Origin of the sequence: Pseudoalteromonas phenolica, from assembly GCF_044788725.1 — a bacterium.
Classification (GTDB): domain Bacteria; phylum Pseudomonadota; class Gammaproteobacteria; order Enterobacterales; family Alteromonadaceae; genus Pseudoalteromonas; species Pseudoalteromonas phenolica_C.
The window spans coordinates 2,709,842-2,825,184 of sequence record NZ_CP173161.1 but is presented as its reverse complement, the minus strand read 5'-3'; the positions used below and the strand labels follow the sequence as shown (position 1 = coordinate 2,825,184).

Sequence of the window (115,343 nt, the reverse complement as noted above, 5' to 3'; positions counted from 1 at the left end):
GATCTCAAAGAAGCGGTGGCAGAAGGTAAGTTCCGAGAAGATTTATATTACCGTTTAAATGTGTTTCCGTTAATGTGGCTACCACTGAATGAGCGTCCGGGCGATATTGTAGTGTTAGCTGAGCATTTGTTAGCAAGACATACCTGCAAAGCAGGCAAGCCAGCAGTACAATTAAGTGATAGCGCAAAGCAAAAGTTATTATCACATTCTTGGCCTGGTAATGTTCGCGAGCTTGATAATGTTGTGCAGCGTGCTTTGATCTTGCAGCAGGGCGATATTGTATATGGTGAAGATATCTTTATTGAAAACTATCAGCCGAGTTTAGTATCTACAAGAGCAACGAATACGGAAGTGTCGCCACAGATCAATGTGGAGCAACAGGCGCGACATGTTGAGCCTGAAATCAGCGACACAGAAAGTTATGATGCTGCAAATTATAAAGCGACATTGCAAGATAAAGAGCATCAAATTATTTTAGATACGCTCAATAAGTGTAATGGTAAGCGTAAAGATGTTGCTGAGGTACTGGGTATGAGCCCAAGAACTTTACGTTATAAACTCGCTAAAATGCGTGATATGGGGATCCCATTACCTGCATAATTTTTCTACTCTATTAAGAGGCCAAAATCTTGGCCTCTTTTTTAATACTAATCCTTAAAATAACTCACTTAATTAAGAGTATTGGTATTATTGTCAAAAAGTCGACTCACATTAAAATGGTTTAACACACTGAAAATAAAGAGTTAATTTGTGGCACGCTTTGTGCTTTTACAGGTTATATGTTTTTATTGGAGTGGGTGTTATGAAAATCCAACCAAACTCTCTTTATCAAGAAATGCAGTCTCTGGCATTAGAGGCAACAAGAAATACCATTAAAACCAATGAAGTTGCAGTACAAAAAACCGCGGCAACTTCTTCAGCGCAATTTGGTGATTTGCTGTCAGACGCAATCAATACAGTAAATGGTTTACAAAAAGATGCTAAATCAAAAGTGACTGCGTTAGAGATGGGTGATAGAAGTGTTTCACTTGCCGAAGTCATGATAGCATCACAAAAATCATCAGTGGCTTTCGAAGCAACGGTACAAGTTAGAAATAAACTTGTAGAATCTTATAAAGAAATCATGAATATGCCAGTTTAATCTGGGTAGTGGAGTAGCACCGTGGCAACGAATCAATCAACCGATCTGACCTTAACCGATGGCACTGCTGGTTCTGATGAGCAGCAAGAGCAGAAGTCGGGCTATTTAAGCGCATTAAATGGCGTTGATATGCTTCGCCAGGTGACTATTATCATTGCTTTAGCCATTTGTTTGGCAATCGCAATCGCCATTATTATTTGGGCTCGCCAACCAGATATGCGCCCTTTAGGACAATATCCAACGGAAGAGCTTGTGCAGACTCTCGATTTTCTAGATGCGCAGAAAATTGAGTATGAGCTTGAAGGCAACACCATTATGGTAGCCGAAACGGATTACCAAACCATAAAACTGCAAATGGCCCGTGATGGTTTTACTCAAGCTCCGAGCTCTGGCACAGATATATTAATGCAAGACATGGGTTTTGGTGTGAGTCAACGCTTAGAGCGTGAGCGACTTAAGCATAGCCGCGAACAGCAACTAGCGCGTACTATTGAAGAACTTCAAGATATCAGTCGTGCAAAAGTATTATTAGCAATTCCTAAAGAGAATGTATTTGCACGCCGCGAGAAAAAGCCATCTGCTACCGTGGTTATTACTTTAAAGCGTGGTAGAACACTCGGTGGTGAAGAAGTTGACTCAATTGTTGATATTGTGGCTTCAGCGGTTCAAGGTTTAGAGCCTGCTCGCGTAACTGTCACAGATCAAAACGGCCGTCTATTAAATTCTGGTTCACAAGACTCACTGGCTGCACGCTCACGTAAAGAATATGAAATTGAGCGCAAACGTGAACAAGAATATTTAGAAAAGATTGATAGCATTCTTATTCCTGTTGTGGGCTTAGGTAAATATACTGCTCAAGTAGACTTAACCATGGACTTTAGCGCAGTTGAAGAAACACAGAAACGTTACAATCCAGATTTACCAGCAGTACGAAGCGAAACGACCTTTGAAGAGAGTAACATTGGCGGTATTACAGCGGGTATTCCTGGAGCACTTTCGAACCAACCTCCAGTGAATTCAAATATTCCTGAAATTGCAAATGGCGGTAATGGTCAAGGTTCATCACCTTCTCGTTCACAAAAAGAAGCTACTCGTAACTATGAACTAGATACGACTATCAGTCACAAGCGTCAGCAAACAGGTGTTATACGTCGTATCAGTGTATCTGTTGCGGTTGACTACCTGCCAAAACCTGACGCTGAGGGCAATATGACGATGGCACCGCGAAGCCAAGAAGAGTTGATGAATATTCGTCGCTTACTTCAAGGTGGTGTGGGCTTTGATATGCAACGCGGTGATGCGTTAGAAGTTGTGACTGTACCATTTGTTCGTGAAGACATTATAGAGCAAGCTGACTTGCCAATCTGGGAACAAGATTGGTTCATGAAGTCGGTACGTTTAGCCTTGGGCGCGTTGGTTATCATTGTGCTTATTCTAGCGGTGGTTCGCCCTATGCTGAAACGCCTAATCGACCCAGATGATACTCTGGAAGACTTTGATGAAGATGCGCTAACGACCGGTGTTGACCTTGGTGATAGCACATTAGATATGCTGAACAATGAATTTGATTCATCAGCAGTTGGCTTCTCATCAGATGGTACTTTACAATTACCAGACTTACACGGCGACGAAGACTTACTGAAAGCAGTAAGAGCGCTTGTAGCCAATGAACCAGAATTATCATCACAAGTTGTGAAAGCGTGGTTAACGGAAGATGAGTAACGAAGAAGAACAAAAACAGCTCCCAGCAGCTTTTGATGTTGAGAAGCTGGATGGGGTTGATAAAGCGGCCATCTTATTACTGAGTTTAACAGAGGAAGATGCCGCACAAATTTTAAAGCATCTTGAGCCAAAACAAGTGCAGAAAGTTGGTATGGCAATGGCAGCTTTAGATGACCTTTCTCAAGCTAAGATCAGTGCGGTTCATAACCTGTTTATTGAGCAGATCCAAAGCTTTAGTACCATAGGTTTCCAATCTGAAGACTTTATCAAAAAAGCACTTACGGCTGCACTTGGTGAAGATAAGGCTGCAAGCTTAATCGATCAAATCGTCATGGGCTCCGGAGCGAAAGGTCTAGATTCATTGAAGTGGATGGACTCAAAACAGGTTGCCAATATTATTCGTAACGAGCACCCGCAGATCCAAACTATTGTTTTAAGTTATTTAGAGCCAGAGCAATCCGCCGAAATCTTGTCGCAGTTCCCTGAAAAAGTGCGCCTAGATTTAACTATGCGTATTGCGAACTTAGAAGAAGTTCAACCAGCCGCACTTCAAGAACTAAACGAGATCATGGAGAAACAGTTTGCAGGTCAAGCTGGTGCGCAGGCCGCGAAAATGGGCGGCTTAAAAGCGGCAGCAGACATTATGAACTACCTAGACACCAATGTTGAAGGTCAGTTAATGGACTCAATCCGTGAGCATGACGAAGAGATGTCGCAACAAATTCAAGATCTGATGTTCGTGTTTGAAAACTTAATGGACGTCGAAGATCGTGGTATTCAAGCTATTCTTCGTGAAGTACAACAAGATGTATTGATGAAAGCAATCAAAGGCACGGATGACGCACTTAAAGAAAAAATCATGTCGAATATGTCTAAGCGTGCAGCTGAGATGATGGCTGATGATCTTGAGGCAATGCCACCAGTACGTATCAGTGAAGTAGAAGCTGCGCAGAAAGAAATTTTATCTACTGCTCGTCGATTAGCAGATTCAGGTGAAATTATGCTAGGTGGTGGCGGCGGTGAAGAGTTCTTATAACCTATGAGCGATAAAAAATTTTATAAAGGCAGGCCAGTTGAGGGTGAAGCGCTTGATGAATTATTAAAAAGCTGGCCAATTCCTGATGTAAGCGAAGATCCAAGAAAGCTTTCAGGACGCTCAACGGCATTTGGTCAGCCTTTAGAGCAGGTGTATAAGAAGCAAAATCATGTGCCTCAAGCTGAGCCTGAAACACAAGAGCCTGAAGATTTTCCAACATTGACATTGGAAGAGCTTGAGCAAATTCGCCAAGATGCCTATGAAGAAGGTATTAAACAAGGGCATGAGCAAGGCTATATTGAAGGCTTTGATAAAGGCGTCACAGATGGCAAAGAAGCGGGCTATAAAGAAGGCATCGAAATAGGGAAAGAGCAAGGGCTGAACGATGCAAAACCCTTAATTGAAGATAAGTTGCAAACTTTAAACGAACTTATTAATGGTATAGCTGAACCACTGGCCAAAGTAGACGAATTAGTCGAGAAACAACTTGTTCATCTCGCCAAATTATTGGCGGAGCAAGTCGTTTTTAAAGAGTTACAAACACATCCTGATCTTATTTTAGTTGCACTCAAAAAAGCCATTGACGCGTTACCCTTGCAAGAGCAAGCAGTCAAAATTCATTTGAACCCAGAAGATTTAAGCCTGGTAGAAGAAGCATATGGTGCTGAACACCTGCAGCAACAACACTGGCAGTTAGTGGCTGAACCAACATTAGACAAAGGTGGCTGTGAAGTAAAAACAGCTCAGTCTTCGATAGATATGACACTCAAAACTCGATTAACTGAAATTATGGAGAAGTTTTTGCATGATAGTGGTATCTAATACCAGTAATTATCATGCATGAGTGTTGAAAGTCCTTTAGCAGAGCGCTTAACGCGCTACCAAAAACACATTAAGCCCTTTGCTACGCCTGTAGCCGGCAGCTTGACTCGCGTAGTGGGTTTAACCCTAGAAGCGCGAGGTTTGAGTGCACCTGTTGGCAGTCAATGTAAAATCGAAACTATCCGAGGTTTTGTCGATGCCGAAGTCATAGGCTTTAACGGCGATACACTCTATCTTATGCCAAACGATCATATTTCAGGCGTACTTCCCGGAGCGCGTGTGATCCCGCAATTGAACGAAACAGGCTTACCAGTCGGCATGTGTTTATTAGGGCGAGTGGTAGATGGTCTGGGTAGACCTCTTGATGGGCTCGGTGCCATAGAAGCTGAGCATTATCTCAAATTTGCACAAGATCCAATCAACCCGCTGGCGAGGCGTCCGATCAGCCAACCTATGGATGTGGGCGTGCGTGCAATTAATTCTATCATTACCGTTGGGCAAGGTCAGCGTATGGGCTTGTTTGCAGGTAGTGGTGTTGGTAAGTCGGTGCTACTGGGGATGATGACTCGAGGTAGTGAAGCAGATGTTATTGTTGTCGGTCTTGTTGGTGAGCGTGGCCGAGAAGTGAAAGAATTTATTGATGAAATTTTGGGTGCCGAAGGACGTCGTCGCTCTGTTGTGGTTGCAGCTCCAGCAGATGCGTCTCCACTAATGCGCTTAAAAGGCTGTGAGAGTGCGGTCACAATTGCAGAGTACTTTCGCGATCAAGGTCTAAACGTGCTTTTGCTCTTAGACTCGGTTACTCGTTATGCTATGGCTCAACGTGAAATAGCCTTGGCCGTTGGCGAGCCGCCAGCTACAAAAGGTTATCCGCCCTCAGTATTTGCAAAACTCCCTGCGCTGGTGGAGAGAGCGGGTAACGGAGGTGAAGGGCAAGGATCAATCACTGCTTTCTTCACTGTTTTAAGTGAAGGTGATGATATGCAGGATCCAATAGCAGATTCAGCGAGGGCAATCTTAGATGGGCATATAGTTTTATCTCGAGAGCTTGCTGATAGTGGCCATTACCCGGCGATAGATATCGAAAAGTCCATTAGTCGTGTTATGCCACAAGTTGTTTCTGAACCTCATATGCAACAAGCTCGAGTGTTAAAGCAAGTGTATTCAATGTATCAACAAAACAAAGATATGATCACCCTAGGTGCTTATCAAAAAGGCAGTGATCCTATGCTCGATCAGGCAATCTTGATGATGCCCCAAGTCAATGGTTTCTTGCAGCAAGGCATGAAAGATGTGTTGCCATATGATGAATGCTTGCAAGGTTTAGCGCAGTTATTAGGACAAGGTTAATGGCGAATAATAAATTAGATTTACTGCTCAAACTGGAAACGGATAAAGAAGAAAATCTGCGCATTAATTATGTGCAAGCACAGCAAAACTTTATTAGTAATCAGCAAAAGCTTCAGGGCTTGAATGACTTTCGCCTGGAGTATAGCCAACAACTTCATAACAAGGCCAAGCAAGGCATGAGTTGTGAAAGTATCAAACAGTACAATTCATTTATTAATAAAATTGAAGAAGCGATAAATCAGCAAGCGACTACGGTTAGAACGGCGAAGCAAGTTGAAGAGCAGCGCCGTAAATTGTGGTTAGCTCAGCAAGCAAAAACCAAAGCGATAGCTAAGTTAATTGAAAAGAAAGCCATTGAAAAGCAGATAAAAGAAAATAAAGCTGAGCAAAAAATATTAGACGAGTTTGCAACAAACATATTTATGCGTCGTGTCGCAAGCTAATTTGGCTTAAATATTGCTTTGTTTTTATAGGTTTTTAAATTTAATACAAATGCGGCTTCCTGTTGCCGCTCTAAAAAGGTGTAGATATGCTTAATTTAAAATTAGAAGTGGATCTAAAATTGAGCCAAGCTGAAAAAGCGCGTTTTGCCAGCGAAAAAGAACAAGCTGATAAAAGTGCCTTTTATTCAGAATTAGAGCGCGCAGAAAAAGCTTCTAGTGCCTTTGAAAAGAAAACCTTAGATGTTTCAAACAAGAAAGAGCCTGAACAAAGCATTGGTGGGAACTTACACAAGCCTCAGCAAACAAGTGAAAAGAGTGCTGATTTAAAGACAGAGAAAAATGAAAAAGTTGCTGTCTCTAAAGGCAAAGCTGAACAGGAAATTGGTGGGAACCTAAGTAAACCAATTAATGAAAGTGACGAAACAGAACGTAAACACAGAGCTGAGTATATTCTTGCGAATCGATTAGGTGTAGAGCATAACGCCGAGCAAAACACTGCTAAAGATAATTCTGAACAACTTGTTGTGAAAGATAATCCTGAGCAACAAATTGGTGGTAATTTACACCCTAAAAACACAATCGAAAATGATTTAACAGACGACGTTGACACTTCTGAAACCGTTGAGCCTGGCAGTGATGTTGTGGAGCAAAGCATTGGAGGTAATCTAAGCAAAGATAAAGATTATTTTGCCAGTGATGTAAAACAGCCCCATCAAGCCGCCGCAGTCGTGAATTATAGTGCTCAAAGCACTGTTCCTGATGAGAAGGCAGTTGTTTCTTCGTCCGATAATTTACTGGCGCAAATTCAGGCGTCAAACTCTCAAACTACTGATGTTAAACAGCACTTAGCACCAGTTCCTAAAGCATTAAAAGATGTTTTATCGCTATATCAAGGTAAAGACGAAGTTGTAGAAAATAAGGGCGATAAGAAAATAGACAATATCGCACCTCCAGCACTCAACCCACTGAAAATGGATGAGCAAATTTCGGTTTCAACAAATTCGGAGTCGGTGAGTGAAAAGGTTGGTAAAAAGTCTTTAGATCAAATTTTACCAATAAAAGGTAACCCTCAGTCAGCGTCAAATATGTCATCAGGAAAAGCTGAGGCTGTGAGTTCGGCAGAGCTTGGAGAAACTGAAACTGTTATCACTCAAGGTACGGTTAAAATAAATAATGCGTCAGAAAAGCCAAAGTCGGCTGAAGCCTTGTTAACTACACTAACGGCTCAAGTCGGTAAAAATGAGAAAGTTGAGATAAAAAATAAAGTTCAACAGAGTGGGCCTGTAATTGACGAAAAAGCTGGTAAAGAAACTCTAAATTTTCAGCTAAGTGCTAAAAGTGAAACGAGTAAGCTTAGCTCAGCTCAAATAGAAAATGCTCAGAAAATTGCAAGTCAAGGGTCTCCAAGTGCTAAACAAGTAGATGAAGAGTCAAAAGACAATAAGGTTTCTATTTCAGCTGAAGCAAAAGTAGTGACGCATTTAGACAAAGTGAACCATAGTGAAGAAAAAGTAACTTTACCTGTAGAAAAAGCAGTTAATTTGATGAATAAGTCCGAAGTGTCTAATGACAAATTAGCACAGCAAATTAAGGCGCTTCCGACCCAAGAGAAAGAGGTTCTTCAACAGTCACTTCAGCACGCGGTGGATAGTGGAAAATTAAATGATGTACAACTTAAACGTGCTGAAGATGCATTGGCTTTATTGGCAGCAAATAGCGAATTGCCGAATAGTGATGCGAAAAAAACAGTCAAATTAATGGCTAACTTGCCAAGTCAGAGTCAAAATCAAAGCAAAAGTGCTAATGATTTAACGAGCTATAACAGCACAAAAGTCACAGCGCAGAGTTTGTCTGAAACAGCTCAATCTACGGTTGAACAGGTCAAGCAAGAGAGTAAGTCTGTCTTTGAAGGAGCTGAGTTTTTGCAGACCAATCATGAGCAAAATGAAAAGCCTGTTCGTAAGTCATCGATGGGGTCACAAGCTGAGAATATATTTAAATCAATCATGGCTCAGCCTCAACAAGCTGCTGTTCAATCGATACATGAGTTAGATATTTCCCAAACAGTTCAGCAATTTGATACTGCTTTACAAAATGCACAAACACAGCAAAACACTTCAATGGGTCAAAAAATAAGTCAAGATCCAAACCAAGGGCAAGTGTTTAATTTACAAAAAAGTGAAGCAGTAAAAGCGTTACATGACAAAGTGAATTCGATGCTGATGATTAATAATAAAGAAGCTGAAATTAGGTTAGACCCACCTGAGCTTGGCAGTATGCAGATCCGCATTCGTAGCGAAGCTGAGCAGGCGCAAGTTAACTTTGTAGTGCAAAACCAGCAAGCTAAAGAGGCTTTAGAAGAGTCGATGCCTAAATTGAAAGAAATGTTGGCGGAGCAAGGTATTCAGCTAGGAGAGAGTAATATTCAGCAAGATTCTGGCTCAAGTTCTGAGCAAGGTACTGATGAAGCTCAAGAACTTGGGCATTCAAAGCTTGCCAATCAAGAGTCACAAGCGCAAAATAGCCAACATTCAAACACAAATTCAAGTAGTAGTGAGTCTGGCATAGATTACTATGCTTAACACCTGCTATATTGTGAATTAAATAGATAATAATTTTAAAGGCTAGGCTAGGCATGGCAGAAGAAACTGATTTAGAAATCGAAGAGTCGGGTGGGGGCAAGAAAAAGCTCATCATCATTATTGCTGCGGCGGTTATTTTAATTGCTGGTGGTGTTGGGGCTTTCCTTTTCTTATCAGGTGATGAAGAACAGCCTGAAACACTCGCTGAAGAAACTGTAGCAAGCGAAACAGTATCAGAATCATCCGGTGCAGAAATCGGAAGTGCCTTATATGTAGCAATGCCTCGCCCTTTTGTTTTCAATGTACCTGGCGCTAGTCGAGATCGAATCGTACAGATAAAAGTGCAGCTACTTGTGCGTGGTGATGTGAACGAAGAGGTTGCGAAAAAACATATTCCTTTGATCGAAAGTACTTTGTTAGGCGTTTTGTCAACGACTACCGCAGATGAATTGAGTACATCTGCAGGCAAAGAAACAATTCGTCTTACCGCGTTAGATAAAGTTCAAGCTGCGATGGAAGCTGTTGAAGGCAGTAAAGTCATTGAGCGAGTTTTATTCACCGGCTTTGTTATGCAGTAGCGAGGGCTAAGTGAGCGATTTATTATCTCAAGACGAAATTGATGCGCTCTTACATGGCGTCGATGAAGTTGAAGAAGACGACATAGTTGAAGGGGAAGGTGAGTCCTCGGCAGGTGCCCTGCAGTATGACTTCTCCTCTCAAGATCGTATTGTTCGTGGTCGAATGCCGACCTTGGAAATTGTTAATGAACGATTTGCAAGACATATGCGGATAAGCCTATTCAATATGATGCGTCGTACCGCTGAAGTTTCTATAAACGGTGTACAGATGCTCAAGTTTGGTGAGTACATACATACCTTGTTTGTTCCTACCAGCTTGAATATGGTGCGATTCAGGCCCTTAAAAGGGACTGGCTTGATCACCATGGAAGCACGTTTAGTTTTCATCCTAGTAGATAACTTTTTTGGTGGCGATGGTCGCTATCATGCCAAAATTGAAGGCCGAGAATTCACACCTACTGAACGACGTATTGTTCAGATGTTATTAAAAATCATCTTTGAAGATTATAAAGAAGCCTGGGCACCCGTTATGGATGTTTCTTTTGAGTATTTAGATTCAGAAGTAAACCCGGCGATGGCTAACATTGTCAGTCCAACAGAAGTTGTGGTTATTAGTTCATTTCACATTGAACTTGATGGCGGCGGCGGTGATTTTCATATTTCTTTACCGTATTCGATGCTCGAGCCAATCAGGGAGTTGTTAGATGCGGGTGTGCAATCTGATACGGAAGACACTGACCTTCGTTGGAGTAAGGCACTAAGAGATGAAATCATGGATGTTGAAGTTGAGCTATCAACTCAATTGCTAGAAATAGATTTGTCATTAGAGCAAGTGATGAGTTTAAAGGCTGGGGATGTTATACCTGTTGAGATGCCTGAACACATTACAGTATTTGTAGAGGATTTACCGACATTTAGAGCTAAAATGGGTCGCTCTAGAGACAATGTTGCACTACAAATTAGTGAGAAGATTAAACGTCCTGAGTCTGTTAAGTCTGAACTGCATGTATTCACTAAAGGTGGTAAGAAGCTCGATTCTGATGCAGAGCTGGCAGAGTTAGAGGAAGATTTACACTTATCTGAAGGTGTAGATTTAGATTGGTAAGGTTAACTATTAGGTTTTAAGTTATGAGCGATGATCAAGATACTATGGATGAATGGGCTGCGGCCTTGGCTGAAGCAGAAGGAGCCGAAGAAGGTGGTGATGTTGAGGTAGCTGAGCTTGATGAACTACAAGACTCTTCTCAAAACCTTTCTGCTGAAGAAAAACGTAAACTTGATACGATTTTAGATATTCCGGTCACCATTTCTATGGAGGTGGGCCGTTCTAAAATTAATATTCGTAATCTTTTGCAACTAAACCAAGGTTCTGTTGTTGAGTTAGACAGAGTTGCAGGGGAACCGTTAGATGTATTAGTTAACGGTACGCTTATTGCGCATGGTGAAGTTGTGGTTGTAAACGATAAGTTTGGTATTCGACTCACTGACGTAATTAGCCAAGTAGAACGAATTAAGAAACTGCGATGAACAAAAAGCTATTAGGCTTGGCTGGGATTTCAACCCCGGTATTTGCTGATTCGGCTAACATGGGTCTGAGTAGCGATTTAGTATCAATGAGCCTATCACTTTTTTTAGTGCTAGGCTTAATTGTTGGTATGGCCATATTATTGAAAAGGCTAAACCCCAGTATAGGTAACAGTCCTGATTTTAAGGTAGTAAGAAGTTTTCCGTTGGGAAACAGAGAGCGCCTGATGGTCATAGAGTTAGATGGTAAACATCACTTGCTAGGTGTGACCTCTCATACAATCAACTATCTGTATCAACTTGAATCACCATTGAGTGAGCAAAACACCCCTGCTTTTGCCAAAGAGCTCAGCCGCTTTATGATGCCTGCGAATAAGAAGAATAAAACCGATGATTAAGTACATTTTCATTACAGCATTATTTTTAATGGCACCTTTCGCTGGTGCTGAAGGCATTGAAGCGTTGAGTGTCACGACTAACCCTGATGGTACGCAAGAATATTCTGTGACTTTACAGGTGCTTGCCTTGATGACGGCGCTGAGCTTTATTCCTGCTGCTGTTATTATGATGACTTCATTTACGCGTATTATTGTTGTATTGGCCATCTTAAGACAGGCAATAGGTTTACAGCAAACACCTTCTAATCAAATTTTGCTTGGTATGTCTCTGTTTTTAACATTTTTCATTATGGCACCCATTTTTTCGCAAATTAATGACAGAGCAGTGCAGCCTTACCTCAATGAAGAGTTAACATCTATTCAAGCTTTAGAGCAGGCGAAAGAGCCGATAAAAGCATTTATGTTGTCGCAGACACGCATTAAGGATTTGGAGACTTTTGCGAAAATAGCAGGCTATGACAAGCTGGATAGCCCCGAAGATACGCCCTTTATAGTTATAATTCCTGCCTTCGTTACCAGCGAATTACAAACCGCTTTCATTATTGGTTTTATGTTTTTTATTCCATTTTTGATTGTAGATTTAGTTGTTGCCAGTGTCTTGATGGCCATGGGTATGATGATGCTTTCACCTATGATTGTTTCTTTACCATTTAAAATAATGCTGTTCGTCTTAGTAGATGGCTGGGGGCTTGTAATGGGGACTTTGGCTCGAAGCTTTGGTCTAGGAGTTTGATATGGAACCAGAAGTTTTTGTCGACATTCTCAGTGATGCTTTATTTATTGTTATAAAGCTGGTATCCGCTATTGTTGTCCCAGGCCTGTTAGTTGGCCTAGTTGTAGCTGTTTTCCAAGCCGCGACTTCTATTAACGAGCAAACATTAAGTTTTCTACCTCGACTTATCATTACTATCATAGCTTTGATAATTGGAGGTCATTGGATCACGCAAGTTTTAATGGATTATTTTCAGGGGTTAATAATGCAAATCCCTGAAATAGCAGGATAAAAAATGGAGTTCCCCTTTGCTGTTGTCATTCAATGGCTAAGTGACTTTATTCTACCGCTAGTTAGAGTCACCAGTATGATGATGATTATGGCTGGCCTCGGTGCTAAAAGTGTCCCTTCACGTATTAAATTAGCTCTGTCTATCGTTATTACTTTTGCTGCAATGCCGATGTTGCCAAAGTCCCAGTTTACTGACCTATTTTCTTTCGCCATGGTACTTGTTGTTATTGAAGAGATGATAATTGGTTTCGCAATAGGCTTTGCATCAATGTTGCTACTAAATACGTTTATTGTTGCTGGTCAAATATTGGCAATGCAAACTGGTTTGGGTTTTGCCTCAGTAGTCGACCCGGCTAACGGCTTAAGCGTACCTGCTGTTGGTCAATTTTACCTGATCCTATCTACCCTTTTATTTTTTGTTTTTAACGGTCACCTGATGATGATTCAGATGGTCATCTACAGCTTTGAAACAATCCCAATAGGCCAGTTTACTTGGGCAGTCGATAATTATTGGCAAATCATTAATTGGGGGGGCTGGATGTTTTCTACTGCTCTAGCTTTATCGCTCGCTCCTTTAACTGCTATGTTAGTTATAAACTTGTCATTTGGTATCATGACTCGAGCTGCTCCCCAGATGAACATTTTTTCTGTAGGTTTTGCGTTTACTTTAGTGGCAGGTTTAATGATTATTTGGGCGACGCTAGGTAACTTCATTGTGCAATATGAATATCAGTGGCTTAAAATGACAGAATTACTGTGTAATTTAATAGGGTGTACGGTTTAAATTATGGCTGAAGATTCAGGTCAAGAAAGGACCGAAGAGCCCACAGATAAAAAGGTTCGAGAGTCCAGAAGAAAAGGCCAAGTGGCGCGTTCAAAAGAGTTAGGCACTACCTTTGTTCTGATTTTCTCAGCTATTGCACTTTTATTGTATGGACCAGCAATCGCGAAAGGCTTGTATAACATTATGGGCCGCGGACTGACTTTAAATCGCAACGAAACTTATGACACCACTAAAATGTTTGCTGTTTGGGGAGAAATGTTCTCCGAATTATTGTTTCCGATGGCGATGTTTGTTTTTATCATTTCGATAGCTGGCATAGTCGGAAATACTTTGCTTGGAGGGTTTAATTTTAGCTGGGAAGCTATGATGCCTAAAGCGAGTAAAATGTCTCCAATGAAAGGGGTTAAGCGTATGCTTGGCCCTCAGGCTGCCATTGAATTACTTAAATCAATATTAAAATTTATATTAGTAGCTGGATTCGCCATATTACTGATACAAACTTTTTTTTATGAAATCTTACATTTAAGTATCGAGCAAATACCCAACTCTATTATTCATGCGTTAGAAATTTTGGCTTGGATGTTTTTAGCGCTAAGTTGCACCATGATTGTTATCTCAGCGATAGATGCGCCATATCAAAGCTATAACCATCACAAGCAACTCAAAATGACCTTGCAAGAAGTTAAAGATGAACATAAAAACTCTGAAGGTGATCCGCAAATAAAAGCTAGAATTCGCCGTACACAGCGTGAAATGTCGCAAAGGCGCATGATGCAAGATGTTCCTGATGCTGATGTGGTTGTTACTAACCCGACTCACTACTCGGTCGCCTTAAAGTATGATACTGAGAGGGCTGGGGCGCCAATTGTACTAGCCAAAGGCGTTGATGAGTTAGCGATGCAAATCAGAAAAATAGCCAAAGGTAACGAAGTCCCCATTGTTGAATCGCCTATTTTAACCCGTTCACTTTATCATACCACTGAAGTGGGTCATCAAATTCCTGATCAACTCTTCACTGCTGTTGCTCAAGTTCTTGCCTATGTCTTTCAGCTAAAGCGTTATCAAAAAGGTCGCGGTCGAAAGCCGACAAAGCTTAGTAATAACTTACCGATCCCAAATGAAGTAAAACATTAATTTTAACAACGTTTTTGGCTCATTAATTGCTTTAATAGAGCAGTGTCAATATTTTGTAGTTGTTAAGTTATGGATTTTAAAGCAGTTTTACAGAGTCTTAATGAAAATAAAAAAGACTATGCAAAGGGGGTAGGAACACCGTTACTCGTTCTTGCTGCTTTAGGCATGGTAATTTTACCCTTGCCTCCATTCTTATTAGATATTCTTTTCTCTTTCAACATCGCTCTGGCATTGGTGGTGTTACTTGTTACCGTCTATACCATGAAGCCTTTGGAATTTGGTATGTTTCCTGCGGTTCTACTAATTGCAACGATCATGCGATTGGCGCTAAATGTAGCCAGTACACGAGTAGTTTTGCTTGAGGGTCACAATGGCGGGGATGCTGCGGGTAAGGTAATTGAAGCTTTTGGTTCTGTTGTAATCGGTGGTAACTATGCGGTTGGTCTAGTTGTGTTCCTGATCTTAATCATCATCAACTTTGTAGTAATTACCAAAGGTGCAGGCCGTATCTCAGAAGTGTCTGCGCGTTTCACATTAGACGCGATGCCGGGCAAGCAAATGGCAATTGACGCAGACTTAAATGCTGGCTTTATTAGTGCAGATGAGGCCAGAAATCGCCGTGAGGAAGTGACTCGTGAAGCTGACTTTTATGGTTCTATGGATGGTGCCAGTAAGTTCGTAAAAGGTGATGCGATAGCGGGCATTGTTATCTTAGCGATAAATATAATCGGTGGTTTATTTGTTGGCATGATCCAACACGATCTTTCATTTTCGAGAGCAATGGAAGTTTACACATTGCTTACTATAGGTGATGGTCTGGTTGCGCAATTACCTTCTTTGTTACTTTCTATTGGCACAGCAATTGTTGTAACTCGCCAAAACGAATCACACAACATGGGTGATCAGTTTAAGAGTCAATTGGGTAATGAAAAATCACTTTTCATTGCTGCTGGTATCTTGATCACTATGGGCTTAGTACCTGGTATGCCGCATTTTGCATTTTTAAGCCTAGGTGCTTTGCTTGGCTATCTGGCGTATTACACTCAGCAACAAAAAGCGAAAGCAGAAGAAACCTCCTCTTCGCAACTGTCAAAAACAGGTGATGCAGCGAGTAAACCACAAGACCAAAAAGAACTTGGCTGGGATGATGTACAGCCTGTAGATGTGATTGGTTTAGAAGTGGGCTACCGCTTAATTCCGTTAGTTGACCAAGCGCAAGGTGGTGAGCTGCTTAGCAGAATTAAAGGTGTTCGTAAGAAACTTTCACAAGAGCTTGGCTTTTTGGTACCACCTGTACACATTAGAGACAACTTAGAATTAGACCCCAATGAATATCGTATTACTTTAATGGGGGTTGGCTCTGGCAATGGAGAGCTTAAACATGGTGATGAGCTTGCTATTAATCCAGGGCAAGTATTTGGTCCTATTAATGGTGTTGCAACCACAGATCCTGCATTTGGCTTAGAGGCGGTTTGGATCAAACCTGAGCAAAAAGATGAAGCGCATTCATTAGGCTATACAGTGGTTGATGCTGCGACAGTAGTAGCAACACATATCAGTCAATTACTGACGAACAATGCATCATTACTGCTTGGGCATGAAGAAGTACAAAACTTACTAGATATGCTCGCTAAGTCACATCCTCGTTTAGTCGAAGGATTAGTGCCAGATATTCTACCTCTAACAACGGTAGTTAAAGTACTACAAAATTTACTTAATGAAGGGGTCGCTATTCGTGACATGCGTTCAATTGTTCAAACACTTGTTGAGTATGGCCCTCGTAGCCAAGATCCAGATGTATTAACGTCTGCAGTGCGAATTTCACTACGTCGTTTAATTGTTCAAGATGCGGTTGGTAACGCTGATGAAATCCCTGTCATAACATTGGCGCCTGAGTTGGAACAGATGTTGCATCAGTCACTTCAGAACGCAGGTGATGAAGGGGCTGGAATTGAACCGGGCCTTGCGGAGCGACTTCAAGCATCATTAAGAGAAGCGCACCAAACGCAAGAAATGCTAGGTGACCCATCCATCCTTCTAACCTCAGGTATGTTAAGAAGTGTGCTTTCAAGATTTGTTAAACATACGATCCCAGGTCTTCGCGTGATGTCATATCAAGAAGTACCAGATGAAAGACAAATCAAAATTGTAAGCTCAGTTGGACAATAGATAGGAATTAAGGGGTTGTAACATGAAGATTAAACGTTTTTTTGCCAAAGATATGCGCACAGCACTAAAAGAAGTGAAAGAAGAACTTGGTGCTGAAGCAGTAATTATGTCGAATAAAAAACTGGCAGATGGTGTAGAAATTGTTGCAGCTGTAGATAATGATCGAGCTCCAGAAAAACCAGAGCAACCAGCACAGTCGGCAGTTACAAAACCACAACCTCGTGTTCAACAACCTAACTTTGTTCGTCCTGAGCCACAGCGAGCTAGACCAGAAGCACAGGCCCAAGTCGCGGATAGCTTGCAGGCACTTTTAGAAAGACAAGCGCCAAAACCTCGCTCACCTGAATTGGCATCTATGTTTTCTCAATCAGGTATCAATACCGAAGAAGTATTCAAATCGCAGCAAGTTGAAGAAGAGCGCTATGAACGCCCAGCTCCAACTCGTAATTATCGCACAGAGCCTAAATCTCAACCTCAGCAAGCTCAAGCGTGGAATTTTGATGATGATTTAGATACAGGTTTTGGTGATGATTTTGAGACTACACCTAAAAAAGTAGATGAAATGGCAACGATGCGTGAAGAAATGAACGCTATTCGTCAATTACTTGAACATCAAGTGTCAGGCTTGATGAAGCAAGAAATGGAAAGAAGAGACCCTACAAGAGCTTGTTTGGTTGACCGTTTACAAGGCATGGGTGTTGATAAAGAAGTCGCAGAACAGATGGCTTGCTTTATTCCTGATGATGTTTCACGTAAAGAAGCATGGAACTCTTTACTAGAGATGGTTGCAAACCAGATGCATACCACTAATAACGACATTCTACGTCAGGGTGGTGTTTATGCTCTAGTGGGTCCTACAGGGGTTGGTAAAACGACAACGGTTGCTAAATTAGCTGCATTAGGCGCTCAGAAATATGGCGCTGATAAAGTCGCACTTATTACTACTGATACTTACCGAATTGGCGCTTATGAGCAGCTTGCAACATATGGCAGAATTATTGGCTGTCCTGTTAAGCAAGTAAAAGATGCGAATGAATTAGCAGAAGTTTTATATCATTTACGTAATAAGCGACTAGTATTAATAGATACAGCGGGAATGAGCCAAAGAGATATTCGTTTAACTGAGCAGTTAAACACTCTGATGAGAAGTTCTCGAGTCGATATTCGTAGCTATTTGGTTTTAAGTGCAACATCACAAATGCATGTATTGCAAGAAGCGGTGCGTCACTTCCAAAAAGTGAATTTAAGTGGTTGTATTTTTACAAAACTTGATGAATGTCTAAGTTTAGGCGAGATTATTAGTATTGCGATTCAAAATCGCTTACCAATAGGGTATCTTACTAACGGTCAGCGAGTGCCAGAAGACATTCGCGTAGCAAATGCTCATAAAATGGTCAAAAAGGCTGAGCAATTGTATTTAAAGAGAATAAAAGCACAACATTCGCGACGTGTACCTGTAGCGTCTCAGACAGTAGGAATGTATGATTAACACAGTATTAGATCAAGCAAGTGGCCTGCGTAGAATGAATCAAAATAGCAACCATGGCGTAAAAGTAATTGCAGTAACGGGTGGTAAAGGTGGCGTTGGCAAAACCAATGTATCACTAAATACAGCCATTGCACTTGGTCAGCAAGGAAATAGAGTACTCGTCTTAGATGCCGATTTAGGTTTGGCAAATTGTGACGTGATGCTTGGTTTAAGAGTAGAAAAGAATTTATCTCACGTATTATCAGGTGAGTGTGAATTAGATGAAATCCTGGTTGAAGGTCCTGCTGGTATTAAAATTGTACCTGCTACTTCTGGTTCACAAAATATGGTTGAACTAACTCCTGCTGAGCACGCGGGATTAATTCGAGCATTCAGCGAACTCAATACTGAATTCGATATATTAATTGTAGATACGGCTGCAGGCATTTCAGATATGGTGCTTAGCTTTTCTCGCGCTGCACAAGACGTTATGGTTGTTGTGTGCGATGAGCCGACGTCAATAACTGATGCTTATGCACTGATAAAAGTGCTGAGCCGTGAGCATGGCGTATATCGATTTAAAATCGTCGCTAACATGGTGAGAAGTTTGCGAGAGGGCCAAGAGTTATTCGCAAAACTTTCAAAGGTTACTGATAGATTTTTAGATGTTGCGCTAGAATTAGTTGCAACCATTCCGTTTGATGAAAATATGCGTAAGTCGTCTCGCCGTCAAAAAACCATTGTAGAATTATTTCCTAATTCCCCTGCAGCGGTTGCATTTCGAGGGCTTGCCAGTAAAGCTGTAAAATGGCCAATTCCACACCAACCTTCTGGTCATTTAGAGTTTTTTATTGAACAACTAGTCAACGGGTAATTATGTCGTCATCGATGGGTAAAGCGATGGGCTATCAAACTACAGACAACCTCAATAGCGTGATAGAGCGTCATACCGGTCTTGTCAAAAAAGTGGCGTGCCATCTACTCGCACGTCTACCTGCAAATATTCAGTTAGATGATCTTGTTCAATCAGGCATGATTGGCTTAATCGAAGCTAGCAAAAATTTTGACGCTAGCAAAGGCGCTAGCTTTGAAACATTTGCTGGTATTCGGATCCGTGGAGCGATGCTTGATGAAATTCGTAGAGGCGATTGGGCGCCGAGAAGTGTCCACAAAAATAGTAGAATGGTCGCTGAGGCAGTTGCTAACTTAGAAAGTGAATTGGGTCGAGAACCAAAAGACACTGAAATCGCTGAAAAACTTGATATTACGCTAGATGAGTACCATCATATTCTACATGATGTAAATGCAAGTAAGATCATTGGTATTGAGGATTTAGGTGTTGACGAGGATGTTATCACACCGGTTAACAATGATTTAGCGCTAGACAAACCGTTCAATAACGTTAAAAATGAACGCTTTAACGAATCGCTAGTGACTGCGATACAGTCGTTGCCAGAAAGAGATGCGCTTGTTTTATCTCTTTATTACAACGATGAAATGAATTTAAAAGAAATTGGGCAAATACTTGATGTTAGTGAATCTCGAGTAAGCCAAATTCATGGGCAGGCAATGATCAGGCTAAGAGCTAAAATCAATGACTGGGTCAATTAGAGTAATAATAATAGGTTCAAACCTCACTGGAGGATGTTTTGGATAAAAACATGAAAATTCTTGTGGTTGATGATTTTTCTACAATGAGGAGAATAATCAAAAACCTGCTTAGAGACTTAGGTTTTACTAACGTGCAAGAAGCTGACGATGGTAGCACTGCTTTGCCGATGCTTCAAAATCAAGAGTTTGATTTTGTAGTAACAGATTGGAATATGCCTGGTATGCAAGGTATCGATCTACTTAGGGCTATCCGTGCGGATGACAGCCTAAAGCATATCCCAGTTTTGATGGTTACTGCTGAAGCGAAAAAAGAACAAATCGTTGCTGCTGCACAAGCTGGTGTAAATGGTTACATTGTGAAACCGTTTACTGCTGGAACACTTAAAACAAAACTAGAAAAAGTGTTCGAACGTTTAGGCTAATATTAAAGAAGGAGAGGCGGATGTCAGCACCTTCTGTGCCTCAAATAACACTTGAGCAAGCTAAGCAATTAGTTACATTTCTTGAGCAAGGCGAGCAAGAAAAAGCAGATAAATTAATCATGGAAGCAGCAAGCAAAGAGCAATCTGAGTTGTTTGCTGAGGTTGGTAAGTTAACTCGCCAATTACATGAGTCATTGAAAAATTTTGAGCTTGATACGCGCATCGCTGATTTGACGACAGAAGCCTTACCCGATGCAAAAGAGCGTTTAAATTATGTCATGGAAATGACAGAAAACGCTGCAAATAAAACCATGGATGCTGTTGAAGCAAGTTTACCTCTCGCTCAGCAGCTTGCAGATGATTTATCAGATATAAAACCAACTTGGGATCGCTTAATGAAACGTGATATCCAGCTTGGTGAATTCAAAACACTTTGTCATGATCTTGATAAGTTTATGCAAGGCTCTCAGACAACAACGGATGAGTTGCAAGGCCACATGACAAACGTTCTTATGGCGCAGGATTATCAAGATTTAACAGGCCAAGTAATTCGACGTGTAATCGAGTTAGTTAGAGAAGTTGAAGATAGTTTAATTCATTTATTAACTGTTTTTGGTACGGCAGAAGATCCTAATTCAAAACAAAAAGAAGATATTGAAGAAGTTCAAATTATGGAAATGGATCCTGCACAAATATCTGGCCCAGAAGGTCCGATAATGAATGCAGAGTCCAGAGAGGATGTCGTATCTAATCAAGATGAGGTCGATGATTTATTGTCGAGCTTGGGCTTCTAATAGGAGAGTATGTGCATGAGCTTTGAAGTCGATGAAGATATACTACAAGACTTTCTTGTTGAAGCTGGTGAGATTTTAGAGCTGTTATCTGAACAGCTTGTTGAGCTAGAGAATAACCCAGAAGATAAAGAGTTACTAAATGCTATTTTCCGAGGGTTCCATACTGTTAAAGGTGGCGCAGGCTTTTTAAGTATGACTGAGCTTGTTGATGCATGTCATGGTGCAGAAAATGTGTTTGACGTATTGAGACAAGGTCAGCGTTCAGTATCTCCAGAGCTGATGGATGTGATCCTACAATCACTGGATACGATAAATGAAATGTTTGCTCATATTCAAAATCGTGAGCAACCAGAACCCGCCGATCCAGCACTGCTTGAAACTTTACATCAGTTAAGTAAGCCTGAATCTGAAGATGAGCAAACTCCAACCGTAGAAGCAACACCTGAACCAGTAGAGGCTGAAGCTACAGCTGATATTTCTGCTGATGATATCTTATTTGACATCGACATTGATGAATCATCAGATTCAAGCTCATCTGACAATATTGATGAGATCACAGAAGATGAGTTTGAAAGCTTATTAGATGAACTTCACGGTGCTGGTAAAGGTCCTGTTGTCGAAAAAGACTCTGCAGCAAGTTCAACCAGTTCAGATGATGGTGATATAACCGATGAAGAATTCGATAGTTTGCTTGACGAGTTACATGGAGTTGGTAGCTTTGGTTCTATAGATACGCCATCTCAGCCAAGTACACCGCCAAGTCAGCCACCAGTTTCAAACCAGGCTTCTACTAACGATGACGAAATTAATGATGATGAGTTCGAAGCTCTGCTAGATGAACTTCACGGTAAAGGTGGCGCGCCTAAATCTGTTGAGTCTGCTGAGCCAGCTAAACCAGCCCCTAAAGTTGAACAAAGTAAACCAGAACCGGCTGTCGTAAAACCAGCGGCACAGCCAAAAGCGGCACCAAAGCCAGCGCCTGCAGCTGCTCCTGCACCTGTCGCTAAAGCACCTAGCCCAGCTGCTGCGAAAAAACCACCTGCACCGCAAGCTGAAACGACCGTTAGGGTAGATACAAAGCGGCTTGACCAAATTATGAATATGGTGGGTGAGCTAGTATTAGTTAGAAATAGACTCGTTAGCTTGGCTAACAACACCAATAGCGAAGCGATGGGTAAAGCTATTTCTAATCTAGATGTCGTTACTGCCGACCTTCAAGGTGCAGTGATGAAAACGCGAATGCAGCCAATCAAGAAAGTATTTGGCCGATTCCCTCGCGTTGTTCGAGATTTAGCGAGAAGCTTGAAAAAAGACATTAACCTAATTCTTGAAGGTGAAGAGACAGATTTAGATAAGAACCTAGTTGAAGCGTTAGCAGATCCTTTGGTTCACTTAGTACGTAACTCAGTAGACCATGGTATTGAAATGCCTGATGTTCGTGAGGCCTCAGGTAAACCTCGTACAGGTACTGTCACATTATCTGCTTCTCAAGAAGGCGACCATATCTTGCTTACAATCAAAGATGATGGTGCCGGAATGGACGCTGAAAAGCTGAAGAAGATTGCCATTAATAAAGGTGTCATCGACTCGGATCAGGCTAGTCGCTTATCTGATACAGAAGCATATAATTTAATATTTGCACCTGGCTTCTCTACAAAAGAAGAAATTTCAGACATTTCAGGCCGTGGTGTAGGTATGGATGTAGTGAAGACGAAAATTACTCAGCTTAATGGCTCGGTAAATATCCAGTCTGAGCTTGGTGTGGGCACCATCCTCGAAATTAAAGTGCCGTTAACATTAGCAATCTTACCGACATTAATGGTCATCGTTGGTGAGCAAACTTTTGCTCTTCCACTTGCTGGCGTCAGCGAGATTTTCCACTTAGACCTAACTAAAACCAATGTTGTTGATGGCCAACTTACCATCATAGTTCGAGAAAAGGCAATTCCATTATTTTATCTTGAACATTGGTTGGTTAAAGGTGCAGATAGAACCACTAAAAAAGCCGAAGGCCATGTTGTTATTGTCCAGATAGGTACACAGCAGGTTGGTTTTGTGGTTGATTCACTGATTGGTCAAGAGGAAGTTGTTATCAAACCACTAGATGCATTATTACAAGGCACACCAGGTATGGCTGGTGCAACAATAACATCAGATGGTGGCATAGCATTGATTTTAGATGTGCCAAATATGCTTAAGCATTATGCTGGCAAGTAGCCACGTATAGAGTAATTAGTAATAAGTGGTGCGAAAGCACCACTTTTCGATCTTAAGAATTTATTAGAGTATGCCAATGGCAGTAAAAGTTTTAGTTGTAGATGATTCAAGCTTTTTTAGACGACGAGTCAGTGAAATTTTAGAGCAAGATAGTGATATCAAGGTCATCGATTTTGCTGTTAACGGTCAAGAAGCGGTTGAAAAAGCAGCCTCATTGCGTCCAGATGTAATCACGATGGATGTCGAGATGCCTGTGCTAGATGGGATCAGTGCTGTTAAAAAGATCATGCAAGCTAATCCTACGCCTATTTTGATGTTTTCATCTCTAACCAGAGAAGGTGCGAGTGCTACGCTAGATGCATTGGATGCCGGTGCCCTCGACTTTTTACCTAAAAAGTTTGAAGACATAGCGCGTAATAGTGAAGACGCAATCAAGTCTTTACAAAATAAAGTTAAAGAAATTGGTCGAAGAAGATTACCTCGCTCTGTAAGCAGCTTTACGAGACCTTCTACAGCAAAGCCTCAAGTATCTTCGCCTGCGCCTTCGAGCAGAGCTTCAGTTACTCAGCCAGATAGAAGCTTTCAAAGATCAAGTGTTCAGCCTTCAACTAGTTCGCCTGTCGTAAACAAACAATTTAAAGCATCAGGCAAGCAGTACAAGTTAGTAGCTATAGGTACTTCAACAGGTGGCCCTGTTGCATTACAAACTATATTGACTCAATTACCTGCAAATTTTCCGCATCCAATTTTGTTGATTCAGCATATGCCCGCGGCATTTACCCCTGCATTTGCAGCTCGATTAAACAGCTTATGCAAAATAAAAGTAAAAGAAGCAGAGCAGGGTGATAAATTGCTTCCTGGTGTGGCGTATCTAGCCCCAGGTGGTAAGCAAATGCTTGTTGAATCAAAAGGGGCTGTGAAAACTCTTCGAGTATTTGAAGATGACAGTGCTAGAGTCACTTACAAGCCTTGTGTTGATGTTACCTTTGCGAGCGCAGCAAAAGCCTATCATGCTGATGTACTTGCTATTGTTTTAACGGGTATGGGTGCTGATGGTAGAGATGGCGCTAGGCTTTTGAAACAAGCCGGAGCGACTATTTGGGCGCAAGATGAACAAACGTGTGTAGTTTATGGAATGCCTCAAGCCGTAGCAAATGCGGGTTTATCTTCTGAGAGCCTAGCTTTACACGATGTTGCAACAAGAATTAATAAAGAAATAGGGTGTTAACCTTCTTTCAAAACACTAGGAAGTAAGCATTTCGTGAAAATCTGGACTGTAGCAAATCAAAAAGGAGGAGTTGGTAAAACAACGACAACAGTGAGCCTTGGCGGAATTCTCGCAAAACAGGGCAAGCGTGTACTGCTTATTGATACAGATCCACATGCCTCATTAACCTATTACTTTGGAATAGACTCTGAAGAACTTGAGGTCAGTGTTTATGATATTTTTGCTCGAGGGACATCTATGCAAGCTGAAGAAATTCTTCAAGCACTGTGTCCTTCGACGATTGAGAACTTAGATATATTGCCAGCCACAATGGCGATTGCCACACTTGATAGAAGTATGGGTAATCGCAATGGCATGGGCTTAATCTTGAAAAAAACATTGGCTAAGATTAGTGAGCATTATGATTACGCGATTTTAGATTGTCCGCCAGTACTAGGTGTTCTGATGGTTAATGCATTGGCTGCTAGTGAACGAGTTTTAATTCCGGTTCAAACAGAGTTCTTGGCTTTGAAAGGACTTGACCGAATGATGCGTACGATGGAGCTGATGCAAAGCTCTCAGGCAAAACAATATAATTACACTATTGTGCCAACCATGTATGATAAGCGGACAAAAGCCTCATTAGAGGCTTATAAAACACTGCTTGCAAACTATGAGGGCTCTGTTTGGCCAGGTGTCATCCCAGTTGATACAAAGTTTAGAGATGCAAGTTTAGCCCAACAGGCACCGGTTGAGTTTTGCCCTAAATCTAGAGGTGTTTTTGCATATAAAGCACTTCTAGAGTATTTAATAAAGAGTAGTTAGAGGATCTATGAGTAAACATTTGTTTGCTAATGAAAAAGTGATGAAGCAGTATCTTGGTGCTTTGCTACAAGAAGATGAGCCTCAAGATGTAGCGCTTGCGCCTGTTGCTAAACTACTCGAGCGCGTTCCAGAAGTATCTGAAGAATCTCAAGTTAAACCTGCTCAACAAGTCGAACAAGAAACGGCTGTAGTTGAAGCTGTTCAAGAAGAAGCGCAGCAAGACATCGTTGAAATCACAACTGTCGAATCAAAAGAGCTTGAGTTAACTAAAAATAATACTATTATCAAAGAAGAAGCGATTGTTGAGCCTAGTTTAACAAGTGCGCAAGAAGAGTATGGTGAAAGTGAGTTTCAAGCATTATTTTTTGAAGTCGCAGGGCTTACTTTGGCTGTGCCTTTGAAGTCGTTGGGTGGTATTCATCAATTAGGCGAAGTGACACAGCTTTTTGGTAAACCGAAATGGTTTAAAGGTGTCATGCTTAATCGAGAAGAAAAACTGAATGTGGTTGATACTGCTAGATGGGTAATGCCCGAAAAGTACACACCAGAACTTGAAGAAAAGCTGGATTATCAGTATTTAATTACACTTGGCGACAGTTCTTGGGGATTGTTGGCCGAAAACTTGATTAATAACATTACATTAAAGCCTGAAGATATAAAATGGCGTGTAAATGGCGGTAAGCGTCCTTGGCTTGCTGGCGTCATTAAAGAAAAGATGTGTGCTTTAATTGATGTTGAAAATTTAAACCGCTTGCTAGAGCAAGGCTTAGATAGCCAAGAGCAGTAACTCAGATCTTTATGGAGTATAACCATGAGCCAAGATAGACTACTTTCTGCAGACAATAATGCCGACAGTAATGATGAAGTTCTTCAATGGGTAACCTATAAGTTAGAAGACGAAACGTATGGTATTAATGTAATGCAAGTTCAGGAAGTATTGCGTTATACCGAAATTGCTCCTGTTCCAGGTGCACCGAGCTATGTGCTTGGTATTATTAACTTGCGTGGTAATGTGGTAACCGTTATTGATACGCGTGCTCGCTTTGGTTTGATGAGTGCTGAAGTAACTGATAATTCTCGTATTGTTATCATTGAAGCTGAAAAGCAAGTAATTGGTATTCTTGTTGATAGTGTTGCAGAAGTTGTTTACTTACGCAGCTCTGAAATCGACAGTGCGCCAAACATTGGTACAGAGGAAAGTGCTAAGTTCATCCAAGGCGTTTCGAACCGCGAGGGCGAGCTACTTATTCTTGTTGATTTGAATAAGTTACTTAGCGACGATGAGTGGGATGAGTTGAGTCACATATAAGTGTTATCCGTAGTTCAAGATAATCTTGCTTTTATTGTAGTCACAGTTACCTCAGGCATTCTCTTTTTGATTTGTCTGGGGTTTATTTTTGGTTTGCAAAAAAAGCTTGAACAAAGTCATAAAAATCAGAAGTTTTTAAAGCAGCAGCTTGAAGAGGCGACAGCTCAAACAGAGATCTTACGCAGTGAAATTGCAGAATTTAGATCGGGCTTAATGAGTATTGGTAAACGTCTCTTGGCTTGTGAGAATTTTGCTAAGGACTTAGCGCAACAGCAAGCAGCTCAAAAGTATGATGATCCAGATGCCAAAATTTATTCGCGTGCTGTGAAAATGATCGAGTTAGGCGCTGATCTTGATGAGATAATGCGCGAGTGTGAAATACCTCGAGCTGAAGCAGAATTGCTACTTTCATTACATCAAAAACAATCTTAAAGTTAAACGCTGAGAAATCTACTCGGCGTTTTTTATGCCTTCACATTAAGCTTTTTATTAAACCCTTCCCAACCCGGTGGGAACTTCCCCCTCAATACATATGAAAATGCGATAAGTTCTGCGATGACATAATAAAGCTCTCTGGGGATTTCTTGATGGAGGTCTAATTGACTTAATGTTGACGCAAGCTCAGCATCTTCATGGATCATAATGCCCTTTTCTTTTGCGAGTTCGATAATTTCATCAGCAAGCTCACCAAAGCCTTTACACACAACTTCGGGCGATTTTCCTGCCTCATACAATAAACCTATGGCAGATTTTTGTGTCATATATCTGGCTCCTAAACTTGTATATTGACAATAGCATGCTGGTTAAAGAACTGCTCTGCTTTAGCTGCATCTTCGATCAATTCTACATCACCGACTTGTAATCCATGGGCACTGAGCTTTCTCCTTAATGTGTCAAGGTGTGGCTCTGCAAGTTTGCAGACTTGGGTTGAATTGCCTGTAATTTGACATTCTACAGATTTATCCATGAGCTCGGCCTGTACAGAGAGTTTTCCTGCACTGGCATAATCGAAGTTTAATCTAATATACCAAACCGTTTTCTCAGGCAGATTACCTTTTGCTGGCTTCTTATAATTGCCAACTTGTAAGTGCGTTTGTTTACAATTATCGGGCAGTTTGGTTGGTAAAAATAAACTGATTAGTAGTTGTGCGTCACTGCTTTGGTTTTGAGATTGATTAATTGACTGAGTCATATTGTGCTGCAAGCTATTATTTATTTGCACTAACTCATTCATTAAGGGTGAATTTAAATTTGGTAGCTGTTGTTGTAACTGGCTGATATTTTGCGCTTTAAAATTAGGTTGCAAGGTTTTTAGAAGTGCATCGAACTTAGCTTCTGTCTCTTGAGCGTTACTTTCATTTTGAACGAGTTTGGATGAAGATAAAAATGTCAGAAGTAGCTTTTCGACGTTATTCAGCAAACCTGATGTCTGTAAATTACTATTCGCTAAAGGTTGATTCAAACCCGCATTAATGGCAGGTGGTAAGTTCAGTTCATTCAGTACTTGTGATGCAGAATGTTGTTTTTCATCAATCATACTCGCAAAAGCTTGGTGGACTAAACGAGTAAGGTCCGGTGATTTGCTTTCTTTGAAATTCGCAAGCTTATTAATTTGCACTGAACTGATCTCAAGTTTTGCATTTTCTGATTTGTGTGTATTAGGCTCAAGTATGAAAGGGGTCATGAGTTGCTTTTCGATACTGCTCGTTGGTACATAATGGGTTTTGATAGCTGGCGCGAAGAGGACTTGTTTTGTTTGAGGTGACTCACTTTTTTTATTTACGCTTAGACTGGGCGTGTTTTGCAAAGCTGATTGGCCTGTAGAGGTAACCTGAGTAGTCTTTGCTATGTTGGGTGTGCCAGAGGTAAAGGCAGAATTTAACCCGACAGCCGATTTAGTCATTTTTTCAAAGGCATTTTGTATATTTGTGTCGGTACTATTATTGCCATCGGCGAGGGGGTTACCTATTTGTCTTTGCTGAGCCTGAGTCGCTTGTATATGTGAAGAGCTAGTAACCTGTGCCCCCACTTTTACCATATTTATAGTCTGTTTTTGCGTTTGTGACAGCTCACTTCTGCTCATTGAGTTTTCGTTTGTAAAAGGCTTAACCAATTGTTGAGATAAATCTTTTTTTTGTAGCGTCGCATTTTCGATTTGCCCTTTCTTATCAATATTCAGGGTTAGCTGTTCACCTTTTAAAAGTGCTTGATTTGAAGAAGAATCCGTTTGTGATTTTTGTGGGTTTTCAATGCTCGCTGTTTTGGAATTACTAACAACTTTTTCGGTCTGTTTAGCATCGATAGAAACGTGACTTGTAACTTGAAGGTGAGTTGGCACTTTAAGTGGTGTTGTAATCGTTAATTGCGGTGCCGTAGATACGATTTGCTTAATTTGCGCAAACAACTGCACTATAGGATCTGCCTTCGAGTTTTTAGCTTCAGGGTAAATGAAAGGCAAAAAATCTTTGCCTTTGTTCAAGCTTGGTAACTTACTAGCTGGAAGAGGGTTATTAAGCAGTGCGGGTGAAGCATCTTTTATACTTCTGTTATTGGTAAGCATAAAAGGCACTTGAATGATTTTCTGCAAAGCTGCTCGCACGGCTTGTTTTACATCATTTAATGATACGTCTAAGAGCGGCTTGTCATAGCTTAAGTTTGATTTAAGTGGGGCCTCAGAGTCAGCAGTGCTCAGCTTTGTTGTTTGCGCGAGCATTGACTTAGCCGAGTGTTTTAATTGTATGGTGTACTGCTTAGGCTTTTCACTGATCTCCAATCCATTTATGGTTGCGACTGGCGTTGTTGCTCGCCAAATATTGGCATTACTTTGTGAAGGTAATTTTTCTGCATTAGTTAATGGTAGAATCGCTTTAGTTATAGGATGTTGAACTTTTGGCGTTTTCTCCGAAAGATTCAGCAACATTGAAGGTGTACTGTTAGCTAAGCTCTGAGCAATTTTGTGTTTACTTATTGGTTGTTGCAGTAATTGCCCGTCAAAACGATCATTGACGGTGAGTGATAATTGCGATGTATTTGCACGTAACTGAGCAATGAGTTTGGGCTCCGCCGACAGCATTTTAGCCAAACTTGGGTTTATTGCTAAATTAATGCCGAGCTTTGGTAGTTGTAAACTCGCAGGAGATAGTTTGGCTTCTGCATGAGTTGTGATATTTGCACCGATTGAATCGCCCTTTAAAAAGTTCATCAAGGTTAATAGCTGGTCGGCAGCTTTGATCTGAATGCCATACTTCGGGGTTTGTAATGTGAGTTTTAGTCCCGTTTCATCTAGTGTGACTTGCGCTTCAGGTAGTTCAAGTTTTTGAGTCTGAGGCTCAATTGCTAGTCTGATGGTTTGCCACCGACCGTTTATTTCTACTTCCATACTGACTGAATCAGACTTAAGCGTAATATTTCTTGCCAAGAATTGTTGCTCAAGCGCACTTTGAGCTGATCTGCTATTTGCATCGCTTAAAGTTGAGATAGACTCAGATGAGACCGAGTTCAGGTTTATAATTGGCAATTTATTCATTATTTTAAATCAAATTTTCAGTAATCGGTCGCAAAGCTGTGTTCGTATTACCATACCATTATGGTAGACTATCGCCCAATTTTACGCATCGAGAATACCAATTTGCTAGAGGTTAAATCTGTCACTTGCGTCAAGCAAGAACGCTGTTTATTTGAAGCACTTAGCTTTTCGCTTGAAAGTGGTAAGATCATGCAAATTGAAGGCCCAAATGGTGCGGGTAAAACATCTTTGTTGAGAATTTTGGCTGGCTTTGCTCAAGCCGATGAAGGCGATGTGTTTTTCGAGCAGCAATCTATTGGCGAATACTACGATGATTATGCTGCGCAGTTATTATTTATTGGCCATAAGACCGGGGTAAATACGCAACTTACGGCATTCGAAAATGTTTGCCATTGGCTCCGTGTTCATGGTTATAGCGATGACAGTCAAGTTTATGACTTGTTAGGCAAGTTGGGCTTAGTCGGGTTAGAAGATGTGCCCGTACGCACTTTATCTGCAGGTCAGCAACGCCGAGTTGCACTGGTTAGATTATGGCTTAACAGCGCTAAGCTGTGGATTTTAGATGAGCCTTTTACTGCGCTGGATAAAAAAGGCGTGGCCATGTTGCAAAGCCGCTTTAACGAGCATCTTGAGCGTGGTGGTTCAATAATTTTAACGACGCACCAAGACCTCACGCAACATTTTGAGCAATTACAAACTTTAGTGCTGGAGTATCGCCACTAATGCAGGTAAACCATTCTTATTGGCAGTTATTTAAAGCGGTCTACAGTAAAGATGTTACGTTGGCGTTCAGGCAGCGTGCTGAAATTGTCAACCCACTCTTGTTTTTCTTAATTGTGATCACCTTATTCCCATTGGCGATAGGTCCAGAGCCAGGCTTATTAGCTCGCATGGCGCCGGGTATTATTTGGGTCGCAGCGCTACTTTCGACCATGTTAGGCCTAGATAAATTATTCAGAGACGACTACCACGATGGATCTTTGGAGCAAATGATTGCCTCGCCTTATCCATTGTCATTATGTGTGTTAGCAAAAGTCTTCGCACATTGGACCATTACCGGATTACCCATGGTGCTTATGGCACCTATGTTCGCACTATTGATGAATCTTGAATCTCAAGCGCTTGGTGCAACTATTTTAACCTTATTAATCGGAACCCCATTGTTGAGCTTTATTGGCGCGATTGGCGCAGGTTTAACCGTGGGCTTGCAAAAAGGTGGTATTTTAATGAGTTTACTCGTTTTACCGCTTTATATTCCTGTCCTAATTTTTGCAACTTCAGCCATTGATACCAGCAGTATGTCGCTGGCATATGGCGGTCAGCTTGCAATTCTGGGTGCGATGTTAGCAGTCGCCTGCATTGCCGCACCTTTAGCCATATCGTCAGCATTAAGAGTGAGTGTAAGTTAACATGTGGAAATGGTTACATCCCTACGCTAAAGCAGATCGTGCATACCAGTTGTGTAACACCTTACTGCCGTATTTTGCCGTTGTCACCGTCGTGTGTTTGGTTGTGGGTTGGGTATGGGGCTTAGCCTTCGCACCAGCCGATTATCAACAGAAAGACAGTTACAGGATAATCTTTATTCATGTACCTTCAGCAATTTTGTCTATGGGTGCTTATTCGTCGATGGCGATTGCCGCGATAGTAGCCCTTGTTTGGCAATTGAGAAATGCAGAGTTAGCTGTAATTGCGATTGCGCCTGTAGGTGCTGCAATGACGGCAATTGCCCTGATCACCGGTGCTGCATGGGGTAAGCCTATGTGGGGAGCATGGTGGGTGTGGGATGCACGTCTAACCTCTGAGTTAATTCTTTTATTTTTATATTTGGGGGTTTTATCACTTTATCATGCGTTTGAAGATAAAAAAGCAGCGGGTAAAGCGGCGTGTATCCTTGCCATTGTTGGGGTGATCAACTTACCTATTATTCATTTTTCAGTAGAGTGGTGGAACACCCTTCATCAAGGTGCAACTATCACCAAATTTGATACATCGGCAATCGATCCAAGTATGTTATGGCCTTTATTTATTAACATCATCGCATTTGCTGGTTTTGTAGGGGTTATCGCGCTTATTCGTTTGAAGAATGAAATTTTGCAGCGTGAAAAACACCGCCCTTGGGTTCGCAGTTTAGTAAGTCGAGGTTAACAATGCAGTTTGAATCTTTCAGTGATTTTATAGCCATGGGTGGCTATGGGTTCTTCGTATGGCTTTCATTTGGTTCATGCGCAGCGATTTTAGCAGGGATTCTAATTAGCTCGCTAAACGACAGCAAAAAGCTTAAAAAAGAAATCTCAGCGCAAATGGCGCGTGAAGCGCGTATTAAAAAAGCCAAAGAGGAGGCACAAGCATGAATCCAAGACGTAAAAAGCGTTTGTTTGCCGTTGTCGCTATTATCTTCGGCATTGGCTCTGCGATCGGTTTAACCCTGTATGCTTTGCAAGAGAACATTAATTTATTCTACACACCTTCAGAATTGATCAATGGTAAAGGTGAAAATCACGAAAAACCGTTTATTGGTCAAAAACTTCGTATAGGTGGAATGGTTGTTCCGGGATCTGTGAAACGTGATGAAGCCTCTTTAGACGTGCAGTTTAAACTGATAGATACTGGCCCTATGGTGACAATTCGCTATCACGGCATATTGCCAGATTTATTCCGTGAAGGTCAGGGCATTGTTGCGCAAGGTACTTTAGTTGAGCCTAACGTGATTGATGCATTTGAAGTATTGGCTAAGCATGATGAAGAGTATATGCCTGCTGAAATTGCTGAAGCGGTTAAAGGCATCAAGCACGAAAAACCAAAATATAATTTAAATAACGAGAATTAGTATGATCCCAGAAATTGGTTATTTCTCGCTAGTACTGGCAATGGGCTTAAGCCTATTGTTATGTATCTTTCCTTTATGGGGCGCGTACACAGGTAATCTTCGCCTGATGCGTGCAGCGCCTTCACTGGCGGTTGGTCAGTGTCTTTTTGTTTTATTCTCTTTTGCCATTCTAATTTACGTCACATTAACTGATGATTTTACAGTCGCTTATGTGGCACACCATTCAAGTACCACTTTACCTTGGTATTACAAAGTAACCTCTACATGGGGCGGCCATGAAGGGGCGATTTTATTATGGCTTGTGATGCAGTCATCTTGGACTGCATTGGTCGCGCTAATGTCTAACTCATTACCTTGGGTGTTGCGTGCACGTGTATTAGGTGTACTGGGCTTCTTAGGTGTGGGCTTTATGCTTTACACGCTTTGGATGTCGAGCCCGTTTGAGCGTTTATTGCCCTATTATCCAGTAGAAGGTCGTGACTTAAATCCGTTGTTACAAGACCCCGGAATGATCATTCATCCACCTTTACTCTATATGGGCTATGTGGGTCTGTCGGTATCATTTGCTTTCGCGATTGCTGCGTTATTAACCGGTAAACTCGATAATACTTGGGCGAAATGGTCTCGTCCTTGGACTATGGTTGCATGGGGCTTTTTAACACTAGGTATCACTATTGGTAGTTGGTGGGCATACGCTGAGCTTGGCTGGGGCGGTTGGTGGTTCTGGGATCCGGTTGAAAATGCTTCACTGATGCCATGGCTAGTTGCCACAGCGTTATTGCATTCGTTGGCAGTTACTGAAAAACGAGGTGTGTTTAAGTCTTGGACGGTATTGCTTGCAATCACTGCGTTTAGTTTATGTTTGTTAGGCACCTTTATTGTTCGTTCGGGGATCATTGTATCGGTACATGCCTTTGCGACTGATCCAGACCGTGGTTTATATATCCTGTCATTCTTAGGTGTTGTTGTTGGTGGTAGTTTAGCGTTATATGCGATGCGCGTATCGGAAGTGTATAGCGAAGGTCGTTATAAATTTGCCTCACGTGAAGTCACCCTTTGGGCGAATAATATTTTCTTAGTAGTTGCAACCTTAATTGTGTTACTTGGTACTTTGTTACCTATGATCCACAAAGAGTTAGGTCTGGGCACCATTTCGATTGGTGTGCCTTTCTTCAACCAAATGTTCTCAATTCTGATCGTCCCATTTGCAATTTTATTAGGCATTGCGCCTATGTTGCGTTGGAAGCAGAACAAACTCTCTCCTGCGGTGAAAAAATGGGGAGTAATGTTAGTGTTAGCCCTTGCTCTGACTACGCTTTGGTTATTACCAAACTATGAATATGTCGCACCGATGACGTTTGTAGCAACAGCACTGGCAGTTTGGATCACATTAGGTACGTTACTTGATATTTATGACAAAGCATCTGCGCAGGGCAGCATGGTTGAAGGCTTAAAACGTTTAGGGTTGAGCTATTGGGCTATGGTGCTTGGTCATATTGGTATTGCCTTTGTGATTGCGAGTGTCACTTTAACGTCAGCCTATTCAGTTGAGCGTTCAGTCAGTATGAAGCCGGGTGAAACAGCAAACCTAAATGAATATACATACCGCTTTGAAGGTGTTAAAGAAATTCGTGGACCGAACTACAGTGGTCACGCGGGTGTTGTTACTGTGCTTAAAGAAGATAAAACAGTTACCAGTCTTTATGCTGAAAAACGTATGTACGACATTGGCATGCAGTTTATGACAGAGGCTGCCATTGATGATGGTTTCTTCAGAGATTTATATTTAGCACTTGGCGAGCAGTTGAGTGGCGGTGCTTGGTCATTACGTATTTACCACAAGCCATATGTACGTTGGATGTGGTTGGGCGGTATCTTAATTTCACTCGCTGGATTTATGGTGGTTGCAGATAAGCGTTACCGCAGAAGAAAGCTTAAAGGAGAAATGGCATGAACAAAAAACTATTAGGGTTTATTCCGTTTTTAATCTTTATCTTTTTGTGTGTGTTTTTGTACCAAGGTCTGTTTGGCAATCCGCGAGAGCTTCAAACGGGTCGAATTGGCCAAGCTATGCCAAGTTTTGTATTGCCAGATCTGATGGATGAGTCAAAACAGTGGCGCGACAGCGATTTAAAAGGTCAGGTTTATTTACTGAATGTATGGGGCACTTGGTGCCCGACATGTATCGCAGAATTGGGTTATTTAACCGAGCTCAGAGAGCAGGGTGTGCGCATTATTGGTTTGTATTATGAACAAGCCTATGACCCTGATTTTGGTGACCAATTTGACATCAATGCACTTCGTAACGAAGTGCAAACCATGCTTGCACGAGCAGGTAACCCATATCAGTTTAATATTCTTGATTTAGATAGAACTTTAGCGCTTGATTTAGGTGTATCTGGTGCGCCAGAAACATTTTTAGTTGATGCGAATGGTAAAATTTTATTACATCACACTGGCGATATTAATCCGCGCGTTTGGCGTGCTAAATTTGCCCCTGTGATGCAGGAGTTATCACAATGAGAGTATTAGTATTTGCACTCTTAGCTCTGCTTAGTTTTGCTTCTCACAGCGCAGAAGATAAATATGAATTTGCTAATGCGGAGCGTGCTGCCACGTTTAAGGCATTAACCCATGAGTTACGTTGCCCAAAATGTCAAAACCAGAATATTGCTGATTCAGATGCCATTGTTGCCAAAGATCTCAGAGACAAGGTACTGGTATTGGTCAATGAAGGTAAGTCGAAGCAAGAAGTCATAGATTATATGATAGACCGCTATGGTTATTTTGTTCATTACCAGCCACCGGTAACACCTGCCACGATCATTTTGTGGGTATTGCCTGTACTTATCGTCATCATTGGCTTTGGTTTTATCGTATTTAGACAAAAGAAAGCCTCTAAAAAACAACAGTGGAATGCGCAAGATGAAGAAAAACTGGCGCAACTGATCAAGCAGTATCAACGTCAGGAGCATAATTCATGAGCGCAATGACGCAAATGTGGGGCATGTTTGCTCTGCTATCTATTTTGGCCGCTTTATTTGTCGTCGTGCCATTTTTGCGCCGCGAAAGAGTGATTGCCGTAGACTCAGATGCCAATGCCGAGCGCATCGCAATCTTTCATCAACGTCTGGAAGATTTAGAGCAAGAAATTGCAGATAAAAAAATCGAACAGGGGGTTTATGATGAGTCTGTGGTTGAGCTAAAGCGCCGCCTATTAAATGAACTCTCCCCTGAAAAGCAATTAAATGCGCGCGGAAATAACCGTATTTTTGCTCTAACTGGTTTGGCTTTCTTAGTGGCTGTGAGTGCGGTTTTTTATAGTTTTACGGGCAGCCAAAAGCAAATCGAAGACTGGTATAGTGCTATTGATCGTTTACCTGAGTTTGGTGAGCGTGCTGTTCTACAACAGGGTGAACCATTAACCCAAAATGAGTTGCAAGCTTTTGCTTTAGGCTTACGTACTAAGCTAGCAGAAAGTGGCGATGATGCCGTTGCTTGGATGCTACTTGGACGAGTTGCTATGTCGTTAGGTGATAATGATATGGCTAAACAAGCATTTGAAAAAGCACTCGCTATGCAGCCTGATAACAACAATGTGCTAGTGAATTTCAGTCAAGTACTATTGATTGATGGTTCAGAGCCAAGTATGAATCGTGCGGCACGTATGCTATCTAAAGTGCTTCAATCTGAACCAAGTAATATGGATGCCATTTCTCTATTGGCCTTGATTGCCTATGAGCGTCAAGATTGGCAAGAAGCAAAAGCGGCATTTGAGGTGTTGCAGTCGTCGATGACGCAAGATGATCCTCGCTATGCAATGATCTCTGAGCGCATTCATGATATTGAGCACAAGATTGACTCTAATGCCCATGCACATAATGAAACGCAAGCACCGGCAGGCGCATCGTTAACTGTGTCGGTTACACTCAGTGAGTCGATTGCAAATCAGCTACAAGACAACGCCACCTTGTTTATTTTTGCAAAAGCGCATAATGGTCCTCCTATGCCGCTGGCTGTGAACAAATTAAAACAATTTGAATTTCCAATTACTGTTACACTGGATGACAGTATGGCGATGATGCCGAATTTAAAGCTTTCTAATTTTGAGCAAGTAGAAATAACAGCACGTGTATCGCAAGACGATGCGGTAACTGTGCAAACTGGCGATTTAGAAGGGAAGTCGGAGATCATCGAATTACAAAACGCGCCATCTGTGGTGCGAGTTGAAATTAGTCGTGTAATCACTAGCACAGGAAGCTAAATGTTAAAACCTATTTTATCTGCGTTTGCCGCACTCATTTTAACTGGGTGTGCAACTGTCGCACCAGAGAAAGTGGATGAGCGAGATCCATTACAAAGCATAAACCGCACGGTTTACGATTTTAATATGGATGTGCTTGACGCATATATTCTAAAGCCTGTTGCCGAAGGGTACTTGGCGGTGACCAATGATCCGGTGCGTAAAAGTGTTTATGCTTTTACCACCAATATTGCAGCCCCAACAGATGCGGTGAATGCCTTATTACAAGGCAAGCCTAAAGACACGGGCATTAATACTGCTCGTTTTTTAGTGAACTCTACCGTGGGTATATTTGGCTTATTTGACGTGGCAAGCTCGTTAGGTCTCAAGCACAAAGATGAAGACTTCGGTCAAACCTTGGGTGTGTGGGGAATGGGTGATGGTGCCTATTTGATGCTGCCAGGCTATGGTCCTTCAACTGCAAGAAACATCACCGGTGATGTAGTTGATAACTTTGTGTTGCCGGAGCTGGCCTTATCAACACCGCAGAGCTTATTGATTTATGCGGTAAGGTCAATTGATACGCGTGCAAGTTTGTTATCACAAGAGAAGCTACTGCGAGAGTCTTTAGACCCTTATGTGTTTATGAAAGACATCTACTTCCAGCGTCAACTTTATGAGCTGTACGATGGCAACCCGCCTATCAAAGAAGAAGAAGTTGAAAACTTTGATGAAGACTTCTTAGAAAACCTTTAGCAAGTAGTTTTATGTTTAAAAATGCCAAGTCAACGACTTGGCATTTTGTTATTAGAAATGGGTATAAGATTTTAAAAGCGCCAATTAAGATTTAACCAAGCGGTAAGACCGGCTTCGTTAACTTTATCAATTTGTGTATAACCACTGACTGCTGCACCTGCGCGACTTAAATGCTCGCTATAAGTTTTGTCGAGTAAGTTATCAATACCAAAACTCCAGTCTATGTTTTGGCTTTGGCTGTAGTTCGCATTCAAAGAAAGCACGCCGTAACCGGCAGTGGCAGACACATCTTGCCCTGCAATATTTCCTTGCCCAACGGCAATACGGTTTTGCTTTTGCACAACCCGCCACAACATACCAAGTTGCCAATCGCTGAGTGTGTAATCAAGTGTAAAACGACCTTGTAAAGCCGGTTGTTGTGCTAAAGGGGTATGATCTGTCAGGTTTGTTGCTCTTACCCAACTAACACTTGCGCCAGCAGTGAGGGTTTTGCTAAGTGCATACTTACTGTCTAGCTCAAAACCAAAGCTTTCTGTATCAACATTTCTTGTCACCTTATGTGCTTTGGCCATTTTTACAAAAGTATTATCAATTAAAATAAAGTCATTTATTTGGTTGTAGAAAAAAGACGCTGAGCTTTGCCAATCAGCGGACTGGTGAACGAGTCCAATATCTATTTGGCTGGTTGCTTCGTGTTGGGTGTTAAATGCACTGCTCGATGTTTCACTGCTGCGACCTGCACCAAGTAATTCCCAATAATCAGGAAAACGTTCGACGTAGCCCACCCCAGCGAAATAGCTGACATTATCCGTTTGTCTTTGCAAACGAGTAAAGCCACTATACAACGACTCTTTTCGGGTAAGTTGCGCGGTTGGGTTTGCAGACATCATCATTGAGCCGAGCATTTTACGCTCATCTGTGGCTTGCCATCTATCAATACGCAGACCAGAAACCCATTGCTGGTTTTCAGCAAGGTTAAGTTCATACTCTGCGAATAACCCTGTTTGTTCAAACCTGCCATCAGTAGTGCGAGCTTGTGCCTCTACGGGAGTCATATTAATGTTCATTGACATGCGGTTAGTGTGTTCATTTTGCTGATGATCTAAGCCGATACTAAATAACCCGTTGTGGTGAAGTTCGCCGTGGGCTAACACCTTGGCACCATACGTTTTTCTGTCAGGGTTCATCGCCCTGGGGGCTTTATTCATAGGGGTCGTGACGAAATGTCGCAGCGAATAGTTATCCATAATGTGATCGACATAGTTGTAGAAGACTTGTCCTTCGATACTCTTTAATATGTTGCCTTGCAGTGCCCAGTCGAATTTTATCGCGCCATGGGTTCTGTCGAATAAACTGCCGTCCATCGAGCGGTCGGCATAAGCCACTTCACCATCACTGCGACCCACAGAAATACTGATGATTTTATCGTCACTCGGTGTGTATGCTAGTTCCAGATCGGTATTCCATTTTTTGTAGGCTGAGTGAATTTCTATGCCTTGCCCATCCTCATAATTATCTGAGCTATTATAACTGGCAGAAATATTGGCATAGGTGTTTTCATTGCCAAATTTCACTTGTGAATTGATGCCTTTGCGATTGGCACTGGCAAGAACGAGATTGCTAAAACCTTCAACACCAGATTTTTCCATGCGATATGAATCACGTTCAAATAACACGGTTGCAGCACTGTTTCCTGGGCCATAAAGTACGGTTTGCGGCCCTTTAATTACTGTTAATGTGTTATACGTTTGTGGCGAAATATAAGCTGTAGGCGGGTCCATTCTATTGCCACATCCGCCCAAGGTCTGATTGCCATCGGTTAAAATATTTAATCGAGAGCCTGCAAGTCCACGAAATACAGGGTCTGAACTGGCAGCGCCTTTTTTGACTAAAGAGAAACCACTTATGCTTGAGAGCAGATCTGAGGCATCTTGTGCAGGTAGGGGTTGTCTTGGCAATTTTGGATCGGTTGTAATATTCAAAGGAGTTTGCATTGGTGCAATAATGACAATTTTTTCAACCTCATCAGCAAGCGAATAGCCGCTGATCAAACTACAGATAAGTCCACTTAATATTGTTTTTTTCATGATATGCCCAGCTAGAATGAGAGTTGCGGGCAGTGTAGCGGCTTTTAAATCTTTAGGGATGTGACAGAATGTCGCACCTACCTGAAAAAAGCGGTGCGACGCAAGGGATTTTGACTTATGTCAAAGTGCTCAATAAGTTATACACACTCCATTACTTGAAGTTGTTCGTTACTCCAAGCAACGGCTAGGTTGTATAGCTCAGGCAGCGTATCGTTAGTAAATTTTATTCGCTCACAATACTCGCCTGTAAGCTGCCAATCTGCTTGCTCATAGGCTTTAATCAAGCCGAGATATTGCGCTAAGATCCCTTGCTTTTGAACTAAGGCTTCTTTAATTAGGTTACTTAGCGGTAATTTTTTCATTACCTCTTCCATGCTTTCATCCAAAATGGCATCCATTAACGACATCATGCCAACTAAAAATGCCATACCCGTATCTTGGATCCCTTTGTGTTTTTGCGCTAAAAGCTCACAAAAGCGGGCGCGAGTAAGAGACAGGCGAATTAATTCTAAAGGTTTGTCTGATGACACTTGTGCAGCGAAGAGTAGCGATAAAAACTTTTTCAGTTCTTGATTACCAAGCACGACAACTGCTTGTTTAATCGTACTAATTTCGGCTCTTCGTTTAAAAGCAGCTGAATTAGAGTAGCGTAGTAGTTTATATGAAAGGTTTACATCTCGCTCAAATACAGAGGTAATTTTTTGAATATTGACGTCGACAGACGATGTTTCATAAAGTAATTCTGCCAAGGCCATTTCAGAAGGAGGAAGAGATTTACTTTTAACCATTTCAGGCTTAGCAAAAAAGTAACCCTGGAAGAGGGTAAAGCCAAGCCCTACAGCCATTTCAAATTGCTCATTGGTTTCTACTTTCTCGGCGACGAGTTTAATATTTTTAAACTCCTTTGTTGCCTCGATTAATTCGATAATTTCTTCATGGGAAGTTGCGAGTAAATCGACTTTGATTTGATCAATAAAAGGATAAAAATGACGCCAAACCTTTTGATGTTTGTAATCATCAAGTGCTAGGGTGTAGCCCTTATTTTTTAATTCTTGAACCGCAGCCAACAGTCGCTTTCCAGGTTGCACTGTTTCTAAAATTTCGATTACAACGCCATCACTTGGAAGCATGCTTGGGTAACCTTTTAGAATGGTATCAAGCGTGAAGTTTATATAAGCGGGTTTATTGTCAGTTAAATCTTCTAACCCAAAATTGAATTGACTGCCTTCAATGAGTTTTGACGTCGCTTCGTCACCATCAATATTAGGAAAAACGTTGTCGACACCATCTCGAAATAAAAGCTCGTAACCCATAAGCTGTTTGTTTTTATCAAAAATAGGTTGGCGGGCCGCATAAAAATACATGTACTACAGTTCCTGTTACTCTCTTCTGCACGACTAAATATAAAATATAATGCGTATTAAAGCATTAATTAATTTGATCATATCAGAAAATGATTAATCCTTTGTTCCTAGTAGAGGGTGACATTAATATGTTAATCGCAGCTGACTGGGGTTAGTTAAGTAGACATGTTATAGTGAAATTTATAATAAAGAATAAGTTTTATTCACCAACCATATTCTCGTAAGAGTAAACGGAGGTTAATTTTGGAAACAGGTACTTTAGTATCTTTAGTTTTATACTTTATTGTGATGTTAGGTATAGGTTTATATGCCTATCGTAAATCAACCAGTGACGTGTCAGGTTATATGCTTGGTGGTCGTAGTTTACCGCCTAGTGTTGCAGCTTTATCTGCCGGTGCTTCTGATATGAGTGGCTGGATCTTAATGGGTTTACCTGGTGCGATGTTTGTTACTGGGTTTAGTAGTACTTGGATTGCCACAGGCTTGGTTATTGGGGCGTGGTTAAATTACCTGCTAGTAGCACCAAGGTTACGTGTTTATACCGAAGTTGCGAATGACGCCATTACAATTCCGGATTACTTTGCAAATCGTTTTGAAGATAAAGGTAATGCGCTTCGAATTGTATCGGCTTTAGTCATCATTGTTTTCTTCACGTTATACACTTCTTCTGGTGTTGTTGCCGGCGGTAAGCTGTTTGAAAGTTCATTTGGTATGAGCTATGAATCGGGTCTTTATATTACTACGGGTGTCGTGGTTCTTTACACCTTATTTGGTGGCTTCTTAGCTGTAAGCTTAACCGACTTTGTACAAGGCTGTATTATGTTTGTGGCGCTTATTCTTGTGCCAGTTGTGACATTCTCACTGCTTGATAACCCACTTTCTGTGACATTGAATGAGCTTAATCCGCAAATGTTAACTTGGGTTGGCGCCGGTGGTGCGATAGGTATTATTTCAGCGATGTCATGGGGTCTAGGTTATTTTGGTCAGCCACATATCATTGTACGTTTTATGTCTGTTCGTAGCGTAAAAGATATGCCAGTAGCACGTCGAATCGGCATGAGTTGGATGATCATTGCGGCATTAGGTGCGGTGTTTACAGGGTTATTTGGTGCAGCTTATGCGCATGAAAAAAACCTTGTTGTTGACGACCCAGAAACCATCTTCTTGATCCTGTCGCAACTTCTATTTCATCCATTAATTGCAGGCTTCTTACTTGCGGCTATTCTTGCAGCTATTATGAGTACGATTTCATCGCAATTGTTGGTTAGTTCGAGTTCATTAACCGAAGACTTTTATAAAATATTCATACGTCGCGACGCCACAGACAAAGAGCTTGTTCTTGTAGGGCGTATTAGTGTTGCCTTGGTCGCACTCTGTGCTATTTACCTGGCTTACGACCGTGATAGTTCAATTCTTGATTTAGTTAGTAATGCCTGGGCTGGCTTTGGTGCTGCATTTGGCCCACTGGTGTTATTTAGCTTACTATGGAAGCGTATGAATTTTGCTGGTGCATTAGCGGGTATGTTGGTAGGTGCAGGTACTGTACTAATTTGGATTTACGCGCCAATTACAGTAGATGGTCAATCATTAAGTAGCTTAATTTATGAGATTGTCCCAGGCTTTATTCTATCTTCAATCGCAATTGTAGTTGTAAGCTTAAACACTAAAGCGCCTTCTTCGCAGATAAGTGATAAATTTGCTGAGTATGAAAAAGAGCTTAATGCTTAAATAGTACTGTCAGTATTTAAATAAAGTGAAAGGGAGCTCAATGCTCCCTTTTTACTTTCTGAAACTTTAGTTTGCGCTTTTTATAGCAATGCTCTTAATTAGATGACCTAATTTGAAATAAGGAAAATTGTCGTTAGCACAACTTATATGTGCTGCTATCGCAGAAGACTTGTAAGACGAAATTGCTATTTAGTTGTTCTTGGTAATTGCTCTCGTATTTCTGGGTCTTCTGCATTCATGCGATTGGAAAGAAGGCATTCACCACTAAGCTAATGCCAATTTTAGCCAGTAAGAATGATTGAATATTGGTAAAGCCAATTTAATTTGAACAAGTTACGTATAAAGTAAAAAGATATAATGATGAGGTGTTAAATTAATTCTCATTCTTATCAGGTGTAGCATTGTCTACATCTGACAAGAATGAGAATAATGAATGAGGGAGGGTATTTTTAACTTACCTTAAACCCTCTCACAATTTCAGAAAGCTGGTGACTGGCTTGTTTTAGACTGAGACTGGCTTTGGTCAGTGCATGAGTTGTTTCTAAAGATTGATCGGTCGCATCTGATAAGTCGGTTATTCGAATATTAACTTCTTGAGCGGCAGTGCTTTGCTCTTCAGTTGCCCTTGCAATATGGCTGTTCATATCTGTGATAGACATGATCAGTCTTTCAATTTCATTTAATACGACATCTGCTTCGGCCACTTGCTTTACGGTATTATCTGATATTAGTTGGCTTGCTTGAACAGCACTTACTGCTTCTTGAGCGCCTCTTTGTAACTTTTCTATCATGGCTTGAATTTCATCTGTGCTTTGCCCTGTTCTACTTGCAAGGGTCCTTACTTCGTCGGCAACGACAGCAAATCCTCTTCCTTGTTCACCTGCTCGAGCAGCTTCAATTGCGGCATTCAAAGCGAGTAGGTTAGTCTGTTCTGATATGCCACGAATTACATCCAAGACAGAGCCTATATTGTTACTTTCTTCTGCTAAGATGCTTGTAACTTCACTGACCTCTTGAATATTACCTGAGAGAGTTTCAATTGCTTGAATAGTCTGAGCGACAACTTGTTTACCATTACTGCTATTTTTTAGCGCATCGTTTGCTGCATGTTCTGCCGCCTCTGCGTTTTCGCTGACTTCCCGGATCTGCATGCTCATTTGTTCAACAGCGGTAGCCACTTGTCGGCTATTGTCATTTTGATGTTCAATGTGGTTTAAATTTACTTTACCTGTCTCATCGACTGAATTAGAGAGCTTCTCAACTTCAGTAGCACTGTGTGATACACGTTCAATTGAATGACGCATTTTCTCGGTGTAGGCATTAAAATAATTTGCCAAGTGAGAGATCTCATCTTTTCCTGACTCATCTAGTCTTTGAGTTAGATCTCCTTCACCATGGGATATATTCTTCATCATTTCAGTAACTAAGTTGACCGGATGTAGGATGCTATTACTGATCAAGGTTATTAATATGCCTAGAATTATTAAAATTACAACCACATCAATGATCATAAGGTTTCTCAGTTCGGTATAGTCTTCTTCAATTGAGTCCAAATAAACACCAGAACCTAAGATCCACTGCCATGGCTCGAAACCTTTGACATAAGAAATTTTATCTACGGGTTTGTCAAAGCCAGGTTTTGGCCATTTATAAGGTACAAACCCTTCACCTTGCTGGCGAACAATTTTGACCATTTCCATAAATAAATATGTGCCGTCAGGGTCTTTACTGGTCGAGAGCGACTTTCCAACAAGCTGTGGTTTCATTGGATGCATGACCATGCTTGGACTATAGTCATTAATCCAGTAATAGTTATCACTGTCGTAACGTAACTTCGAGATGGTGTCTAACGCGGCTTGTTTTGCATGTGCTTCACTTAATTGCCCATCTTGTTGCAAGCTATAGAAATGTTCGATTATTCCAAATGTGTTTTCTACAAGGTTCTTTGTTTTCTCATATTGTTGCTGTTCTAAACTCGATAATTGCTGTGGTAAGCTTGATAGGCTCAGTAGAATAAGCCCTAAAGTAACAACACCTAGAATCATTAATAGGCGTTGAAATATTGAGAAGTTTCTTAAAAACTGCATGCATTAACCCACCTTCTATGTCCGTATCTATACCAAGTAAGTTAAACCTTTTTACAATAGTTTAAGCTTTTCAATATGGTGATAAATTTGAGCTTAGTTTGAAGTGTTGATTTTGTCACAAAAAACACAATCAAATATATTTAAAACAAGTGTTTATAGTGTTTTTTTATTCCAGATCAAGGCAATAAGATATTGGTCTTAAGTCGAAAGTTGTATATCAAGAATAGATATAGGCAGGCATAAAAAAGCCCTCTAATAAGAGGGCTTAGTTTTACTGATAAGCTGAGCTTAAACTCTAAACTGCTCGACCGATAATCTAAGTTCTTCAGCAAGTTTTGCCACTTCAGAGCTTGAAATCGAAGTTTGATTTGCACCTTCAGCCGTTTGCTCAGCAATTGCGACTATAGATTCTAATCGCTCACTTATCTCTTGAGCCACTTGCTGTTGCTCATTTGCTGCATTCGAAATTTCTTCACTGACGTCATGGGCAAGAGAAACAGCATGGGTGATACTGTTTAGCGCTTCATTTGCTAAGTCACTTTGCTCTACACAAGAAACAGCCTGTTGTTTGCCTTTTGACATCGCATTTACAGCTTCTTCGGCGCCGGCTTGAAGTGACTCGATCATCGATTGAATTTCTTGAGTCGACTCTTGAGTTTTACTCGCTAATGATCTTACTTCATCAGCAACAACGGCAAATCCTCGGCCTTGCTCACCTGCACGTGCGGCTTCAATGGCTGCATTAAGTGCAAGTAGGTTAGTTTGTTCAGCAATGCCGCGGATAACGTCTAAGATACCACCAATTGAGGCGCTATCTTGGTGAAGCTTATTGATGACTCGAGATGCCTCGTCAACTTCTGAAGCAAGTTGCTCAATAGTATGTTTGTTCTCGTGTGAGATACCTTTTACGCGTTCAGCCTCTTTATCAGCGTTCTTGATTTCAAGTAAAGCTTGGTGAGCACTGTTACTTACACCATGAGAGGTACTGCTCATTTCAGTGGTCGCAGTTGCAGCTTGTTCCACTTGAGCCTGCTGACTCTTAATAGCCTGACTTGACTCTGTTGTGATCATAGATGTTTGCTCAGAGGCAGCAGCAAGTTGAGTAGAGCGGGATACAATGCCTGTAATTAACTCTCTTAAACTGCTGATTAAAGAGTTACAGCTTCGAGACAGCTCTCCAAATTCGTCTTGTGCGCTATCGTCTAAACGCTGTGTCATATCACCACTTGCAACAATGGTAAGTACTTTATTTACTTCAGCTAGCGGTTTAGTGATGAGTTGTACTGTAATATAAGCAACACCAACCGCGATAATTGTCGCGGCGATCATGCCAACCCAAGTCCATAAATTTGCCGCATCAACATCATCTCTAACACCGGTTTGTAGCTCTAAAGCAACTTCATTTGCAAGTGATACTAGCTCAGACAGTTGTTTTAATGCGGCTTCTGTTGCAAGTTCAGAATCAACCACAGCTTGGCGAGTTTTTGCTTCAGTTTGTAAAAGTGCGCGTTTGTTGTTGGCTAAGCTTCTAGAGCCTTCAACTTGTGCTTTTAAATCACTGTAATAGCCTTCAAGATCCTCTAAGTAAGAAGGCTCAAGAGATGAAACTGGACCTCTGATAAGCTCAAGGTTTCGGGCTATTTCTTTTATTGAAAAGTTTTGTTCGTTAGCAATGATGTCTACAGTATTTAAATTATCTGCAGAAATTAAATCATTACTGCTAGTTACCAAGTTGGAGAAATGGTTTTCTAAACTGGCAGCTGCTTGATAAGCACGCTGGCTAGTCGCTTTTAACTCTCCAATATCAAGAATGTCGAGTACGCTGGTAGTTGCATCTTCAGCGGCGAGCTCAATCTCTTCTAATTGTTTTTGTAATTCTTTTCTGATTTGTAATGTAGTGGCTTTATCTTCAAGTAATAAGTTTACTGTTGGAAGAAAGTTATTAAATGTATCGCCAACCTTTCTAGCTCGTTGTGCAAGTTCTGGATTGCTATCTACAACTTGCTCTAGCTTATTGAATGCATTTTTAAAATTCGTTTGGCGCTTTTCGAACTGAGATTTTAATTGGGCTAACTCAGTAGGCTGTGTGGCAAAAAAGCTGCTCTGAGCGAGCTTACTCATTTGCGTAAATTCCACCTGTAACTCAGAGCTATTGGTCAGGGCAGGAAGAGAAAGGTTGTTCACTTGCTGCGATGAGCTGTCAATATTTGCAATTCTTAGTAGAGAATTACCCCCAATGAGAAGGAGTAACAAGGTGATGAAAATAAAACCACCCCAAATACGTTGGCTTACAGTGAAATTCATATTGATTCCGTAATTTGCTTAAGACAGTTAATTTATCGGTCTGGTAACAGATAAGTTAAGTATTTTATAGCAGATGTAGCAAAATAATTCAGTAAAAAGGGAGGATTAACAAGCTATTTGCTTAAAATATATTCATTAGTGCCTAAGTTTAATAGGGTCATGTTCCCACCCCAAACACAACCGGTATCGAGTGCAATCATATTTTCTTTATTGGTTTTACCTTCCAGTGCTGCCCAATGACCAAAAATATAGCGCGTTTTTTCATTTTCAAAGCGAGGGTGATCAAACCAAGGCTGTAATTGACTCGATTTTGGCGAGCCTTTTTCATACAAGTTTAGTTTTTCATCGCTTTCTAGAAAGCGCATTCTTGTGAAAATATTAACAATGGTTTTGAAGTTTGTTAATGGGTCTTTATTTGGTGTAAAGTTTGTTTCTTTACTGCCATACATGTTTTCAAAGAATAATTGGGCTTCTTCACTGCGATAGTTTTTTTCTGCGATTCGAGCATATGCGAGTGCTTGCTCAATGCTCCAACTTGGATGAATGCCTGCATGCGAAATAAACGTTGATTGCTTTTCTAAAAAAACAGCCAGAGGTTGAGTTCTTAAATATGAAGCATAGCTACAGCATTGTTTACTGGAAAAAACAGCAGATAAATTATCTTTGGGGTTAGGCTGTTTACCAAGTATGTTACAAGCAATGAAATGAAGGTCATGATTACCCAAAGTGACGGTAATAGAGTCTTGATTCTGATAGACAAATTCTAAGCATGAAAGAGAGTCAGGGCCTCTAGCAATTAAATCTCCGACAAGATAAAGGTGGTCTTTGCTGGGATTAAAATTAACTTCAGAGAGCAGTTTTAAAAAGGGTGTAAAACACCCTTGTAAATCACCTACAGCGTAATTTGCCATGATCAGTGTAGAATATTGGGGCGAGAAAGTCTGAATACTTCGATTGGCGCTTTAAACTCAGTACCAAACTCATTCCTCATAACATAGTGTCCTTGCATTGTCCCAACTGGGGTATCAAGCACAGCACCACTGGTGTAAGAATAACTTTCGCCTGGGGCAATGGTTGGCCTTTCGCCTACGACACCTTCACCTTCGACTTCTGTTTCTTTACCGTTTGCGTCTGTGATTAACCAATAACGACTTTCAAGCTTAGCACTACATAAACTGTGATTTTTAATCGTTATTGTATAAGCAAAAACATATTTGTCTTTGTCTGGTTGAGATTGGTGCTCAACATACATAGTTTCAACTGATACCTTGATAGGTGATCCTAGATTACTGCTTGTTGTCATAAATCCAATTTGCGATATCGATAAATTGAGCCAGAGATAAGCTTTCAGCACGAACTGAAGGGTCAATACCCAACGCTGTTAATTCATCAGCAGTTAATAAGTTTGAAAGGCTATTACGTAGTGTCTTTCTTCTTTGATTAAATGCCTCTAAACAAACTGTGTTTAACACTTTTGTGCTTTTAGCGGTTCGTTGTTCAGGCTTTTTAGGTATTAAACGAACTACTGCAGAGTCTACTTTAGGTGCAGGCTTAAAACACTCTGGTGGTACATCGATTACAGGCATTGCATGGCAATAATATTGTGTCATCACGCTTAAGCGGCCAAAAGCTTTTGAGCCTGGGCCTGCAACCATGCGTTTCACAACTTCTTTTTGAAGCATGAAGTGCATGTGTTCAATGTTGTCTACGAATTCGAATAAATGGAATAATAGCGGCGTTGAAACGTTATAAGGTAAATTTCCAAACACCTTTAACTTTTCATCATCTCTGATCAGGCTAGAGAAGTCGAACTTCATCGCATCGCCTTGATGAACTGTTAATTTTGGCCCAAGGAAAGGGTGCTTAGTCAAGCGCTCCGCAAGGTCTTTATCTAATTCTACAACCGTGAGCTGACCGCTTAAATCAGTTACGGGCTCAGTGATTGCACCTAAACCTGGACCAATTTCAACAAGGTTATCTGTTGGTTTTGGGTCAATCGCTGTCACGATTTTGTCGATGATCATTTCATCGTGTAAAAAGTTTTGTCCAAAGCGTTTTCTTGCTCTGTGACCTAAGTGTACGTTATCTGTCATTAATTCATTGCTTTTTTTGAGGCGAGCTTAATAGCTTCGCGGATCGCTAAATCAAAACTGCCCACTTCAATTTGCCCAGTAGCGGCCAAGTCTAAAGCGGTACCATGATCAACGGATGTTCTAACGAAAGGCAATCCAAGCGTTATGTTTACTGAATTACCAAAGCCTTTGTATTTTAGCACAGGCAGGCCTTGATCGTGATACATTGCAAGAACGGCATCAGCATTATCTAAGTATTTAGCTTGAAATAAAGTGTCGGCAGGGAGAGGGCCAATTAAATTCATCCCTTTTTCATTTAGCTCAGCAAGCGTTGGTTCAATTGTTTCAATTTCTTCTCGACCTAAATGTCCACCTTCACCAGCATGGGGGTTTAGACCGCAGACTAATATTTTAGGTTGCTCAATACCAAACTTTGTTTGTAAGTCGTGATTTAAAATATTGATGACTTTAGTCAAACGATCATGGGTGATTGCTCTAGAAACATAAGCTAGAGGGATGTGTGTTGTTACAAGTGCAACGCGCAACCCTTCAGTTGCCAATAGCATCACAACATCAGATGTATTAGATTGCTGAGCAAAGAACTCAGTATGACCACTAAAAGAGATACCGGCTCTATTTATTATCCCTTTATGAACGGGGCCTGTGACAACCGCTGCAAAAGTCCCATCCATATTTTTTTCAGAAGCTACGCGCAGCGTTTCTAGTACATACTGACCATTCGCTTCATTTAATTCTCCAGCGATAACATCGGCACCTTTATCAATTTGTAAATAATAAAGACTGCCTGCAGGGGCTGGTTGTGGCGCATCGCTCGCAACAAAAGGAATTAGCTTTATTGACTCACCCAACTCTTGAGCACGAACCTCAAGGATTGTTTTGTCAACCACGGCGACTAGTTGAACCGGCCATGATTTTTGAGCCAACTTTATAACTAAGTCGGGCCCTATGCCTGCGGGTTCACCAGGGGTAATTGCGATACGAATGGTCATATTTTATTTACTCAGCCGGAAAAACATCAATGTTTGCTTGTTCACGTATTTCATTCATCCAGCGTAAGCTTTCTTCTTTAAACTTACGATTATATAAGATGCCATGAGCGCGATTTTTCTTAGCTAGATCTGTTTTGTCTGCAATTCTCTTGTCTAAAAGCTGAACAATATGCCAGCCAAATGTACTGCGGAAAGGCTCACTGATCTCATTCTTCTCTAATGAAAGTAAAGTATCTCTAAATGCAGGCACATAAGTTGTCGGATCGGTCCAATCGTATTCACCGCCCTTAAGTGCAGAACCTGGATCTTCAGAATGCTCTTTTGCAAGCTCTGCAAAGTCGGCTGTTCCGGCACGTAAATCTTTAACAAATCCAGCTAACATTGAACGGGCTTTTTCTTCACTTAAAATGATAGATGGCTTGATTAAGATATGTCGAGAACGTACTTCGGTTGTCTCAACAACTTGACGGCCACGAATATCTTGCACTTTTAAAATGTGAAATCCGGCACCTGAACGCAGAGGGCCGATAATATCATCTTTCTTTTTCCCTTTAACAGCTTCAGCAAATAATGATGGCATTTCATTGATACCCATCCAACCTAGCTGGCCGCCATCGAGTGCTTTTGCACCACTCGAAGAAGCAATTGCAATACGTTTGAACTCTTTACCATCATTCAAAAATTCAATGACTTTATTCGCACGCTCTCTAGCATCTTCCAACTCTTCAGGCGAAGCCTTACTTGGAATTTTTACCAAGATATGGCCAAGGTCATATTCTTCTGATTGACCTGTCTGTTGCTCGAGAATTGTTTGTAAATTAGCAATTTCTTGTTGACTGATATAAACACGGCGGTCAACATTTGCTCTTCGAACTTGGCTAATGGTGATTTCTTTTCGTATATCTTCTCGGTAGGCTTGGAAGCTCTCGCCGGTTGCTTCGATTGATTGTCGTAAATCAGAAATACTTGCGCCTTGCTCTCCAGCAATGTTTGCTAAAGTTTGATCAAGTTGGGCATCTGATATTTCCATACCCATGCGCTCAGCAAGTTGTAACATGATGGACTGATCTACTAAACGATCAATTGCTTGAATACGTAGCGTTTTATCAGAAGGAAGCTCAGTATTATGTTCTTTAGCTTGCTGCTTTACACGAGAGATGATTTTATCAACCTCACTTTGTAAAACCACGCCATCATTTACTGTCGCGACTACTTTATCTAATTGCACTCGTTCAGCCAAAGCAATTTGGCTAAATCCAATACCCATTAGGGCGACGATTAACAACTTTTTAAAATTCATAGTGCTCTATTATTGTATTAATTATTCAAAAAATAAGGTCTGCGGTAGCCAAAAATACCCTCTTGCAGTAATCGGCTTACATCGTAGCTTGATTTACCGCCCAGCCCTTTGAGTATAAAGTTAAGACGGATACTAGAGTCAAATTGAGCATCGTCTTGGTTAATTGTTTTATTTAAATCAGTCTCGATTTGCCTATTACCAGTAAGCTGTATAGCCCAACAGCAACTTTCGTATTGTAACCCTGCAAATAACTCAGTGCTTCTCTTAGCGACTAAATCACGGTGGTAGCTTGCAATAAATTGCCACTGTTGATTTATGGGCACACTGGTGAAAAAGCCAATCTGATCGATTTCATATCCTGAGACATCATTTGCATAACGATGGTTCAATTGTACTAGCTGATTATTATCGCCTTTGTAATCAATTGTCGCATGGGACTGAATTAATTGTTTGGTATCAGCGTCGTACTGTATTCCTGCGGATAAATACCATCTACGATGCCAATGTATCATGCTTTCAGCAGCAAACAAGGCATTATAATTGGTTTTATTAAGCGGGTTTTGGCGCGTAGGTTTGACATTACTGTCTAGATATATAATTTGCCCAACGCTGAAATTAAATCGTTCTAAGTTTTTATTGTCGAATATACGTGTCGTTGCACCAATCGTGAATTGATTTGCTTGAGCGATACGATCTACCCCAGAAAATCGCTGCTCGCGAAATAGGCCTGAAAAGTCATCTTGCATCTTGGTCGTATCATATAGCCCTATATTTTCCTGATTTTTATAAGGAACATATAAATATTGCAACTGCGGCTCTAACGTTTGAACACCATCATCGACCACAAATTTAGTGTCTCGCTCAAGATTCATTTGTGCGTGAAGCCTAAGCTTAGGTAGGGTGCGGTTTACTCTTTCGTCGAACTCTGTGTCGTTTAAATTACCGTCCTGCTGATAGTAAGTGTGTAATAAACTTGCTTCAGATAAAAATGACCAAGCTGTATCACTAATACTGTAGCTGGCCTTTGGTTCAATATGTAATCTAGACGCATCAGTTATGATGAGGTCGTCGTTTTTAAAGTGGCTAAATTCACCTTGTAGGGACCAGTCTATTCCTTGCCATTGGACAGCTTCAGTAGTTTGCCAAGCTATCTGAGGTAACGCTGCGTATGATTCCGTGTGATCACCTAAAACTTCAAAGTTTTGTATCTTCAATTGAGCTGACCAAGCTTCTCCCAAGTAATTTAACGTACCTGTGCGATAAAGCTGAGTGTCAGTTGCATTACCATAGTTTGAAGTTAGATCCGTAAGGTAGTTATCATCACTTACATTAGTGATATCAATACTCGCTCTCCAATTTTCATTGAAGTAACTGTTTTGTTGCCAATGCACGAGGTAGCGCTCTTCTAAATCAGGTTCTGAATCGTCTTTCTCAAGAAATTCAAATGCAAGCAAACCACTATTTAAAGGCGTTAAGTATCTAAACTCAGTGTTAAGTTGCAACCCTTTTTTAGACATGTATCTCGGAGTTATTGTCGCGTCGTAGTTTGGCGCAATATTCCAATAGAATGGTGTAATTAACTCTAAGCCATAGCGCTCAGAACTGGACAGTGTCGGTGCTAACAATCCACTTTTACGTCGGTCGTCGATAGGGAATGTGAAATAAGGAATATAAATTACAGGTGTATCTAAAATCCTTAGAACAGCATTATAAGTTTCTCCCCAACCTTCGGTTTTAGACAAGCTAATGGTGCTGGCCTCGATTGACCAAAAAGGTTTGTCTGAAGGGCAAGTAGTAAAGCTCGCATTCAGCAATTCTATACTATCTTCCCGAGCAGATAATTGCGCTGCTCCACCTCGGCCTAGTTGCTGCGTGAGCTGATAGTCTGCACCCATCAGGTCAATGTGGTAATTATTTAAATCGGCAAATAAGCCATCACTTTCAACTCTAGTAAAAGGGTCATTATAAACAAGCGGCCCTTCAGCACTTAATTGTGCGCTTTGCTTGTTGATTAATGCCGAGCTTGCCGAAAGTTGCATTTGCTCTGTGTTTATAACAACATTACCTGCAAATTGTGCACTGGTAGTGTTGTTTATTTTTACTTTATCAGCGCGAATGTCGATGGCATTTTTAGGTAAACCAGAAAGAGGTTGCCATTGCGTTGGTATAAAATTACTTTGGCAAAGCAAAGGCTTTTCAATATCTGTTTCCGCAATTGCTGCAGGACAGATTGGAAATAGTGCCACGGTCAGCCAAAACTTGTTCATTAATTAACCTGTTTACCAGTTGTTACCTCTAGAGCAGGACATAATAAAGTAAAACAGAGTTAAATTCAGTAATTAAGAATGTAAAATTGTGATAAAGAATCAGAACAGAAATACACAATTGAACGCCTTTTTGAAAAAAAATTTAGGCGAACGACCCTTTTCATACCAAGCCATAACATCCGATGCCAGTTTTCGGCAATATTATCGAGTCCGCAGTGAATCAAAAAATTTTATACTCATGGATTCTCCAGCAAATTTGATTGATAACCAGCCGTTTGTTGGACTACAGCACAATTTTGAGCAAGCTGGTCTATTGGTCCCTGAAATTCTTGCACTTGACCTAGAAACTGGTTTTCTCTTGCTCAACGATTTGGGCACAGAGCATTTAGCAGATCGGCTTCAATTAGCATCTCGATTAGATGACTACAAAGCTGTTTTAGATCTGTTACCTACTATAGCTGCTATACCCAACTCGAAATGGATGAAGCCATACGATGCCGAGTTTATTTGCCTTGAAATAAATATATTCAAAGAGTGGCTGATAGAGGCTTGGCTTGGTAAATCATTTTCTGAACAGCAATCACAGTGTTGGAAAATGCTAGAAAACAAGCTAGCAACATTGATGCTTGAGCAGCCTCAGGTCACAATGCATCGTGATTTTCATTCGCGAAATATAATGAAAACAACAAAGGGTTGGGCCTTAATTGATTTTCAAGACGCTGTCAGTGGGCCAGTTAGTTATGATGCAGTATCGTTATTACGAGACTGCTATTTCTCATTGCCAAAAGCTGAATTCAGCCAACTTTTACAATATAACTATCTAACAATGTCAAAAAAAGGTTTGTTAGGCGATATGTCATTGCAAGAATATCGTTATTACTTTGATCTAACTGGGCTGCAAAGACATTTGAAAGCAGCTGGCATCTTTTGTCGTTTGTTATTGAGAGATAATAAATCAGGGTATCTAAATAACATTTTACCCACTTTAGAATATGTTCGAATGGTTGGTCAGCAGTATGAAGAATTTCAATGGCTTGCAACTTGGTTAGACAATGAGATAATCCCTGCAATTCAGCTGAAACTAGAGCAATTTTCATGAAGGCAATGATACTCGCTGCGGGTCGAGGAAAACGTATGATGCCCCTCACAAGCGAATTACCCAAACCTATGTTAGAGGTTAATGGTAAGCCATTAATTCAATATCATATTGAGCGTTTAAAAAGTGCTGGGGTCACGGATATTGTGATTAATCTTGCTTGGCAGGGGGATAAAATCGAAGCATATTTTGGTGATGGAGCAAAATTTGGCGTGGTTATTCAATATAGCCATGAACCTGAAGGTGGCTTGGAAACCGCCGGAGGCATTATTAAGGCGCTCCCTAAATTATGCACAGATAATGACAAATTTATTGTAATTAATGGCGATATTTTTACCGATTACGATGTTCACTCTCTGACCCAGTTGGTATTACAAGCAGGAGAGGCGCATATTGTTTTAGTTGAAAACCCAGCTCACCATCCTGAAGGTGATTTTACCCTTGGTTTGCCAAATCAAGCTCAGAAATATACATTTTCAGGTATAGGTTTGTACCATAAAAACTTTTTTCAGCAACACGATCCTGAGTTTCTAGCTTTAGGGCCATTATTGAGAACTGGTATAGAACAGAGTATGGTTTCTCGAGAGCTATATTTAAACCAATGGTTTGATATTGGAACGCCTGAAAGGCTTGCGCAAATTAATGAACAGCTAAGGGCAGAGCATGTGGGGTAAGTTATTAGGCACCTGTTTTGGCTTTATGTTTGGCCGTTGGCTTGGTGCAGCGCTTGGTTTTTGGCTTGGTCATTTATTCGATAAAAGCCTAAAGCAGGACTTTGATAAGGCGGGAGGTTTTCAAGGCTTTTTTGATAAAGACGAACTTGATCAGCGCCAAGCTTTATTCTTTTCGAGTTGTTTCGCCGTTATGGGCCATATAGCTAAGTCAAATGGACGTGTGAGTGAAATTCACATTCAAGCCGCTACCGCATTTATGGATGAAATGGGCTTACATGGAGAAGAAAGAAAGGAAGCTCAGAATGCTTTTCGCTCGGGCAAAACCAGTGAATTTTCACTTAAAGAGTCGATCAGAGATGTAAAAGAGGTCTTTGGTCGGCGCTATGATTTGTTGCAATTGTTTCTTGAAATTCAAATTCAAATGGCCTTTTCTGACGGACATTTAGTTGAGCAAGAAAAGCAGTTATTACAACAAGTCAGTAAGCTACTAGGCCTGTCGAGCAGGCACTTTCAGTTTTTATTAAATCGCTATCAGGCTGAATTTCAATTTAGAAAGCATAGGTCGCAACAGCAAAATTATCACTCAGAGCAATCAAGAGGGCACTCAGAGTATCGGCACAAAACAACGACAACGCCTTCTTTAAATAGGGGTAACGCGTTAGCTGTACTCGGTCTTTCAGATAAAGCGACTGATAAAGATATTAAACGAGCTTATAGAAAACTGATGTCTCAACACCATCCAGATAAATTGGTCTCACAAGGTTTGCCGCCACATATGATGGAAATAGCCAAGCAAAAAAGCCAAGACATTCAATCGGCTTATGAGTTTTTAAAAGGCAAATAAGCCAAACGCACATCATAAATGGCTGAGAAATCCATTCACTTCTTTTCTCAGCCTCTGATGCTGTCTAAGCTCATGGCTTTGACCAAATAGCTCTCTTTGTCTGTAATCGTATTTACTGTTACGTTTTGCCCAGCGCATCCTGTTTTTGATGCTTTGTGTTACGGCTGGACCGTCGGTACTATAAAAAATATCTAGCAATGGCGGACTCACCAAAGAAAAGCTGGCAGCAAGATCTTTATTTCTTTTTGGGTGAGGTAAGTGGGCACTGATAGTAATTAACGCGTCGACAGGAAGACTGGGCTGCTCAGAAATCAATTCTGTCATAATTCCCGCGCTTGTGCCGAGTGCAACGACAATAAGTTGCTCATCGGGCATCATCATTAATTCTTGTGTTAATGCTTGAAATCTTGCAGCTAGTTCATCTTTATATTCGTTTAACATGCTTTCTGATTGAAAAAAAACAGCTTGAGCAAAAGGACTTGGTTTTTGCTCTTGCTGTGCAGTCAAATCTGGAATTTCTAATGACTCATATAAGATCTTCGTTGAGGGCAAAACATAGGTATCGTAGCCATCATCAGAAAGCGCTTGTCTTAAAAATTGGCTGCCATTGGTAGATAAAAGCGGGTGACCGACATCAGGTAAAATGACTGCAATGCCCTTTTTCTCAGCATTCATATAAGTTTGAAAAATAACATTTAGCGGCTTTTCGTTGACGGTTATGCTAACGATCTCACTTTCGTCTAAATAATGTTTTATGTCTTGTTCAAGCCATATTTGCTGTTCAACTGGCATCACGTGCTCACTTGTTGCGATACTAAAAGTTGGCAAACATAGAACGAATAGCATGAATGAAATTAAATAAGGCATAAAATAATACTCGGTTTATCTAATTAGAGTATCGGGTGTATTGAGTAAAACTTTAGGCTTGTTACTAATTTACTTGTGCATCACTAACAAAGGTTCTTGTCTTTCTCTATTTAATATAAAATCACCCGTAATTTAGATTAGGAGATAGGGACAGTATGTCGAAGTTGCAAACTAAGCGTGACTTTTTATTCGTATTTTTGAAGGGCGCGGGCATGGGCGCGGCTGATGTCGTACCTGGTGTTTCAGGTGGTACGATTGCTTTTATTACCGGTATTTACACACGACTTTTAAATGCCATTAAAAGTGTAAATCTCGATGCTTTATTAATGCTCAAAAAAGAAGGGGTAAAAGCAACTTGGCGTTATATTGATGGCACTTTTTTAGTCACACTCTTTGCGGGTTTACTGACAAGTGCGGCTTCTCTTGCCAAGCTTATTACTTATCTTTTAGAGCACCATAAACTGTTGGTTTGGGCATTTTTCTTTGGCCTTATAATCGCTTCGTTCATTTACGTTGCAAAGCAAGTCAAGGCTTGGGATTTTAAAACTATTGTCAGTTGCCTACTTGGCGCTATTATTGCCTATACGATCACCTCGCTTTCTCCTGCTGAAGCTAACCCAAGTTGGTGGTTTTATTTCTTAGCAGGATCAATTGCTATTTGTGCGATGATTTTACCGGGGATCTCTGGCAGTTTTATTCTGTTGTTGCTAGGTATGTATGGTCATGTATTAACGGCAGTGACTGAGAAGCAATTTGCTTTGATTGGCTTATTTTTATTGGGATGTGTTGTTGGCTTAATGGTGTTTTCACGATTTTTAGCTTGGCTTTTAAATCGATTTGAACAGCTGACTTTTGCGTTGTTAGCTGGCTTCTTACTTGGCTCATTAAATTTACTTTGGCCTTGGAAGCAAGTCATTACAACTTATACCAGCTCAAAAGGCATAGAGAAGCCCCTAATGCAACAAAATATCAGCCCTTCTGAGTTTGCAGCCCTAACAGGACAAGATCCAATGACCCTATTATGTGTTGGCTTAGCTATTACAGGGTTGGTGTTGATTTTGGCGATTGAAAAATTGACTGATAATAATTAGCTAATTTGAATGCATTATGATTGACACGAAGAGTGTGAATCTTTGCACATGCTTTTGCATGTCATAGTTTAAGTATAGACTTCTGTACAATTGGTAATCACAGCCATTGTGCTATTTTATTGCCTACTTTAATACACTCTCATAGTTATCATAGTAGGCAAACAACATGTCTTTTCGGCGTTCAACACTTCTAATTATAATGGCTTTATTAGCCTGTTTAACTCCTCCATCTTGGGGAGCTGAGGCTCACCTTGATTTAACTCACTCTACAATTGGGTATGCTGCTATCGCAATATTTGTGTTGGCTTATACCTTAGTCATGCTCGAAGAAAAACTTCATTTAAGAAAATCAAAACCAGTCCTTGTTGGGGCGGGTCTGATTTGGATTTTAATTGGTGGGTTTTATGTCAGTGAAAGCATTCCGCATGTCACTGAAGAAGCATTTAGACATAACCTGTTAGAGTTTGCTGAGTTAATGCTCTTTCTCTTAGTGGCCATGACTTATATTAATGCGCTTGAAGAGAGAAGAATATTCGATGCGCTTCGTGCGTGGATGATCCGTAAAGGTTTTAATTATCGTAATTTGTTTTGGATCACCGGCTTCTTATCATTTTTTATTTCTCCGATCGCTGATAATTTAACAACGGCATTATTAATGTGTGCAGTGGTTATGAAGGTTGCCGAAGGTGATAAGCCTTTTATTAATCTATGTTGCATTAATATTGTCATTGCCGCGAATGCAGGTGGTGCATTTAGCCCGTTTGGAGATATTACCACCTTGATGGTTTGGCAAGCTGGTATGGTGACTTTTGGAGAGTTCTTGGCTTTATTCATACCGTCACTCGCAAACTTCTTAGTACCAGCCGCGATTATGAGCTTTTATGTTGCTAACAAACAGCCTACAGCAGCCTATGAAGAAGTCGAGTTAAAACGAGGTGCTTTAAGAATTTTATCTTTGTTCTTATTAACCGTTGCTACTGCTGTTGCGTGCCATAGTTTCCTTCACCTTCCTCCAGTGCTAGGCATGATGATGGGGTTAGGGTACTTACAATTCTTTGGGTATTTCTTAAGGGTCACCTTACCCGGCTCTCTTGCTCGCAAAAAAGCCTTGGCAGAACAGCAAGGCGATAAAGAAAGGTTAGCCCGACTTGGTAGTGTGGTGCCTTTTGATGTGTTCAGTAAAGTATCTCGTGCTGAATGGGATACGTTATTATTTTTCTATGGCATTGTAATGTGTGTCGGTGGTCTTGGGTTCCTAGGCTATTTGAGTTTGATGTCTGAGGTGTTATACGGTGGCTGGTCGACTACGACAGCGAATGTATTTTTGGGCGTCATCTCGGCTGTAATCGATAATATACCAGTTATGTTTGCGGTTCTTACAATGCAGCCAGAAATGTCACATGGTCAATGGTTATTGATAACATTAACAGCAGGGGTAGGTGGAAGCCTATTGTCGATTGGCTCTGCAGCGGGTGTTGCGTTGATGGGGCAAGCCAGAGGTTATTATACCTTTTTTGGTCACCTGAAATGGACCCCTGTTATTGCATTAGGCTATGCGGCAAGTATCTTTCTTCATTTATGGATAAATGCCGATTTATTTTAAGTAATGAGTCAAAATATTCTGTTGGGCGAGTACGAGGTATTCGTCCACAGGTTTATTGATGGAGATCGCATCTTGTAAAGGCGTTTTGGTAAGTTGGTTCGCAACATAGCCAAGCATAATGTTGTCTTCCCCATTTAATATGGCTTCAACAGCTGACATACCGAGCTGGGTTGCAAGTACCCTGTCTTCTGGTACAGGATCACCACCTCGCTGAATATGACCTAAAATGCAAATAGCACTGTCGATATGTCCTTGGGTTTGCAACTGCTCCTTTAAAGCACTGGCTCCCCCTGGCCATAAGTTCTCAGCCAGTACAATGACATAGCTGGCTTGGCGATTTTGCTGCTGCTGTTTTATTTGGGTAATTAGAGTGGACAAAATCTCTTCATGCGCATCGTTTGCATAGTTTTCAGATGAATAGATGCTTTCGGCACCACAGGATAAGCCGACTTGAAAAGCAATGTGACCACTGTGTCTTCCCATTACTTCGACAATAAATACTCTGTCGAAAGCATTTGCTGTATCTCTAATTTTATCTATGGCTTGTGTTGCTGTATTTACAGCCGTTGCAAAACCGATGGTTTTATCACAGCCAAATAAATCGTTGTCTATCGTACCAGGTAGTCCAATTACTAAACCATGCCAAAATTGCTTAATGGCTTGAAGGCCATGAAATGAGCCGTCGCCACCTATTACGATAAGCGCATCGATATTATGTTTAAGTAAAGTATTACAGGCCTGTTTTACGCCAGTCTCAGACAGCATTGCGCGACATCGAGCGCTTTTAAGTAACGTGCCGCCATTTTTAATTTCATTATTTATAGTTGCACTCGTGAGGTCAGTAGCCTCGTCTTCAATGAGTCCATTATAGCCATGGAAAAAACCAATGCAGGAAAACGCATTAAATTCGCAGGCTAAAACAACAGCACGAATAGCTGCATTCATACCTGGTGCATCACCACCGCTGGTTAGTAGGGCTATCTTTTTCATCTTGGCGTATCTTATTTTTACTAAGGAAGGGTGGAATGGCCCTCGTAAGAATTACGAGGGAGGCCATTACACTTATTACTCAGGCTGAGAGAGTTTTGCTAACGCTTCTTTCTGAGCTGTTGGTAGGTTATCAACAACAATTTGATAAGAGTCATCGATAAACTTTTTGATTTCTTCTTCAGGAACAGAACCGTCTAACACAATTGTGTTCCAAAGACGTTTATTCATATGATATCCAGGTAAAATCGATTCATACTTATCGCGAAGTATTAACGCTTCATCTGGGTCACATTTAACGTTCAACCAAAAAACAGGCTCATTATTTTCGTCAACTTGACCTTCTTTACCTTCGTAAAGGGTGGCAAACATTTTATGTTGCACTTTGTAAACATCGCTATCCTGCGAAAAAGGCTGTGTTAAAAACGTGCCTGGTTTACTTTGCAAATAATCATGTACGCTTTGTTTATTCATAGCTCTTATCCTTGAAGTAACTATTAATTAAAACCACATGGTTTGAGTTTAGCACTTAATTCGTAAAGACAATAATCTTAGAGAAGACATTATCTTAAACTTTCTACTGGGTCTAGTTTAACAGTAAAGACTTCTAGCTGTTTTGATCTGTTCGAAAAATACGGCTAGATTCTCGTACGATTTTAGTCTAACACACATAAAGCAACTCAGATGAGTTCAGTATGTACTAAAGCTCTCCATGACGACTAGTTTAAATTTCACGTAATTAACTATATATCAACTAGTTATGAAAAAATGAATAAAATTCCATTCTACACGCGAAATTATTGAGGGGTATTAAATGAAATAATGCAATATTTTGCAACAATAAACCGTCTTTTTGTGCATATTTCACGCTGTTTGCTGTACAATCGAGCACTTTTTAATAAGGGAGAGTTATGTTTATTCTAATTTGTCTTTTGTTGAGTGCGGTTGCGATCTATTGTGAAACGATCCGTTTAGGTATGCCAACTAAGCGCTGGGTGGCTTTTAGTCTCGCGATTGGGCCTATGAGCTGGGTATTATTGAAAATGCACTACAGAATGGCTGTGCTGAAGAAAATGCAAATGGGCCGCTATAGATGCTTCAAAGTTAGCTAACTACTTTTAAATCAGGCTTCGTTTGTTTGTTTTTGACCATTTTCTGTTGTTTTAAAAACTCAGTAAACTCTTCGGCAGAAAGTGGCTTGGAGTAGTAATAACCTTGTACAGTTTGACAATTTAGCTCTTCTAAAATAGCTAATTGCTCAGCTTTTTCGACACCTTCAGCTACTACATGTAGTTCGAGGTTTTGCGCGATGGTGACAATAGAGTCGACCATATTACGGCCTCTCTCATTGTGCATGTCGTCAACAAATGCTTTATCAACTTTTAAAGTATTTAGAGGAAATTGCTTTAAATACGCAAGAGAAGAGTAACCAGTGCCAAAATCATCTATGGCAAGGTGGATCCCTCTAGCACTGAGAGAGCGCATCACATTTATTGCTTCTTGAGGATCATCCATAACGGTACCTTCTGTAATTTCTAATTCGAGAAAATAAGAGGGCAGGTGATTTTTCTGTAAGATGATATCTATGCGCGTCGTTAAATCAGGCAAACTAAACTGTTTAGCAGACAGGTTAACTGCGACACGGCCATCAAAAAGGTCTTGGTCTATCCAACGTTTCACATCCTTGCAGGCTTTATCGAGTACGACTTCGCCGATATCAATGATTTGACCCGTTTCTTCTGCAATAGGAATAAAGACCCCAGGGCTAATAATACCTTTTTTCGGTGTAATAAAACGCACTAAAGCTTCCATCCCGACCAGCAAACCAGATTTAATATCCATTTTCGGCTGATAGTACACAACGAAGTGATCTTCTTTTAAGCCATAGCGCATCAAGTTTTCAATTTGTAATCGCTTAACTGCTTGCTCATTCATTGAATCATTGAAAAACAGGTAATGATTACCTTTTTGTTTTGCGTGGTACATGGCTGTATCTGCATTTTTTAGCAGTATCTCAGGCGTTGAGCCATCCTCAGGAAACAACACAATACCAACTGAAGAGGTGATCACAAGCTCGTGATTGGCCATTTTGAAAGGTGTTGCTATGGCTGCTAAGAATTGTTTCGCAGTTTTTGTGATGGTATGTATATCGTTAGTACCCGTCATAACCAAAGCAAATTCATCGCCACCTAAACGATAGAAAGTATCTTGCTGACGAGCAAGTTTATTTAAGCGCATAGCAAGCTTTGCCAGCAGGCTATCGCCAAGCTGGTGGCCCAATGAATCATTTATCTTTTTAAAGTTATCTAAGTCGAATACCAGCAGAGCATGGTGTACGTCTTGTTGTGCTAACTTTTTAAGGTTAGTGAAAAATAGGTTGCGGTTTGGTAAGCCGGTCGTTCGGTCACGGTTTGATAGATTATGCAGTTGTGATTCGGCTTTTTTACGTTCAGTGAGATCCGAAAAAATAACCACGTAATTGGTTATTTGACCATGACTATTTTTAATTTCATCAATGCTTACTTCAATTGGAAGCAAGATATTTTTAAAATTTCTAAGTTTTAATTCTTCTTGCCAATGCTCAGACTCTCGTAGGTTCGCTTTTATTTCACTGATATACTTTTCGTCGTAGCCTGGCAGACTGAACTGTTTACCCAAATAGTGAGTTCTTAAGCCACCGAAAAGTTTTAAGTAACTTGGGTTTACATCCACCAGTTTATAATTCTTATCGTAAATTGCGATGGCATCCGTGAGCGACTCTACACATTTGGCAAATAAATTGAGGCGCTCTTCAGTACTTTTTAAATGGCTAATATCACGAACTGTTCCGGTCATCCTCACTGGGTTGAGGTTGCCATCTTTTTCGATGATTTTGCCTCTGTCTAACACCCAATGGTATTGATTTAAAGTATCTTTAAGGCGATAACTTGCCTCAAAAAAAGCGGTTTTTTCAGCGAAGTGTTGTTTGAGTAATTTATCTACCAAAGGTAGGTCTTGCGGATGAATTCGATGTGCGTTAGGCAAAAAAACTTTGTTTTTTTCAGGCTGATCTTGGCACACCATGTACTTATCATTGATACGAATGATCTCACCGGAAGAAATATTCCAATCCCAAAGGGTATCTCCACTGCCTTCAACTGTGCGTTTTAACCTTTGTTCAGACATGAGCAATTCTTGCTGTGAACGCTTTAGCCTGTGGTTTGCAAATATTAGATAAGTGATAAGTAATGTGATCACACCAAGTGGTAAAAACCAGAACGGGTTTATACCTTGGCTATGTTGATTAAACTCCCATGCCAAGCTTGGCATACTAGATAATGAGCTTAATAACACCATGAACATCATTATTGTTATATTTTTAATCATAGATGTTTAATTCTCAGTACGCCGCTTAATCTAATCTATGCAGAAGCGAGAGTAAAGTAGTTAAAACACCCTTATTAATTGCAAGTTAACTTTGCATGTGAATCTTGTTTGCTAATCAAAGTGATAGCACTTTTTATAAAAACATCTTTTGATAGCCCGTGTAATGCCTCTAGAAGTCGCTTTTGCATCGTAAAGGTGTGATCGTCATTCGTAATCGCAACCCACAACCTTTGAGCGCGCAGACGAAGGTTTTTGTCCTTTTCGGCTATTTGAATTTCCAAAGCACTTTTAGCCTCTAAAAATGCACTTAAATCGATATCTTGAATTTGCTCTAAAAATGAGTCAATAAATTGAGCGTGCCTTTTAAATAACTCTTCACTTTGAAAATTAGGAGATTGAATGTAAAACGCAACCCCTGCTCGGGTATTGAATGGCGCATAACCAGCCCCGACTAGGTAGCCTAATTGCTGTTTAGTTCTGAGTTCATCAAAATAATGGTGCTGCACAAGTTGGTTAATGAGCATAAGGAGCACTTTTTCTTCGACACTGTTTGTTTTAGCTTGTATGTAATACAGCAAACCATGCTCTGACTTTTCTTTGTTTATATGAAATTGAAAGCCTTGTTTGAGTTTTAGTAGTGGACGCTTTAAGTCTTCTAAAATTTCACTCTCAGAGAAAGTACATTTAATGTCTTTAAGCATTTCTTGGGCATCAATTTTTCGCCAATTGCCATACATAAATGCTTTTATATGAATAGTTTTAAAGAATGCATTTCTAAACTCTACAAACTCATTGAATGTCACAGGTTTTAAATGTGACGCTAAATCTTCTGGTGCAGGGTTCCAAGGCATCAAATGCGCACCTAGTACACTGAATAAACCAGAGACGGGTTTATTGTGATTGTGTTGTAACCAATGGCGAGATAGTTGCTTTTTATATTCGGCAAATCGGGTGGCACTGATGTCTTTTGTTAAAATATTATTCAGCAGCTCAATGGCAAATTCGGGTTGATTAGCAGACAAGCCCGCGGTATGTAAAGTCAATCCCCCTTGATGAGAAGTAATGTGATAATTTAAACCGGCAAGCTCTGCGGAATAAAAAGATTCAGCGAGACAGTCCATTAAAAGATCGGCCAGCAATCTTGTAAGTGCCATGTTTTTTATGCAGCTCACAGCAATTTTAGAATCAATTTCTACATAAAGGTGGCCTTTTGTTACCTTAAACTCAGTATCTTGCTTGAACCAAAAGTTTAGACCATCGCTAAATGCAAGTTTTTGTGGGGCTGCGAAAGACTCCGCGCTTTCATGAAGAATTTGTTTGGCTTTTAAGTATGGGTTGATACGCGGCAGTTTCATCTCGGGTAAAGGGGTTTTAATTTTTTCTAATGTGTCGAGCCATATGGGGGAGAGGTCCTCTACTAAATAAGAGGTGTTGTACCATTGTGCTTTTTTATTTGTTTCAACATCTTGATGGATAAGCACTACCCGCATGTTTTTTGGCGAAAGGTAGCGGCATAGCTTTTTATGTAATTGTGGCTCAAATCCAGTCATAACATAATCGCCGCACAAATAATCATCTTCATCAAAATGGTGCATATTAATGCTTAATGCATTTACCCACTCAATGAGTTTGCTCGGCTCTTGATTATCAAAAGCAATTTCTAATAATGCTTGCTTATCGGCATAAAGCGCAGGAAGTTCAGCAAAACTTTGCTCAATAAGCGCAATATACTCGAACATCATTTCTATAATGTCTTCATAATATTCTATGCCTTGCTCTGTGAGTGCAAAACTAATATTAAAATCTTTAAAATTACTGCCATTGACACCCCCGCCAGCAGACAGGGCATTAATCCAACCTTGTGATTTAAGGATTGAATACAATGAACCTTGGCCTTCGTAGCCAATTAAATGGGCCAAAAAACTGAGACTTTTAGATTTATACAGTTTGTGAATATTTGGCATTGCAAAACTGACAATGAGCTTTTGCATTTGTTTTTTCGGGGTGATGTGGATTAATTTACCTAAATTACATGGTTTATATAGCGGTGTATTAATTGCGGGTTTTGGAGCTTGGGAAGCGGGGATAGCAGAGAAATATTGTTTAGCCATACTGCTTAGCTCATTGATAGATTGCGGCCCCGCAATTGTGAGTGTCATCCATTGCGCTAGATAATGGCGGTTAAAAAATTGGCGCAATTCCATACAAATAGAATCGGTTCTATCTTCGAGTGTTTGGTGATTACCAACAGCAAATTTTGCGAAAGGGTGCGCAGGGTTTACCGTTTCTTTATGCACTTGGTAAATTCTTCTGCCATCATCTTTCACTTTCATTTTGAATTCAGCGTCGATGGCATTTCGCTCGTTATTTGCCTGTTCAGGACTAAATAGCGGCGATATAAAAAATTCGCTAAAAATTTCTAATGCTTCAGGTAGTTGTAAATAATCACAGTCAAAGTAATAACTACTGTGTTCGGTACCCGTCCAAGCATTGCTATGTCCACCTGCTTGGCTAATAAATTGAGAGAAAAAACCTGGTTCAGGAAATTTTTCAGTGCCAAGAAATAGCATGTGCTCGATAAAGTGGGCCATACCTTGACGATCTTCAGGATCATCGAAGTGGCCGGTATTGACCGTCAATGACGCTGCTGACTTAACAGATTGCTGATCTTGAACAACGAGTACTTTCAGACCATTGTCGAGTGTAAGAGTTTTGTAGCTGCGTTTATCATTATTGCTAATTTTCAAGTGTCTGCCGCCGATATAAAGTGTGAGAAAAGACGAATTCGAACTAACTTACCGCTGCTAGGTTTCTTTGGATTGTCGACCATTTTGTTTTAATATAGCGAACAAAGCGGTTAACTTGCTACCGCTTTGAGAAAATTTATTGCCTAAGTGTTTGAGGTTACATGAAAACGATTCTAATTATGCGCCATGGTGAGGCTGTACCAATGCAAGCAGATGATGCTGCAAGAGAGTTGACCCCGCGTGGTATTAGTCAGGCCAATGAGATGGCTCTGTGGTTAAAAGCGCATTTTCAACCTCAAGCTATACTTGTAAGCCCCTTCATTCGTGCCCAACAAACGGCAGAACAAGTTAAAAAGCATAATCAAGTAAGTTATTTTGAAGTTTGCAACGATATAGTTCCAAGCGGCGATGCTCGCTTTGCTATAGACTATCTCGAAACTTTAATGAGTTTGAACCCAGAATTAGATACTTGGTTACTGGTTGCTCATATGCCAATTGTGAGTTATTTGGTTGACCAATTAAGCTCTGGCGATATGCCTATTTTTTCTACCGCAGGTGTTGCTGTGATCCAATACGATGAGAAAACTAGCAAAGCGGACTTTTTAAATGTCGTTTCTCCCTCCATCTAAATTCGGTTTGATTTCTGACCAAATTTCACACGCTTTCTTTTTTCGATAAAAACCTTTAAAAGTGCACCCAATCGACCTGGGTACAGGACAAATGTCCTTGTTTTGATTTTGTTTGGTGAAAATAAAAGTTGTTAAAATCGGTAATCTTGTAGATAAAATTTATTATTTTTGGCTTTTTTGGGGTTATTTGAAGCAAAGTTGAAATTTGCTGTTATAATTATGCCGTTAGATTCAGCCTTAGAATTCGTTTTGCACTCTCGTCTCTAAGGTCCGCATTATACTCACAGTATAGGCGAAAAATTGAACTAATCACGCCAATGTGATACGGCGCCCATATTTTACCGTTGAACAAAAGAGTGCTTATAAAAGGTTTACCCCAAACATGAAAGCAATCAAAAGATCTACGTTAGCAGTTTTAGTCAATGCAGCGTTGTTCTCTACTGTAGCAAGTACTTCGTTCAATACGCATGCTGAAGAGCAAGAAGCTAAAAGCAATCAACTTGAAGTAATTCAAATTACTGCGCGTAAACGTGTTGAAAATGCGCAAGAAGTACCTGTGTCTGTGTCGGCCCTACAAGGCGATGGATTAGACGCATATAGCTCAGCGGGTATGGATATTCGCTTCATGAACGCAAAAATCCCAAGTTTATCAGTTGAATCATCATTCGGCCGTACTTTCCCACGCTTTTATGTTCGTGGCTTGGGTAATACCGATTTTGACTTGAACGCGTCACAGCCTGTTTCATTAGTTGTAGACGAAATTGTTCAAGAAAACCCTATTCTAAAAGGTTTCCCTGTATTTGATATCGAGCGTATCGAAGTACTAAGAGGCCCACAAGGCACACTGTTTGGTCGTAACACGCCAGCAGGTCTTGTAAAGTTTGATTCAGTTAAGCCAAGCCAAGAGTTTGATGCTTACAGTGCTGTGTCTTACGGCAGCAAAGGTTCTGTAGACTTTGAAGGTGCCGTAGGTACAGGTCTGACTGACAAGCTTTCAACGCGCGTTTCTCTACTTATTCAAGATCGTCCAGATTACATCGACGTAAAAGCACCTGGCTTTGAAAAAGAAGACTCTCTTGGTGGTTACAATGAAAAAGCAGCGCGCGTTCAGTTTTTATATGAAGGTGATGACTTCACCGGTCTTTTAAACTACCACAAGCGTGACCTAGATGGTCGTCCAATTGCATTCCGTGCAAACCTAATTGAAAAGGGCACAAATAACATCAACCCACTGTATGACAATGATGTTGTTTACCATGATGCCGCTTCACGTTCGACTCAACAGGTAAATACGCAAGGCCTAAGCCTTAAACTTGAGTGGGATCTAAAAGAGCACACAGTAACGTCGATCACTGGTTGGGAAAGTGCTGAAATCTATTCTCGTGCAGACGTAGATGGTGGTTATGGTGCAGATTTTATTGGTTTCCAAGGCCCAGGCATTATTCCTTTCCCTTCAGAAACTGCGGATGCAATTCCTGAACACGATCAATATACGCAAGAGCTTCGCCTTTCAAGCAACTTCTCTGGTGATATGAACTACCAAGTTGGTGTGTTCTTATATGAAGAAGATTTAGTAATCGAAAGTTTTAGCTTCGATACACTGTCTTGGGATGCAAATGCGAATAACTATGGTGTGCAAAATGGCTATGCAGTTCAAGACCAGAGTACATCGGCTTGGGCGCTATTTGGTTCATTTGATTATACTGTATCTGATGAATTGAAAGTTACTGCAGGTATTCGTTACTCAAATGACGAAAAAGAGTTTTATGCGAAGCGTACTAAATCACCTGTAGGTGCAGCTGATTTCCTTGAAGGTTCAGCAAACCCTGATGACAGCCATGTATCTTGGGATTTAAGCGCTACATACAAGTACACTGATGATATCAACTTATTCGCACGTATCGCTAACGGTTTCCGTGCACCAAGTGTGCAAGGTCGTATTTTATTCGGTGATGAAGTTACGGTTGCTAAGTCTGAAACGACTAACTCAATTGAAGCGGGTATCAAGTCAGACGTATTAGACGGTCAAGGTCGTGTGAATGCGACTGTATTCTATTACCAAATGAACGACCAACAGCTAACGGCAGTAGGTGGTGGTGCTAACTTTAACCGCTTAATCAATGCTGATAAGACAACTGGTTACGGTATTGAATTAGACTCTGAGTGGGTTTTAACTGACGAGCTAAATGCAACATTTAACCTGAGCTACAACAAAACTGAACTAAGTGATAAAGACTTAGCGGTCCAAGTTTGTATGCAGTGTACTGTTACAAATAAAATCGAAAACGGCTTAGCTGTACTTGATGGAAACAGTCTTCCACATGCACCAGAGTGGATTGCAAACGCGACTCTTCGTTATACCAAAGAACTTGAGGGTGGCGATTTCTTCGTCTACTCAGATGTGTCTTACCGTAGCGAAATTGACTTCTTCTTATATGAAGCGGTTGAGTTTAAAGGTGAAGCGTTATTTGAAGCAGGTGTACGTGCAGGTTACCAATGGTTAGCTGGCGACAACGAATATGAAGCATCTGTATTTGTACGTAACTTATTTGACGAGCAAGTGGTTATTGGTGGTGTAGACTTCAATAACAACACAGGTATGTTAAATGAAGAGCGTTACATTGGTGCTGAATTTAAAGTACGTTTCTTCTAATCTTATTTCGAAATAGAAATTTGTTTTAGTAAAAACCCGCATTTTTGCGCAATGCTGATCAGTTAAGAAACAAATAGATCAGTTGACCGATCTTTTAAAGGGTTCAGAATCCGATATTAGGAAACTAATATCGGATTTTTTTATGCCTCTTTCTAATCACTGTGACGACCTAACTTCGTTTTTAGATGATGTACACACCCTGGATAAACTAAAGAATGTCCTTGATGCCGATATACTTGAACAGGCGTTCGAATATGCTGGAGTTGCAACCGTGCGTCGAAGAAGGTTGCCGTTAGAAGCTATAATGTGGTCAGTCATTGGTATGAGCCTATTTCGTAACGAAACAGTATGGGATATCGCAAGCCGATTAGATATTACGCTGCCGGGGAAAAATAAACTGGTTGCGCCCAGCGCTTTGGTTCAAGGCCGTCAACGTTTAGGGGTTGATGCAGTGTGTCACTCGTTTCGATTGTTGGCCCAAAGAGCATTTTACAAGCATGCCTTTGAGCAGTGGTGTGGACTGAATTTGTTAGCTGTTGATGGAGTGAGCTTTAGAACTCAAGATAACGAAGAAAATCGTATTGCGTTTGGTAGTGACAGTAATCAATTTGGTGAAGGCAGTTATCCTCAAATCAGGATGTGTAGTTTGATGGAGGTATCAAGCCATCTATTACTGGATAGTAGCTTTGATGCACGCCATGTAGGGGAAATGACACTTGCCAAAAGACTTTTATCGTCTGTCCCAGATGACTCTTTAACGCTATTTGACCGTGGCTATTACTCTTTAGGCCTTTTATATCAGTGGCAAAGACAAGGTAAAAATACACATTGGATGTTACCAGCTCGCAAGGATTTACAATACCAAGTTGAACGTCATATCAGCGATGAAGATAAAATAATCTCTTTACATACTAGCCCTCAAGCTAAAAGTAAATTTAAAGATTTACCAGAGCAAATAACCGCCCGACTCACTACGTATAAAGTTGATGGGAAAAGCTACCGTGTACTGAGTTCATTAATCGATCCCATGCGTTATCCATATGATGAATTAACAGAAGTCTATACTCAGCGTTGGGAAATAGAGTTGGGCTTTAGAGAAATGAAACAAGGGTTGCATCAGTCTAAACATGCATTACGAAGTAAAAAGCCAGATATGGTACGTCAAGAGTTATGGGGACTACTGTTAGCTTACAACTTAATCCGCATTGCAATGATTGATGCAACGAAAGCGGAAGAAATCCTGATACCCAGACAACTTAGTTTTAGTTTATGTATGCGCCATATCATCGCATTTTTTATGCTCACTCCTATCCACAGTGCGAGTAAGTTGCCAGTACATTATGAAGAGCTGCTGACAACACTAAGATTGTTTGTATTACCAGACCGGCTTCCTGATAGGAGATACCCAAGAGAGGTTAGAAAGAAACCAAGGAAATATCCGTATAAAAGAAAATGCCAGTCAATTCTTAACTGACTGGCATTACGCATTTTTGCGGGTTTTTTTATATTTCAAAACATAGTATTTAACCTTATGCCAATTATACCAATCCGCTTAACTAAGTGGTCTATTTTGAGGCAAGAAAACCTTGTGGTAGCAAGGCAAATATTTCGTTATTTAGTTGTTCTAAATGAGAAATCTTTAACGCAGCTATCATCAGGTTTAATCCCTCAAAATGATTAAGTGTTATTGCGGATTGGTATTAGCCTCAAATAAGTCACTTTGAGGATTGGTATTAATAAAATGAGCTGGTAAAGTTGCCCTAAATTGAAAGTAAGAGAAAAATTATGTCTGGATTTTGGAACTACCGTGTTATTTTTTGTGAAGCAACTAAAGATGAAGCGGCGCTTTATCAAATTCACGAAGTTGAATATAACTTAAATGGTAAAGTAACAAATTGGTCTGAAACAGGTGCGGCACCATTTGGTCGCACAGTTGAAGAGCTTCAAGCTGATACAGATCGTTTAAAGTCTGCGTTTGAAAAGCCAATCTTAAAAGTAGTACGCCAACCTAGAGGCTATACGCTTGTAGAGGTTGAGTCAGGTGAAGAAGCTACAGCAGAAGTACCTGAGAGCTTAAAGCAATAATCTAAAAGCTAAAAGCAATCAATTCAAGGAGAGAAACATGGAAAAGCGAGCATTACTGATAGATTTTGACGGTACTTTGGTTGATTCTGAGGTCGTTCATTATGACAGCTGGCAACATGTTTTATCTCCTTTTGACATTCATTACACAGAGCAAGCTTTTTGCTTAGAGTTTGCGGGTGTTCCTACCTTACAAGCCGCAACAGTAATAAAGGCACGGCATCATTTAGATGTCTCAGCTCAGTGGCTATGTGAGCAAAAGAATCAACAGTTTGTTTTAACGTCTGAACAGGTAAAACCAAGGTTATTAGCAGGCGTGAAAGCCTTCCTCGATGCAGCTAAACAGCGGTTTACCTTGGTGTTAGTAACGGGCAGCACACGCAACGAAGCGATCCCCGTATTAGCGCACTACGAATTGCTAGATTTGTTCAATGCGACGATATGCAAAGACGATGTAATTAACCCAAAACCCGATCCTGAGCCATATTTAAAGGCACTTGAACTCTTGTCTATAAAGCCTCAGGAAGCATTTGCCTTAGAAGACAGTACGACGGGACTGCAAAGTGCAACAGCTGCGGGCGTACAGACAATTGTTATCCCTCATGAGTACTCTAAATCACAAGATCACAGCAAGGCCAGCTATATTGCCAATGATATTAGTGAGGCTTGGGAGTATATTCAAAAAAATACTTATATTGAGATGATATAAAGGTCATCAATACTTCAGGTAATGAGGGCAGCTAGGAAGTCTACTCATTATTAATTTGACTTCAGCGCATAAGGAGCCATGCGTATGTATTATTTCTATTTTTTAGCTTTTTTATTGTTAAGCTCATCTTCTTGGGCGAATACCTCACCCGCACAATTAGCTTCTGTATTCAATGATACCCATCAAGTCGAACATTATTTAGTAAGTGAAAAATATGATGGTGTGCGTGCCATTTGGGATGGCGCGCAACTTAAAACCAGGCGTGGTAACCTAATTTATGCACCAGCTTGGTTCACAGAGAAATTACCAAACACCTACCTAGACGGAGAGCTTTGGGTCGACTACGGGCAATTTGAGTTTGTCAGTGGTCTTGCCAGACAGCTTAACGGCAATGATAAAGACTGGCGTAAAGTGAAGTATATGGTCTTTGATATGCCAAAAGCGTCTGGCAGTTTTGCTGAACGCTATAACAAGTATCTGCAATTAGTCACTTTGCTCAAGCAGCCTCATATTCAAGCTGTTAAGCAGCAAAGCTTTGCCAGTAGAGCTCAATTAGATGATTACTTTGATGAAGTGGTAGCAAAAGGCGGAGAGGGGGTAATGTTACATTTAGCCACCGCTTCACATTTAGCAGGACGCTCAGCACAATTATTAAAATATAAGCCTTACTCAGATGCCGAAGCAGTGGTAATTGGTTATAGCGAGGGTAAGGGTAAGTACCAAGGCAAAACAGGCGCTTTGATCGTGCGTAATTTAGATGATGGTATTGAGTTCAGAGTAGGCTCGGGGCTAACCGATGCACTCAGAGCTAAACCGCCCAAAATAGGTACTGTGATCACCTATCGTTATCAAGATAAAACAAAATATAACAAGCCGCGTTTTGCACGATTTTTAAGGGTGAGAGAAATATTTTAAACTCAGTTTTATCTGTGATACTCTGCGCGACCTTTTTTGTGTCGGAGGTTAAAGATGATAGTTGGATTTGATTACGGTAGTTCTAATTGTGCAATGGGGGTGATGCGTGACTCTCAGGTGACGCTGGTTAAATTAGAAAACAACAAACATTATTTACCTTCGACTTTATATGCACAGCATAACGCATTGATCTCAGATTATGTCGCACATAATTTAAAGCAGGGTGATGTAGAGAGTTTTAGACAATCTAGGGCGCACCTTTTAAATACTGTACCGGCTATTAAACGAGACTTAGATTTAGAGCCTTCTGATACTGGTATTTCTATTGGTCAGGCTGCGATAGAAGAATATATCGATTTTCCTGAAGACGGCTATTTCGTTAAATCGCCAAAATCATTTTTTGGGGCTGTGGGTTTAAAGCCACAACAAATCGCCTTTTTTGAAGACATTGCCAGCACCATGATCATGCAAATCAAACAGCGTGCAGAGCGTCAACTTGGATATGAACTGACACATACTGTTATTGGTCGTCCGGTAAACTTTCAGGCCATTGGTGGTGAAGAAAGCAACCAACAAGCGGTGAGCATCTTAACCACAGCGGCAAAACGCGCAGGCTTTAAAGAGGTTGAGTTTTTATTTGAACCTTTGGCTGCGGGGGTTGATTTTGAATCCGGCTTAACGACAGACAAAAAAGTGCTTGTGGTCGATATTGGTGGGGGTACTTCTGACTGCTCGTTTGTGCAAATGGGACCAAGTTTTAGAGACAATGCCTGCCGAAATGCCGACTTTTTATCGCATACCGGTAAGCGTATTGGCGGTAACGATTTAGACATAGCATTGGCGTTTCATGAGTTAACTGACTTACTTGGCCGTGACGATAAGTTTAAGTCAGGCCTTCCTATGCCTAACCAGTTGTTTTGGCAAGCATGCAAAATCAATGACCTGCAAATGCAAAGCGACTTTTACTCAGATAAAAACCATCGTGACTTAACCGCGATGCTTCGAGAGATAGAGCAGCCAGAGCGATTACAGCGTTTAATCAAAGTGCAAGAAAACAAGCTTTCTCACCGTTTAGTAAGACAAGCTGAATTAATGAAAATCGCGTTAAGTGCTGACTCGCAGAGTCACTGTGATATGAGCTTTATTGCTAAAGACTTAGCTAAATTGATCAGCGATGTACAACTTTCTGAAGCCCTCGAAAACAGTTTAGAGCAGATCTGCACCTTGGCCGAGCAGGCCATTAAAGATGCCGGAACACAACCTGATGTGATTTACTTAACAGGCGGTAGTGCGCAATCGCCATTGTTAAAGACGGCGCTAAAACAACGACTGGGTGATATTGAGATGTTAAGCGGCGATAACTTTGGTAGCGTCACCGCCGGTTTAACCAAGTGGGCTGAAAAGTTGTTTAGATAAACGTTTTTAACTTTATAAAGATATTCTAGGTATTAAGCCGTGTTGCCAAATACTTGTCATAATCAGGTAAAGCGCGACTAAATTCAGTACTCATCAAAGATGAATGCAGTAGCATATCGGCGGTTGCTTCATTACAGGCCACCGGAATATTCCACACAGCAGCCAAGCGCAAGAGTGCTTTAACATCTGGGTCGTGCGGCTGTGAAGCTAGGGGATCCCAGAAAAATACCAGCATATGGATTTGATGCTCTGCTATTTTCGCCCCAAGCTGTTGATCGCCACCCATAGGGCCACTAAGTAATTTATTAACGCTAAGGCCTGTAGCCTGCTCAATAACATTACCCGTCGTGCCTGTGGCAGAGAGTGTATGACGTTCTAAGGTATTCTTGTGGGCTAAACACCAGGCTTTTAGAGCGTCTTTTTTACCATCATGGGCAACCAGCGCTATGTGCTTATTTGCTGGAATTTTCTCAACCTTGGTTTCCATACTCATTTCTCTTTTTTATTAGTTAGAGTAACAAGTTAATCGCTAGGGCGATAAAAATAAAGCCTGAAAATCGATCTATCCAGATTGGTGCACTTGGGTGCTGCCTAAAGTAGCCAGCGATTTTGTCTCCGCTGTAAATGTAGGCGCAATCTATTGGGAAAGCCAAAATAGGGTAAAGCAAACCAAACATTGCCAGTTGCAAGGTGGTTGAAGAGAGAGTTGGGTCGACAAACTGCGGAATAAAAGCAATAAAGAAAAGTGCCACTTTTGGATTGAGCACTTCGGTCATCATAGCTTGTACAAATACATTGCCTTGTTTTTTGGTGGTTACATGGGGCTTATCTTCAGAATCAATTTGCTTTTTAAACGTATCTTTAAGGGTTACAAAGCCCAAATAGCATAAATAGGCTGCGCCTAGATATTGCACCGTCGCATAGGCCGTTTCAGAAGCTTTTAAAATGGCCGACAGTCCTATTACTGCAAAAATGGTGTGGATAACCCCACCGGCGGCAAAACCTAACGCGCTTTGCATACCTGCTTTACGACCATGGGTAAATGTTTGTGCCATTAAGAATGCATTTGAAGGGCCAGGAGCCACGGCGATAACCGCACTGGCAATTAAAAAAGAAATGACGGATTCAGGGTTGAGCATCGCACTTATATTCTTGTTGTTATTGAATGGGGCAGAGTATAAGCGGGTTTGAATAAAATATACAGGGGTAAACAAAAGCGGGCATGAAGCCCGCTTAAAAATGGTTGGTTAGAATACTACAGTCTGAGTGCTTGAACAGGCTGAAGTACTACCTTGTTCACAAACTTGGTAGCTGTAGCTACCGCCGCCTTTACCACCGATGCTGTCAGTGTAGCTATTATCGTTGCTGGTTGTGACAATTTTGCTACCGTTACGGTAAATATCAACATTTGCTGTCGTTGCGCCTTGCCAGTTTAGGTCAGCATATTTTGAACCTTTAGATTTATAGCCAGAAGCAGTTAGGCTAAACGAACCACCTGTATCGCCGCCACCGTTGTCACCACCACCATTATTACCGCCAGCACAACCGTTCTGTGTTAGGTAATCGTCAGCGGCTTTGGCTTTAACGATACCGTAACCGAAGTAGACGTCGTTACCTGCCGCACCTTGGTCTTCAGCCGTTGCTTTAAGTGCTGAACGAATTTCTTCACCAGTACACTCTGGGTGGTTTGACCATACTAGCGCAGCAATACCTGAAACTGCAGGAGTAGCCATAGATGTACCACTCATCAGGCCATAATCGCTTGTACCAATTGTGATTGATGCTGAAGTTGCTGCCATTAATGCTGAACGGTCTTCAAAAGCTGCACCTACAGCAGGAATTGATGTTGTGTTTGTATCGCCTAATGTTGCGTAAAGCATACCCGCTTCATTGTTTACAATGATTGCACCTACGCCGCCTGATGCTTCACAGTTAGCCACTTTGTCATGGAAGGAAATGTTACCACGGTCGATTAAACATACTTTACCCGCAGCTTGCGCATCTGTTGCTTCTGCTGTGCCCATGAAGTAAACATTTGCGGTTACTGAACCTGAGTTTTCCATTGAAGAGGTTTCAAATGCAGTGCCGTCCATAGATAGGCTTGCAGACGTAGCCATACCTGCTGGATAAGTAGATAGCGTATCAACACCGCCAGCTGTCACTTCTACACAAATTGTTTCGTCAGTGGTAACTCGACGGCCCTTGCCTGATGTGCAGCTTGGGTACTGAGAGAAATCTGCAATCTGGTTGTTTGCATCGTTTGCACCCACCATCATAACTGACGAGTAACCAGCAGGGTAAGAACGAACTGAGTTACCATCGTTACCTGCAGCGGCAACTACTAGGCCGCCTGCTTGCGAGAAACTTGCAAATGCGTTTGATTCAGTGCTGTTTGAACCGCCACCACCTAGGCTCATGCTGATAATATTTGCACCAGCTTGTGAACAAAGGTTTGCTGCATGGGCTAGATCAGAAGAGTAACCCCAGCCTTCAGCGTTAAATACTTTGATGATGTGCATGTCTACACCTGGCGCCATACCAACAACACCGATGTTATTGTCAGCCGCACCAATAGTACCTGCTACGTGTGTGCCGTGAGGGCCACCATGCTCATACCAGTTACCTGTACCTGAGTCGTTATCGCCTGTTATGTTACCCCAGATAAAGTCAGGGTTAGACATATCAAGACCTGAATCGATAACACACACCTTCATACCTGCGTTTGCGTCAAACGTAACTTGGTCAGCTTGAGACTGGTAAACAGCATAAGGCGTGATCTGCTGCTGCATTGCATTGCCCAGGTCATCGTTATAGATACCCATTGCTTTACGCTTTTGGTCTTCTTCAATAAGTTTAATATGTGGGTTGTTTAGTAAGCCTTTTACAGTCGATAGGTCTTTGCCTGAGAAGCTTGCTGCGAAGAAACCATTGCCATCAACATGTAATTCTGCACCTAATTTTTTCGCCAGTGCTTTCACAACGCCTTTTTTGTCGTTATCAACCTGGATGATATAGCGGTCATCGGCTGCGTTTACAGAAGCGGCTGAACAAACGCCTGCAAGAAGTAGTGCTGAGGTGAATTTATTAAACTTCATACTTGTTATCTCTTTTGTAATTTTTATCTGATGTTTTTTAAACATCTTTTTAACAACCTCGAGATTACGCGAAACTTTTAGCTTGTAAAGGGTACAAAATTACATTTTATCGAGTTTTTTAGAATAAAAAAGTCTAGAGCTAGAAGTTAAAAATATTAACGGAAGTCCAGATATTTACATGGTTTACCATAGTGGGAACGTAGGTGAGAGTAAGACCTATTAATAAAAACAGGTCTTACCTTTTTGTCATGAGTTTGAATAAAGCATGTTATTTTTTGTTGATTTAAGTGCAATTAAAAATAACAGGCAGGTTGTTAAATGAATACCAACTTGAACCGGTGCACTCAAACCAAATTGCTGTGTAAATACAGCAAGTACTGCAGCGCCTGACATTTGCATAACACCTATGAGCGCAGATGCGGTGCCTGCTTGTTGTGCAAAGCCGCTAAGTGCTTTTCCAGCTGCAGAGCCTAATGTAAATGCAAAGCCGATAGAGGCAATATACATTGGCAGCATAAATACGACTGGTTCAGCGACACTACTAAGCGCCATCATGAGTAGACCACCAAGAGTTAGCAGCACTAATCCAAAAATTAGGCTCTGTTTAGGTGCGCTTTGAATGTATTTAGGGGCGATAAAGCTGGCTGCAATACTGATTATGGCATTCACAGTAAACCAAATCGTAAACTCCGAGATATCTTTACCCAGTTGAATCATCACCCATTCAGGTGCTGTCGTGACAAATACCAACATAGCTGACATGGCGACCATAGTAATAGAGGCATTAAACATAAATTCACTGCTTGCAAGCATAGGTTTGAAACGTCTTAAATCTAAAATATGACCCGAATAAATGGTATCTTTAGGACGTGTTTCAGGGCACAAAAAAAACAGCAAAATAAAACCAAGTACTGCAAAGATAACTAAAAAGATAAAGTTACTTTGCCAGCCAAATTGCACCGTTAACCAAGCGCCGAAGATAGGCGCCAATGCAGGTATAAAACACACGATACCATTGAGGTAAGTGATCATTTTACCACTGCCTTTATGGCCAAATTGATCTCTGACAATGGCAAAAGCAGTGACAAAAGTCGCGCACGCTCCAAGCCCTTGCAACGCTCGGGCGGCCATAATAACGTGCCAGTCATTGGTGTTTGCAGCAAGTAAGCCACCGAGTGCAAATAATGAAATACCAACCAAAGCTATGGGTCTTCTACCATATTTATCGGCAAGCGGCCCTGCAATAAGTTGTCCTAAACCGACGGTGAGCATATAAATGCCAACGGTTTGTTGCACTTGTTCATTACTAACACTTAAACCTTGTTGCATCACAGGAAAAGCTGGTAGATATAAATCGATGCCAAGCGGACAGAAAATAACGAGTAAAATGAGAATAAAAACGCTGAGTTTTGAGTTTATTTGGGGATCAGACATGCGCACTCCTTATTGAGGGCGCGTATTGTAACGCTCTAAAATAAAAACGACAGGACTTAATACCGAGAAACGATAATTTATTTTCATTTATGGCTTTTACTTGAGGTTATAGTCAATTTAAACTTGCTGAGAACTGGTCTGATGAGTTATGTTTTATCAATATAAAAGAATAACAATTGGAGCAAAGCATGGCTGCATCATTAATGGGGATTTATAAAAGTGTTCGTTGGTTACCCTTCGGTAATTGGCTATTTAGTAAGGCTGTATGTATTAAGGCGCCTTACTTTGGTTCAATTAAACCGACTATTACACATTTAGAAGCGGGAAAATGTGTTGCAGTGATAAAGAAACGTCGCTCGATTCAAAATCATATTGGCACTATCCATGCCATTGCGCAGTGCAATCTTGCCGAGTTAGTGGCTGGTGTTATGACAGATGCAACCGTTCCTGTTAAAACTCATCGTTGGATCCCAAAGGGCATGACAGTGCAATATCTAAAAAAGGCAGATGGTGTTTTAACTGCTGAGGCTAAAATTGACTTACCAAGAGTGTGGCAAGACAAAGAAGACTTGATTGTGCCTGTAGAAGTATATGATCAGCATAAAACCAAAGTATTTCATGCTGATATTACTATGTATATTACTGAGCGTTAGCTTGCTCTTTGATTGGAGTAATATTGTCGGGGGCTTGCTTATGAGTAAGCTTGCCTTCTAAATGCGCACCAGCATCTATAGTTAGCGTGTCATGAGCAACGTCACCATGCACTTTGGCGGTTACTTCTAGGTGTACTGATTGCGCGTCAATGTTGCCGTTGATCGTGCCTTTCACTTGTACTTTTTCAGCGATAATATTACCTTTCACTTCACCATTTTGACCTACGATGAGTGTCGATACTTTTAAATCGCCCGTTACTTTTCCATCTACTTGTAATTCCCCATCACAGTCAATCTGACCAGTCACATGGGTGTTAGGTGAAATTAATGCGGGTAAACTTGCGCTGCTGTTATTTTTAAATTTATTGAACACGAGAAAGTACCTTAGCCAGTTTTATCGGATTGATATGCTTACCATTTTGTAATACTTCATAGTGTAAATGAGTGCTGGTACTTCTGCCAGTACTTCCCATCAAAGCGATCACATCTGACTTTTCTACTTTTTGGCCTTTCTTAACTTTAATGGTATGAAGGTGACCAAAACGGGTCACTAAGCCATTGGCATGCTTAATTTCAATAAATTTGCCATAGCCACCATTTTTGCCGGCTTTTGTCACAACCCCAGCGGCAGGCGCATGAATGTCTGTTTTATGCCAACCAGCCAAATCGACACCTTTGTGCATGGCTCTTCGGCCTGTGATGGGATCTTTGCGATAACCAAATTGACTTGATACATAAAACTTTTCTTGTTTTACCGGCATGCTATCAGGCAGTAAAGTGATCATCTGTTCAAGTTCATTGAGTTCAACCAGCTTATCAATCACGCTTAGATAATCGGCAGAAATATGTTGTGTGTCTAGCTGGTGGTAAGGACCACCTTGTGCGATTGGTGACAGAGTTAATTGTTTGTCTAAACCAATTTCATCTAAGTGGGTATGCAATTCGCTTGCTCTTGCGGTGATGCTATTTTCGATGTGGTTGAGTAATGATGTTTGCTTATCGGCTAAGTTTTTTGACTGTTCTTCAAACTCATGGTTTTGAGTAGCTTGCTCTTCTGATGTTGCTGGCGTAGCGACACTTTCTGGTAAAGCTTCAACTAAGCCCTCTAATAAGTTCTGTTGTTGCGAAAGATCTTGAAGTGTTTTTGTTTGCTCAGCTAATTTTTGTTCTAGTTGTTGTTTTTCTAGCTGCCAGTTTGATTCAGCCGCCAAACGTTGTTTTTCTAACGTTTGTATTTGCTCTTGTTGTTGTACATAACCATAAGAGCTCACACTGACCCAGCAAACCGCACCTACAGCGGCACATAACAAGCTTACTTGCAGGCTGCTAGGTAGGGTAAACATACTCACGTCACCATTTTGACGAAGTAATAATTGTTTTGGCTTAAATGCGCTTTTTGCTAGGTGACTGATCTTGTTCAACATATTTCTTAATAACCTGTTAACAACGTTCTACCTTAACAATATTTATGCAAAAATCCAGTTTAAAAACACAAAAAAAGGCGTGTTTTATGCACGCCTTTGATTTGAATAGTGTTTTTTATTAAGTTTTGACAGTTTATTTTGCAGGTAAAACCGTGCCTTCAACTGAACCAAAGCCAATGCGGTTAAAGCCGTCTGCTTCACACCAACCGCGCATGATAACCTTGTCACCATCTTCTAAGAACTTACGTTCTTCGCCGTTGTTCAGTGAGATAGTTTCTTTGCCGCCACGAGATAATTCAAGCATTGAGCCAGCTTCTTCGTGCTCAGGACCAGACTGCGTACCAGAACCTAGCATATCACCAGGAATAAAGTTACAGCCGTTTACCGTGTGGTGTGTCACCATTTGTGCCACTGTCCAGTAGCTGTGCTTGAAGCTAGACTCTGAAAGCTTGCTTGGTGCAGTACCTTCAGTACGCATTTTTTCTGATTCTAGTAGTACATCCATTTGAATGTCGAAAGCACCCGCTTCACGGTTGTGTGAAGACTCAAGATACTCTAGTGGTTGAGGATCGTTTTCATCGCGGTGCCACTGTGTACGGTATGGTGCTAGCGCTTCTGTTGTTACAACCCAAGGTGAAACCGTAGAAGCGAAGTTTTTCGCAAGGAATGGACCTAATGGTTGGTATTCCCATGCTTGTAAATCACGTGCAGACCAGTCGTTAAATAGACAGAAACCAAATACGTGATCTTCAGCATCTTCAATGCTAATCGCATCACCAAGTTCATTACCTTTACCAAGATAAATACCTAGCTCTAATTCATAGTCCATACGCTTAGCTGGACCAAATGATGGTACATCTGCGTCAGGCGCTTTAGTTTGACCTTTAGGACGTGGGAAGCTTTGACCAGATACATCAATAGAAGATGCACGGCCGTGATAACCAATTGGTACCCATTTGTAGTTAGGTAGAAGCGGGTTATCTGGACGGAATAAGCTGCCTACCGCAGTTGCGTGATAGATTGACGTGTAGAAATCTGTGTAGTCACCAATGTGGCATGGTAGTGCATATTCAACGTCATCTTGTGCAACTAAAGCAGATTCAAGTGCACCTTGGTGCTCAGAACCTTCACGTAGTGCTTTTGAAAGCGCTAAACGAAGTGCTGACCAATGTGCTTTGCCCATGCCCATAAACTCGTTAAGTGCCGGTGCGTTAGCCGCTTCTACCGCTTCTTGTGCTTCGCCAGAGAAAATACCAGCAGCCGCAACTACCGCTAAATCTAAAACTTGGTCGCCGATAGCAACACCACCGCGGAACTCTTCAGATGTGCCTTTACGACGGAAAGATGCGAATGGTAGGTTTTGGATTGGGAAGTCATTACCCGCAACGTTTGCGCTGCTTACCCAGCTTTTTAAATTAATATCGTGCGTTTCATTAATAAAAGACATGGTCTTTCCTTTTGCATTAATTGGCTAAGTCTAAATATGGAGATTCAATAAGGTAAATCAAGCTTGGAAAACGACTTAGCTTTAAAAACTACAAAAGCAGCTACGTTTTTAACGTCAGCTGCTTTTAATTTACTCAGGTTATCTAAAATTAGATAACACCACGACGCTCTTGGTCACGCTCGATTGATTCGAATAGCGCTTGGAAGTTACCTTCACCGAAACCACCGTCATCAACACGTTGGATCATCTCAATGAAGATAGGACCGAATAGGTTTTTAGTGAAGATCTGAAGTAGGTAACAGTCTTCGCTTTGGCTATCTACTAAGATTTGGTGCTCTTTGATTTTTTCTTTGTCTTCCTTAACCCAAGGAACACGGTCAAAGATAGTGTCGTAGTAGTGGTCAACGATATCTAGCGTTGCGATGTTCGTTTTGTCTAGCTTATCTAGTGAACCAACAAGGTCATTTGTTAAGAACGCAAGATGCTGTACACCAGGACCGTTGTACTCGTCTAAGTACTCGTCGATCTGGTTGTTGTTGTCATCTTTACCTTCGTTGATTGGAATAGAGAAAGTACCACAAGGCGACTTAAGCGCGTAAGAAAGTAGTGCCGTCTTTTGACCTTTGATGTCGAAGTAACGTACTTCTTCAAAGCCGAATACGCCTTTATAGAAGTTAGCCCAAGTTTCCATCGTACCTTTGTAAACATTGTTTGTTAGGTGGTCGATGCGGATGAAACCTTTATCTTCAACAATGTTTTGCTCAGCTAGGTCTTCAAAATCGTTTTCAAAGATTGAGCCTTTGTCACCGAATACGTCGATGAAGTAAATTAAGCTGTCGCCAATACCGTAAATTGCTGGGTATGGTAGGTCTTTGTTTGCTGAATCTGTCGCAGGCTTAGCACCACGCTCTACAGCTACTTCGAATGCTTTTTGAGCGTCTTCTACACGCCAGCCCATTGAACAAATCGCAGGACCATGTGACTTAGCAAACTCAGCAGAGAAACCGCCGCGCTCGTTGTTTAGTAAGAAATGGATCTCGTTCTGGTTGTAATGAACGATGTCTTTACCTTTAAACTTTTTAAGTTTAGAGAAGCCAAAATCAGTAAAGATTTTGTCCATGTAATCTGCATCTGGGGTTGCGTATTCAGTAAATTCAATACCAACCAAACCTAGTGGGTTTTTTACTTCACTCATTGTCATACTCCGCAATTAAGCACAATTGGGTTGCTTGTTAGATTTGTTGTTGGAACGAATCATTAATCAAAAATCGCAATAGGGGAAGATAGGGCAGTGATATTGTCAGGGCGGCATTTGTAAATTTAAAAACACACATTAATAACGACTTTGCTGCATTTCTACTTAGGCTGGAGATGGAATTCCCGCAGGCAGGCAATAATAAAAATCACTGGCCAATTGTTGCTTTAAGGTTTGCAATTAAAAGTTTTTAAATTATTGATATTTAACATTTATTTTCATTTGTTTTTTTTAACAAGAAATGAGTTTGTAAGTTCAAAGAATCCCTTTGAAGTTGCATCTAAAGGAAGGTGATGTAAAGAATTCGATACACTAGAGAGGGGGACACAAAAAAAGCCGCATAAGCGGCTTTTTTGTCGTAAGGAAATTATTGCTTAGAACCAGATACCTCTAGCTCTTCACTTAAATAATGCTCTTGTGTGTGTGGTTCGTTGTTGCCTTCTGCGCCATGCATCCAGTCAACTAAACGGTCGCTTAAGAAATACATAAGTGCTGCTGAAATCATTGCTGTTGCACCTAGACCGATGAAGATACCCATGGCATTTTCCATAGCCGCTTCACCTTCGCCTAAGAAAGAACCTACGAAGCCTGCAATCTTATTTGCAATTGCAGTACATAAGAACCAGATACCCATTAGTAATGAAGCAAGACGTAACGGTGCTAGCTTACTTACCATTGAAAGACCGATAGGTGATAAACAAAGCTCACCCAGTGTGTGGAATAAGTAGAAAAGTACTAACCAAATCATGCTGATTTGTAGTGCATCACCATTGCCACCTTCAGTTGCTAGTGCCAACATCATAGTAAAGAAACCAAGTGCTAAGAACACTAAACCAATGGCAAATTTGACCGGTGAGTTTGGTTCTTTCTGATCTAGCTTTAGCCAAATCATCGCCACAATAGGTGCAAAGATAATGATGAAGATTGAGTTAAGAGATTGGAACCAAGAGGCTGGAATTTCAAAGCCCATTAACATGCGGTCAGTGTAATCGTTAGCAAATAGGTTCATTAAACCACCTGCTTGCTCGAAACCCATCCAGAAAATGATACTGAATACACTCATTGTGAAGATGACTTTGATTCGGTCTTTTTCAACTTTAGTTAGCGGCTCTTTCTGACCAGATTCAGACTGTTGCTGTGACAGCTTTGCTGAAGGTACAACACCAATGTCACCAAGATACTTGTTGCTTAGAATCAATTGCATAACAACTGAAATAACCATGCCAACACCTGCAGCAATAAAGCCTGCTTGCCAGTTAACAACTGCAGCCACATAACCTGCAACAAGTGGACCTAGTGCACCACCTAAGTTAATACCCATATAGAAGATAGTGAAAGCACCGTCACGACGCTTGTCACCTTCTTGGTATAAATCACCAACCATCGTAGAGATATTTGGCTTAAATAAACCATTACCAATACACAGTAAAGTTAAACCTACATAGAAAACACTTTCTTCCATGCCACTTACAAGTGAGTGTGGAATACCCATAGTAAAGTGACCTGCAGCCATTAAAATACCACCAATAATGATGGCTTTACGCTGGCCTAATACGTTGTCGGCTAACCAACCACCAAATAATGGTGTTAGGTAAACCGCCATAGTAAATGTACCGTAAAGGCTTAATGCATCAGCGTTGCTCCAGCCGAAGCCGCCGTCTTGTGCCATTGCAACAAGATATAATACTAAGATGGCACGCATGCCGTAGTAACCGAATCGTTCCCACATTTCTGTGCCGAATAGCAGGAATAGCCCCTTAGGGTGTCCTAAAAACTCACCTGCTTTAGGTAATGTGCTCATATTTCTTCCTAAATTATCAAAATGTGTTGTGTGGCCTATTTATAATTATGCACTGGGTGCTAAGTGTGACGTTTGGCCAAACGTCTAATAGTAATTTCATTAAAGCGATGTAGGCTTAGAGTCGTCATTGCTTTAATGAAACAGGTACATACGCATTAAAATTGCTTAAATATGCACTGCAACGATTCAGTATACCGAGCGCTCGGCGTTAGGGGAAGTCTGACAAGACAAACCGAGCATTGAATAAGATAAAATCTTCTATATATGGCAGCAAAGAAGGCTACATTTCTTGTTGATCGCCTTTAGAGGTTAACCAGCCAGGCTTTTGACTTCGATTTAAAGTAGCTAAAACTGAAATGGCTTTTTCAATGGTAATACGTTGATCAGCAATATCTTGATAAACTTGTTGAGCTGTTTTTTTACGTTTAACAGCTGCCCCAGCATCTAAAAATGATTCAACAACCTGATTAACAAACCCTCTGAATTTGCTTTTTGGCCGCTCTTCATCATTTGAGTTGTCTTCATTTTTTCCATTAACCACTTTTTCGTGAATATATCTTAGCTCGGCTTGGCTGAATTCATTTTGCGCATGCTCTGAATGAGCAATATCTTTTATTGCCTGTTGTAAATAGTCGATTTCAATTGCGCTAAACTTTGGTTGCTGCGCTAATTTTAGAAGGTGTTTTCTAAACTCAGATTGCTTTGTAGCTGGTGATTTTAGTGTTTCACACATCTGATAGATTTTCTGCCATTGTTGCCACATATAAACATAATTTAAGCCCGCTCCTTTAATGTTTTGCATGCCAACAATCAACTGATGTTGATTGCTCATTGCGAGGCTTGCTATATGACTAGTTAGCTGGTCCGGTTTAACATAAGCATTTTCTACTAATACAATTTTGCTTGAAACGATGCTTTGCACTGTGTCTTTCAATAATTCAGAGTTATCTTGTAAGTCATCTATATTTAGCAATGCATTGGCCATTTGCCAATTTTCATAACTTACGATTATTTTTTCTAAGTGTTCAGAGTCATTCAGTAGACGGCCACTTAATACCGACTTCAAAGTGTCTACAGAGGTAATATCTGCTGTTTGTAGCGGTATCTCTAACGTATGATTAATTTTTTCGAGCCATGTTTGTGGTTGATGGACCACATTAAATTGCGTTAAAAATGCCTTTAGGTCTTCGGCGTCATTATTTTTCAGTAACGTTTCTAAGCGCTCATTGATTGCATGTTTTAGATAAGCGTTAAAACCATCTACGTTAGTACCAATCACCACTAAGAAATCGAAACGCAGGTCTTCAGCTAATATCTGAGCAAAAACTTTCGAGCGAGCGATGCGATCATTGCGGTTATTTATAAGGGCAATGGTTTGAATATGAGGCTGGTCGTTTAGGTCAAACAGTTCGAGGCGTTTCCAATTTTCGATGGTTGCCAGCCTTTCATTTGCCGACATACTATTTACAAAAGACTGAGAAATAGTCCCTATGGGCGCTGATTGAAAATGCTGTAACACGCCAATATCTGGCACGATACGTTCAGCCGTTTCTTTGTATACATAATCTTTATCGATACCTATGTACTGTGCCATTTTACACACTAGCGCAATATTATCAGGGTGCTCTTCGTAAGGGTAAAGGGCTCGAATATCTGGCGTAATTTGATAGCCTTCTCCCCAGTGCGTTTGGATGAGTGTGGTATTTTTGGCATCTGCCGCATCACTCAAAATTGGCATCATCGACTGCTCGGCAGTGAAGACTTGCGTATTACTACCAATAAATGCAGACATCTCTTTGGCAACATCAATGCCAGTTGGGCCCAAAATATCTTCATGATCAGGGTATGCATTGGTGATGGTGGCAAAGTTATCTTGCATCCAACGTCGTAAAATTCTTACATATCTCGGAGTTAGACCCATGCATTCCCATAGAAACACATCGGCTTTGGTTTTTCTGGCAAAGTCGAGAACATCACTTTGCTCCCAGATACTGGCTTTATCGAAAGGACGAAATAGCGGTACTTCGTATTGTTCACCGTTACTTTTTCCGTAAATCATCATGGCTTCACAGCCTGTCGTTTTTGCGATAACACGTAAGTCTAAACTACTGAATAAAGCAGATTTCAATCGTTCAGTACCTGATTTTCCTCGTGTTCCCCAGCCACCGATACTTACAGGGATTGTTTTTCGGTTGCGCTTGATTTTCTTACTGACGTGAATATGACGGCCCCAAAAATAAGCCATAAAGCCAGTAACGAAGAAAACCAACTGTGAAATTGAGTTTTGATAAATGGAATAAATGTATTCTTTAAAGCTGAACCAAATATTGAGTAACACAGGTGTTAAAGCTGCTTTGCTGAATAATTTGCTAATTGTCGATTCAACGGGAAAAGAAGCACCAAGCACATCTCCATAGGCTTTAAAGTCTATTTCAAACCCTAACTCTCTTAAGGTATTGATAAATTTCTTTTGTTCTAAATCGTTACCCTTTCTTAAGCTATCGAGTTGTGCAAAATTTACTGACAAATACCAATAGGCTTTAATACGTTTTATAAGGGTTATAGGGCGGTGTATCTCCAATATGCCGTCAGGGGTGTAGCTGAAAGCAGGTTCAGTGGTCTGATCTTGGCTAAGTACTGACAATAAATAATCAAGTAGAGGCAAATGGGGTCTGGCGGTATGCTCATTAAGGTTAAATAATGCCTCCCCAGGTACATTAGTTTCACTTATTTCTGCCACACTGCAGCTTGCAACATGTAATTCAGCCGATGGTTTTTTAGTCAGAGTATGATTAAAGCTCTGGCGCTTATCTGTACTTGGGTTAAAAAATTCGTGCCAAATACGCCAAAGACGCCTGCCTCGTTTATAACCGGGTGAAATGTGCCAATTATTTTTAATGATTTTGCCACTAAAAGCTTCGGCATGTTGCGCTTTAAAGCTGAGTACTCTACCAAGAGTGTGTTGATCTACTCCTGTAGATAGCGAAACGTGTTGTTTGGTTGCGAGTTGATCATCAATATTAGCCAGTAATGTTTGCTGACTAAAGCTGACCAATTGCTCCCTAGCTCTTGAAATATAGCGCTTCAAAGCAATATGAGACTCATTCTCTAAAGATGAATTAAGCGCCGAAATAAACTGCTGAAAGACCTGCTCAGGCTTATCTGTTTGGAGTTGCAGATTGAGCATAACGCGCGCGCTATTTTCAATATTTAAACGTTTTACTTCAAAGGGTAAGGGCTTTTCTAGCACACGTTTCCAAAGCGGGAAGATGAATTCAAAATCCGCATATTGTTGCTGTGTGAACTGCTTTACCAGGGTAAATAAAACAGCCCCACAGGTCTCGTCTTCTATTCGTTTTACAATGAGCGTTTTAGCTTGCTCAGGTTCAAGGGAATTTAGCTGCTCTATTAAAGCTTGTCTTACTCGTGGATATGGATGCTCACTGAGTCTATGCAATAAATCCACTTCTTTACTTGTTAAGCTTGACTGGTTAGCAATAACCCTTGGGAGCGCTGCGAGTACAAAGAGACTATCATTATCTTTTGGCTGTTCAGGAAAATCAGTCACAGCATCTTCGATCAATGCCCAAATATGTGCGCGTATAAAAGTAGGGCGCTGCACATATAGGATCTCTAGAATATCAATAACCGCTTGATACGGTGTATTTTCCTCTTCTAGTAACTCAATCAGTTCTGCGGCGAGTTCTTCGTTTAACTCAGGATCGGCATTACATTGATGAATAACGGCAACTTGGTTAACCAGCGCGCGAATAATACTGTGTTTTATATGCGTGCTATGGTTGTTTTTGAGCATTTTCATGAAGAAAGGCTCTAAATCGAGCTTTTTCCAGTTTTCTAATATTTCAGTTTCATTGCCGCGTAAATGAGCGGTAGTGAGTGCGCCTAGTTTGCTGATTAAAAACTTAAGTGCTTGCTCTGTATCAGCGACTTGGCGTTGGTAGCGGTCAATTACGGCGCCATCATCAAACCACCGAGACAAGGCTTGTTTGTCTTCTTTTAGTTGCTCTTCTGTGGCACCTAGTTCGCGGGCATAATTTAAGATATGGAGCTCTTTTTCAGCGCGAATATCAGATTTTGCTAAGCGTTGTACAAACAGTTGATACGATGCATCGAGTTTTTGAGTTTGACCTTTAAGGCGCTCTATTTTGTGGCGTAGAAAAGCAATAGATTGCAGTTGTAACCAAGTTTGCACAGATTCATTTTCTGGAATGTTGCGAATCAATGGCCATTGCAGTAGCTCGTTTATTAGGTCTTGATATTTGTGACGATACAGTTTCAGCCAAAACTTTTCGATGTTAGCGAATAAGATAGACTCGAGCTGTTGTTTTAATTCATTATTTGTCATAAATGTCTTGTTCTAAAAAATGGGTCAATTGTAATGATTCGAAAAGAATTTCGTCATGTGCAAACGGACCAAATCCCGTGTTTTGCAAATTACCTAGATTGATTTCTAAACGCAGAGAGTGATCTTTTCTAAACCAATCTTGTGTCCAGCTCAGCTTGATCCATCCGGCTGTTTGCTCTGAAAAATCAAACAGCGTTTGCCAGCTAACTTGGGTGAGATATTGCCAGGTATTATTAGGTCTGTGTTGGTCTGCAAATTTATACTGTGAAGCACCTGCTAATGTGAAAATATGGCCTTGATAAAATTGTTGTAACTCAATATCAAAGCCTAAGTTATCAAAAGACGTCCAATCTTCATTTGACGTTGTAGAGAAGCTAGCTGAGATTTGATTATCACTCCAAGGCTGGTAGCGGTACTGATAAGCCGCGCGCCAACCATGCATGTGATCTTCGCGATAAAAACTAAACATCGACGGACTCATTAGTCTGTCAGCAATATATTCATCTGCTGTGATGCTCGTGTAGTAATAAAATGGCTGCCACCACCATTGATGCCGGTGGGTGTTATCATCTCGCCAGGTTTCGCCAATTTTGAAACTGAGGTTTGAAGTTAAATGGCTTTCACTAATTTGGGTGTCATTTTGCCAACGGTTGTTGATTCTTGCTTCACTAAACCAGTGACTTTCTTTCGACAGCCAGTTGTGTTGCGCATTAATAGAAAACGTCTCGTAATTTTGGTTATCTAGAGTGAAAAGTGATTCGAGTAAATACCAATGCTGTTCGTCTTTATTTCTAAGTCTTAAACCAAAATCGGTGTAGTGGCGAGCTGACTGGCTTTGTTCACTTTCAAAAATGCCTGCTCGGTTATAACGGATCAGACCCTCTACATGGGTAAGGTTTTCATCTGTAGATAAAATATCTTCATAAAATGGCTTTTTCGAGGGCACATGGTAGTAACTTGGTTTCTCGACAATTAAAGGTTCAATTGTAGGAGCAAAGCTAGTCTTTGCCCGGTTAGGATCAAGCTGCCATTTAAACACTCGCGCTAGTTGCGAGTTATGCGCTTGTAAGTTGATTTTTCCGGCGGGATAAAAACCAATTTCTTCTTGTCTTACTTGTCCTGTTAGGCGCTCAATTTTAATCAGGCTATCTGAATCTAGCTGTGCACTTATTTGTTGTTTTTCTTGTGCAAAATAAAATAACTGGCGGGTATCTATGTGCGTATCTTGCCAGCGACCTTGTTGGAAAGACTGAATGCTGACACTGAGTAGCTGAGAAACATAGGGGTTCATCCAACGCAGTGAGATGAGGCCTGTATTTAGTTCTTTCTCAGTTAATGCAAGTTCACTGCTGTGAGCACTTTCTACTGTCCATAACACACTGCTTTCGCTTGATGAAACCAATATATTGGCATAGTTTGTTTTAACTAGCTCAGCGGCTGAAAAGTTAAAAATGAGTTTTACTTTTTGCTTAGCTAATTCAGACAAATCTAAGTTCAAGGTATGATTAGGACGTATCAATAACCCTTGCAAGCTATCGCGTTGACTGGTGTGACGGCTGAGTTGTTCAGCAAAGCTGCGACGTGTGATGGCATTCATGTCGACTAATTGCGTACCCGAATAGTTTAGGTACTGCTCAATTGGCTGCCATGTCCCATAATGCTCAATGCGGTTTCTGAGGGCGATTAAATCTGCAGATAAGGAGGTATTTTCTAGCCGAGCAAATAACAAACTGAACTCAAAATTGTTCAGGGTATCCTGACTCAAACGATACAAAGCATTGGTTAAGAGTGTTTTTAGGTCAATATTCGGGTTGTGGATCAAGTTTGCAAAATGTTGCTCAAGCGAAAATGAAACGGCATCCGATTTAAGGTGCTCTTTAAATGCTTGCGTGTCAGGTAAGGTGTTAATGCTCAAATATTGGGCTTGGGTGCTACTTACTGTGAGTTGCTGCCCTTTTTTTAATTTGATGATGGCTTCGCTAGCGATAGATAGCTTAAGCTCATTTTTTTGAACCTGTGTGGTTGAAGCAACATCGGCAAAAACAGGCAATATTGATTGGGCTGATTGAGTATCTAGATGTAACCAGTGTTGTTGCTGAGTGCCATCATGAATGTAAGGGGTTCTCACTCTAAGCTGCAGTGTCACAGCTTGCTTGGCATAAATCTGTAAGGGGTTATTTTCTGATAAAGTATGGGCGAGATAATCAGCAGTATCGCCTTGCAAATTAACAGTACCATAATGAGAAATATCAAAAGCGGTTTTACTCTCTTCTTCAAGCGGCGTTAAGTGCGCAATACGATTTTGTATCCATCCTTGCTGCGCTGTTTTAGCGTGATTGTGGATATCGTGTTGTGTCCAAAGTGCCTGTAAGTTTTTTTGCTGAGCGAGTAAAATTTGGCCAGTTAAGGATTTGCACTCGTTTAATACGCTAAATTTGTACGCACACAAGCCTTGTAATTTGTACACTTGTTGTGCTTCAAAATACCGAGTAAATAAAGTTTTCGCTGCATAATCGCTCAGTAAAGGTTGTTTTGATTGCAGTAGGCTTTCTAAATAGGCGCTGGCAGTAGAGGTTCTATCTAATTGAGTTAGTAAATCAATTCTCATACGCCACGCATCTAGGGCAATACTCGAAATGTTACTGTTCACGAGCTCTTTTAATAGTGGCAGAGCTTTACTTGGCTCTGATAATGCCAAGTTCATCGCTTTTGAGATCAACTTGTTATCATCACGACTGTCTCTCGATTTGTACGCAGTGTCGATAGGCATTGGTAAGTTGTTAAGATATGCCTGTGCTAATAAGGTATTTTGCTTATTGAGTAGCCCCATCAAGGTCGGGCTTTTTACATGTAACTTACTTTGCATTAAATAAAGCAAAGGGTTATTTGGCAATGTGAGCAAATCGTCCACTTCAACAGCAACTTTGATATTGCTTTCGTCGGCGCTGAACAACTGCAACTTAGTCTCTTGTAAGCTAACGGGCAGCATGATCCGGTTGAAGTTTTGGTTTCTCGAAAACTCAATGATATGTCTTTGATTGTCATATTCAGCCACTAAGTGCCCAGTATGATCAGCTTGAATATAAAGAAATAATTGATTTCTGATCCGTTGAAATTGGCCTATGTCAAAACTCAGCGTATCTTTGAGCTGGTGGCTTGTCAGCGTTTTTTGCTGCGGCACCATATAAAGTTGTTTTGCTGCAGTGCGGAACCCTGAATTTACCGATTGCGTGGCAATTTCACTTTCAATTGATAAACCGCGGTTTGTCACTTGGGCATATCTGCGTGTTGACACTGTGCTAACTAGATCTTGGTAACGGCGCTGTTCAAGCATTGATGCATTTGCGATTGAAAAATGGCTAATTTGCGATAAATCTTGTTGTGTGTAGATTTTCTCGAACGACGCTTCTAAATTTTCCGTCCAATATGGGTTTAGCAGTGCTTCAGGTTGTTTTTCTTGCGCATCTTGATCGTAAATACCTCGATGCATTTGCTCTAGCTTAATTACTGCATCACCAAGGGCAGTAATTTTTAAATAGCTACCTTTTGGAACAGCAAAATAGTCAGTATTCACAGTGCTGATTTTTGTCTGTCTATATTCTGGCGCGTGAACATTAGATACGTTGATTAAGCTAATAGGTTGACCATTTACTTCAACTAGAACTTTATTGTCTTGCTTAAGGTTTGACATCCATTTTCGGACCGATAACTTAAGCTTTTTTGCGTCTTTAAAGTACAGACTGACATGGTTTTGATTGGTCAATGTGTAATAAAACTCATGATCTTGAGCAAGGCTGAGTTTTGTCGCAGTAAGAGGCAATTTTATTGCTCGGCGAAAAGGATCTCTGTGAAAGTGAAATTGTCCTAGTTTTATATTGAGCGTAACCCAATCTTGATTATGATTTTCAAGCTTTAAGATTTGATTATATTGCGTGGCGGCAAGTTGGCACCTTTGCTGGTTACAAACTAATTCGCTTGGATGCAGTTTACGCATGGCATGTTGAGTTTGACCTACCCAAACAGTTGTTTTACTCAGCACATCATCAGGCAAATCTATCCAGCTTCCAGCAGGCACATACATGCTTTTAGATTCATCTTTATCGATACTTATGAGGCTTTTAGCCTGGCTTAGTGAAGAGTCAGCATTTACCCACGCAGGAGCAACTTGCAGCGGAGAAGGGGCTGCAAACAATTGGCAGGTAAATAAGAAACTGATTAAAACTAAATAACTTGGCTTATACATTCAGAAAATTGACTCATTGTATGTTGTTCTTTGACCAATCGCTCACGCATCGGTTTGCTTATTTCGATATGGATGAACGAAAATGGTGTTAAGTTAAGCTTGTGTAGTATGTTTTTAGTTCCGCCTAATTCTTGTACTAGTTCGGGATAAAAATAACTATTTTTCGATATTTTACTTAAGCATCGAGTAAGTTTTTGCTTAACAAAATTCCCTTTTTTACCTTGGCTGACAATAAAATCAGCCTGTTTTGCTGTGTCACTTTTTCGCTTATTTTGATTAAAGCCATGAAGCTGAATGACAACTGCTTTTTTATGCAGTGATTGAAATGCTAAAATCGCACTGTTATGTAAATTATCCCGACGCTTAGAGTAATCCATGGTCTGCTCATCTAAACTGTCACTATGACGATGATGTGTATTACTTAGCATGAGCTGACAGTGAGTACTAAATACTTTTTCACCAATCTCATAGGTATGCATATCAAAAAAGCGGTGCGGTATCGAAATCACGCAGGCCTTGGCATTCAATCGGTATATTAATTCACCTCCGCCGTAAGTCTCTGACGTTGCTTTTAAATAATGCTTATTATATTTCAATGAATACTGCCAAGAGGACAAGTTAGACTTATCCGAAGATTGGAACCAGGCAGATACTTCTTGAGTAAGTTGTTCTAATTTTACTGAAGGTTCAGCACACGCCAAGGTCACACCACAGGTAAATAGAATAGCGAGAACGAGTCTAATCATTTTCATATTGCCTCCACAGAGCTTCAGAAGGCGCTTCGGTATATTCGTCTAGCACACTAATCCAAATATCTTGTTCTGCGTTCAGTGTAATACTTCGAAGTACCTTTAAGTCACTATTCAGCGCCAATGACACACTGTTATAAGTTCGCACTTGTTTTATTGCAGGGTGAAGAGCAAGGCTATCGGTCAATTTTGCTTGTAATAAAGCAAAACGTTTATTTTTAATCGTATATTCAGAGCTTAAACCACCGTTAAATTGGCCATCGATATGGGTATTTAATACCACATATTCATCAAAGCGCTTTGTTTTAAATGCTTTGATGACCACAGACTCAGGAATATTTTTGTAGCTTAAAGTTAAGGGATGACCCGCTTCCAAAAAGTAACTGCGTTGTTTTTGCCATGGGCGATTTACCCCATGATTGGTAAACAAGGTACTGCTGGAGTTTTGCAGAGAAATGAGCTCTGATTGAGTTAAGTTTGTAAGTGGTTGCTCAGTGTAAAACGGTTTATTTTTAGTTATTTCTATAATGCGTTTATCTCTTAGCTGATTATTAGCTTTGGCTTCTAATACTTGTTCAATGGCGTGAACTTGACTGAACTGATGCTCAGTTGGATCACTCTGTTCAAGTAAATTAGCAAAGTATTTATCAGGACTTTTTACTAAAAAAGTATTCGACAGAGGTAAAACATCGGTGAGATCTCTGCTCAAATAAACGGTTTTTCTTTCTTCTTCATCTGGCAGTTCTGGGGGCGCTTCAAACAAGCGAACATTGGTGATCCGCTTTTGTTCAGTGAAAGTAAAGTCATTCAGCGCTTTTTGAGAAAACCAAGCGCCAATAGCAATAAAATCGTCGAGTTCTGGTTGGCATATTTGCTCGCATACTTCGTTTTGATAATGGAAAGAGGCTTGTCTTGCTTGTATCTTTGCCAGCACCTCTTTATTTGACGAAATCTTAATACGATTGACAGCGTTAGGTAGCCTTACAAAAAACGGCTCTGACTCAAAAATTGGCTGACGGACAGTTGTTTCGTCGATAATTCGGTCAAAACGGCTGGTTTCTCCCTGTAAAAATACGCGGTATTGTTCTATTTCAACATCATTATTATAAAGCGAAATATCCACCGGAGTTCCTTTACTGCCTCTAAACTCAAAGTTGATATCGCTGCCTCCTGCGACTTCATACTCAGCATTAAAATTGGGGTCTACATTGTAAAAATAGCTATGTAAGGCGCTAAATTGTGAATCATCTGCTGCAAACCACCTGGTGAGCACGGGTGCCTCTGATTGGATCATGATAAGGCCTGGTTCAACATCTGGAATAATAAAAGTATTTTTATCTGCCGTAGCCTCCAAATTAAGCAGAAGCGGTGCTTTTAGTTGTTTAATATCAAACCAAGTGATGAATAGCGGGGCATTACTTTGCTCTTTTTGAACATATAAGTTTTGCGTTTGATAGTTTCTAAATGATGCGTTTAACTGGCTGTCAGTATAGAAACTATCAAGGTTCAATTGCTGTGCACTAAAGTCATAGCTGAGCACATAATAGGGTAATGTTTCGTAAAGGGTGTCACTGGTAAAATCGATACCTGGAATACCTTGCGGTGCTAATTTTTGCCATTCGAATGTGACTGCATTGAGTATTTCTTGGTTTGATAGGGCATTGTTACCTATGGTGTGGTAGTTGGTCATACGTTCACGCCAATCAGTAGACTGCCTTAACCATGCCCTATTTATGTCATTCAGACTAACAGGTGTTTTTGCATGTAAGCGGATCACAACCCCTCTTAAGTGCACTTCCTCTGGGATAAGGCGTAAAGAAATCGAAGAAGCATTCGTCAATTGCTCGTTGCTAATAAAAAATGATTGCCCAGAAGAAACGGCCAAAGTGTCACGGTTCTCGATGATTTGTTTTACTTGTTTTTCTTCATTATCGAGCGCTAGCTTTGAAGCATGATGATATACATGGGTGCTAAGCGGATTAGCTTTACTATCAAGTAAAGTATATTCAATCCCATAGTGAACAGGTTCTTCAAACTGATTTTGTTCTGAAAAAATGGCGTTTGAAAGCACGCGAATAGAGTAGGTTCTATCTGCAGAAAAGTTAAAGGTCAGTGCTTTGTCTGCTTGTAACCAATGAACTGTTGAGCGTGTTTCATCGTCAGAGCGAAGCGCCACAGGCTCAGCGGATGTGATCCAAAAATAACCACGAACACCTAGCCATGCTAATAAAAGCAGTATGCTAAGACTGATTAATAACTTTAGAAGGCGTTTAATTAAATACATTTAAGCCTCCAGTCATTACTTCAGTAAATTTATCTAAATCAATGACCTTATTTCGTTTTGGTAAATAGATAAGGGCAATCTTATTTTCTAGTTTAATTAATAAAGCCAGCTCGTCTTGAGACGATAGGCGGGTCGCTTGTAAGGTACAGCCATGCTCTTGCATACATAAAGATTTAATAAAAGGAAGATGCTGTGATACGGCATATTGCTCTGTTATATCTCGAAAAGTTTTTAGGCTCGTCGCTTCAATTTGTTGCCAGTCACTAGGTGATAAGGCCGCTATGTTAGTCTGTTTTAAAAATGGCTGCTTTGAAACTGCTAGCAGGCGTTGTAAAAGCGCTTCGTTTGATATAGAAAAATGTTGTTTAAAGTCAGAAGCAAGCCAAAGCGTAGCCAATTCACTCGTTGGTGAGAATAATTGATACCCAGTTTGCGGAGAGGTGCCTAACTCGAGTCCCCTCGTTGCAACTTGGCCTAACACGATTTGGTGTTCTACCCCTAACTCTTGCAAAGACTTGCGTACCATTTCAAGGCTGTGTTTGTGGCTTGGCAAAGGGTGAGTGTACTGAAATGCCAGAGCGCTTGGTCGAATATGTGATGGCGCGCTATGGCTACGAACTTGTAAGTTTAACATACCGGTCTGTTGGTAATGTCGTAACGCGCTCTGATGTACAATGTTAAACAGTGTTTTTACATTGGCGGCAGCCATCACATTGGCACTTTCACTGGCAAAAGGGTGTGCGCCTGCAATTAGCAGTATCTTTGCATCGCTTTTTTGGTATAGCTGGCTGGCAAATTGAATGGTATTACTTTCATACAATGGCCTAGGCACTTGAATATTCAACAAGTTTGCAGGGTCTAAATGTACAAAGTAGAGACCTTGTCCTAATTGATAATACTGGCTCTCGTCCAAGGGCGAAATTTTTACAAAGCGGCCTCTGGGTGTATTTAATAAACTCAATTGGTATCCGACCATTCGTGTGATGTTATTAATCTTGTTCAATTGATTAAGAATATCTTGAGTGATTTCTTGGCCAACAAGCTGATCCGATAAGCTGTAAAGAGGGCGCAATATCTCGTATTCCCAAAGCGCCGCTTCGTTATCAGATAGAGTTTGAAAATGCTGACTGCCCTTTGCTGTAATTTTAGGTATAAAAGCGGTGATTTCTTCTTCAATACTCGTGTTAATTTGCGCAATCGGTGCCTGATTCAATTGGTCGGTTAAAGCAACCTTCGACAGTAATGAAGTATAGGCAGACGTATCTATAAAAGTTTCGATTAATCTCCCCGTGAAGTTTGGACTCGGTAGGTTTTTTGTCGTCAATAAACCAAAGTTACTCTGACTAAACCCGAGTAGCTCTGTAAGTGTTGACTGACTGACAGCTTCAGGAATTCGATTGAAAATCCAAAATTGCCCAGTGGCGCCAAACGGCCCTGTTTCAAGTAAGGCGGTGGTACGCGTATTCACAGAGCGAAGTTGCATAATGTCTTCGCTTTCAAGTGCGTTAATAAACGTCCAATAATAGTTACTTTGTTGACTAGTACTATCGGCACTGAATGCAGGAGTCGCCTGAGTGCCTAATACAAGTGCACTTGCTTTTAAGTGACTCATCAATAATGCAGAAGAATCACTCGCAACACGCTCGGTTGATGGGTGAGGAACGGTCAACAATAAGTCAGAGTCGGCTTGTTTAGCCAAAACAAATAAACCTCTAATGGCTAACTTGCGGGCGTCTTGAATATAAATATATTCATCGTCCTGACGTAAAGAAAAGTCTAATTTCAGCAATAGATCTCGTGCTTTACTCATATTAGTCAAATCAGTTCTATCGCGATTTAGTATGCTAATAGCGGCTCTAAAGGTTTGTAAGTTTTGAGTTTGTTGGTATTGACTGATTTCAACTTTATTTTTTTGATCTGTGTATAGATAACTTTTGTATTCACTCAGCTGTTGGCTGAGATCTTGGATCTCAGTATAGCTTTGTAATGACTTTATTTGATTGCCAATAAATAAAGACGGCACAAACATGATCACAAAGCCAATAAAAATCGCGGCAAACCCGCCAACAACAGAAGTCTGGAAAGTCGCTCGAATAATTAAGCCAAGGGCATTTTTTTGGTAGATTTTCAGTGCTAAAAGGGTTGATAGCATATAGCCAAAGGCGAATGTATCAGTCACTTTCAATGCAGGGTAATAATTGACGATAAAATAGTTAAGCGCGAGCTTATAGGCAAAGCCAATATTAAAGAAAAACAGCAGTAAACGGGCACCTTCAAAGTTTGCATTTTTCAGTCGCGTGTATTGCAGCAATAGTGTACCTAAAATTAAAATTACCGCAGTTTCAATGAATGAAGTCAGTAGTTTACTTGGTTGCATGAGCTGCAAGGCCAGTAATGCGGGCAACATGATGCCGTTAAATTCCCAGCCGTATTTTAAATTTGCCCTAGAGGCAATAAAGGCCGTGATAACTAGGATGATATAGGCTTTTGGCGCAGCGATAATTGACGCAGCGACGTCTTCATACATGATGGCTAAATTAGCAATACTAAAATTAGTGAATGGCATTAACCCATAGCGCACTAATACATACGTAACGGCTAATTGAACTAAAGTTACTTTTACACCATACCTAAAGCCACCATTCCACATTACATTGGCCGTGAGGGCTATTATCACAAGTCCTAAACTATAAAGTTGAGTTGAGTAGTCAAAGGTAATGTCCCAGCTTCCGAGTACATTAGCGATGCTTGGCCAAAACAGCGTATCCATGACCACACGAACAAGTATGCTGATCAAGATAATGGCAAAGAATCGATCACGGCCAAACATTTCTGCATAGCCAAAGCGTTCCATGATGGTTTTAGCACTGAGGCGCATTACAAAATACACCACAAAGGCTTCAATAATGATAACTACTGCAGACGTTGGGCTTACGATGAGTAACGGAACAAGATAACCAGGAACAACCAAGCCCGTTAAAGGAAAACCAAAACGTAAATTTAAGAAACATACCACGGCAATGCCCACCCAAACGGTGGTAATTACCGATTGTCCTAAGCCACTGCCTGTAGGAAAAATGGATAATACCCAATCCATTAATTGGATGCCTCAGATTCGATATTACGATTTTGCTTATTATCTAGAGTCGACATAACTTGTAATTTTTCTTCATCGTTATGTATTTGGTTCAATAACTCAGATAAGTTAATGAACTCAAATAAAATTCCCCCAACTTCAAATGGCTCACCGGCACTGCTTTTTTCATCGGATGATTCTATCGTGCGAACGTTTAACACAAACTGTTGCTCAGACAGTTGTACAGGCAAGTAAATTTCGCCTTTATGTAAAGTTAAATAGCGAAGTTTACCCTTGGCACTTTCGTGATCTAATTCACTCACTTTGCATAGTAAATCGAGAGCAGTCATTTCAAATATGGGCAGGTGATGTTGCTTAGCAAGCTGTTCAAGAGCATGATTGGTCTGCACAACTTGGCCAAATAAATTGAATAGCACAGACGCTGAACGGATCTGATTAAATACATGCTCTAAGGTCGTTAGCTTTTGCTCCATTTCATTGATGGACTGTTTTATTTGCTGGCTAAGCGGTTTCGCTAAGTTGAGGGTGAGCAAGCGCGCTATTGCATTGCTTTCGGCTTTGCCTTGAGTTTCAAAAACGCGATAGTGAAAGAGTAGCTCACCAACTTGGTTAGCAAAACGGTTTACGTTCTTAACAAAAGCCGCTTCGTTAAAACGTTCGTCGGGGGTGATAGTCATTGCCCAAAAGCCACGAATATCGCCAGCGTACATTAAAGGCACAATGTACTGCGCTTCGCTTTCTTGTAGTGATTTAAAGAAGGGGCGAGTAATTTTGACGGTACCGAAAGCCTTGATAGCATCTGAGTATGGAGCACGCTCATAGTCTCGACGCATTTCATGAATATCTGAGAGGTGGCAGTTAATCGCTCTGATTTCATATAAGCGGTGATCACCCTCTAAACGAGCTAACAAAATACTTTTATCTAACGCCAGTTGCTGATTAATGAGCTGAATAATGGAGTCCCAAGGGGTGCTTTGCTCAGTAAAAGATTTCGGTAAATAACGGCCAGACATTTTTTGCCTAATGTTATTCATTAGCCTTTTTAGATCATCTTCTTCTACCCATTTTGCCGATAAAAACACCCAAAATAGCGTGACAAAATTTAATATCACCCCTTCAGCGGCGGGTAACAACAGATGCATTCCCGTCATAACAAAATAGCAAAGCGCTAGCCAAGTTATTGAAAGTACTGATGAGACTATGAGCCCTAAATTAAAAGCAATCTTTTGGTAGAGTACTAGCAGTAAAATTACACTTAACAATTGGATGACGAGCGAAAGCTCTTCGCTCACAGGAGAGATTAATGAGCCCTCGATTAAATTGTGCGCAACATAAGCATGTAAATAAATAGGATTTACTTCGTCGATTAACTTAGGGGCTCTAATCGGTAAGCCAAAGCTATTATTGGTTTGTGAAACTAAAATTAGTTTATCGTTTATTTGTCCTGCCAATAGATCATCGCTTTGTACACGTTTGCTATTGAATTTAGGTAATGCGTGTAAGTCTAAGGCAAAGCTAAGTAAGGGCGAATTATCAAGATTACTCTGGGGGAAAAGCTTAGCCCATAGGCTTTGGCAGTTAGCCGAGGACTGGTTGTTAATCTGAATCGTGTAACCTAGCCATGCTTTTAAGCTCGCTAGGCAAAGGCCATTATCTTTTCGAGGATAAAAAACTCGCTCGTTGTTTATGCGCGTTAGTTTTGAATCGGAGACGACAATAATTGCTTTTGGATCATGTTCTAGCAATGAATAAATAAGCTGATCGTGTTCAAAAAGTAAGTCATCTGCCTCAATAACAACAACATCACTGTGCTGCTCTGACTGGAGTTGGTTGAAATATTTGAAAATCGGCGCATTAAACCTCTGTAATGCACCTGTGAGCTCAGCTAACAAAACAAAGCCAATCAAACTGATGATCAACCAGAATGTTTTATGTCTTTTTACAAAGAAAAGTTGTTGTTTTAATGACACAAAGCGTTCCTAGGACGTCAATTAGAATTGACTAAAGGTTAATTTTAATCGAACAGCCTTGTCAGTTAATACTCTTAAAAACGATTTTCCATGTAATTGAGTTGTGCGCCACGTTCGATCCGATAATTGCACTGAATTTTGCCAAGAAATCAGAGCAATATCATCTAATTGTAGTTCAGCATTGCCACTTTTTGGTGGCGAATGAATAAATGCAAAGCGCATTCCGCGAGGCGGTAAACTTTCTGGACCTAAGACATTATTGTCATCTGGTAGCTCGAAGTTTATTTTAAAGGGTTGCCAGTCGTAGTCACCCCCTTCAGAAATGGCAAAAGTTTGCTGCGAAAAAAGCAAAGAGTCCTCAGAAGTTAGTATGCTCAAATCCATCTCTAATTTACCTGAGTTCGTACCTTTTGCATAACCAAATAAGGTGTGATCATGGAATACATTGCTCACATCATCGGCAGGCGTTAGTGGAAAAGCGCGCACGGTTTGTTTAAATGGCACTCGCAATGAGAAATTATCATATTGATCTCTTGTCAGACAGAGTCCTTGATTACCTCGGAAGGCGCCTGTGATACATGGAGTAGCATCTTCATCTGAATGATCCCAGTGGTTGACTTCAAACTGGGTGTCATCATTATCCCAATCTTCAAAGTCTCCGAATGCCAATAAATCTCTGCCTAGAGTTAATTCCTTAATATCTTCATTTGTACTAATGGCACTTAAAAAACTATCACTGGGCGCAAGTGCTCGTAAATCGATAATGTGCTCACCGGCTGTTAATTCAACAACTTCTTGCTTTAATTCTGTAGGTGCAATTTGTTGGTCAAACAAAATTTCGGCATATCCTTGCATAGGGATAACAGAAACATTGTTAGAAAATTCAGCAATTCGCTTGATTAAATAATTACTCAAATCGCCAGAAATAAGTCGCGGTTGATACTCCTCAATATAAATTGGGTAAGCTTTGGCTGAAGTGATTTTAGGTTCTTGGTTTTTATTTACGACGACTTCAACGGCAAGACCTAAAACAGTCTCTAGACGGTTTTGGTCAAATACAAAGTTACCTAGTCCTAAAAGAGTGGGGACACCATTATAAACAGAAAAACCTTGTGCAACATGGGGATGGTGAGTCACCATTAAGTCAGGCTTTGCATCAAGTGAAGAGATAAACTCATAGCGACTTTCTATATAGTCAGTTTGTGCATATGAATATTCATCGCCACCATGGAGTTGAATCACCGTGAAGTCACTATTTTGAGCACTGAGCTGTAAAGCATTTTTAAGACTATCTGAGTTAGATAAATCAGCTGCGCCACCTTTACTTTCGTCAGCTACATAAGTTACAGCGTGATCACCTCCGCGGATGGAAGTAGCAGATACAAGCGCAAGGGTCGTATTTTTAATGTTTTCAAACACGGGTGCATACGCTGCATCAGCATTTAGCCCTGCACCGCTGTGTAAAAGTCCTGCTCCAGAGACAAATCTTAATGTGTCATTTAAGCCAGCAAGCTGGTAGTCATATACGTGATTATTACCTAACGCTACATAGTCAATGCCAATTGCATTTAAACCCTCAAGGGTTTCTGGTAAAGAAAAGAACGAAAACTCTTTGGTTGGATGCACACTGGTAGGTTGGTTAAGTACTGGTGACTCTAAATTAACCGATGCAAAATCTACGTTATTAAATAAAGGTTTTACATATTCGGTGATAGTTATAGCAGAGGTGGCTGCATTTGATTTGTTGATTATGGCGTCAGGTAAATCAGGCACTGAATTATTCATGGTGGTAATACTTGAGTCCATAAAACGACGACCAAACATAGTATCACCAGCAAAAATAAGACTTATTTCTTCATCAACTTTTGGCGTAAGTGCAATGACTTCGCTGTCATTGTTGTCTGACACATTAATTGTTGTATAGATAATGTGGTATGCAGGATCACTAATTTCGAGCGAATAGTTACCCTTAGTCAGTGTGTCTATTGAGATCAGGCCTTGCGAATTCGTTTGATATGACTTGCCTGAAACTTTTACATTTACATTAGCAAGTGCAGCACCAGCCGCATTTTTGACCTCAAGAGTGAAAGGAATGGTTTTTACAACGGCTTCGTTACGTTCATCAGTCTCTTTTTGCTGTTGTTCGGATGGACCAGTTTCATAAGGGTCTTCTACTGAGCAGGCTGATAAAAAAGAAAGCAACATACAAATTGCTACATTGTAAATAGTTTTTATTTTAAAGCTTGAAAACGGCATCTATAACTCACTTTTATCAGTCGATAGTATTATAAATTATTTATTTAATTTGATGCAATTATTAAATTTGTGTCCAAAACATGAACTTTAAGTTCCCATGTTAAGCCCTTAAAGGAGAATAAGCCACAGTTAAACGTTCAATAATGTTTACATTTTTGTAGTCTGGAGACTATTCTTAGAGTATCATTTTGCCGTGTGATGTTTAGCCCTGTTTGAGGAACAAATGCGTCTTGAAATCCTGTGTGCCGATCGTATCGGAATAGCACAAGAAGTATTAAATATTTTAGTAAATTATCAGGTTGATCTTAAAGGTATTGAGGTCGATTCGGTTAATTGTAAGATGTATGTGAGTTTTCCTCCCATTGAATTTGAACAGTTTCAGAAAATAATGCCTGAGATACGTTTAATAGATGGAGTGGAAGACGTTCGTACTACGGCTTTTTTACCCTCAGAACGAGAGCATAATGAATTAAATACTTTGTTGAGTGCTTTACCTGATGGTGTTATTTCTATCGACGCCAAAGGTTGGGTTCGTCATTGTAACGATGCAGCATGTAAAGATTTAAGCTTAAGCCTAGACGATGTGCTTGGTGAAAATATAAATAACTTGTTGAAAGGATTTAATTTTACTCGCTGGCTTGAAGGTAAAGAGGTGCTCGGGCAAACAACTCGGGTTGAAGTAGGTGGTGAAGATTTCATTGCTGACATTCTGCCTATTACGGTTCCTCAGAAGCCCGATGGTGATATCTTAGCTGGTGCGGTTATTAATATTAAATCGCAAAGTCGTTTAGGCCAGCAAGTGAGTGCCTTCAGACGCTATGGGCAAGAAAGTTTTGCTACGATACACAGTAATAGCACGGCTATGCGTCGGGTCGTTCGCGAAGCGCGAAAAATGTCACAACTTGATGCCCCAATTTTGATTACAGGCGAAACCGGAACTGGTAAAGAACTGCTAGCTAGAGCATGTCATTACGCATCAAACCGATCAATCAAACCATTTATTGCTTTATCTTGCGCGTCTTTACCTGATGATGTTGCTGAGTCAGAACTGTTTGGTTATGCAGGCTTTGAAGAAAATGCCGCACCTAAACGCGGCGTTTTAGAACAAGCTGATGGTGGAACGGTATTTTTAGATGAAGTAGGCGAAATGTCGACGCAACTTCAAACTAAACTGCTCCGCTTCTTGCAAGATGGCACATTTAGAAAAGTAGGCGATGAAAACGAAGTTAAAGTAAATGTTCGTATTATTGCTGCGACACAGAAAGATCTACCTGCGATGGTGCAAGAAGGGACTTTTAGAGAAGATTTATACTATCGTATCAACGTTCTTACTTTAGATATAGCGCCACTTCGAGACAGAAAAGCGGATATTGGTCCACTTACTGAGCACTTCATTCAAAAGTACGCGCAACAAAATGGTCAATCTGCGCCAACTTTAACTGCAGATTGTTTAGTATTCTTAGAGCAATACCCTTGGCCAGGTAATGTTCGTCAACTTGAAAATGCAGTCTATCGTGCGGTCTCACTTCTTGATGACAAAGAATTACGAGTAGAGCACCTACAGTTGCCTACATTTACACATGAACTAGGTTATTTAGAGTCAGACTTTGAGGGCACACTTGAGCATGCGGTGAAACGTTTTGAAGCAACTCTGCTCAGAAAGCTCTACCCGGCATACCCAAGTTCAAGACAATTAGCAAAGCGTTTAGGTTTGAGTCATACCGCTGTTGCGAATAAATTAAGAGAATACGGTATTAACAGAAAAACCGTAAAAGTCTAAGTTAACGTGAGCTATAGTTAATTTAGTTGTGGGAGCTACTTTTTAGCTCCCATATCTTTTGTCACACCGTCGATTTTAATGTTATCAATCCCGTCTTCTTTAAATTTAATTTGAATACTGACGTTATTTTTTACCAGAAAGTAGTCAATGTTATTTAAAGATAAAACATAGTTGCCTTTTACAGGAACTTTAAAGTCTTTCTTTCTAAGAGCGATGGTCTGCTCCCCTAAATGCCACTCGAAACTATCAATAAAGCCGGCATTAAATTCTTGCACCCAAACTTTCGAATCATCTTTACTCAGAGTGATTGCGATAGAGTATGACTCTGGCAAGCTAGACATATCATAAGTTTTGCTGCCTATACGAAACTTCTCTTTGGCTTTCTCCCATGAAAAACCAAATTCAAATGCTTTCTCTATTCCTGTTGGGTAAGTTATTGACCCTTTGCCTGCAAAATCAAAGTCGGCATAGGCGGAAGAAGCGAATAGTAAGCTGATAAGGCAAAAAGCATTAAATTTCATATCTATCTCAAATCATTGTTTATTGTTTTAAGACTAGTGGACGGTTAAGCGCTTAGCAACAATTTATTGTGAGTAACTAAGCTTATGTTAAACTTTATTTTTTACTCACTGGTTGGACCATAATGAATCTGTACTTTAGGCTTATACTTCTCCTCTTAAAAATTAAAAGAAACAAACAATACAAAGGCTTACTAGACACAAGTGCCATTGATTTTAAAGTAATGCCCAGTGATTGCGATATCAATATGCATTTGACTAACTCACGTTATCTCGCATTTATGGACTTAGCAAGGACGTGGATGACAGAAGAAATTGGCCTATTTAAAGTGGTTATGAAGCGTCGCTGGTTTCCAATTGTGAATGCAACGGCAATTACTTATATTCGAGATATAAAGCCTTTTGAATCATTTAAAGTGAGCACACAGCTGGTGGGTTGGGATCATAAGTACTTTTATATAGAGCAAAAATTTACAACCGATAGAGGGTTACATGCAATTGCTTACGTCAGAGGCGTATTTAAAAGTAAAAAAGGCATTGTCAGCGTTGAAGACATGTTAGCAGCGGCAGATTTTACAGGCTCAGCGCCGGTGTTATCTGAAGAAATAGAACATTGGAAGGCGATGTTAGAAGCTAAAAAAAATAATAATAAAAAAGGCCACTAACCGTGGCCTTAGGGATCGAGAAAGTAACTGTATTTATAGCTTAGAACTTGTATTTAACACCTAGCATTGCAACAACTGGGTCAAGTTCTACATCTGATGTTAAAACTTTTGTGCCGTTTGCATAAACAGATGCATCAGTATTGATATCAATTTTTGATACCATGCCATGAACACCCCATTTTTCATCAATGTTGTAGTTGAAACCAGCTTGTAGTGCTACGCCAAATGAGCTGTCTAAATCTACTTTAACATCTTGTGTACCAAGCACTGTTTTTAATGTTGAGCTAGCTTCTTCGTCAAAGAATACAGTGTAGTTAAGACCTGCACCGATAAATGGACGGAATTTAGCGTTTGGCTCTAAAAAGTGGTACTGAGCAACAAATGTAGGTGGTAAATGTTTTACGCTTGCTAGATGTACGCCACCGATTGCGCCAACACCCGCTAAATTACCAGCGCCTGAAACGTCATGTGAGAAAGGCGTTGCGGCAATTAGTTCAAAAACAATGTTATCAGTGTATTGATAATCAAAAGTAATACCTAGTTGGGTGTTTGAATCTGCAACTAAGCCTGCACCTTTATCTTGATCTAGTGCAGAAGCTGTATCGCTAGGGTTTACATTAATTAGACCAACATTAACGCTTAATTTAGCTTGTGCTAAAGGAGCGGCTACTAAAAGAGTAGTAAGTAGAGCTGCGCCAAGTTTTTTCATTTTCATCTCCTGATGCCTTTGCAAGGTATGTAATTTTTTTCTTGAAGCCACTATAGGCCAGTCCAGAAATTGAAAACTGTTCTAGATCAATTTTTAATTCAGGTTGTTTCAGAAATTTTTGAAACTTTGATTTAGATTAATTTTTTAGGCGCTAAACACGATTTGACGGGGGGTTAAGTCTTCTAACTGCAAGTAAAGTGACACACAAATGCAATAAGTTAAGGCTTAAATAACATTTAACCTTCTTTATTGATGACAAATACTATGTTGAGTCCAGTTTTTAAAAATACAGAGTGTGTTGAAGTGATAGATTTTCTTCAAACCCTTGTAAAAGCAAAGTCAATCACGCCAGATGATGCAGGTACTTTAAACTGGCTTTCTGAGCAACTTGGTTCGCTCGGTTTTGAAATTGAGCGCATACATAAAAACGGCGTCAATAACCTTATCGCATCTCGACATTTTGGTGAAGGTCCTAAACTTGGCTTTATTGGCCATGTTGATGTTGTTCCTGCAAGCTCAAATGGTTGGAAAGCTGATCCGTTTTCTGGAGAAATCATTAAAGGCTTCATCTATGGAAGAGGGGTTGCTGATATGAAAGGGGGTATTGCCGCCATGCTATCAGCAACAAAAAAATTGTTAAAACAAGAGCTGCCGACTATTGGGAGTATGTATTGGCTGATCACCTCAGACGAAGAAGGAGAAGCTGAGTACGGGAGTAAAGAAATTGCAGAGTATTTAGCGAGCAAACACATTGTGCTTGACGCTTGTTTAGTGGGAGAGCCTACCGCAGACGAGTTGGCAGGTGATGCGATAAAAAATGGTCGGAGAGGGGCAATATCAGGCCGTATAAATATAAAAGGGAAAGCGGGGCATGTTGCTTACCCTGAAAACAGTATTAATGCAGCACATATTAGTGGCAAAGTGATAAACAGCTTGGCACACATCGTGTGGGATAGGGATGAGGTTGGTTCTAAAACTGGTTTACAGATAACGGGGCTAAAGGTAAATAATAGCGTTGATAATATTATTCCCGATAACTGCGAAATAACATTTAACATTCGTTATAGCCATAATTATAGCAGTGCACAAATAAGAGAAGTTGTTGAAGGCACTTTAGGCGACTTACATCAGTTTTTGAGTTGCACTTGGGAACGACCATGCGAGCCTTATTATACAGGTCATAAAAGTGACAATTGTTTTTTAGCGCTAGTTGAACGAGCCATTTACCAGACATGCGGCCAATATCCTAAATTAACTACGGCTGGTGGAACATCTGACGGGCGGTTTTTCTCTAATGCCCACACTCAGGTTATTGAGTGTGGAGTTGCAAATGCAACTATACATCAAGTCAATGAGCGTGTTGCAATAGAGGATCTAATTCAAGTAGAGCAAATCTACCACGCGATTTTAAAAAGCTATTACCTCGAATAAGTCGGTTTATTGTTGCATTTGTTTACAACTCTCTAGGATGAGGTGCTGTTCTTAGTTTAGGAATATGAGTATTATTCTTGGTAAATCAATTTCATATTGTTGGATAGCTTAAGCTTACGTTATCATGCAAGGAAGAATGACAATAAACACAGCTTTTACAAAAACAATGAAAAAAATATCGACACTGTTGCTATGTTGTTTTTGCTTCATTTCTTCATTTAGCCACGCTGATGAACATCTCGAAAAAGATGAATTATTATGGCAATTTAGCTTAGGCACGTTTTGGGTTGATTCAACAATGACTCAACTAGTAGGTGCCAAGTCTCATTTTAGTACGCCTGGCTTATTGATTGATGCAAAGATTGAATATAAAAACTTTTATTTAAATACCCACTCTGGCGATTTCTACGGCGGCTCAGATCTCGGTTATCAGTTAGTTGTTGAAGACGGCTGGGGAATTGACGCTATCCTTGGTAGCTATCAACAGTCTTTTAATGAGAACGGCTATTACGAGAATGACGACTATGTGCCTGAGCTTAAAGGGATCAAAGAGCGAGAAAATGACCTTTCATTAGGGTTTGCTTACTACTTTAACCATGGTGAATTTCAAACTGTCGCTGAACTAGTATTTGATGTGTTCGGAGACAGTGATGGTTGGTTATTTCACTTAGATACAACTCGCAATTTCGAACTTAGAAACTGGGATGTTTGGTTAAATGTAGGTGCAAACTATTACTCATCTGCCTTTATTGATTACTACTATGGCATTGACGCCGATGAAGCGACAGCTTTTAGACCCGAATATGTGGTAGGAAACACCTCTTCTTTTTATTTACAGTTGCAAGCAGACTACCCAATTGCAGAAAACTGGGTATTCAGCGCTGGTGCGTCTGGATTTATCTATTCTTCACATATTGTAGATAGCCCGATTGTTCACTCTCGACACGCTCGTGTCATTTTTGCGGGAGTGAAGTATGTATTTTAGATTGATCTCATTTTGTTCGTTGCTTGTAACTTCGATGAGTTATGCACAGACAAAAAATGAAGGACCAACCGAGATCTTGAATGTCATGCCAAGTAAATGTGTGGCATTAAATGAAGGGCGTACCTGTTATACCGATGTTAAATTTGCCGTTACCGCGCCGGATATCGGAGATTACTGTTTAAGAGAAAGTGGTTCTAAAAAAATCTTGCAATGTTGGGCGAATACTAAGTCTTTCATGTATACACTAAATTTTGGTTCAACTGAAAGCATAAGCTATGAACTTATCTCAAAGCAAAAAAGAGATACCTTGGCAGTAACAACAATTGAAGTGAACTGGGTACATAAAATTAAATCGAAAAAGCGTCGCTGGAGAATTTTTTAAGGGAGATAATTTATCTCCCTTAAATACTTATGCCCAATTAAGACGTAATAGCTTATAAAAGTTTAAATTGCTTAACTATTGGCATTGCTCAATGAGTTCACGCAGGTGCTGACCTACATCTTGAGTTTTGTTTTGACCTTGTTCTAATAAACTTGTTAACTGGCTTTGTAATTCAGACAACTCGTATTCACTAAGCAGTGTTTTCAAATAATCAACAGTGTCTGCGCCATGTTGAAGTAGTTGCCCAATAGTTTCAATGCTTAACTCTTGTTCAGTAAGACTATTGATAGTCTCAACTAATCCAGCTAAATCCGCACTGTCTTGTAATGCTCCTTCAACTTCTACGAGCGCGCCCATAGGGTCAGCATCTAAGTTTTTGGCAACACAAGCTGCAACCGAGCCTTTTTCAGCTGAGGCCGCAACCGCTTCTAAGCCCTGTTCACGAATAGTTTCAATAGCAGCTTTTAACTCTTGATTTTCAGATAGATACTGTTGCTCGATCTGCGCTTTAGAGTTCTCGAAAACATCACAGCCAGATAATGACGCAGTGAATACACCGATAAAAAGTAATGTTTTTTTCATTTATGTTCCTAATAAAACGATTTGCTACAGTTTACGGATCTGAACGCAATTTACCATCTAACTGGCTAGATATTAGGTATTTTTCTCTGTATTTCTGCATCGATATCACATTGCTGTAACCATGTATTTGGGCCTGAACCATATTAGTAAAAACAAACAAAATACTTTGCCAAGCTTTTCTGACCGCAAGTGTAAATTTAGATTTCAAAGTTGTACTCAATGCCATTAAAAACACATCACTGAAAATTGCAGCGTGGTGTTTGTCTGAAAATAATGAATTTAAATAAGGTCGATTATTTTCTATATACAGCCAAATGCTTTGTTGTGAAGTTAGGTGCTCAGTGAGAGAGTAAATTTTTTCGCGGTGGTCAAAATAGTGCGTAGTAGGAATGAAATTATGCAACTTCTTTTTGATAAGCAAATTAAAGTAAGTGTAAAAATGTTCAAACTCATTACAAATATCTTTGCTTGAACTATTCAACAGCTGAAATTGATAAGGGGATAAACTCATAGTGAGTGCCTCATAGTCAGTAGGCACGTCCATTTGCAGTTGTAAATCTGCCACCTTGTCTAGGTGGCATAGTTTTAAGATAACGCCTTATGAAAGTATAGAGCGCTTTTTTTATTTTGAATTAAAATTTTCTTTAAACCCTAACTGACAGTAGAATTCAGTAAATACTCCAGTATTTCTCAGCTTTATGGTTGCTTATTAATGGAACACTCCCTATAATACAGCCTGTTTTTGCAGTGGTAGTGCTGCACGTTGGCGCGGGATGGAGCAGCCTGGTAGCTCGTCGGGCTCATAACCCGAAGGTCGTCGGTTCAAATCCGGCTCCCGCAACCAATCCTAGAAAACACAGTCTTACTCTGTTTTCTAATTATGGTAGCGCGCATTCTGGTAATGCGCGTTTTGCGTTTATAGCGTTCGTATTTAGCGCTTGCGCGACCAAGCTTGGCCCTAGGCCGCACAGTTTTGTATTTAGTGTGACGCCCCGCTTGGTCCGGGGCGTTGTTGTATCTGAGGCTTGCTAAAGGTACAAGGTTACTCTGGGCATTTTGCCCTTTTTTTGTTTGTATGGAGGATATTTGTGTCAAAACTCGAGCTAGAATTAACAGCCATGCTAGAGCCTGCTGTTGAAGCATTGGGATTCGAATTATTGGGTCTAGAGTTTGTACAAGCCGGTAGACACTCAACTCTTCGTGTTTACATTGAGCATGAAAATGGTATCACAGTAGACAATTGTGCTGATGTGAGTCGTCAAGTAAGCGCGATTTTAGACGTTGAAGATCCGATTACAAATGAATACGACCTAGAAGTTTCTTCACCAGGTGTAGATAGACCACTCTTTAAGCCTGCTCACTTTGAGCAAGCGCAAGGTGAAGAAGTACGAGTTCGTACTAAGCTTCCTCAAGATGGAAGAAGAAATTTTAAAGGTGATTTAGTCTCTGTATCAGGTGACATGATCACACTCCAAATCGACGGGCAGGATCATATGATCATGCTTAGCAATATTGAACGTGCCAACATCATCGCAAAATTTTAATAATTAGAGCGAAGGACAAGGGCAATCGAGGCATTATTATGGCAAAAGAAATACTATTAGTTGCAGAAGCCGTTTCAAATGAAAAAGCGGTTCCAAGAGAAAAAATCTTTGAAGCGTTAGAGTTTGCTTTGGCAACAGCGACTAAGAAAAAGCATGAAGGTGAAATTGAAGTTCGTGTATCAATTGACCGTAAAACAGGTGAGTACGACACTTTCCGTCGCTGGATGGTCGTAAACCCTCAAGAAGATGGTTCATTAGAAAACCCATTTTCTGAAATCACTCTAGAAGCAGCGCGTTTTGATGACGACAGCATTCAGCTTGGTGATTTTATTGAAGAGCAAATTGAATCAATTAAGTTCGACCGTATTACCACGCAAATGGCTAAGCAAGTTATCGTACAAAAAGTACGTGAAGCAGAGCGTGCGTTGGTTGTTGAAGCTTACAAAGACCAGCAAGGTGAGTTAGTTACCGGTGTTGTTAAAAAAGCAACTCGTGACGCAATCGTAATTGATTTAGGTAACAATGCTGAAGCGGTAATTTACCGTGAAGATATGCTACCGCGTGAAAGCTTCCGTCCAGGTGACCGAGTACGTGGTCTACTTTATGATGTTAAACCTGAAGCACGCGGCGCGCAGTTATTTGTAACGCGTTCAAAGCCTGAAATGCTAATGGAACTATTCCGTATTGAAGTACCTGAAATTGGCGAAGAAATGATTGAACTGCGCGGTGCTGCTCGTGATCCTGGTTCACGTGCTAAAATTGCAGTTAAATCTAACGACAAACGCATTGACCCTGTAGGTGCTTGTGTTGGTATGCGTGGTGCACGTGTACAAGCTGTTTCTAGTGAGTTAGGTGGTGAACGAGTGGATATCGTCCTTTAC

97 protein-coding genes and 1 tRNA gene (2 of these 98 running past the window's edge) are annotated in these 115,343 nt (G+C 40.6%); 61 read left to right on the top strand and 37 right to left on the bottom strand.

Annotated features, from left to right (window positions below; translation table 11 throughout):
- The 28 genes from ACH784_RS12805 to ACH784_RS12670 form a co-directional block, all read left to right on the top strand.
- A protein-coding gene (locus ACH784_RS12805) for a sigma-54-dependent transcriptional regulator (RefSeq protein WP_404390775.1) crosses the window boundary here: on the top strand, positions 1-600 show its end. The gene continues 810 nt to the left of window position 1, outside the view; only the last 600 of its 1,410 coding nucleotides appear in the window; its start codon lies beyond the left edge, outside the window; the stop codon is at positions 598-600.
- 202 nt (positions 601-802) lie between these two features.
- Entirely contained in the window at positions 803-1,141 is a 339-nt protein-coding gene (fliE, locus tag ACH784_RS12800; protein WP_404390773.1) for a flagellar hook-basal body complex protein FliE, read from the top strand.
- 21 nt (positions 1,142-1,162) lie between these two features.
- Positions 1,163-2,863, top strand: coding sequence for a flagellar basal-body MS-ring/collar protein FliF (fliF, locus tag ACH784_RS12795; RefSeq protein ID WP_404390771.1), 1,701 nt, complete (start codon positions 1,163-1,165; stop codon positions 2,861-2,863).
- On the top strand, positions 2,856-3,899 hold the full coding sequence (fliG, locus tag ACH784_RS12790) for a flagellar motor switch protein FliG (RefSeq protein WP_404390769.1): 1,044 nt from the start codon (positions 2,856-2,858) through the stop codon (positions 3,897-3,899). The genes fliF and fliG overlap by 8 nt, the downstream gene beginning before the upstream one ends.
- Positions 3,900-3,902: 3 nt before the next feature.
- Complete coding sequence (fliH, locus tag ACH784_RS12785) at positions 3,903-4,721, top strand: flagellar assembly protein FliH (RefSeq protein ID WP_404390767.1); 819 nt, start codon at positions 3,903-3,905, stop codon at positions 4,719-4,721.
- An 18-nt stretch (positions 4,722-4,739) separates the two neighbouring features.
- A complete protein-coding gene (fliI, locus tag ACH784_RS12780; RefSeq protein ID WP_404390765.1) occupies positions 4,740-6,071 on the top strand; it encodes a flagellar protein export ATPase FliI in 1,332 nt (443 codons plus the stop codon).
- The gene (fliJ, locus tag ACH784_RS12775; RefSeq protein ID WP_404390763.1) at positions 6,071-6,514 is read left to right on the top strand and encodes a flagellar export protein FliJ; all 444 of its coding nucleotides are present in this window, start codon (positions 6,071-6,073) and stop codon (positions 6,512-6,514) included. Before fliI ends, fliJ begins: the two co-directional genes overlap by 1 nt.
- Before the next feature lie 86 nt (positions 6,515-6,600).
- A complete protein-coding gene (locus ACH784_RS12770; RefSeq protein WP_404390761.1) occupies positions 6,601-9,096 on the top strand; it encodes a flagellar hook-length control protein FliK in 2,496 nt (831 codons plus the stop codon).
- 53 nt (positions 9,097-9,149) lie between these two features.
- Positions 9,150-9,674, top strand: coding sequence for a flagellar basal body-associated protein FliL (gene fliL, locus ACH784_RS12765; protein WP_404390759.1), 525 nt, complete (start codon positions 9,150-9,152; stop codon positions 9,672-9,674).
- A gap of 10 nt (positions 9,675-9,684) precedes the next feature.
- Positions 9,685-10,779: a flagellar motor switch protein FliM gene (gene fliM / locus ACH784_RS12760; protein ID WP_404390757.1), complete on the top strand. Its 1,095-nt coding sequence runs from the start codon at positions 9,685-9,687 to the stop codon at positions 10,777-10,779.
- A 23-nt stretch (positions 10,780-10,802) separates the two neighbouring features.
- Positions 10,803-11,201 (top strand): flagellar motor switch protein FliN, encoded by a 399-nt coding sequence (gene fliN / locus ACH784_RS12755; RefSeq protein ID WP_404390755.1) that lies wholly within the window; start codon positions 10,803-10,805, stop codon positions 11,199-11,201.
- Positions 11,198-11,596: a flagellar biosynthetic protein FliO gene (gene fliO, locus ACH784_RS12750; protein ID WP_404390753.1), complete on the top strand. Its 399-nt coding sequence runs from the start codon at positions 11,198-11,200 to the stop codon at positions 11,594-11,596. The genes fliN and fliO overlap by 4 nt, the downstream gene beginning before the upstream one ends.
- Positions 11,589-12,329, top strand: a complete 741-nt coding sequence (gene fliP, locus ACH784_RS12745; protein ID WP_404390751.1) for a flagellar type III secretion system pore protein FliP — start codon at positions 11,589-11,591, stop codon at positions 12,327-12,329. Before fliO ends, fliP begins: the two co-directional genes overlap by 8 nt.
- A 1-nt stretch (position 12,330) precedes the next feature.
- Positions 12,331-12,600: a flagellar biosynthesis protein FliQ gene (gene fliQ / locus ACH784_RS12740; protein ID WP_404390749.1), complete on the top strand. Its 270-nt coding sequence runs from the start codon at positions 12,331-12,333 to the stop codon at positions 12,598-12,600.
- A gap of 3 nt (positions 12,601-12,603) precedes the next feature.
- Complete coding sequence (gene fliR / locus ACH784_RS12735) at positions 12,604-13,383, top strand: flagellar biosynthetic protein FliR (RefSeq protein ID WP_404390747.1); 780 nt, start codon at positions 12,604-12,606, stop codon at positions 13,381-13,383.
- A 3-nt stretch (positions 13,384-13,386) separates the two neighbouring features.
- Complete coding sequence (flhB, locus tag ACH784_RS12730) at positions 13,387-14,517, top strand: flagellar biosynthesis protein FlhB (RefSeq protein WP_404390745.1); 1,131 nt, start codon at positions 13,387-13,389, stop codon at positions 14,515-14,517.
- A 69-nt stretch (positions 14,518-14,586) separates the two neighbouring features.
- Positions 14,587-16,686 carry a flagellar biosynthesis protein FlhA gene (gene flhA / locus ACH784_RS12725; protein WP_404390743.1) on the top strand — a complete coding sequence of 700 codons (2,100 nt, stop codon included), beginning with the start codon at positions 14,587-14,589 and terminating at the stop codon, positions 16,684-16,686.
- A 22-nt stretch (positions 16,687-16,708) separates the two neighbouring features.
- A complete protein-coding gene (gene flhF, locus ACH784_RS12720) occupies positions 16,709-18,175 on the top strand; it encodes a flagellar biosynthesis protein FlhF (RefSeq protein WP_404390741.1) in 1,467 nt (488 codons plus the stop codon).
- Complete coding sequence (locus ACH784_RS12715) at positions 18,168-19,028, top strand: MinD/ParA family protein (protein ID WP_404390739.1); 861 nt, start codon at positions 18,168-18,170, stop codon at positions 19,026-19,028. The genes flhF and ACH784_RS12715 overlap by 8 nt, the downstream gene beginning before the upstream one ends.
- 26 nt (positions 19,029-19,054) lie before the next feature.
- A complete protein-coding gene (locus tag ACH784_RS12710) occupies positions 19,055-19,765 on the top strand; it encodes an RNA polymerase sigma factor FliA (RefSeq protein ID WP_404395268.1) in 711 nt (236 codons plus the stop codon).
- A 38-nt stretch (positions 19,766-19,803) separates the two neighbouring features.
- Complete coding sequence (gene cheY, locus ACH784_RS12705; RefSeq protein WP_010364893.1) at positions 19,804-20,187, top strand: chemotaxis response regulator CheY; 384 nt, start codon at positions 19,804-19,806, stop codon at positions 20,185-20,187.
- A 20-nt stretch (positions 20,188-20,207) separates the two neighbouring features.
- On the top strand, positions 20,208-20,981 hold the full coding sequence (locus ACH784_RS12700) for a protein phosphatase CheZ (protein ID WP_404390736.1): 774 nt from the start codon (positions 20,208-20,210) through the stop codon (positions 20,979-20,981).
- Between the two features lie 15 nt (positions 20,982-20,996).
- Positions 20,997-23,198, top strand: coding sequence for a chemotaxis protein CheA (locus tag ACH784_RS12695; protein ID WP_404390734.1), 2,202 nt, complete (start codon positions 20,997-20,999; stop codon positions 23,196-23,198).
- Positions 23,199-23,274: 76 nt separating this feature from the next.
- Entirely contained in the window at positions 23,275-24,426 is a 1,152-nt protein-coding gene (locus tag ACH784_RS12690; RefSeq protein WP_404390732.1) for a chemotaxis response regulator protein-glutamate methylesterase, read from the top strand.
- A gap of 33 nt (positions 24,427-24,459) precedes the next feature.
- Complete coding sequence (locus tag ACH784_RS12685) at positions 24,460-25,230, top strand: ParA family protein (protein ID WP_404390730.1); 771 nt, start codon at positions 24,460-24,462, stop codon at positions 25,228-25,230.
- Between the two features lie 7 nt (positions 25,231-25,237).
- Positions 25,238-26,017 carry a chemotaxis protein CheW gene (locus ACH784_RS12680; RefSeq protein WP_404390728.1) on the top strand — a complete coding sequence of 260 codons (780 nt, stop codon included), beginning with the start codon at positions 25,238-25,240 and terminating at the stop codon, positions 26,015-26,017.
- A 24-nt stretch (positions 26,018-26,041) separates the two neighbouring features.
- On the top strand, positions 26,042-26,539 hold the full coding sequence (locus ACH784_RS12675; protein WP_138483340.1) for a chemotaxis protein CheW: 498 nt from the start codon (positions 26,042-26,044) through the stop codon (positions 26,537-26,539).
- The gene (locus ACH784_RS12670) at positions 26,540-26,971 is read left to right on the top strand and encodes a DUF2802 domain-containing protein (RefSeq protein ID WP_404390726.1); all 432 of its coding nucleotides are present in this window, start codon (positions 26,540-26,542) and stop codon (positions 26,969-26,971) included.
- Positions 26,972-27,003: 32 nt separating this feature from the next.
- Here the strand turns inward: ACH784_RS12670 and ACH784_RS12665 are convergent, their stop codons facing one another.
- The gene (locus tag ACH784_RS12665) at positions 27,004-27,300 is read right to left on the bottom strand and encodes an EscU/YscU/HrcU family type III secretion system export apparatus switch protein (RefSeq protein WP_404390724.1); all 297 of its coding nucleotides are present in this window, start codon (positions 27,298-27,300) and stop codon (positions 27,004-27,006) included.
- Between the two features lie 11 nt (positions 27,301-27,311).
- Positions 27,312-30,065: a hypothetical protein gene (locus tag ACH784_RS12660; RefSeq protein ID WP_404390722.1), complete on the bottom strand. Its 2,754-nt coding sequence runs from the start codon at positions 30,063-30,065 to the stop codon at positions 27,312-27,314.
- Positions 30,066-30,143: 78 nt separating this feature from the next.
- Here ACH784_RS12660 and ccmA point away from each other — a divergent pair, with 78 nt between their 5' ends.
- From ccmA to ACH784_RS12610, 10 genes are read left to right on the top strand one after another with little or no spacing between them, the layout of a single operon-like run.
- Positions 30,144-30,788 (top strand): cytochrome c biogenesis heme-transporting ATPase CcmA, encoded by a 645-nt coding sequence (gene ccmA, locus ACH784_RS12655; protein WP_404395266.1) that lies wholly within the window; start codon positions 30,144-30,146, stop codon positions 30,786-30,788.
- Complete coding sequence (ccmB, locus tag ACH784_RS12650; RefSeq protein WP_138559509.1) at positions 30,788-31,474, top strand: heme exporter protein CcmB; 687 nt, start codon at positions 30,788-30,790, stop codon at positions 31,472-31,474. Before ccmA ends, ccmB begins: the two co-directional genes overlap by 1 nt.
- A gap of 1 nt (position 31,475) precedes the next feature.
- Entirely contained in the window at positions 31,476-32,213 is a 738-nt protein-coding gene (locus ACH784_RS12645; protein ID WP_404390720.1) for a heme ABC transporter permease, read from the top strand.
- A gap of 2 nt (positions 32,214-32,215) precedes the next feature.
- Positions 32,216-32,419, top strand: coding sequence for a heme exporter protein CcmD (gene ccmD, locus ACH784_RS12640; protein WP_404390718.1), 204 nt, complete (start codon positions 32,216-32,218; stop codon positions 32,417-32,419).
- Positions 32,416-32,895 carry a cytochrome c maturation protein CcmE gene (ccmE, locus tag ACH784_RS12635; protein ID WP_404390716.1) on the top strand — a complete coding sequence of 160 codons (480 nt, stop codon included), beginning with the start codon at positions 32,416-32,418 and terminating at the stop codon, positions 32,893-32,895. Before ccmD ends, ccmE begins: the two co-directional genes overlap by 4 nt.
- Before the next feature lies 1 nt (position 32,896).
- Positions 32,897-34,849 (top strand): heme lyase CcmF/NrfE family subunit, encoded by a 1,953-nt coding sequence (locus tag ACH784_RS12630; protein WP_404390714.1) that lies wholly within the window; start codon positions 32,897-32,899, stop codon positions 34,847-34,849.
- The gene (locus tag ACH784_RS12625; protein ID WP_404390712.1) at positions 34,846-35,418 is read left to right on the top strand and encodes a DsbE family thiol:disulfide interchange protein; all 573 of its coding nucleotides are present in this window, start codon (positions 34,846-34,848) and stop codon (positions 35,416-35,418) included. The genes ACH784_RS12630 and ACH784_RS12625 overlap by 4 nt, the downstream gene beginning before the upstream one ends.
- Positions 35,415-35,879 (top strand): cytochrome c-type biogenesis protein, encoded by a 465-nt coding sequence (locus ACH784_RS12620; RefSeq protein WP_404390710.1) that lies wholly within the window; start codon positions 35,415-35,417, stop codon positions 35,877-35,879. The genes ACH784_RS12625 and ACH784_RS12620 overlap by 4 nt, the downstream gene beginning before the upstream one ends.
- Before the next feature lie 5 nt (positions 35,880-35,884).
- On the top strand, positions 35,885-37,159 hold the full coding sequence (gene ccmI / locus ACH784_RS12615) for a c-type cytochrome biogenesis protein CcmI (protein ID WP_404395264.1): 1,275 nt from the start codon (positions 35,885-35,887) through the stop codon (positions 37,157-37,159).
- On the top strand, positions 37,160-37,894 hold the full coding sequence (locus ACH784_RS12610; RefSeq protein WP_404390708.1) for a VacJ family lipoprotein: 735 nt from the start codon (positions 37,160-37,162) through the stop codon (positions 37,892-37,894).
- A 71-nt stretch (positions 37,895-37,965) separates the two neighbouring features.
- On the opposite strand, the gene ACH784_RS12605 is transcribed toward ACH784_RS12610, so the two are convergent.
- Together ACH784_RS12605 and ACH784_RS12600 are read right to left on the bottom strand one after the other, a co-directional pair.
- Positions 37,966-39,981 (bottom strand): TonB-dependent copper receptor, encoded by a 2,016-nt coding sequence (locus tag ACH784_RS12605; protein WP_404390706.1) that lies wholly within the window; start codon positions 39,979-39,981, stop codon positions 37,966-37,968.
- Between the two features lie 137 nt (positions 39,982-40,118).
- On the bottom strand, positions 40,119-41,345 hold the full coding sequence (locus ACH784_RS12600; protein ID WP_404390704.1) for an EAL and HDOD domain-containing protein: 1,227 nt from the start codon (positions 41,343-41,345) through the stop codon (positions 40,119-40,121).
- A gap of 243 nt (positions 41,346-41,588) precedes the next feature.
- On the opposite strand from ACH784_RS12600, the gene putP reads away from it, so the two are divergent.
- Positions 41,589-43,073: a sodium/proline symporter PutP gene (putP, locus tag ACH784_RS12595; RefSeq protein WP_404390702.1), complete on the top strand. Its 1,485-nt coding sequence runs from the start codon at positions 41,589-41,591 to the stop codon at positions 43,071-43,073.
- A 449-nt stretch (positions 43,074-43,522) separates the two neighbouring features.
- Here putP and ACH784_RS12590 read toward each other — a convergent pair whose 3' ends face one another.
- The 8 genes from ACH784_RS12590 to lptD all read right to left on the bottom strand — a co-directional run bounded on the left by ACH784_RS12590 (position 43,523) and on the right by lptD (position 54,113).
- On the bottom strand, positions 43,523-45,160 hold the full coding sequence (locus ACH784_RS12590; protein WP_404390700.1) for a methyl-accepting chemotaxis protein: 1,638 nt from the start codon (positions 45,158-45,160) through the stop codon (positions 43,523-43,525).
- 288 nt (positions 45,161-45,448) lie between these two features.
- Positions 45,449-47,464, bottom strand: coding sequence for a methyl-accepting chemotaxis protein (locus tag ACH784_RS12585; protein ID WP_404390698.1), 2,016 nt, complete (start codon positions 47,462-47,464; stop codon positions 45,449-45,451).
- A 113-nt stretch (positions 47,465-47,577) separates the two neighbouring features.
- A complete protein-coding gene (locus ACH784_RS12580) occupies positions 47,578-48,375 on the bottom strand; it encodes a symmetrical bis(5'-nucleosyl)-tetraphosphatase (RefSeq protein ID WP_404390696.1) in 798 nt (265 codons plus the stop codon).
- A 2-nt stretch (positions 48,376-48,377) separates the two neighbouring features.
- Positions 48,378-48,767 (bottom strand): Co2+/Mg2+ efflux protein ApaG, encoded by a 390-nt coding sequence (apaG, locus tag ACH784_RS12575; RefSeq protein ID WP_404390694.1) that lies wholly within the window; start codon positions 48,765-48,767, stop codon positions 48,378-48,380.
- Positions 48,751-49,557 (bottom strand): 16S rRNA (adenine(1518)-N(6)/adenine(1519)-N(6))-dimethyltransferase RsmA, encoded by an 807-nt coding sequence (gene rsmA / locus ACH784_RS12570; protein WP_404390692.1) that lies wholly within the window; start codon positions 49,555-49,557, stop codon positions 48,751-48,753. The genes apaG and rsmA overlap by 17 nt, the downstream gene beginning before the upstream one ends.
- Positions 49,557-50,546: a 4-hydroxythreonine-4-phosphate dehydrogenase PdxA gene (pdxA, locus tag ACH784_RS12565; RefSeq protein ID WP_404390690.1), complete on the bottom strand. Its 990-nt coding sequence runs from the start codon at positions 50,544-50,546 to the stop codon at positions 49,557-49,559. The genes rsmA and pdxA overlap by 1 nt, the downstream gene beginning before the upstream one ends.
- A gap of 7 nt (positions 50,547-50,553) precedes the next feature.
- On the bottom strand, positions 50,554-51,846 hold the full coding sequence (gene surA / locus ACH784_RS12560; protein WP_404390688.1) for a peptidylprolyl isomerase SurA: 1,293 nt from the start codon (positions 51,844-51,846) through the stop codon (positions 50,554-50,556).
- Positions 51,847-51,863: 17 nt separating this feature from the next.
- Entirely contained in the window at positions 51,864-54,113 is a 2,250-nt protein-coding gene (gene lptD / locus ACH784_RS12555) for an LPS assembly protein LptD (protein WP_404390686.1), read from the bottom strand.
- 88 nt (positions 54,114-54,201) lie between these two features.
- Between lptD and ACH784_RS12550 the strand changes: the two genes are divergently transcribed.
- The 3 genes from ACH784_RS12550 to djlA are packed head-to-tail and all read left to right on the top strand — an operon-like array spanning position 54,202 to position 56,727.
- Complete coding sequence (locus tag ACH784_RS12550; RefSeq protein ID WP_404390683.1) at positions 54,202-55,212, top strand: aminoglycoside phosphotransferase family protein; 1,011 nt, start codon at positions 54,202-54,204, stop codon at positions 55,210-55,212.
- Positions 55,209-55,883 carry an N-acetylmuramate alpha-1-phosphate uridylyltransferase MurU gene (gene murU / locus ACH784_RS12545; RefSeq protein WP_404390681.1) on the top strand — a complete coding sequence of 225 codons (675 nt, stop codon included), beginning with the start codon at positions 55,209-55,211 and terminating at the stop codon, positions 55,881-55,883. The genes ACH784_RS12550 and murU overlap by 4 nt, the downstream gene beginning before the upstream one ends.
- A complete protein-coding gene (gene djlA, locus ACH784_RS12540; RefSeq protein WP_404390679.1) occupies positions 55,873-56,727 on the top strand; it encodes a co-chaperone DjlA in 855 nt (284 codons plus the stop codon). The genes murU and djlA overlap by 11 nt, the downstream gene beginning before the upstream one ends.
- Before the next feature lie 12 nt (positions 56,728-56,739).
- Here the strand turns inward: djlA and ACH784_RS12535 are convergent, their stop codons facing one another.
- Entirely contained in the window at positions 56,740-57,594 is an 855-nt protein-coding gene (locus ACH784_RS12535) for a DUF3530 family protein (RefSeq protein ID WP_404390677.1), read from the bottom strand.
- A 155-nt stretch (positions 57,595-57,749) separates the two neighbouring features.
- Between ACH784_RS12535 and ACH784_RS12530 the strand changes: the two genes are divergently transcribed.
- Both ACH784_RS12530 and nhaD read left to right on the top strand, forming a co-directional pair.
- A complete protein-coding gene (locus tag ACH784_RS12530) occupies positions 57,750-58,685 on the top strand; it encodes a DUF368 domain-containing protein (protein ID WP_404390675.1) in 936 nt (311 codons plus the stop codon).
- Positions 58,686-58,884: 199 nt separating this feature from the next.
- The gene (gene nhaD / locus ACH784_RS12525) at positions 58,885-60,288 is read left to right on the top strand and encodes a sodium:proton antiporter NhaD (RefSeq protein WP_404395262.1); all 1,404 of its coding nucleotides are present in this window, start codon (positions 58,885-58,887) and stop codon (positions 60,286-60,288) included.
- Here the strand turns inward: nhaD and ACH784_RS12520 are convergent.
- On the bottom strand, positions 60,280-61,278 hold the full coding sequence (locus tag ACH784_RS12520) for a 6-phosphofructokinase (RefSeq protein ID WP_404390673.1): 999 nt from the start codon (positions 61,276-61,278) through the stop codon (positions 60,280-60,282). The genes nhaD and ACH784_RS12520 overlap by 9 nt on opposite strands.
- A gap of 75 nt (positions 61,279-61,353) precedes the next feature.
- Positions 61,354-61,749 (bottom strand): MmcQ/YjbR family DNA-binding protein, encoded by a 396-nt coding sequence (locus tag ACH784_RS12515; protein WP_404390671.1) that lies wholly within the window; start codon positions 61,747-61,749, stop codon positions 61,354-61,356.
- 437 nt (positions 61,750-62,186) lie between these two features.
- Between ACH784_RS12515 and ACH784_RS12510 the strand changes: the two genes are divergently transcribed.
- A complete protein-coding gene (locus tag ACH784_RS12510) occupies positions 62,187-62,387 on the top strand; it encodes a hypothetical protein (protein WP_404390669.1) in 201 nt (66 codons plus the stop codon).
- Here ACH784_RS12510 and ACH784_RS12505 read toward each other — a convergent pair.
- Positions 62,380-64,641, bottom strand: coding sequence for a putative bifunctional diguanylate cyclase/phosphodiesterase (locus ACH784_RS12505; RefSeq protein WP_404390667.1), 2,262 nt, complete (start codon positions 64,639-64,641; stop codon positions 62,380-62,382). The two genes, ACH784_RS12510 and ACH784_RS12505, sit on opposite strands and share 8 nt — an antisense overlap.
- 74 nt (positions 64,642-64,715) lie before the next feature.
- Positions 64,716-67,388, bottom strand: coding sequence for an insulinase family protein (locus ACH784_RS12500; protein ID WP_404390665.1), 2,673 nt, complete (start codon positions 67,386-67,388; stop codon positions 64,716-64,718).
- A 161-nt stretch (positions 67,389-67,549) separates the two neighbouring features.
- Between ACH784_RS12500 and sixA the strand changes: the two genes are divergently transcribed.
- The 7 genes from sixA (at position 67,550) to yegD (ending at position 75,792) form a co-directional block, all read left to right on the top strand.
- Complete coding sequence (gene sixA, locus ACH784_RS12495; RefSeq protein WP_404390663.1) at positions 67,550-68,017, top strand: phosphohistidine phosphatase SixA; 468 nt, start codon at positions 67,550-67,552, stop codon at positions 68,015-68,017.
- Between the two features lie 382 nt (positions 68,018-68,399).
- Entirely contained in the window at positions 68,400-70,670 is a 2,271-nt protein-coding gene (locus ACH784_RS12490) for a TonB-dependent receptor (protein ID WP_404390661.1), read from the top strand.
- Positions 70,671-70,812: 142 nt separating this feature from the next.
- A complete protein-coding gene (locus ACH784_RS12485) occupies positions 70,813-72,144 on the top strand; it encodes an IS4 family transposase (RefSeq protein ID WP_404389461.1) in 1,332 nt (443 codons plus the stop codon).
- 311 nt (positions 72,145-72,455) lie between these two features.
- A complete protein-coding gene (locus ACH784_RS12480) occupies positions 72,456-72,755 on the top strand; it encodes a hypothetical protein (RefSeq protein WP_058029251.1) in 300 nt (99 codons plus the stop codon).
- 37 nt (positions 72,756-72,792) lie between these two features.
- Positions 72,793-73,461: an HAD family hydrolase gene (locus ACH784_RS12475; protein WP_404390659.1), complete on the top strand. Its 669-nt coding sequence runs from the start codon at positions 72,793-72,795 to the stop codon at positions 73,459-73,461.
- Positions 73,462-73,539: 78 nt separating this feature from the next.
- Positions 73,540-74,376: a DNA ligase gene (locus tag ACH784_RS12470; RefSeq protein ID WP_404390657.1), complete on the top strand. Its 837-nt coding sequence runs from the start codon at positions 73,540-73,542 to the stop codon at positions 74,374-74,376.
- Positions 74,377-74,430: 54 nt separating this feature from the next.
- Entirely contained in the window at positions 74,431-75,792 is a 1,362-nt protein-coding gene (gene yegD, locus ACH784_RS12465) for a molecular chaperone (protein WP_404390655.1), read from the top strand.
- Positions 75,793-75,817: 25 nt separating this feature from the next.
- Here yegD and ACH784_RS12460 read toward each other — a convergent pair whose 3' ends face one another.
- From ACH784_RS12460 to ACH784_RS12445, 4 genes are all read right to left on the bottom strand, one after another.
- Entirely contained in the window at positions 75,818-76,279 is a 462-nt protein-coding gene (locus ACH784_RS12460; protein ID WP_138483272.1) for a methylglyoxal synthase, read from the bottom strand.
- A gap of 22 nt (positions 76,280-76,301) precedes the next feature.
- Positions 76,302-76,931 carry a LysE family translocator gene (locus tag ACH784_RS12455; RefSeq protein ID WP_404390652.1) on the bottom strand — a complete coding sequence of 210 codons (630 nt, stop codon included), beginning with the start codon at positions 76,929-76,931 and terminating at the stop codon, positions 76,302-76,304.
- Positions 76,932-77,039: 108 nt separating this feature from the next.
- On the bottom strand, positions 77,040-78,887 hold the full coding sequence (locus tag ACH784_RS12450) for a S8 family serine peptidase (protein WP_404390650.1): 1,848 nt from the start codon (positions 78,885-78,887) through the stop codon (positions 77,040-77,042).
- 246 nt (positions 78,888-79,133) lie between these two features.
- Positions 79,134-80,321 (bottom strand): multidrug effflux MFS transporter, encoded by a 1,188-nt coding sequence (locus tag ACH784_RS12445; protein ID WP_404390648.1) that lies wholly within the window; start codon positions 80,319-80,321, stop codon positions 79,134-79,136.
- Between the two features lie 188 nt (positions 80,322-80,509).
- Between ACH784_RS12445 and ACH784_RS12440 the strand changes: the two genes are divergently transcribed.
- Positions 80,510-80,974 (top strand): hotdog fold domain-containing protein, encoded by a 465-nt coding sequence (locus ACH784_RS12440; protein WP_404390646.1) that lies wholly within the window; start codon positions 80,510-80,512, stop codon positions 80,972-80,974.
- Here the strand turns inward: ACH784_RS12440 and ACH784_RS12435 are convergent.
- The 12 genes from ACH784_RS12435 to ACH784_RS12380 form a co-directional block, all read right to left on the bottom strand.
- A complete protein-coding gene (locus ACH784_RS12435) occupies positions 80,961-81,347 on the bottom strand; it encodes a polymer-forming cytoskeletal protein (protein ID WP_404390644.1) in 387 nt (128 codons plus the stop codon). The genes ACH784_RS12440 and ACH784_RS12435 overlap by 14 nt on opposite strands.
- Positions 81,337-82,398, bottom strand: coding sequence for a M23 family metallopeptidase (locus ACH784_RS12430; RefSeq protein WP_404390642.1), 1,062 nt, complete (start codon positions 82,396-82,398; stop codon positions 81,337-81,339). The genes ACH784_RS12435 and ACH784_RS12430 overlap by 11 nt, the downstream gene beginning before the upstream one ends.
- 133 nt (positions 82,399-82,531) lie before the next feature.
- A complete protein-coding gene (gene fahA, locus ACH784_RS12425; protein ID WP_404390640.1) occupies positions 82,532-83,845 on the bottom strand; it encodes a fumarylacetoacetase in 1,314 nt (437 codons plus the stop codon).
- A gap of 148 nt (positions 83,846-83,993) precedes the next feature.
- Entirely contained in the window at positions 83,994-85,040 is a 1,047-nt protein-coding gene (hppD, locus tag ACH784_RS12420; RefSeq protein WP_404390638.1) for a 4-hydroxyphenylpyruvate dioxygenase, read from the bottom strand.
- 427 nt (positions 85,041-85,467) lie between these two features.
- Positions 85,468-86,901 (bottom strand): peptide MFS transporter, encoded by a 1,434-nt coding sequence (locus ACH784_RS12415; RefSeq protein ID WP_404390636.1) that lies wholly within the window; start codon positions 86,899-86,901, stop codon positions 85,468-85,470.
- A 280-nt stretch (positions 86,902-87,181) separates the two neighbouring features.
- Positions 87,182-91,267: a poly-gamma-glutamate synthase PgsB gene (locus ACH784_RS12410; protein WP_404390634.1), complete on the bottom strand. Its 4,086-nt coding sequence runs from the start codon at positions 91,265-91,267 to the stop codon at positions 87,182-87,184.
- Positions 91,257-95,510 (bottom strand): hypothetical protein, encoded by a 4,254-nt coding sequence (locus tag ACH784_RS12405; RefSeq protein WP_404390632.1) that lies wholly within the window; start codon positions 95,508-95,510, stop codon positions 91,257-91,259. Before ACH784_RS12405 ends, ACH784_RS12410 begins: the two co-directional genes overlap by 11 nt.
- Positions 95,489-96,262, bottom strand: coding sequence for a hypothetical protein (locus ACH784_RS12400; protein WP_404390630.1), 774 nt, complete (start codon positions 96,260-96,262; stop codon positions 95,489-95,491). The genes ACH784_RS12405 and ACH784_RS12400 overlap by 22 nt, the downstream gene beginning before the upstream one ends.
- On the bottom strand, positions 96,249-98,543 hold the full coding sequence (locus ACH784_RS12395) for a hypothetical protein (protein ID WP_404390628.1): 2,295 nt from the start codon (positions 98,541-98,543) through the stop codon (positions 96,249-96,251). The genes ACH784_RS12400 and ACH784_RS12395 overlap by 14 nt, the downstream gene beginning before the upstream one ends.
- Positions 98,530-101,640: a poly-gamma-glutamate biosynthesis protein PgsC/CapC gene (locus ACH784_RS12390; RefSeq protein ID WP_404390626.1), complete on the bottom strand. Its 3,111-nt coding sequence runs from the start codon at positions 101,638-101,640 to the stop codon at positions 98,530-98,532. The genes ACH784_RS12395 and ACH784_RS12390 overlap by 14 nt, the downstream gene beginning before the upstream one ends.
- A complete protein-coding gene (locus tag ACH784_RS12385; RefSeq protein WP_404390624.1) occupies positions 101,640-103,610 on the bottom strand; it encodes a hypothetical protein in 1,971 nt (656 codons plus the stop codon). The genes ACH784_RS12390 and ACH784_RS12385 overlap by 1 nt, the downstream gene beginning before the upstream one ends.
- A gap of 21 nt (positions 103,611-103,631) precedes the next feature.
- Positions 103,632-105,815, bottom strand: a complete 2,184-nt coding sequence (locus tag ACH784_RS12380) for a CapA family protein (RefSeq protein ID WP_404390622.1) — start codon at positions 105,813-105,815, stop codon at positions 103,632-103,634.
- A gap of 274 nt (positions 105,816-106,089) precedes the next feature.
- On the opposite strand from ACH784_RS12380, the gene tyrR reads away from it, so the two are divergent.
- Positions 106,090-107,646, top strand: coding sequence for a transcriptional regulator TyrR (tyrR, locus tag ACH784_RS12375; RefSeq protein WP_404390620.1), 1,557 nt, complete (start codon positions 106,090-106,092; stop codon positions 107,644-107,646).
- Between the two features lie 35 nt (positions 107,647-107,681).
- Here the strand turns inward: tyrR and ACH784_RS12370 are convergent, their stop codons facing one another.
- Positions 107,682-108,167: a hypothetical protein gene (locus ACH784_RS12370; RefSeq protein WP_404390618.1), complete on the bottom strand. Its 486-nt coding sequence runs from the start codon at positions 108,165-108,167 to the stop codon at positions 107,682-107,684.
- Between the two features lie 122 nt (positions 108,168-108,289).
- Here ACH784_RS12370 and ACH784_RS12365 point away from each other — a divergent pair, with 122 nt between their 5' ends.
- Entirely contained in the window at positions 108,290-108,829 is a 540-nt protein-coding gene (locus ACH784_RS12365; protein WP_404390616.1) for an acyl-CoA thioesterase, read from the top strand.
- A 40-nt stretch (positions 108,830-108,869) separates the two neighbouring features.
- Here the strand turns inward: ACH784_RS12365 and ACH784_RS12360 are convergent, their stop codons facing one another.
- The gene (locus ACH784_RS12360; RefSeq protein ID WP_404390614.1) at positions 108,870-109,538 is read right to left on the bottom strand and encodes an OmpW family protein; all 669 of its coding nucleotides are present in this window, start codon (positions 109,536-109,538) and stop codon (positions 108,870-108,872) included.
- A gap of 264 nt (positions 109,539-109,802) precedes the next feature.
- On the opposite strand from ACH784_RS12360, the gene dapE reads away from it, so the two are divergent.
- From dapE to ACH784_RS12345, 3 genes are all read left to right on the top strand, one after another.
- Positions 109,803-110,969 carry a succinyl-diaminopimelate desuccinylase gene (gene dapE / locus ACH784_RS12355; RefSeq protein WP_404390612.1) on the top strand — a complete coding sequence of 389 codons (1,167 nt, stop codon included), beginning with the start codon at positions 109,803-109,805 and terminating at the stop codon, positions 110,967-110,969.
- Between the two features lie 166 nt (positions 110,970-111,135).
- On the top strand, positions 111,136-111,954 hold the full coding sequence (locus ACH784_RS12350; protein WP_404390610.1) for a MipA/OmpV family protein: 819 nt from the start codon (positions 111,136-111,138) through the stop codon (positions 111,952-111,954).
- Complete coding sequence (locus tag ACH784_RS12345; protein ID WP_404390608.1) at positions 111,944-112,336, top strand: DUF3019 domain-containing protein; 393 nt, start codon at positions 111,944-111,946, stop codon at positions 112,334-112,336. The genes ACH784_RS12350 and ACH784_RS12345 overlap by 11 nt, the downstream gene beginning before the upstream one ends.
- A gap of 75 nt (positions 112,337-112,411) precedes the next feature.
- Here the strand turns inward: ACH784_RS12345 and ACH784_RS12340 are convergent, their stop codons facing one another.
- Together ACH784_RS12340 and ACH784_RS12335 are read right to left on the bottom strand one after the other, a co-directional pair.
- Complete coding sequence (locus ACH784_RS12340; RefSeq protein ID WP_404390606.1) at positions 112,412-112,918, bottom strand: hypothetical protein; 507 nt, start codon at positions 112,916-112,918, stop codon at positions 112,412-112,414.
- Between the two features lie 31 nt (positions 112,919-112,949).
- Positions 112,950-113,483 (bottom strand): hypothetical protein, encoded by a 534-nt coding sequence (locus ACH784_RS12335; protein ID WP_404390604.1) that lies wholly within the window; start codon positions 113,481-113,483, stop codon positions 112,950-112,952.
- Between the two features lie 202 nt (positions 113,484-113,685).
- Here ACH784_RS12335 and ACH784_RS12330 point away from each other — a divergent pair.
- From ACH784_RS12330 to nusA, 3 genes are all read left to right on the top strand, one after another.
- A tRNA-Met gene (locus tag ACH784_RS12330) sits at positions 113,686-113,762 on the top strand.
- A gap of 244 nt (positions 113,763-114,006) precedes the next feature.
- Positions 114,007-114,462: a ribosome maturation factor RimP gene (gene rimP / locus ACH784_RS12325; RefSeq protein WP_404390602.1), complete on the top strand. Its 456-nt coding sequence runs from the start codon at positions 114,007-114,009 to the stop codon at positions 114,460-114,462.
- A 38-nt stretch (positions 114,463-114,500) separates the two neighbouring features.
- Positions 114,501-115,343, top strand: partial view of a transcription termination factor NusA gene (nusA, locus tag ACH784_RS12320; RefSeq protein ID WP_404390600.1) — the 5' portion only. Its footprint extends 660 nt past the window's final position; the window shows 843 of its 1,503 coding nt (coding positions 1-843); its start codon is at positions 114,501-114,503; the stop codon falls past the right edge of the window.

Excerpts from the sequence above, each read along its gene's own strand:
- ACH784_RS12590 (WP_404390700.1), bottom strand. The coding sequence starts at position 45,160 with ATGCAGTTTTTAAGAAACTTCTCAATATTTCAACGCCTATTAATGATT.
- ACH784_RS12400 (WP_404390630.1), bottom strand. The coding sequence starts at position 96,262 with ATGAAAATGATTAGACTCGTTCTCGCTATTCTATTTACCTGTGGTGTG.
- ACH784_RS12430 (WP_404390642.1), bottom strand. The coding sequence starts at position 82,398 with ATGTTGAACAAGATCAGTCACCTAGCAAAAAGCGCATTTAAGCCAAAA.
- rsmA (WP_404390692.1), bottom strand. The coding sequence starts at position 49,557 with ATGACAGATAACGTACACTTAGGTCACAGAGCAAGAAAACGCTTTGGA.
- ccmE (WP_404390716.1), top strand. The coding sequence starts at position 32,416 with ATGAATCCAAGACGTAAAAAGCGTTTGTTTGCCGTTGTCGCTATTATC.
- ACH784_RS12605 (WP_404390706.1), bottom strand. The coding sequence starts at position 39,981 with ATGAAAAAAACAATATTAAGTGGACTTATCTGTAGTTTGATCAGCGGC.
- ACH784_RS12665 (WP_404390724.1), bottom strand. The coding sequence starts at position 27,300 with ATGACACAAAAATCTGCCATAGGTTTATTGTATGAGGCAGGAAAATCG.
- ccmB (WP_138559509.1), top strand. The coding sequence starts at position 30,788 with ATGCAGGTAAACCATTCTTATTGGCAGTTATTTAAAGCGGTCTACAGT.
- ACH784_RS12475 (WP_404390659.1), top strand. The coding sequence starts at position 72,793 with ATGGAAAAGCGAGCATTACTGATAGATTTTGACGGTACTTTGGTTGAT.
- ccmI (WP_404395264.1), top strand. The coding sequence starts at position 35,885 with ATGACGCAAATGTGGGGCATGTTTGCTCTGCTATCTATTTTGGCCGCT.
- ACH784_RS12445 (WP_404390648.1), bottom strand. The coding sequence starts at position 80,321 with ATGTCTGATCCCCAAATAAACTCAAAACTCAGCGTTTTTATTCTCATT.
- fliQ (WP_404390749.1), top strand. The coding sequence starts at position 12,331 with ATGGAACCAGAAGTTTTTGTCGACATTCTCAGTGATGCTTTATTTATT.
- flhA (WP_404390743.1), top strand. The coding sequence starts at position 14,587 with ATGGATTTTAAAGCAGTTTTACAGAGTCTTAATGAAAATAAAAAAGAC.
- ACH784_RS12600 (WP_404390704.1), bottom strand. The coding sequence starts at position 41,345 with ATGTATTTTTATGCGGCCCGCCAACCTATTTTTGATAAAAACAAACAG.
- ACH784_RS12675 (WP_138483340.1), top strand. The coding sequence starts at position 26,042 with ATGAGCCAAGATAGACTACTTTCTGCAGACAATAATGCCGACAGTAAT.
- ACH784_RS12535 (WP_404390677.1), bottom strand. The coding sequence starts at position 57,594 with ATGCCTTATTTAATTTCATTCATGCTATTCGTTCTATGTTTGCCAACT.
- ACH784_RS12510 (WP_404390669.1), top strand. The coding sequence starts at position 62,187 with ATGTTTATTCTAATTTGTCTTTTGTTGAGTGCGGTTGCGATCTATTGT.
- fliN (WP_404390755.1), top strand. The coding sequence starts at position 10,803 with ATGAGCGATGATCAAGATACTATGGATGAATGGGCTGCGGCCTTGGCT.
- ACH784_RS12390 (WP_404390626.1), bottom strand. The coding sequence starts at position 101,640 with ATGGATTGGGTATTATCCATTTTTCCTACAGGCAGTGGCTTAGGACAA.
- fliG (WP_404390769.1), top strand. The coding sequence starts at position 2,856 with ATGAGTAACGAAGAAGAACAAAAACAGCTCCCAGCAGCTTTTGATGTT.
- sixA (WP_404390663.1), top strand. The coding sequence starts at position 67,550 with ATGAAAACGATTCTAATTATGCGCCATGGTGAGGCTGTACCAATGCAA.
- djlA (WP_404390679.1), top strand. The coding sequence starts at position 55,873 with ATGTGGGGTAAGTTATTAGGCACCTGTTTTGGCTTTATGTTTGGCCGT.
- ACH784_RS12450 (WP_404390650.1), bottom strand. The coding sequence starts at position 78,887 with ATGAAGTTTAATAAATTCACCTCAGCACTACTTCTTGCAGGCGTTTGT.
- ACH784_RS12520 (WP_404390673.1), bottom strand. The coding sequence starts at position 61,278 with ATGAAAAAGATAGCCCTACTAACCAGCGGTGGTGATGCACCAGGTATG.
- apaG (WP_404390694.1), bottom strand. The coding sequence starts at position 48,767 with ATGACAACAAGCAGTAATCTAGGATCACCTATCAAGGTATCAGTTGAA.
- dapE (WP_404390612.1), top strand. The coding sequence starts at position 109,803 with ATGTTGAGTCCAGTTTTTAAAAATACAGAGTGTGTTGAAGTGATAGAT.
- fliH (WP_404390767.1), top strand. The coding sequence starts at position 3,903 with ATGAGCGATAAAAAATTTTATAAAGGCAGGCCAGTTGAGGGTGAAGCG.
- tyrR (WP_404390620.1), top strand. The coding sequence starts at position 106,090 with ATGCGTCTTGAAATCCTGTGTGCCGATCGTATCGGAATAGCACAAGAA.
- ACH784_RS12620 (WP_404390710.1), top strand. The coding sequence starts at position 35,415 with ATGAGAGTATTAGTATTTGCACTCTTAGCTCTGCTTAGTTTTGCTTCT.
- fliP (WP_404390751.1), top strand. The coding sequence starts at position 11,589 with ATGATTAAGTACATTTTCATTACAGCATTATTTTTAATGGCACCTTTC.
- ACH784_RS12470 (WP_404390657.1), top strand. The coding sequence starts at position 73,540 with ATGCGTATGTATTATTTCTATTTTTTAGCTTTTTTATTGTTAAGCTCA.
- ACH784_RS12630 (WP_404390714.1), top strand. The coding sequence starts at position 32,897 with ATGATCCCAGAAATTGGTTATTTCTCGCTAGTACTGGCAATGGGCTTA.
- ACH784_RS12715 (WP_404390739.1), top strand. The coding sequence starts at position 18,168 with ATGATTAACACAGTATTAGATCAAGCAAGTGGCCTGCGTAGAATGAAT.
- ACH784_RS12660 (WP_404390722.1), bottom strand. The coding sequence starts at position 30,065 with ATGAATAAATTGCCAATTATAAACCTGAACTCGGTCTCATCTGAGTCT.
- ACH784_RS12490 (WP_404390661.1), top strand. The coding sequence starts at position 68,400 with ATGAAAGCAATCAAAAGATCTACGTTAGCAGTTTTAGTCAATGCAGCG.
- ACH784_RS12415 (WP_404390636.1), bottom strand. The coding sequence starts at position 86,901 with ATGAGCACATTACCTAAAGCAGGTGAGTTTTTAGGACACCCTAAGGGG.
- ACH784_RS12530 (WP_404390675.1), top strand. The coding sequence starts at position 57,750 with ATGTCGAAGTTGCAAACTAAGCGTGACTTTTTATTCGTATTTTTGAAG.
- ACH784_RS12455 (WP_404390652.1), bottom strand. The coding sequence starts at position 76,931 with ATGCTCAACCCTGAATCCGTCATTTCTTTTTTAATTGCCAGTGCGGTT.
- fliJ (WP_404390763.1), top strand. The coding sequence starts at position 6,071 with ATGGCGAATAATAAATTAGATTTACTGCTCAAACTGGAAACGGATAAA.
- ACH784_RS12440 (WP_404390646.1), top strand. The coding sequence starts at position 80,510 with ATGGCTGCATCATTAATGGGGATTTATAAAAGTGTTCGTTGGTTACCC.
- ACH784_RS12680 (WP_404390728.1), top strand. The coding sequence starts at position 25,238 with ATGAGTAAACATTTGTTTGCTAATGAAAAAGTGATGAAGCAGTATCTT.
- fliE (WP_404390773.1), top strand. The coding sequence starts at position 803 with ATGAAAATCCAACCAAACTCTCTTTATCAAGAAATGCAGTCTCTGGCA.
- ACH784_RS12485 (WP_404389461.1), top strand. The coding sequence starts at position 70,813 with ATGCCTCTTTCTAATCACTGTGACGACCTAACTTCGTTTTTAGATGAT.
- ACH784_RS12370 (WP_404390618.1), bottom strand. The coding sequence starts at position 108,167 with ATGAAATTTAATGCTTTTTGCCTTATCAGCTTACTATTCGCTTCTTCC.
- fliR (WP_404390747.1), top strand. The coding sequence starts at position 12,604 with ATGGAGTTCCCCTTTGCTGTTGTCATTCAATGGCTAAGTGACTTTATT.
- lptD (WP_404390686.1), bottom strand. The coding sequence starts at position 54,113 with ATGAACAAGTTTTGGCTGACCGTGGCACTATTTCCAATCTGTCCTGCA.
- ACH784_RS12395 (WP_404390628.1), bottom strand. The coding sequence starts at position 98,543 with ATGTATTTAATTAAACGCCTTCTAAAGTTATTAATCAGTCTTAGCATA.
- pdxA (WP_404390690.1), bottom strand. The coding sequence starts at position 50,546 with ATGACCATTCGTATCGCAATTACCCCTGGTGAACCCGCAGGCATAGGG.
- ccmD (WP_404390718.1), top strand. The coding sequence starts at position 32,216 with ATGCAGTTTGAATCTTTCAGTGATTTTATAGCCATGGGTGGCTATGGG.
- ACH784_RS12365 (WP_404390616.1), top strand. The coding sequence starts at position 108,290 with ATGAATCTGTACTTTAGGCTTATACTTCTCCTCTTAAAAATTAAAAGA.
- ACH784_RS12585 (WP_404390698.1), bottom strand. The coding sequence starts at position 47,464 with ATGAATTTCACTGTAAGCCAACGTATTTGGGGTGGTTTTATTTTCATC.
- ACH784_RS12610 (WP_404390708.1), top strand. The coding sequence starts at position 37,160 with ATGTTAAAACCTATTTTATCTGCGTTTGCCGCACTCATTTTAACTGGG.
- ACH784_RS12695 (WP_404390734.1), top strand. The coding sequence starts at position 20,997 with ATGAGCTTTGAAGTCGATGAAGATATACTACAAGACTTTCTTGTTGAA.
- ACH784_RS12460 (WP_138483272.1), bottom strand. The coding sequence starts at position 76,279 with ATGGAAACCAAGGTTGAGAAAATTCCAGCAAATAAGCACATAGCGCTG.
- ACH784_RS12410 (WP_404390634.1), bottom strand. The coding sequence starts at position 91,267 with ATGACAAATAATGAATTAAAACAACAGCTCGAGTCTATCTTATTCGCT.
- ACH784_RS12360 (WP_404390614.1), bottom strand. The coding sequence starts at position 109,538 with ATGAAAAAACTTGGCGCAGCTCTACTTACTACTCTTTTAGTAGCCGCT.
- fahA (WP_404390640.1), bottom strand. The coding sequence starts at position 83,845 with ATGTCTTTTATTAATGAAACGCACGATATTAATTTAAAAAGCTGGGTA.
- ACH784_RS12645 (WP_404390720.1), top strand. The coding sequence starts at position 31,476 with ATGTGGAAATGGTTACATCCCTACGCTAAAGCAGATCGTGCATACCAG.
- ACH784_RS12505 (WP_404390667.1), bottom strand. The coding sequence starts at position 64,641 with ATGATTAAAAATATAACAATAATGATGTTCATGGTGTTATTAAGCTCA.
- ACH784_RS12480 (WP_058029251.1), top strand. The coding sequence starts at position 72,456 with ATGTCTGGATTTTGGAACTACCGTGTTATTTTTTGTGAAGCAACTAAA.
- fliO (WP_404390753.1), top strand. The coding sequence starts at position 11,198 with ATGAACAAAAAGCTATTAGGCTTGGCTGGGATTTCAACCCCGGTATTT.
- ACH784_RS12515 (WP_404390671.1), bottom strand. The coding sequence starts at position 61,749 with ATGAATAAACAAAGCGTACATGATTATTTGCAAAGTAAACCAGGCACG.
- surA (WP_404390688.1), bottom strand. The coding sequence starts at position 51,846 with ATGAATTTTAAAAAGTTGTTAATCGTCGCCCTAATGGGTATTGGATTT.
- ACH784_RS12770 (WP_404390761.1), top strand. The coding sequence starts at position 6,601 with ATGCTTAATTTAAAATTAGAAGTGGATCTAAAATTGAGCCAAGCTGAA.
- murU (WP_404390681.1), top strand. The coding sequence starts at position 55,209 with ATGAAGGCAATGATACTCGCTGCGGGTCGAGGAAAACGTATGATGCCC.
- fliL (WP_404390759.1), top strand. The coding sequence starts at position 9,150 with ATGGCAGAAGAAACTGATTTAGAAATCGAAGAGTCGGGTGGGGGCAAG.
- ACH784_RS12340 (WP_404390606.1), bottom strand. The coding sequence starts at position 112,918 with ATGAAAAAAACATTACTTTTTATCGGTGTATTCACTGCGTCATTATCT.
- ACH784_RS12625 (WP_404390712.1), top strand. The coding sequence starts at position 34,846 with ATGAACAAAAAACTATTAGGGTTTATTCCGTTTTTAATCTTTATCTTT.
- ACH784_RS12350 (WP_404390610.1), top strand. The coding sequence starts at position 111,136 with ATGAAAAAAATATCGACACTGTTGCTATGTTGTTTTTGCTTCATTTCT.
- nhaD (WP_404395262.1), top strand. The coding sequence starts at position 58,885 with ATGGCTTTATTAGCCTGTTTAACTCCTCCATCTTGGGGAGCTGAGGCT.
- flhF (WP_404390741.1), top strand. The coding sequence starts at position 16,709 with ATGAAGATTAAACGTTTTTTTGCCAAAGATATGCGCACAGCACTAAAA.
- ACH784_RS12380 (WP_404390622.1), bottom strand. The coding sequence starts at position 105,815 with ATGTTGCTTTCTTTTTTATCAGCCTGCTCAGTAGAAGACCCTTATGAA.
- ACH784_RS12690 (WP_404390732.1), top strand. The coding sequence starts at position 23,275 with ATGGCAGTAAAAGTTTTAGTTGTAGATGATTCAAGCTTTTTTAGACGA.
- fliI (WP_404390765.1), top strand. The coding sequence starts at position 4,740 with ATGAGTGTTGAAAGTCCTTTAGCAGAGCGCTTAACGCGCTACCAAAAA.
- hppD (WP_404390638.1), bottom strand. The coding sequence starts at position 85,040 with ATGAGTGAAGTAAAAAACCCACTAGGTTTGGTTGGTATTGAATTTACT.
- ACH784_RS12710 (WP_404395268.1), top strand. The coding sequence starts at position 19,055 with ATGGGCTATCAAACTACAGACAACCTCAATAGCGTGATAGAGCGTCAT.
- ACH784_RS12580 (WP_404390696.1), bottom strand. The coding sequence starts at position 48,375 with ATGGCAAATTACGCTGTAGGTGATTTACAAGGGTGTTTTACACCCTTT.
- yegD (WP_404390655.1), top strand. The coding sequence starts at position 74,431 with ATGATAGTTGGATTTGATTACGGTAGTTCTAATTGTGCAATGGGGGTG.
- ACH784_RS12345 (WP_404390608.1), top strand. The coding sequence starts at position 111,944 with ATGTATTTTAGATTGATCTCATTTTGTTCGTTGCTTGTAACTTCGATG.
- ACH784_RS12700 (WP_404390736.1), top strand. The coding sequence starts at position 20,208 with ATGTCAGCACCTTCTGTGCCTCAAATAACACTTGAGCAAGCTAAGCAA.
- flhB (WP_404390745.1), top strand. The coding sequence starts at position 13,387 with ATGGCTGAAGATTCAGGTCAAGAAAGGACCGAAGAGCCCACAGATAAA.
- ACH784_RS12405 (WP_404390632.1), bottom strand. The coding sequence starts at position 95,510 with ATGTATAAGCCAAGTTATTTAGTTTTAATCAGTTTCTTATTTACCTGC.